Raw genomic sequence first — 108,581 nt, 5'->3', positions numbered from 1 at the left:
CCCTATGAATCAGCGATTGAACCTCTTGGGAATCCTGAATGTCGATCGGCCCTAGCGGCCGCCGCGCGAGACGCGCTCGATCTCGGCCTTGACGATGCGCTCGACGAGGCCAGGCAGGTTGTCGTCCAGCCAGGACTTCAGCATGGGACGCAGCATTTCCTTGACGAGATCCTCAAGGGTCCGCGCATTGTTGCTCAGGACCGTATTGGCCAGCGCATTGAATGCCGACTCCACGGACGACACGGTACTGTGCGACAATATCTGCTGCTGCGGCGCGACGGGCGGCGGATCATAGGATGGCGGGTCGAAGCGCGGCGCCGGCCGTTCGCTGCTGGCAGCGACGGCTTCGGCGAATTCGAGGTCGTCATCCGGCTCGACATGCTGGAAGGCTGGTTCCGGCTCGGGATCGGCGACCACCATCTCGTCGGTCAGTTCGAACACATCACCATCGGGCTGTGCCGGGCGCACCTCTTCCTCGGTGGTCGCGGCTTCCAGACTGGCCAACATCGCGTCGATGTCGTCCTGGCTGTTGGAGGCAGCAGGCTCCGGGGGCGGTGCGGGCTTCGGGGCTGGCGGCGGCGCCTTGGCGGCAGCGGCCTGCGCGGCAGGAATCGCCGACGGCGGAATGTCAGTCATCGCAGCAGGCCTGGGCGCAAGAGCCGGCTTGGGCGGCGGCGGTGCAACCTCGGCAACGGCCGGCTTCGCCTCGTCGTCGGCGATGATACGCCGGATCGACGCCAGAATCTCCTCCATCGAGGGCTCCTGGACCTTTGCAGGTTGCGTCATGTCCGACTCCGCATCATCAACGCTCTCGTCAATATTTTACACCAGACGAGGCTGAATTTGCCGGTTGTCGTTTTGACGACCGTTCGATTCAGCGTGCATGCCTGACTTGTCCCCAAGATCAAGCGAGGCCTGACCACCAACTGTCGCGCAGGACATGCCCAAGAAACTACTAAAGGCATTCCGAATCGCTAAGTCAGCAATACAAACGGTACGTCATCGGACAAATTGATTGCAAGCAAAGGGCCGCAGAAGCGGCCCTTTCGATACGATATCGGGTGATATCCGAGCACGTTAGCGCCCGTCGGGCGTACGCACGCCGACCCAGCTATCGCGCACCTGGTGATAGTGCACGCTGGGATCATACACATTGGTGTTCAGCTTCATCACCGTCGGTGACAGACGACCGACAGCGTTGAGCACCGCGTAGGATGCCACCACACGATCATGCTGCGCAGTGACGAGTGCGACGCGCGCATTCACCAGTGCCTGCTGAGCGTTCAACACGTCGAGTGTGGTGCGCTGGCCGGCCTTGGCTTCTTCACGAACGCCGTTCAGCGCGATTTCGGACGCCTGCACCTGGGCCTGTGCGGACGAGACCTGCGCCCTGCCCGCCAGCAACTGCCCCCAGGCCTGCACGACGCTTGCGCGAGTCTGGTCGCGCACCTGCTCGAGTGCGAGGCGCTGCTGGGCCAGCGTTTCCTTCGACTGACGGATCAGCGAATATTCCGCACCACCCTGGTAAACCGGGATCGACACCTGAGCGATGCCGGCTGCTGTCAGACCGCGCGGCTGCGAGATCGATTGTTCCCAACCCTGCTGGATGCTGGCCTGCAAGGTCACGCTCGGGAACAGTGCGCCTTCGTTGACCTTCACATTGAGGAAGCTGACATCGATGCCGAACATGGCGGCAGTGACATTCGGATTCTCGACGAGGCCGAGATCGACGGCACCGGATAACGTGTTCGGAAGGAAGCGATCGACGGGCGAACCCGCCTGCAGGTTGCTCGGCTCGTTGCCGATGATACGGCGGAAGTTCGAGCGGGTGGTGGTGAGATTCGACTCGGCGGTCAGCAACTGGGTGCGGCCGGCGGCGAGCTGGGCTTCGGACTGTGCCACGTCGGTACGGGTGACTTCGCCGACGTTGAAGCGATCACGCGTCTGCTTCAGCGTCTGCTCGAGCACGCGGACGTTGCTCTTCTGCACCTCGACGACAGCAGCGTCGCGCAGATAGTCCATGTAGATAGTAGCGGCCGAGAGTATCACTGACTGTTCGAGCACGCGCAGACCTTCGCGCGCCGCCGAAACCTGTCCCTCGGCGGCACGTGTGCGATTCGCCGTCTGGTTGCCGTTGTAGAGGCTCTGGGTGACGGTCGCGCCAACGGCGCGCGGCACCTGCACGCCATGGAGCGGGGTCACAACGCCACCGGAAGCGACCACAGCGTCCGTATATTGATAACCACCGCTTGCGGTGATCGCGACCCTCGGCCGATAACCGGACAAAGCCTGCGGCACGTTTTCGTCGGTGACACGTACCGATGCGCGCTGGGCGTTCAGCTGCGGATTGTTCTGGTAAGCGCGAACCAGGGCCGACTCAATCGTGTCGGCAAGAACCGGTGACGTTCCGGCAAATGCCAGCAAAAGGGCCGCAGCTGCAGCACCGGTGAGAGCTTTAACGCCACCCATTCTTGGTAATCCATTCATGCCGTTCACTGATCCGGACGCATGTTTAGAGCGGCGGAACAGATGATGTCCGTTAGCGAGTCTCCACTCACCATATTCCTCGCATTGGCGGGACGGAACCTCTCGTGGAATTCTGACGGTGGAAACTTGGCGAATGGGACATCCAAGCCACACTTGTAATTACCGCTGGCGATATTAGCGGTGCCCCGATGCCCCAAAAGTGTCCGGAGCGAGCCTAAAAGACGAATTCCGGGAGCTTTTCCAGGCCCGGCAGAACCGGCGCGGTGGCATCGAACAGGGGACGGGAGCCAAAATCGTCGTGAGAATGGGTCACGATCATGGCGCGGGCGGGCTTGGTCAGGGCAAACACGCCCACCAGTTGACCACCGGGGGCCAGTTGCTTGTAGAGCCCCGTCGGGAGGACTTCTGTTGCGCCGGCCAGAACGATCAGATCATAGGGGGCGTTGGCGGGATGGCCATCGGCCGGCATTCCGGCAGCTAGGGTGATGTTCGAATAGCCAAGCCGGGCCATGTCCTCTGAAGCCTTGGCCGCCAGAGCGGCGTCGCCCTCAGTGGCAGTCACCTTCCCGGCGAACTGGGCGATCACGGCGGCCGAGTAGCCCGTGGGGCAGCCAACCACCAGAACCTTGTCGGTCGCCTTCACGTCAGACGCCTGTAGCATCCGGGCCAGAACCACGGGTTTGATCAGGAAACGGTTCGGGGCGACTTCGAGGTCGAGGTCCAGATAGGCCATAGCGCGCTGGCTGGCCGGCACGAACTCCTCCCGCGGCACGGCGAGCATGGCATCGATGATGCGCAAATCGGTGACGTCGCTGGGACGCACCTGACCATCAACCATCTTCTGGCGTGCGGTCGAAAAGTCGGACATGAGCGATCCCTTGCAAACGGCTGGAAGTTCCTTTTGCAGGAATTACGGCAGCGCAAAGCGGGATGCAAGGTTCGTGAAAACACAGCAGCCAAGGCGTTATCGAGGTGATCCAAACGCGGTGTCTGACGCTATTCTTGCGGAAGGATGTTTGGTTCCCCGGGCAAGCTTCAAACCAGCGACCATTCGATGACAGAGAACTGGCATCGCGATTTAGTCGGTTGCATGACATCTCACGCCGACCACTAGCATCCTGATTCTATGGACTTTTCCGCGTTCATATCGACTTTCCTGGCGCAGGGGCCGCGAAAGGCAGGCAGCTCCGGCTGACGGGGCATCAGCCGGAGCTGCAAGGCGGCAGGCACACGCTGAAAACACCGTGCCTTCCGCAACCGGAGAACGGGACGGGTATCGAATGCTCGAACCATTCGACGATCCGCTCCATCGAAAACCCTACTCAGGCAGCCATGGGGCCGCTGCGTAACGTTCGTGGCGGCCAGCGAGCGCCACAGAGACAAAATCGGGCCTGCTACCTGCCCGATGGCGTGCGCAGGCCGTGCCATGCATCGCGCACCTGATGGTAATGCACGTCCGGCAGGTAATCGGGGGTGTTGAGAGCCAGTGTCCGGACATCCAGCCCGCCGACGGCACCCAGCAACGTGTAGGATGCGATCACACGGTCACGCAGCGCGCCGATCAGACGTGCCCTTGCCTGGATCAAGTCCTGCTGCGCGTTGAGGACATCGACGGTGGTTCGTTGGCCGCCCTGCGCTTCGCGCTGCACGCCCTGCAAGGCGACACCGGCAGCCTTCACTTCGGCTTCTGCTGCGGAGACCGCGACCTTACTGCCTTCATACGACACCCACGCTCCGACGGCGGCCGTACGCGCCTGATTGCGGATCTGCTCGAGCACCTGACGGCTCTGCGTCGCCAGTTCCTTGGCTTGCCGCGTCTGGGCGGCAGCCAGGCCGCCATCATAGAGCGGCACCGAGGCCTGGCCGACGATGGAAGCCTGGTCCGTCCCGTAGGTGCCGAGCGTCGAGTCGGATTGCATCGAACGGCTGACATTCGCCTGCACGGCGACGGTCGGATAGAGGCTGCTTTCCGCGACGCTGATGGTCGTCGTCGCGACATCAACATCGAACCGGGCAGCGAGAACGGCGGGGTTAGCCGAGGTCGCCTGAGCGATCGCGCCGTCACGGCTGGTCGGCAGCAACCGATCGATGGGTTCAGCGGGCGCCAGCCGTGCGGGCACGGCGCCAACGACCTGAAGATAGGTGGCCTGGTTGATGGCGAGGCCGACTTCTGCAGCGTTGAGATCGGCCTGCCCGCGCGCCAGCCGTGCTTCTGCCTGCGACGTATCGGTCGGCGTCACATCGCCCGAGGCGAGACGCTTGCGCGCGACTTCGAGCGTTTCGCGCAGCGCAGACACATTGGCGCGCTGCGCTTCCAAGAGCGACGTGCTCGCCAGCACATTCGTGTAAGCAGTCACCGCATCGAGCAACACACCTTGTCCGACATTGCGCAACGCCTCGCGGCCACTCTTGACCTGGAATTCAGCCACGCGGACGCTGTTGGCGGTCTTGAACCCGTTGAACAGCGTCTGCGTCACCGTCACGCCGATCGTCCACGGCTTGAGCGTTGCGCCCTGGATTGTGTTATCGGGCAAAAGATTACGGACGGCTTGCAGGCCGACGCCGAGCGTCGCAGCGACCTGCGGCCGGTATCCGGCCATCGCCTGCGGCACGTTCTCGTCCGCCGCGCGCTGCCGGGCGCGATCCGCATTGAGCTGCGGATTGGACTGATATGCCTTCACCAGCGCGTCGTTCAGGTTTTCCGCGCGAACGGCAATGACAGACATCGTCAAGGCCGCAGCGACGCCGATCACGTGACCGCTCGTCGACAAGCGTCGCCGATTTCTAATGCTGTTCTGCTTCGCCATCACGTGCCCCGCACTGCCACACTGATCATTCTGCGGGCACGGCATTCGGCGCAGCCTCGACGATGCTTTCGCGCCGCGAGAACAGGCCGATCAGCACGGGCAGGACAAGCAGAACCAGCACCGGCGCAAGCACAATGCCGCCGACCACGACCAATGCCAGTGGCCGCTGCACCTGCGACCCGATCTCGGTCGAGAACGCCGCCGGCAGGAGGCCGACGCAGGCCGCGATGCAGGTCATCATCACCGGGCGGAACCGCGCGTGACAGGCATCGGCGAGCGCGGTCATCCGCGCCATGCCGGCATCGATCAGCTCGTTGAAGTAGGACAGCAGGATGATGCCCTCCATCACCGAAATGCCGAATAGCGCGATGAAGCCGATGGCCGCCGATACACTGAACGGCGTACCGGTCACGGCGAGCGTGAAGATGCCGCCGATCATCGCCATCGGAATGACGCTCAAGGCGAGGCACATGTCGCGGAACGAGGAGAAGTGGAAATACAGAATGACACTGATCAGAAGAATCGTGATCGGCACGATCACTTTCAGCCGCGCGATCGCGTCCTGCAGATTGCCGAACTCACCAACCCATTCCAGACGGTAGCCCTGCGGCAGTGTCACTTCATCGGCGATCTTCTTCTGCGCCTCCAGAACCGTGCTGCCGAGATCGCGGCCGCGCACACTGAACTTGATCGGCAGATAGCGCTGCTGCTGCTCGCGATAGATGAAGGACGCCCCCGCCACCAGCTTGACGCTGGCGACTTCCTTCAGCGGAATCTGCACAACCGACGCGCCGCTGCTGACGCCGATCGTCAGACGCTCGATGGCACCCACACTCTTGCGATAGGGCGACGCCAGCCGAACCATGATCGGGAAGTGCCGGTCACTGCCGTCCTCATAGACCTCGCCGGCGGCCTGCCCGCCAATCGCAGTCTGCACCGCGGAATTGATGTCGCCCGGCGCGAGGCCGTAACGCCCGGCAGCATTGCGATCGACGTCGATGCGGATAGTCGGCTGCCCGACCGAGTTGAACACCGCAAGATCGGTGACGCCCGGCACCGACTGCATGACGGCCTTGATCTTCGCCGCCGTTGTCGTGAGCACATCGAGATCAGGCCCGAACAGCTTGATCGAGTTCTCTCCTTTCACACCGGACACGGATTCCTGGACATTATCCTGGATATATTGGGAGAAGTTGAATTCGATGCCCGGAAACTCGCTGCTCAAACGGTTTGAGAGCTCGCTGGTCAGCATCTCTTTGTCGACATCCTTGCGCCACTCGCTGCGCGGGCGCAGAGGCACGAAGAACTCTGCGTTGAAGAATCCGGTGGCGTCGGTGCCGTCGTCGGGCCGCCCCTGCTGCGATACCACCGTCTCGACTTCAGGATAATCCTTGATCAGTTTTCTGATCTGATTGACGTATTTGTTGCCTTCATCGAGGGAGATCGACGGCGGCATGGAGGCGCGCACCCACATATTGCCCTCCTCCAGACGGGGCAGGAATTCGAGGCCGAGCGAGCGCGCCATCAGCATCGATCCGAGCACTAGCAAACATGCGACAGCCAGCGTCACGCGCCGGCGGTCGAGCGCTAGCTTGAGCACGGGCTCATAGATCCGGCGCAGCCAGCGCACCACAACGGTCTCTGCCTCCTTGACGCGCTCCGGCAGCAGCACGGCGCTCAGGGCTGGCGACACCGTGAGTGTCGCGAGCAAGCCGCCGCTCAGCGCATAGGCGTAGGTCTTGGCCATCGGCCCGAATATATGGCCCTCAACGCCGCTCAGCGTGAACAGCGGCAGGAAGCCGACGATGATGATCAGCGCCGAGAAGAAGATCGCGCTATTCACCTGGGTTGCCGCGTCGAAGATCACCGCGAGCTTGCCCTTGAAGCCGCGGCGCAGTCCTGCGTGATCGGTCGCGCCCGCATGGCCGGCGAGATGCCTGAAGATATTTTCCACCATGATCACGGTGGCATCGACGATGAGGCCGAAATCGATCGCGCCGATCGACAGCAGGTTAGCTGACTCACCCCTGATGACGAGAATGCCGATGGCAAAGAACAGGGCAAACGGAATCGTTGCGGCGACGATCATGGCGCTGCGCAGGTCGCCAAGGAACATCCATTGCACGAAGAATACCAGCAGGATGCCGAAAGCAAGATTGTGCAGAACCGTATGCGTCGTCGCCTGGATCAGATCGCTGCGGTCATAGATGCGCTCGATCCGAACGCCGGGCGGCAAGATGCCGCTGGCGTTGATACTGGCGACCTCCGCCTCGACGCGCCGGATGGTCGGCAGGCTCTGCTGCCCGCGCCGCATCAGCACGATGCCCTGCACGATGTCGTCGTCGTTGTCCTTGCCGGCAATGCCGAGCCGGGGCTTGGCACCGACCGCGACCTCGGCGATGTCGCTGACGCGAATGGGATTGCCGTTCGACGAGGACAGCATGGTGTCGCGCACCTCGTCGATGGTGCGGATCAGGCCGACGCCGCGCACCACGGCGGATTGCGGACCGATATCGACGGTGTTGCCGCCCACGTTGATATTGCTGTTGTTGAGGACTGTGATGACCTGCGGCAGTGTGAGACCCGCGGCATTGAGCTTGTTCAGGTCGATATTGACGTCGAAAGTCTTGCTCTTTCCACCCCATCCGGTGACGTCGATGACACCGGGCACCGCGCGAAAGCGCCGTGCGATGGACCATTCCTGCAGAGTCTTCAGATCCATCACGCCGTAATTCGACGGACCGACGACACGGTACCGGAAGATCTCACCGATCGGGCTGGTCGGCGAGATCGTCGGCTGGGCACCATTCGGGAGTTGCGGCAGCTGGCTGAGGCGATTGAGCACCTTCTGCTCGGCTTCCTCGTAAGTGAGATCGTACGTGAATTGCAGCTTCACGTCCGAGAGGCCGAATAACGAAATCGTCCGCATGGTCTTGAGATTCGGGACTGACGAGACCGCCTGCTCGATCGGGATCGTGATGTATCGCTCGATTTCCTCAGCCGACTGCCCGGCGCTCTGGGTCACGATGTCGACCAGCGGCGGCACCGGATCGGGATAGGATTCGATGTTCAGGCGCAGGAATGCGACGACGCCCGCGCCGAGCGAGAGCACGAACAGAACGACGACAAGCACACGAAACTTGAGCGCGAATTCGACGATGGTGGTCACGGCGCTACCTCAACTCAATACGCATTCGCAGCGCGATCGATGAAGATGCTGCCCTTGACCACCACCCGCTCGCCGATCTTGAGTCCTTCGAGCACCTGCACCCTGTCGCCGTCGGTCAGTCCGAGGCGAATCTTGCGCATCTCCAAGGTGTGATCGTCGCGCGCAACCCATATCCGCGGCTCATCGCCCGTGTAGATGATGGCTCCTGACGGGATGGTCGGCGACAGCCGACGTTCGCCGCTGTCGAACAACGTCGCGCTGGCGAACATTTCCGGCCGCAGCACGCCGTCGGGGTTATCGATCGTGCCGCGCACGAGCAGCCGTCGCGTGACCGGATCGAAGGCCGATGCGACGTAGTCGATACGTGCGCGGAAGACCCTGTTGGGCGCGGCCAATACCTTGAAGGAGACATCCTGACCGAGTTGGACCTGCAGCGCATCGGTCTCGCGCACGAAGGCGACCAGCCAGACGGTCCTCAGATCGCCGATGACAAAGGCGGGATCGGACGCGCCGGTGGCGACATACTGACCCGGCCCCAGCTTGCGCTGAACCACGGTACCGGAGATCGGCGCAACGATGGTGGTGTCCGGATTGATCTGCCGCTTTTCGGCGAAGAGATTGATCGCCTGTTCGCTCAGGCCGAGAATGCGCAGTTTGTTGCGCGCGGCCTCGATCGCCGTTTCGCTGGATCGCTCATCGTTCTGGGCTGTGGCGAGGTCCGCTTGTGCCTGCTGCCAGTCCTTGAGCGGAACGGCCTTGCCGGCATAGAGATCGTTGGCCCGCTTTTCGATCGTTTCGGCCAACTTCAGCTTCGAGCGCGCGGTGTTAAACGCGCTGCTCGCCGCCACATAATCGTTCAGGCTTTGCACCGTGTCGGCCGCCTCCAACACGAAGAGCGGCTGTCCCTTTTCGATCATGTCGCCCGGCTTGGCGAAAATTTTGCTGGTCCGACCGGCAAAAGGCGAGAACACCGGCGTCGATGTCTCATCATTGACCGCGATCTTGCCTTCGGTCGTGAATTCGGAACGGAACGCGTAGCCTTCGGAAGCCGCGAGTTCTAACGCGCGCCACTGCGCCTCGGTTGGCCGATAAACATTGCCCGCGCCCGGATCGACGACGGCAGCGACTTTTCCATCGCCGACAGCCGCCTGCACATCGAAGAACTGCCGGCCGGCAAAAAGCGCAACCAGGCTGAGGCCGGCCAGGACTATGATAGCAACGAGAATTGGGAGACGTTTCATCACTTCCGACGACAGCGCTGTTGGGCGGTTACCGGGCCATCGCTCTGGGCGACCCTCGGGCGCGATGCCGATAATCCCCCAACCTTACAGCAGCCTTACAGGCCTCCAGGACTTGCAAAGCCCAAGGCTGCAGACCCAAGGCTGCAGACCCCTAAGGCTTGCCCCCGGAGGGGTAGATCAGCCAAGTTCCGCGCCGGAGATTCTCGATGCGACTACTTGTGATCGAAGACAATGACGAACTTGCAGGGCTTCTTGCTCAGGGCCTGCGAACGGCGGGGTACGAATCCGATCGGTTCTCCTCGGTCGAAGATGCCAGGATCGCTTTGTCGACCGTCTCCTATGCCGCCCTCATTCTCGACCTTGGCCTTCCGGACGGCGATGGACTCGACGTGCTCCGAGAGCTGCGGCGCCGGCATGACTCCATTCCCGTCATCCTGCTCACCGCCCGCGGTGGACTCGACGACCGGGTGTCGGGCCTGAAGCTCGGCGCCGACGACTATCTGGTGAAACCCTTCGCCCTCGAGGAACTGCTGGCGCGGATCGAGGCCCAGCTCCGACGGCCGGGTCAGTTGCTCGGCGCGCTGCTGAAGGTCGCCAATCTCAGCTTCGACACCCGCGAACGCCGGTGCATGATCGACGGGGCGCCCCAGCCGCTGTCGGTCCGCGAAACAACGGTGCTCGAACATCTGATGCGCAGCAAGGGACGCGTGGTCTCCAAACGGCAGCTTGAAGACAGCATTTTCGGAATATCGGAAGACGTCGGATCGAACGCTATCGAAGTCTACGTGCATCGGCTTCGCAAGCAACTCACCGAGAAGGGCTCGAAGGCGCAGATCCATACCATCCGCGGCGTCGGCTATCTCATTTCCGAGGACCAATAGATGCGTCCTCTCAACTCCATTCTCTCGCGTGTGGTCGCGCTGCATATCGTAGCCGTCGCGCTCACGTCACTGGCCATGTGCATGGCCCTGTCCTGGCTGCTCAATCGCGCGACTGACAACATCCACGACGAAGCGATGAGCAAGCAGGCGGCCGCGATTGCCTCCTATCTGCGCATGGGGCCGGACGGAAAGCCGGTCTTGCAACTGCCGCCCGACCTGCAGGGCATCTACTCGCAGCCCTATAACCGATATCTCTACGCCGTCGTCGACGAGAACGGCATCGCCCTGTTCTCGTCGCAAACCAACGGCGCGCCGGTCTTTTCAGACTGGGCAAGAACCGATCTCTCTCGTGACGAAACACGACACGGCGACGCGACGATTTCGGGCGTGAGTCTTCGCAAGACCCTCGATGGAAAAGACTTCTGGATCCAGACCGGCGAAAATCTGTCTAACCGCGACGCCTTGACGGATGACATCACCCGGGGATTTTTCCGCGAGGTCGGATGGATCACCGTTCCAATCTTGCTGATCCTGCTCGTGATCGATATCGCCATTTTCCGCAGAGCGCTGCGGCCGCTGAGACACGCGTCGCTGGTTGCTCAGGACATCGGGCCGACACGCACGGATGTCCGCCTTCCCGCCGACAATATGCCGCTGGAAATCAAGCCGTTGATGATGGCGGTCAATCGCGCCCTGGATCGGCTCGATGAAGGCTTTCGTGTGCAACGCGAGTTCGCGGCCGACGCGGCCCATGAACTGAGAACGCCGCTGACGGTGATCCGTACGCGATTGGATCTCGTCGATAATCAGGAGTTCGTTGCGAGCTTACGCAGGGATCTCGATGCCATCAGCCACCTGGTCAATCAGCTTCTCGAATTCGCCGAGGTCGAAACCGCCGAAATCTCTCCTGACGAGACCGCGGACCTGAGGGAGATCTGCGAAAATGTCGCCGCATTTGTCGCGCCTCTGGCCATATCCCAAAGAAAGACGGTTGCGGTCACAGGAAGCGAGGAGTCTGTGCTCGTCTATGGAAACCCGGAGATGATCCGGCGGGCTGTTCTCAATCTCGCAAATAATGCGGTGGAACACACCGCGGAAGGCACAACCGTCGAATTTCTGGTTCAGCAAGGCGGAACGCTAAGTATCAAGGACGCCGGCTCAGGGATCTCGCCGAACGAGCGGGAGCTTATATTTCAACGCTTTTGGCGCCGAGACAGGAATCGTTCCGGGAGTACCGGGCTGGGCCTGCCAATTGTCCGCCGGATAATAGACATCCACGACGCATCAATTCGCATTGAAGATAATCCAGGCGGTGGGACCACCTTTACTGTGGCGTTCAGGGCATATCCCCACCGAACGCCTCAGACCTGATATCAGGTTCTTGCGTCTCCCTCCGATGCAGGCCGCACTCTACGAAGATCTTTGAGGACGAAGATCCTTGAGGAGGTCGAGTTCCAGCCACTTGTCCTTTGAAAATTGGCTGACAACGACGTTCTTGAAGCTAACCAGCCTCAGGCTTGTCACAGCGATTCGCTCTCACGTGGTCCGGACACGAAAAAGGGCGCCATGCGAGCGCCCCAAAATCAGCTAAGCCATTGAATGTAAATGGCTCCCCGGGCTGGATTCGAACCAGCGACCATTCGATTAACAGTCGAATGCTCTACCGCTGAGCTACCAGGGAACGTGCGAAACTTGCTCGCAGGCCGCAGCGTATAACAAAGCGATCCGCGCTTGGAAAGCAGGAAATGCAGCGCGCTGCACAGCGACCGCCAACCGGGGAAAACTCAGAAAATGCCTGGTGTTACTGGACCTTTTTGATGTGCCGCCCGTTCCAGCCGGTGCCGTGCCGGGCGGGAGCAAAGAATTATCTTCGCGGAGCTGTCGCCATTTCGTCGTATTGCACCGCAAGAATGCCCGTCGTCACGTTGAACAAGCTCCGAATCGAACGAGGTGACCGATGCCAGCCACGCACACCGACCGCGCGCTTCCGACCGACATCAACTCCCTGCCCTATATCAGTGACGACGAATGCGTCACCCGGCTCGCCCAGGCCGTAGAGGCGCATGACAGCGACCATCTCGACGAGGTGGCGCTCCTGATCGGCCGCCTTGCGGTGCCAATCGAAATCTAGGGGATCAGGTTGCTCAGGGACCTCGTCCCCGGGAATCACATTCCGACGCCGAGGAAGTCCCGCATCAGGTCGGGGCTGGCGTTGAGATTGCCGAGCGTGCCTTTGAGCACCCATGATCGAGTGCGGCGTCGTGGTTCCGCCAGTGCCGTCTACGCCCGTATCCATTCGATGAGGTAAACGTCCCGGTAACCATGACGGGTCTCACATGTGGATCGGTACAATTTGAACGATCCATTCAACAGCCCAACAAAGGCTTTGCGTCAGGTTGCTCCCAAGACAGGGAGCTAAAAGATGAGCGAAGCCGAATTTGACTATCTGCTGGAGACGGTCCGGGCCGAAATCGAGGCGGATGTGCGGTACGATCTGCGCAGCCAGGAAATGTTCTTCGCCCCGATTCCCACGGCTGCGAACGACAATGACGGTCCGTGGCCGCTGATTCCGTTTCCGGATGGCTGGCAGGCCTCCTGCTGATCGCCTGTCGGTATGACGGACCCCATGAAAGATTTCAGCCGGGCATTGCCTAAATGGCTGATGGTCTGTAACTAACCCGCTATGGGGCCATGTGGCGGAATGGTTACGCGCCGGTCTGCAAAACCGTTTATTCGGGTTCGATTCCCGACGTGGCCTCCATCAATCCGATCAATATCTTGACCTGCCCGACCTGAATGATCGGCCGCGACCCGCGTGAGCGGTGCGCTGCAACAACTTCGCTTGGCAGGATTGGGGTATTGATCGTAGCATCTGGCCAACCCTAGGGGGCACGATGAACATCCGGGTCTTGATCGCCACGTTGCTGCTGACCTCGCCGAGCTGGGCCCAGACCAAACCGCCCATTCCCGTCCGCACCGATCCCTGCGCGCCGATCGGCCGGACCGCCGACGGCCAGTTGGTCTATTCCATGAAGTGCGAGAAGCTGCCGGTTACGGCGCTGCCGCCACCGGCCGCAGCCCCGGCACCGCCTCCCGCCCCCGTCGTGGAAGAAGCTCGCGGCGGACTGTTCCGCAATCCGTTTCCGTCGCTCGTAAGACCGTCGTCATCGAGTGACGAGCGTGAAGCCGGCGTCGGTCCGCCGCCCAGCAGCCGATAGGCCGGGATCGATCAAGACCGAACGCGATCAGGCGTGCTTCTTGCGCCGCCAGTCGCGCTTGGGTTTGGGCTTTGGCGCCAGTTCCGGCATGACGGTCTGGGCGTCGCGATATTTCGCCAGCATCCGCTCGAATGCCTCGTTCAGCGTGGTCTCGATCTCTGGCTTCCGTTCGAGGCTGGCGAGCAGCATCCCCGCGGCTTCGATGGTCGACAGGCCGTCCTTGCGCGGCTCGCGGCGCAATTTGCCGTAAAGCGACGGTTTGGCCGGTCCGAGGATCACGCGCTGGCATTTCAGCATCCAGGCATTGCGCCACCACAGCGCCTTGGCCTGGCTCCAGGTGCCATCGAGCAACACGATGCCCTGGATGTCCTTCAGCAACGCGCGCTGGTTTTCCTCGGCCTGACCCTTGCGGTCGATGGCCAGAATGTCGCGATCGGTCTCGAAGTCCGAGACCTTGGCCGAGCCGAGATACAGGATCGCCCAGCGGGCGGGATCGGCGACAGGCTTGCCCAGCGCCTTGGCGAGGCTCGGCCAGGACAACCCGATTTTGACGGTGGCCTTCCTGAAATGCAGCGCTGCGACGCGGGCAGTGCCCAGCGCCCTGTCCTGCTCCTGCGGATGCTGCAGGATCAGGAGTTCGATCTTGTTGTCGATGGGCGTGATGCTCTCGCAGATGCACAGCGGCATCGGCTTGTGGCAATGCGGACATTCCGGGATCGCCTCGACGACCCCGTCAGCGGCTTGCAGATCTGATTTCTTGGACATTGCCCGCTATACGCTGCGCGGCCAGAGGCTTCAACCGCCGTAACGCCCGGATCCGGCTATTCTGCCGGAACGGGCTGGGGTGCCGGCCGGAAACGGTTACGCAACCGGTCGATCAGGAGGTAGATCACCGGCGTGGTGTAGAGCGTCAGCACCTGCGAGACGAACAGCCCCCCAATGATCGTAATGCCCAAGGGGCGGCGCAGTTCAGTACCCGGCCCGGTGGCGATCACCAGCGGGATTGCCGCGAACACCGCGGCCAGCGAGGTCATCAGGATCGGTCGGAAACGCACGGTGCAGGCCTCGAAGATGGCCTCGGCTGGCGACAGGCCGCGATGCCGCTCCGCCTCGATGGCGAAGTCCACCATCATGATTCCGTTCTTCTTGACGATGCCGATGAGAAGAATGATGCCGACGAAGGCGATCACGGTCAGCGGCGTGTTGGTGATCTGCAGCGCCAGCAATGCGCCGAGTCCCGCCGAGGGCAGTGTCGAGATGATGGTCAGAGGGTGCATCAGGCTCTCATAGAGCACGCCCAGCACGATATACATTGCAACCAGCGCGCCGAGGATCAGCAGCGGTTGCCGCCCCGTCGTCTTGTTGAAGTCACCGGCATTCCCATCGAAGCTGCCGCGAATGCCTTCGGGCATATGCAGCTCGTCGACCGCGCGCTGGATCGCGCCGGTGACGGCATCGAGCTGCACGCCGGGCAGCGTATTGAACGACACCGTGGTCGATGGGAATCCCTGCGAATGGAACACCGCCAGCGGCGACAGCGTACGTGACATACGCACAACGGCCGACAGCGGCACCTGCGACCCATTCAGGCCCGCGACATAGATGCGATCGAGATCGGATGGATCGTTCTGGAATTTCGGATCGATTTCCAGCACGACCTTGTACTGGTTGCGCTGGGTGTAGATCGTAGAGATCTGCCGCTGCGAGAACGCATTGTTGAGTGCGTTGTCGATGTCCTGAACATCGACGCCGAGGCTCGCCGCCATCTTGCGGTCGATGTTCAGCGTGAGTTGCAATCCGCCGGGATCGCGATCGCTCGACACATCGGTGATACCCTCCACGCTCTCCAGCCGCTTGCCGACCAGCGGCGCCCATTTCTGCAGGAGATCGAGATTGGTCGAGGTCAGTGTATATTGATAGTTGGAGTCGCTCTGGCGCCCACCCGCGCGCAGATCCTGCGCGGCGAACATGAACAGGCGGATACCCGGGGTGGCACTGAGCTTTGGACGCAGCCGGTTGATGACGTCTTCGGTCGATGCGCCGTCACGCTCAGCCGGCGGCTTCAGTGCGATGAACATTGTGCCGCGGTTGGCGCCCCCGCCGCCCGGCCCACCAGTGCCGCCCAGCGACGAGCCGATACTGGCCACGCCCGGATCGGCGAGCACGATATCCGCCAGATGCTGCTGCAATCCAAGCATGGCCTGAAAAGAGACGTCGGCAGAAGCACGTGTCGCACCAATCACGAAGCCGCTGTCGTCGTTTGGAAAGAAGCCCTTTGGCGTCTTGATGTAGAGCGTGATCGTCAGAGTGATGGTCGCGAAGAACACCAGCAGTGTCAGGAACGGAAAGCCCAGCACCACATGCAATGTGCGCTCATAGAACGATACGATGCGTGATAGTGCGCCTTCGACAATACGGTCAAACCGGGTCTCGGTGCTCGATAGGCCACTCTTGATGTATTGCGCGCAGATCATCGGCGTCACCGTCAGCGACACCAGCGTCGACACCACAATCGAAAATGTCAGCGTCAACGAGAATTCACGCAGCAGCCGGCCGACCAGACCATCCATGAAGATGAGCGGGATGAAGGCGGCGATCAGCGACAGGCTGATCGACAATACCGTGAAGCCGATCTGCTTGGCGCCCGCGAGGGCCGCCTGCATCGGCGCCATCCCCTCTTCGAGATTGCGATACATATTCTCGATCATGACGATGGCGTCGTCGACCACAAAGCCGACGGAGATCGCCAACGCCATCAGCGACAGATTGTTGATCGAGAAGCCGGCAAGCCACATGCCCACGCAGGTGCCGGCCAGCGCCAATGGCACCGAGACGCCGGCCGCGATCGTCGGCGTGCCCCTGCGAAGGAAAATGAACACCACGGCCATCACCAGTACGGCAGTGGCGAACAGCGTCCATTCCATGTCCTCGACGGAGGCGCGGATGGTGCCCGTGCGGTCGGTCAGAACCGAAATCTCGATGCCGGCGGGGATCCACTGCTTCAGATCGGGGATTAGCGCTTTCACGCGATCCACGGTGTCGATGACGTTGGCATTGCCCTGCTTCGTAATCTGAATCAGCACCGCCGGTTGCTTGTTGAACCAGGCGACCGAGCGACTGTTGCGCGTGGCGTCCTGAACATCTGCGACATCGGACAGCCGGAGATAGTTGCCGTTCGAACTCTTGACGATGATCTCGCGAAACTCTTCCGCTGTCCGCATCTGCGGATTCATCGAGATCGTCTCGCTCTGCCGCGATCCCTGGAAGATACCAACCGGGCCGAGCGGATTCGCATTGACGATGGCGGTGCGCACATCGTCGGTTGCAATGCCGGCATTCGACAGCGCGACCGGATTGAGCTGGATGCGCACTGCAGGTTGGTCGGCGCCACTGGCCGTGACCTCGCCGACTCCCGGCACTTGAGACAGCCGCTGCACGATGACGGTGTCGGCGACGTCATAGATTGCGGATGCGGACATGGTCGGCGACGTCAAAGCCAGGATGAAGACAGGCGCGGCAGATGGGTTGGCCTTGCGGAACGTCGGCAGGGTCGGAAGATCGGTGGGCAGATCCGCCATGGACGCGTTGATCGCGGCTTGCACGTCGCGTGCGGCGCGATCGACGTCGCGGCCGATGGCGAATTGCAACTGGATGCTGGTCGAGCCGAGCGAACTCGTCGATGTGATCTGATCGAGGCCGGCGATGATACCCAGACGTCGTTCCAGTGGCGCTGCGACTGTCGCCGCCATGATCGACGGATCGGCGCCGGGCCGCGAGGCCTGCACGCGGATCATCGGGAAGTCGACATTGGGCGTCGCGGCGACCGGCAGGAAGTGATAGGCGACGACGCCGAGAAGAAACAGTCCGATCGCCAGCAGCGTGGTGCCGACCGGCCGCATGATGAATGGCGCTGAGATGGAGATAGAAGCCACTAGGGCGCTCCCTCTGCTCCCGCCGTTCCGGCAGCATCGGCCACCGGTGGCGCACGCTTCTCGAGCCGTCGGTTAATGCGATCCAGCGCCAGATAGATCACCGGCGTGGTGTAAAGCGTCAGAATCTGGCTGAGCAGCAGACCGCCGATGATCGACACACCGAGCGGGAAGCGCAGCTCTGCGCCGGTGCCGCTTTCGATCGCCAGCGGCAACGCACCAAACAATGCCGCCAGCGTGGTCATCATGATCGGCCGGAATCTCAACAGGCAGGCTTCGACGATGGCGGCTTCGGGCGCCATGCCGCGATTGCGTTCGGCATCCAGCGCGAAGTCGATCATCATGATCGCGTTCTTCTTGACGATACCCATCAAGAGGATGATGCCGATCAGGCCGATCACCGAGAGGTCCTGCCCGGTCAGCATCAGCGCGAGGATCGCACCGACGCCGGCCGATGGCAGCGTCGAGAGAATAGTGATCGGATGGATGTAGCTCTCATAGAGCACGCCGAGCACGATATAGATCGTCACCAGTGCCGCAAGGATCAGCCAGGGCTGACCGGACAGCGACTTGGAGAATTCCGCGGCGTCGCCGGCGAACATCCCGACAATGCTGGTCGGCATGCCAATCCGGGTCTCGATCTTCTTCACCTCCTCGACCGCATCACCGAGTGCCTCATTCGGCCCGAGGTTGAAGCTGAGCGAGATAGCGGGGAATTGCGCCTGATGCGAGATTGCCAGCGGCGCCGTGGTCCGCGTCAAGGTGGCCACCGCCGAGAGTGGAACCTGTGCTCCCGCGACACCGGGCAGATATAGCTTCGATAGCACATCCGGATCGCGCTGCTGCGACGGCAATGCTTCCAGCACAACGCGGTATTGATTGGCCTGTCCGTAGATGGTCGAGATCTGGCGCTGCGCAAAGGCATCATTCAGCGTGTCCGTGACACCCTGGAGATTGACGCCGAGCTGGCCGGCGCGCTGCCGGTTGATATCAAGTGAGGCACGCAGCCCGCCGGTCTGCGCCTCCGATGACACATCCCGGAACATCGGATCGCGGCGCAATTCGGCAACAAGCTTCTGCGACCACTCGGTCACCTGCGCCGCATCGGTCCCGGTCAGCGTATACTGATACTGCGAACGGCTGGCCTGCGTGCTGATCTGGATATCCTGCACGGGCTGGAAATACACGGTCATGCCGGGGATTGCTGCGACACGGTCCTTGAGCCGCGCAATCACGGCACTGATATCGTCCTTGCGGTCTCCACGTGCCTTTAGCGTCATGACCAGCCGACCGACATTGGTGGTCGGATTGACCGAACCGCCGCCGATCACCGAGACGATGCCAGTGACGTCGGGATCGGCCTGGATCGCTGCTGCCGCTGCGCCCTGCCGGCTCTGCATCTCCGCGAAGGATACATCGGCGCCGGCCTCGGTCACCGCTGTGATCGAGGCCGTGTCCTGCAGCGGCAGGAAGCCCTTCGGGGCGATGACATAGAGGCCCAGCGTTGCGATAATGGTCAGGAATGTGACCACGAGCGTGGCCGGTTGATGCTGCAGCACCCACAGCAGCGTCCGGTGATAAAACGCCACCATCCGGTCGATGCCGCGGCTGACGGCCCCGAGACCGGGCACCTGCCATTCATCCCTGGTGTGCTTCAAAAGTCGCGAGCACATCATCGGCGTCAGCGTCAGCGAGACCACGGCGGACATGACTACGGCGATGGTCAGCGTCATCGCGAATTCACGGAACATGCGGCCCACGAGACCGGACATGAACAGCAGCGGGATAAACACCGCGATGAGCGACACGGTCAGCGAGATCACCGTGAAGCCGATCTCGCTGGCGCCGGCCAAGGCCGCCTGCATCGGGCTTTCGCCCTCTTCCATATGACGGACGATGTTCTCGATCATGACGATGGCATCGTCGACGACGAAACCGGTGCCGATGGTCAATGCCATCAGACTGAGATTGTCGAGGCTGAAGCCGGCGAAATACATCACGCCGAATGACGTGATCAACGACAGCGGCAATGCCACGCCGGCAATCAGCGTTGCACGCAGCGAACGCAGGAACAGCAGCACCACCAAAGTCACGAGGATGACCGACAGCACCAGCGTGAACTGCACGTCATGGACCGAGGCACGGATGGTCACCGTCCGGTCGCTGACGATGGTGAGCTTGACGCCGGCCGGCATCGAACGCTGCACCTTCGGAATTTCCTCGCGGATCTGGCGAACGACCTCGATGACATTGGCGCCCGGCTGACGCTGGATCTCGATGATGACGGCAGGCGTGCCCTGGTACCAACCGCCGGTGCGATCGTTTTCCAGCCCATCCACGATCTGTGCGATGTCACCAATGGTGACAGGCGATCCGTTGCGATAGGCGATGATGATCGGCCGATACTGATCCGCCGCGGCAATCTGGTCGTTGGCGGCGATGGTGTAGGCTTGCTGTGCGCCGTCCAGCGAACCCTTGGGGCCCGACACATTGGCGCCGGCAATCGCCGTGCGCAGGTCCTCCATCGAAATGCCATAGGCAGCGAGCCGTGCCAGATCGGCCTGCACACGCACCGCCGGCTTCAAGCCGCCAAGTACGGCGACCTTGCCAACGCCCGTGATCTGGCTGAGGCGCTGCGCGAGCAACGTATCGGAGAGATCGCTCATGGATCGCAGAGAAATCGTGTCCGAAGTCAGCGCCAGCGTCATCACCGGCGCGTCGGCCGGATTGACCTTCGCGTAAACCGGCGGATACGGCAGGTTCTTCGGTAACACGCCGGCTGCGGCATTGATCGCAGCCTGAACATCCTGGGTCGCGCCGTCGATGTCGCGATTGAGATCGAATTGCAGCGAGATCTGGCTGACGCCGAAGGAGCTGGTCGATGTCATGGACGACAGTGACGGAATCTGCCCGAGCTGCCGCTCCAGCGGCGCTGTAATCAGGGACGCGGTCACCTCGGGGCTTGCCCCGGGCAATTGCGTCGAAACCTGCACAGTCGGGAAATCGACCTGTGGCAGAGCAGACACCGGCAGCGCGAAGTAGCCGAGCGCGCCGCCGATCAGCAACGCGACGCCAAGCAGCGACGTCGCGATGGGCCGGCGGATGAAGGGTTCCGAGACGCTCATGACTGTGCGCTCTTTGGTATCGAAATCATCAACTCAAGCGATCGATCGTGCGAATATCATGGCTACTTCGCTCCCGACGGCGGAGCGCTCGGACCCGCTGGGGGCGGCGTCTGGCCAATCGGCGCCTGCGGATTGCTCGCGCCACCCGCGCCACCCGAATTCTGGCCGCGCTTGCCACGACGCTCGCCAGCGTCGTTGCCCTTGCTGCCTCCCCGCTTGCGAGGCGCCAGATCGGCGGTCGGCTCCTGATCGTTGGTGCCGATTGATACCTTCGATCCCTCTGCGAGATTGGCAAAGCCCGTGGTGACAACGCGGTCGGTCGCCGAAAGGCCCTTGGCGATGACGGCCGTGGTCTCGTTCTGTTGCGTGACGGTGACCGGCACCGCCTTGACCACGTCGCCCTCGCCGATCACGTAGCTGAACGTGCCTGCGGGACCGCGCTGCACGGCCGAGGTCGGCACCACCATCGCATCCTTCAGCGTCTCGACTTTCAGCCGCACATTGACGAACTGGCCGGGCCAGAGCTGATAATTCGGGTTCGGGAATTCGGCCTTCAGCTTCACCGTGCCGGTGGTGATATCGACCTGATTGTCGATGCCGGTGAGCGTGCCGGTGTCGATGACGGTGACGCCGTCATTGCCGAACACATCGACCATCAGCGTGCCCTTGGCCGCAGCGGCATTGGCGCGGACGATCTGCTGCTGCGGCAGGCTGAACAGCACGGCGATGGGTTGCAACTGCGTGATCACGACGAGCCCTGTCGTGTCGGACGCGTGGATGATGTTGCCCTGATCGACCTGGCGCAGGCCGGCCCGGCCGGACAGCGGCGCGACGATCTTGGTGTAGCTCAGCGTCGCGGCGGCATTGTCGATGGCAGCCTGATCGGCATTCACCAGCGCCTCCTGCTGGGCGACGAGCGACTTCTGGGTATCGGCCTGCTGCTTGGAGCCGGCATTCGACGTTGCAAGCTGCTGGTAGCGGATCAGGTCGAGCCGCGCATTGGCCAGCGTCGCCTCGTCCTGCGCCTTCTTGGCAACAGCCTGATCGTACAGCGCCTTGTAGAGCACCGGGTCGATCTCGCCGAGCACATCGCCGGCCTTGACGTCCTGGCCTTCCTTGAAATTGACCTTGATCAGTTTGCCGTCGACCTGCGCGCGCACGGTGACGTTGTTCAGGGCCTTCACCGAGCCGACGCCATCGAGATAGACCGGCACGTCCTGGATCTTCGGCGTCGCCGCCAGCACCGGCACGGTCATCATATCCGGCCGGAAACCGCCGCGGTTGGCGGTCTGACGCTGCTGGAAGGCGTTCCAGCCGATATAGCCGAGCCCGCCGAGGATCAGCAGTGTCACGGCGATCGACACCGTGCGTCGGCGCGCCTTGCCGGCGACCTTGGCGACACCGTCGCCCGTCGCTTTCGCGGCCTCTTTCAAATCCGGCTTAAAGAGCATTGACCGGTCTTTCCATTTTCGGCTCCCAGCCGCCCCCCAGCGCCTGATAGAGACTGACGATGGCCTGCAGCCGCGCCAGTTGTGCCTGCGACAGGACGTCTTCCGCCTGGAACAGCGTCAGCTGGGTGTTTAGCACAGTTACGATGTCAGCGGTTCCCGCGCGCAATTGCTGCTCGGACAGCTCGAAGGCCCGCTTCGACGCCCGGACCACCTCGCGCTGCAGCCGCAGCCGCTCGGTGGTCTGGCGAATCGCGACCAGCGCGTTGTCCACGTCGGCGAAGGATTGCACGACCGTCTTGCGATAGGTCTGCAGCAATTCGTCCTGCCGCGCCTGGGTCAGCTCGAAATTGCCCTGGATGCGCCCGCCGTCGAAGATCGGCTGGGTCAGGCCGCCCACGAGGCTGAAAAAGGCGGCATTAGGTTGGAACAGCGAGGCCAGCGCCGCGCTCTGATAGCCGCCCGAGCCGGTGAGCTGGATCGAGGGAAAGAACTGCGCCCGGGCGCTGCCGACATTCGCCGTGGCCGAGGCCAATTGTGCCTCCTGCCGGCGGATATCCGGCCGCTGGGTCAACAGCTCCGACGGCAGGCCGGGCGTGACGCGCGGGGCTGCGATATTGTTCAGCGAACCGCCGGCCACGCGCACGCTTTCAGGGGGCCGGGACACCAGCGTCGCGAGCGCATTGACGTTCTGCGCCAGCGTGGTCCGCAACGGCGGCACAGCAGCGCGCTGATTGGCCAGCACGCTTTCCTGCTGCGCGACATCGAGATCACTACCGGTGCCAGCGCTGAAGCGCTGCTTGATCGCATCGAGGATGCGTTGCGCACTGGCAATATTACGCTCGGCGGTGCGAATGCGGTCCTGCGAGGTCAGTACCTGGAAATAGGCATTGGCGACAGCGGCCATGGTGGTGAGCGCCACTACGTCGCGATCGAACCGGTTGGCCGTGGAAGTCTCTTCCGCGGCCAGCGCCGCGTCGCGATTCTTGCCCCAGAAATCGATCTCGTAACTCGCCGACAGCGAGGCCGAGTAGGTCACCACCTCGCGACCGCCATTGGTCAAGCCGCTGGAACTCGAGCCGGACGTCCGCGAATACGTCTCCTGCCCGCCGCCGCTCAGGCTCGGCAGCAGCGCGGCGCCGGTGATTCGGGCCTGCGCATCGGCCTGAATGATTCGCGATGTTGCCGCAGCGATGTCGAGGTTGACCGTCTGGGCCTCCTCCATCAGCTGCGTCAATTCTTTCGAACGGAAACCGCGCCACCAGTCCAGCGTTGGCGTGGCGCCGTTGGGATTGGCCAGCCGTGCCGCCTTGTAGCCCTCCGGAATATCGAGGGCCGGATCGGGCAGATCCTTGGTCAGGATACAGCCGGCTGAGCTCGCGACAACCGCGAAAGCGAGGACCGAACGCCCAATCATTCTTGCAAACACGTGTCTCACCGCACGAACGCCCGGACAAGGCTCCGCCGCAGGCGCGTTGCGCCGAACTTTCGGGCGTTAGGGTATCCAGACTGAGGCACGTTCACCGGATGATTCTTGATCAATGAAACGAGCGGGTATTCTAGCCGACCGATCATGCTGCGGACAGTCTTCTTACGTGTCGGAACGTGCAAGTGGCATCAAAGTCAGATGCCCGCGAATGAGCCGATTTGCACAGATTCCCCCTATTTTATCGGGCTTTTGGGCCGCTGACGGAAGCGTCCGGCAGGTCGGGCTTACGAAGATTTCATGTGTTCGTTTATTGCTGACGCCAAGATCGCGTTCCCTTGCGCCATCGGTGCCATTTTGAAACCCGCGGGAGATGCCAACCGCGACCTTGCTGAACCGTCGCAAGACATTGCCGACGATGACGCCAGGGCGCTCGCGGCGCGAATGCGCTTCGACGAGATTCAGGGCGAGCACCACACCAAGTTCTACGACGCGTGGACCGGTTATTGGGTCATGGGCACACGCCTGGTGTCTCGTGAAGCAGGTCATGCGAGAAATACCGGCTTGGCGAGTAAACCAAGCCGCGCTTATACTCCTGTCAAATCGTTCGCGCGTTGATCGGATTTTGCAACGCACAAGGGCGGTCCTGTCCGACAGAAGAGCGGCCGCATCCATCCATGCGACTTGAATGCGAACACAGAACCACGAACTCCCTGGATCTGCGCATGTCTGACCTGATCGTTCTTACTCCGGAAAATGTCGACAAGGCGCTGCCGGATTTGCCGCGCATCGTCCGGCTCGCGCTTGGTTTTGGCTCACGCCTGCGGCGCGGCACTCTCGACGTGACACTCCCCGATGGCCGGCGTGTCCGGCTGGGCGGCATGGAACCCGGTCCCGCCGCAGAGATGACGATCAGCAGTTACGCATTCGCGGCGCGTCTTCTGAATGGCGGCGATATCGGCATCGCGGAAGCCTATCTACACCGCGAATGGGACACGCCGGATCTCACGCAATTCCTGTATCTGTTCTGCGTCAATCACGATCTCATTCAGGTGATGCTCGGCAACAATCCGCTGATGCGCTTCGTCCAGATCGTTCGCCACTGGTTCAACCGCAACACCAAGCGGCAAGCTCGCAAGAACATCTACGCGCATTACGACATCGGCAACGCGTTCTATTCCGCGTGGCTCGATCCAAGTATGACCTATTCGTCGGCAATTTTCGAAGACGGTGCGCAGGATCTCACCGCTGCGCAAACCAACAAGTATCGCCGGCTTGCAGAAGCAATCGATCTGAAGCCCGGCCAGAAGGTGCTTGAGATCGGCTGCGGTTGGGGCGGCTTTGCCGAATATGCCGCGAAGAACTACGGCGCTCATGTCACCGGTCTCACCATCTCGACCGAGCAGCGCGATTTCGCACGCAAGCGAATGCAGGACGCAGGCCTTGAAGACAAGGTCGAAATCAAATTCCAGGACTATCGCGACGAGCGCGGCCGGTATGACCGCATCGCCTCGATCGAGATGATCGAGGCAGTCGGCGAGCAGTTCTGGCCGCATTATTTCTCACAATTGCGCGACCGCCTGCTGCCTGGCGGGCTGGTGGGCATTCAGGCCATCACGATCCAGGACAGGTTCTTCCAGACCTATCGCCGTGAGGTCGACTTCATCCAGCGCTATGTCTTTCCCGGCGGCATGCTGCCGACACCCGAGATCCTGAAATCTCTCGGAGCCAAATACGGCGTTCCTGTCATCAAGGAGCGCATTTTCGGACTGGATTATGCCAAGACGCTGGCCACCTGGAGAGATAGTTTCCGCGCGGCCTGGCCAAGTCTGACGCCGCTCGGTTTCGACGACCGGTTCCGGCGGCTGTGGGAATACTACCTGGCCTATTGCGAGGCCGGTTTCCTGTCCGGGAATATCGACGTCCGTCAGGTCGTCTTCGCAAAAGCCCCATAGCCCGCGCCCTGGACTTTCCGCACTGCGGCAGATCTTGAGACGGGACCCTTCCCTTGTATGGCCCTGCGGCCTCTACTAGGGTCGCGACAAGATCGATAACCCGAGCGAAGAATTTCAGCACCATGACCTTCAACAAAGACGTCGTCGAGGCGATCGGCAACACGCCTCTGATCAAGCTGAAGCGCGCATCCGAACTGACCGGCTGCACCATTCTCGGCAAGGCCGAATTCATGAATCCCGGCCAGTCGGTGAAGGACCGCGCCGGCAAATGGATGATCCTCGAAGCCGAGAAGCGCGGCGATCTCAAGCCGGGCGGTCTCATTGTCGAGGCGACTGCGGGCAATACAGGTATCGGTCTCGCCGTCGTGGCGAGCGCGCGCGGCTATCGCACGCTGATCGTGATCCCGGAGACGCAGAGCCAGGAAAAGAAAGATATGCTGCGGCTCAACGGCGCCGAACTGGTCGAAGTGCCGGCGCTGCCGTTCGCCAATCCGAACAACTATCAGCATGTCGGACGACGGCTCGCAGATCAGCTGCGCAAGACCGAGCCGAACGGCGTTCTGTTTGCCGACCAGTGGAACAACCTCGACAACGCCAAGGCCCATTATGAATCGACCGGTCCCGAGATCTGGGAGCAGACGGGCGGCAAGGTCGACGGCTTCATCTCGGCAGTCGGCACCGGCGGCACGCTGGCGGGCACGACCCGTTACCTGAAGGAAAAGAACACCAACATCGTTACGGCCTGCGCCGATCCAAATGGCTTTGCGATGTATAACTGGTTCAAGCATGGCGAAGCCAAGTCCACGCCCGGCGATTCCATCACGGAAGGCATAGGGATCGGCCGCGTGACGCCGGTCATCGAAACCGCGAAGGTCGATACCGCCTTCCTGATCTCTGACGAGGAAGCCGTCGCCGTCATCTATGACCTGCTCCAGCACGAAGGCCTCTGCCTTGGCGGTTCGACCGGCATCAACATCGCAGGCGCTATCCAGCTCGCGAAGGAGTTGGGCCCCGGCAAGACCATTGTGACCATTCTCTGCGACTCCGGCGGCCGCTATCAGTCGAAGCTGTTCAATCCCGACTTCATGCGCAGCAAGAACCTGCCGGTCCCGGCATGGCTGGAGAAAAAGACCGATATCTCGGTGCCGTTCGAGAAAGTCTGAGGCGCCGAGCCTCAGCGGAGAATCTGGCTCAGGAACAGCTTCGTCCGGGCATGCTGCGGATTGGCGAAGAATTCGTCCGGCGTATTCGCCTCGATGATCTGTCCCGCATCCATGAACACCACCCGGCTGGCGACTTCCCTGGCAAAGCCCATCTCGTGGGTGACCACCAGCATGGTCATGCCCTCGCCTGCGAGATCGACCATGGTATCGAGGACTTCCTTGACCATTTCCGGGTCCAGCGCCGAGGTCGGCTCGTCGAACAACATCACTTTCGGACTCATCGTCAACGCACGCGCGATCGCCACGCGCTGCTGCTGGCCGCCAGAGAGCTGACCGGGATAGGCATTGGCCTTGTCCGGAATGCGTACCCGCTCGAGATATTTCATCGCCGCCGCATCAGCGTCCTTCTTCGGCATATGCCTTACCCAGATCGGCGCCAATGTGCAGTTCTCCAGCACCGTCAGATGCGGAAACAGGTTGAAGCTCTGGAACACCATGCCGACGTCGCGCCTGATATCATCGACACGACGCAGATTGGGGCCGAGTTCGATGCCATCGATGGTGATGCGGCCCTCCTGAAATTCCTCCAGCGCATTGATGCAGCGGATCAGCGTTGATTTGCCTGAACCCGACGGGCCGCAGATCACGATACGCTCGCCGTGGCCGACGGCGAGATCGATGTCGCGTAGCACATGGAAATCACCGAACCATTTGTTGAGACCGGCAATCGAGACGATGGGATTTACGGATACGGACATGTGACCTCAACTCCGCCGATGCGCATTGAGCCGGTGCTCGACGAACAGCGAATAGCGCGATATGCCGAAACACATCACGAAATACAGGATGCCGGTAAAGGCAAAGCCGGTGAACAAGGTCGTTGGCGTCGACCAGCTCGGATCTGCGAAGGCCGCGCGGAGCTGACCGAGCAGATCGAACAGCGCCACGATCGACACCAGCGACGTATCCTTCAGAAGCGCGATGAAGCTGTTGACGAGGCCAGGAATGACATGGCGCAGCGCCTGTGGCATCACCACCAGACGCGTCGTCTTCCACCACGAAAGCCCCAACGCACTCGCCGCCTCCGCCTGCCCGCGCGGGATCGCCTGCAATCCGCCGCGGATCACCTCGGCATTGTAGGCGCCTGCAAACAGCGCGATGCCGATCAGCGCGCGCACAAGGCCATCGACGGTGAAAGTGCCCGGCAGGAACAGCGGCAGCATGTAAGTGGCAAAGAACAGCACGGTGATCAGCGGCACGCCGCGCCAGAACTCGATGAAGGCAATCGAGAACAGCCGGATCAACGGAATGGTTGAGCGCCGCCCCAGCGCCAACGCGATACCGACAGGCATGGACGTGACGATGCCGGTGATTGACACCACCAGCGTCACCAGCAAACCACCCCATAGCCGCGTATCGACGATGGGCAATCCGCCGCGATCGAGCCGCAGCGAGGCAATGACGATGGCGACGCCAATAAAGATGGAGACACTATTGGCCAGCGCACGCCAGCCGCTCCGGACATGGCCGTTCAACAGGAAAATGAGCAGCGAGACCACGACGGCCGTTGCCGTCAGTTCGAACCAGACCGGCGAGCCGTTGTTAATGCCCTGGTTGCGCAGCCAGTCGAACGGCAGCGCGACGAGTTGCAGCCCGTCGCCGAATGCCACGATGCCATTGCCGATCAATGTAAGCGGATAACCGATGACAGCAACATCGGACAGAAGACCCAGGCCCCTGAGCCGGCGACCGATATCCATGACATGAAACGCGAAGGTCGACAGCAACTCCGCGGCCCAACTGATACCGAAGCCATTGATGCCGCCGCCATACAGCAGGAAGAACGCCACGAGGGGAAAGGCAAGGAAGAACAGTTCGGCATTTACACTCTTCGCGGGCAGACGCGGGATCAACAGCGGCAGAAGTAATAGTGCACCGAGCAAGAATGTCAGGTTGACGCGCCAGCGTTCCGGCTCGGGATAGAAGCCGTAGATGAACTGTGAGAATTTGGCCTGCACGAACGGCCAGCACGCGCCGACGGGGCGACCGACACTCTCCGGCAGACACGCGGTGCGGTCCTGCCCCTGCCAGACGGCGTCGATCAGCAGGAATTTGACTGTGGGGACAATCGTGAACCAAAGCAGCAACAGGCTCACAACAGTCAGCAGAATATTGGTCGGTGAATTCAGCAACCGCGCCTGCACAAAGCCTATGACGCCCGTGCTGCGCACCGGCGCGGCGCGCTCCGCGATCAGTTCTTTTGCAACGAAGCTGGCGTCGCTCATGCGCCCATGCTCCGCGAGATCCGCCAGCCATAGACGCTCATGAGGGCGCTGGTGACCAGCGAGATCACGAGATAGACCGCCATGGTGATGGCGATGATCTCGATGGCTTGCCCGGTCTGGCTCATTGTCGTGCCGGCGAACACCGACACCAGATCGGGATAGCCGATGGCGACGGCCAGCGACGAGTTCTTGGTGAGATTGAGATACTGGTTGGTCAGCGGCGGCAGGATCACGCGCATCGCCTGCGGCACCACGATCAGGCGCAGCGTCGCACCACGCGAGAGCCCGAGTGATGCCCCCGCCTCACTCTGTCCCTTATGCACCGACTGGACGCCGGCACGGACGATCTCGGCGATGAAGGCGGCGGTGTAGGTCGAGAGCGCCAGCGTCAGCGCGACGAATTCTGGTAGGACGCGCAGACCGCCTGAGAAATTGAAACCTCTCAATACGGGATACTCGAATGTCACGGGTTTTCCGAGCACGAGCGCCGTCAGAAGCGGCAAGCCAACCAGCAAGCCCAGGGTCGTCGGCCAGACGGCTATCACCCGCCCCCTGGCGAAGAGCTGCTGCCGCGCATAAACGCGCAACACCAGCGCGGCGATGATCGCAACGATCACTGCGACCAGGAACGGCGTGAAGGCCTCGGTCCCGATGGGCTTAGGTAAGCCAAAGCCGCGATTGCTGAGAAAGAAGCTGTCCAGTAGCGCGATGCTTTGGCGCGGTTGCGGCAGCGTCGCGAGCACGGCGAGATACCAAAACAGGATCTGGAACAGCAGCGGCAGGTTACGGATCAGTTCGACATAGCCGCCGGCAATGCGCGCCAGCAGCCAGTTCGGCGACATCCGGCCGAGGCCGACGATGAAGCCGATGATTGTCGCAAAGAAGATGCCTATCAGCGACACGGCCAGCGTGTTCACGAGGCCGACAAAGAACACCTGCAGATAGGTGTCCGACTCCGAATATGGGATCAGTGCCTGACTGACCGCGAAGCCCGCGGTATTCGACAGGAAGCCGAAGCCGGATGCGATTTTCTGCGCAGCCAGATTGCTGCGCGCATTCTCAACGATCTCATAGCCGATCCAGACCAGCGCCGCGACGAACAGGATCTGCAGGACAAACCCGCTCCAGCCGGCCTGCCCGCCCAATACCCGCCGCAATTTTGCAGCGAGTTGCAGCGGCGGCTTTCTGGCTTCGGTCGATATCGCCACGGGCGATGATGTGCTCAGCGGATCGGCGGCGCGTATTGAATGCCACCCTTGTTCCAGAGCTGGTTCAGACCGCGCGAGATGCCGAGTTTGGAGCCGGCGCCGACATTGCGATCGAACACCTCACCGTAATTGCCGGTCGCCCTGATGATGCGCGCAAACCAGTCCTTGGTCAGGCCCAACGTTTCGCCGAGATTGCCGTCAGTACCGAAGATACGCTTCAGCTCCGGCTTGTCGGATTTCGCCTGCTCGTCGACGTTTTTCTGCGTAATGCCCAGCTCCTCCGCATTGATCATCGCGAATAGCGTCCAGCGCACCACGTCCAGCCACTGATCGTCGCCATGGCGCACCAATGGGCCGAGCGGCTCCTTGGAGATCACCTCAGGCAACACCGCGTGGTCGGCAGGCACGGTGAGCTTCAGGCGCTCCGCATAGAGCTGCGAGATATCGGCGGTGAACACGTCGCAACGGCCGGACTCATAGGCCTTGATGGTCTCGTCGGCGGTCGAGAACGCGATCACTTCATACTTCATGTTGTTGCCCTTGAAATAATCGGCAACATTCTGCTCGTTGGTGGTCCCGGTTTGCAGACAGATCGAGGCGCTATTGAGCTCGAGGGCCGAATTCACCTTGAGCGACTTGCGGACCAGAAAGCCCTGGCCGTCATAGTAGTTGATGCCAGCGAAGTTCACGCCAAGTGACGCATCGCGCGACAGCGTCCAGGTCGTGTTGCGCGACAGCACATCGATCTCGCCGGACTGCAAGGCAGTGAAACGGTCCTTCGCCGAGAGCGGCACATATTTCACCTTGGTCGCATCGTTGAAGATCGCCGCCGCGATGCCGCGGCACAGGTCGACGTCGAAGCCGACCCAGTTGCCCTTGTCATCCGGCGCGGAGAAACCCGGCAAACCCTGGGTCACGCCACAGGACAGCATGCCGCGGTCCTTCACCGTCTTCAGTGTCTGCGCAGACGCGCCTTGCGCGGTCAGACCGGCCGCAAGAGCGAGAGAGAACATCAAGGTTGCGCGTTTCATGTAAGGCCTCTTTGAGAACGTCAGGACGCTCGGTCGATGCAAAGAATTGAATGACGAACCAACGGTTCCGTTCCTTAGCCGCGAATTGCCCGGCCGGAAAGGCGAACTACAGCAGAGACAATCTAAAAAGACCGGACGAATCAGCAGGAAATCGCAGATTTCGCGGCAGGCCCCCTCGACGTACCGCGCGGATCGACGAGGTCCGCAACAGAGAACGATCAGCCAGCCGGGTCAAGGGGTTGACGGCCATCCGCCGTGTCCTCTTAGTGACGGAACCAGCCATTCGGCAGCCGAGATTGCCAATGGCCTTGCAACACCTGCAGACCGGCGGCTCCATCATGACAGCTTCGAACGACAATCACGGCACCAATTCGCTCGACACGGACACCGTGATCGTCACCGCCGGCCGCGACACCAAATCGCAGCGGGGCTTTGTCAATCCGCCGGTCGTACGTGGCTCCACGGTGCTGTATCCGACCGCCGACGATCTCCATGCGCATCGCGGCGAGTTTCAGTATGGCCGCCACGGCACGCCGACCACCAAGGCGCTGCAGGACGCATTGATGGCGCTGGAAGGCCCCAAATGCGCCGGCGTCGGGTTGGTGCCATCGGGCCTCGCCGCGATCTCGACCGCCCTGCTCTCGGTGCTCAAGGCCGGCGATCATCTTCTCGTCAGCGACAGCGCCTATCGGCCAACGCGCAATTTCTGTAACGGCATGCTGGCGCGCTACGGCATCGAAACCACCTATTTCGACCCGCTGATCGGCGCCGGCATTGAAGCGTTGTTCAAGCCGACCACCCGGGCCGTCATGGTCGAAGCGCCGGGCTCGCAATCCTTCGAAATGCCGGATGTGCCCGTCATCGCCGGCATCGCCCATGCGCACGGCGCGCTGGTACTCGACGACAATACCTGGGCCACGCCGCTCTATCATCGCTCGCTCGAACAGGGCGTCGATATCAGTATCCAGGCGGCGACCAAATATATCGGCGGCCACTCCGACATCATGTTTGGCACCATCTCCGCCAATGACGCAGCGTGGCCGTTGATCAGCGAAGGCATCAGGTTGCTCGGGACATGCGCAGGCCCGGACGACGTCTTCCTTGCTCTCCGCGGGCTGCGTACGATGTCACTGCGTCTCGCGCATCATCAGCGCTCGGCGCTGGAGATGGCGCGGTGGCTGGAGACCCGCCCCGAAGTGCTGAAAGTGCTGCATCCCGCTTTGCCGAGCCACCCAGGCCACGCCATCTGGAAGCGCGATTTCACCGGCGCATCGGGCCTGTTCAGCATCATCCTGAAGCCATCGCCGCAAAAGGCCGTCGATGCCCTGCTCGACACCGTCAAGCTGTTCGGCATGGGCTACTCCTGGGGCGGATTCGAGAGCCTTGTCATTCCGTTCGACTGCTCGGACTATCGCAGCGCGACGACATGGGCGCCCGGCGGTCCGGCGCTCCGGTTTCATATCGGCCTGGAAAGCGTGGATGATCTGAAGGCTGATCTGGAGCGCGGCCTGGCGGCGTTCAACGCGGCCGCCGCGTAACAAGGGAAATGCAGCCCGGCCCCTCTATTTCGCTGCACGATGTTTTGACGAGCGCTGTGAAGGCGACGCGGAGCTGGCGTCCGCGCCGCCTGCCGTCACCAGTTGACGCGAGCGCCGCCTGACACCTGATGGCTGTCGGCATTGCTGCGGAATTCGCCGTTATAGGCGGCGAACAGCCGGAAGTTTTCGGTTCGCCAGCCTGAGATCTTGGCGCCGATCAGCCCGGCATCGCGGCCGGGTTGCGCGGCCGCGACGGTGAATGTCTCGTCGAGCAGTGCAGCCTGGCTGACCAGCGTGGTGTCGCGCAGGTCGTGGCCCCAGCCGAGTTTCAATTCCGGCATAATGGTGGTGCCGTCGAGGGTACGCAGCTGCGCGCTGAGCGCGACACCGGCGGTGGTGGTCAGCTTGTCATAGGTCTGCGCCGCATAGACCAGCCCGAAGGGCAACTGGCTTTCGCTGTAGCCGTCGCGTCGGAAGCCCTGCCAGCTGATGCCGGCAAACGGTTTCAGCATCACATTCGCCGCCAGCGGAAGCCGGTAGCCAGCTTCCAGCGAGGTGCCGACGCCAATGCCGTTGGTGTTACCTTGTAGCGCCGACGACGTCAGCAAGATCTGGCGAGTGGTCGAAATCTGGCTGGGCCCGGCCGCGACACGGAGGTCCACCACCGCAGCGCCCGGCGTCCAGCTGGCATAGAGCGCGCCGGCATAGGTGTCGGACGTACCGCGGATATCCGTGCTGGTCGCCGAAGTACGTGCAAAGCCGAACGCAGCACCGGCGGTCAGGTTTGCCGAGAACAACCGATCGGCACCCAGGGTGAAACCACCACTAACCGATTTGGAGCCGGCGAGATCACCGGAGTCCCCGACCCGGCTGCTGCGACCGAAACCCTGGCCCCAGACACTCCAGCCGTTCTGCACGCGCTGCACAGGGGCAAGACTGGCAAAGGCATTCGTTGCCGAGGTGGTTTCAGCGCTCATGACGTTACGGCCGGCATAAGACAAGGCGAAGGATTGAGCGGTGCCGTTCTGACCCTGCTCCGCGCCGAGCGCGAGCGTATCCTGACGATCACCGAGGGCGCCCAGGAATCCGGAGAACGCCTGCAGAGGGGCACTCGATATCGCTGGCTGACCAGGACCGCCGAGCTGCGACAGCGCCTTGTCGTATTGTGCCTCGGTATCGAGATTGTAGAGCGCATCGAACAGCGCCTTCTCGGCTGCGCTTGGCATCACGCCCGAGTCGGCGCGTTCCTTGTCGAGAATGCCGGCGACCGAGAGCTGGGTCGCGCCGAGTCGGCCGGCACCGGCGAGCTCGGTAAAGCTGACCGGCGTCACCGCCAGTGTGATCGCGGTGGTGCCGTAAATGAGGTCGAAGCGGCCATTGGCCGGCAGGCCCGAGGTCGGCTGTACCAGGCTCGAGAAGGTGCCCGTGGTGCGCGCGCCGTTCTGTGCTTGCACGAAAGCGAATTCGGTGCCGATAGCCGGCGTGTAGTTGCTGACGGTGCCGACACTTCCGCGCAACACTGGCGTCACCGTGCCGGCGGCCCAGAACACATTGCCGGCGCCAGTCACGTAGATCTTGTCATAGGTGCCGGGACCGCCCGGCACATTCGCCGTGCCGTCGATGTCGATCCGGGTATTGGCGGTCGAGGTCAGGGTGACGTTGCCGTTGAAGGTCAGCGAGCCCACCGAATTGCCAGATAGCACCGTACCCGGCGCAACCGCGCCGTTGGCGACGAGATCGCCGATATTCGCCATCTTCCCCGGCGACAGCGTGCCGGCGATGGTGGTGTTGCCGTTGATGGTGCCGAAACCGGCCAGCGTCGCCGGCTGCGCTACGCTGAGACTATTGCCGGACGACATGCTGAGCGTGCCGTCCACGGCGAGCGTGCCCGAAGCGGCGAAGACATTTCCGCCTGCATTGGTGCGGCCGGAGATCGACAGGATGCCTTCGCCCGACTTGGTGAAGTCACCTTGGGTGTTCAGCAACTGGCTCCAATAAGTGGTGTCGTTCGCCGCGACCGGAACATTGGTGTTGGCGGCCAGCGTGGTCGGGCCACCTGTGGCGCGGTCGAGCCGGATCAGACCATAACCGAACACCGCATCGACGCCGGGTGCGCCGAGATCCTCGGTGGTCGCAAATAGCAAATGCGACAGGTCTTGTGCGTTATAGGTCGGGTTGGCCTGGATCAGGACGGCGATGGCGCCGGACACTGTGGGCGCCGCCATCGAGGTCCCCTGCAGTGCTGCGTATGTGTTGTCAGGCACCGTCGAATAAACGCCGAGATTGTTTCTCTGATCGCCTCCGGGAGCGGCAACGCACCAACTCGCCGTGACGCCGCAGTAATTCGAGTAATAAGCCGCGGTCTTGTCGCTTCCGACGGACATCACGCCGATGATCAAGCCATTCTGGTTTTGAAAGCTCGAGAGATTGGCGCCGGTGCGCTCGTCGTCATAGACGCCGGTATTGGCATGGGCCGGTTGAATATAGGGATACAGCGCCATTCCACTCGGATTACGCCCTGCGACAGGGTTGTCTTCGCGGTCATTGCCGGTGGCGGCAACAATGATCTTGCCAGCTTTCAACACGTTCAGGATAGACTGGGCCTCGGCCTGAGTTGGCAGGGTATTCGCCCATACGGTCTGCGGTGGCGCGCCATCGGGCACGCTGGGACCGTAGCTCGCATTGTAGACCATGACTCCCTGCAACGACGCGAAATAGTCGAGCGGCGCGGCATTGCCGTCAATTCCCGGCGCATAGCCATAGGGAGCTTTGTTCGCGATGATCGTGCGGATCGGAATCACCGTGGCGTCATAAGCAACGCCGTGCGTATCCACGTTATCGAATTTTTGCGCAGCCACGATGCCTGCAACGTGGGAACCGTGGACGTCTTTTGCATTAGGATTTTGTGGATCGATGATCGTTTGCGGCGTGAGCTGCGCCGGATCGTAGGTCCCACCATTCTGGACCAGGAAGTTACGGCCGAGCGAAATATTGAGCTTATTGATAAGCGCGGCATTCGTCGTATCGAAGCCGCTATCGGCGACTGCAACCGTAACACCGCTGCCGGTAAAGCCTCGATTATAAGCCCCCTGCGCGCCGATCATGGTCAGATTCCAGGTCTGATCATTGGTGGAGGGCATCGGGACCGGCAAGTTCGGCGAGTTGTTCACCGCCTGCGTAACGTTCTGATAGGCCGATTGCCCGAGTCCAGAAGCACTTGCCGTGCGCGTCGCCATCACCTGCGCGGCGTTGGGCGCGAGCATCATCGGTTGCCCGGAGGTCAGTACGCCGAGTTCGGCCGCCGTGGCGAGATCGCGACGCAGCGCCGGCGCCAGACGCGACGCCTGATAAACGACAGCGTCGCGCAATTTTGGATCTTGATAGGTGGTCTCATAGACCCGTGCAATCAGACCCAGGTCGCCCTGTTGAAAGGCTGTAGAAAGCTCGCGTTGAATTTTCTCAACCGCTTGTATGGAATATGACGAGCTGAGCTTGGCGACCGCGTCCTTCCTGGCCGGCCGGTCAGCGGCGTGAGCCAGAGCTGGAACGCAAAGACTGCCCAGAAATGTCGAACAAAGAAACAATTTTGTTAAGTTAGACGATCCCCGAAAAATCCCCACAGCGCCCACAGAAGCCCGCTCCTCTAATTCCCAGATAGCTCTATGCCCAAACAACAGAGCTGATTCGTGCAACGCGACGTGCGATCAAGCCGGATGCCTCATCCCATGACCTGCGCGCCGCTAACGCTCTTTTAGATCAGCTCCGAAATGTTTGGACATCGATTTCCCGCGCAGCTACAGCCCGGCGAAGCGCTTTCCATTGATCCTGCGTCTCAAGCTGGCGTTGCACGTGATTGCTTCGGTGGCATCGCGGCACTGGCGGCAATTCGGCAAAGCCCCCGGGGTGATTTGCCAGACGTTGGGTGGGGAGAGCTTCGACTCGATATCCATCTCGGAATAAAAGCTTTATTTCAAACATCACGTCAGCAAGCCCCATGTCAGCGCTTTCTCGCCTCTATTACGTCACTACCGGACTGGACGAGCCCAATGCTTTCGCCACCTGGAGTGCGGTAATCGGACCGTTATTCGAGCCCCGCGCCTGCGGTCCCACCAGGAAGACACCGACCGGTTCGGCCTCAGGCGTCATCATTGGTGACATCATCATCGCCAAGGTCGCCTTCAACGTTCAGAACTTCGTCAGAGATGAGCAGCGCATCGCCGCGACGCCGGACCACTTGCTGTTACACCTCTATGTCAGCGGCGGCTTCAATGGCGTTGTGACGCGGCAGCAAACCACGATCGGCCCCGGAAAGGTCGCCTTGATCGATCTCGCTTACACGGTCGATACGCGCGCGTTCGCATCAAACACGGTATCGCTCATCGTTCCGCGCAAACTGCTCGCCGACGTGCCGCTTGAAACGCTGACACCGCGGCTCGATAAGTTCCGGAACAATCTACTTGCTGCGTATATGCTGTCGCTGCAGGAACGCTCCGCCCAGCTAACCGAAGCTGATGTCGAAAGCACCGTGGCCGGAACCGCCAGATTCCTGAAGCGGCTTCTCGCTCCGTCGCCGGACGATCCCCTCACGCAGCAGAAAGACGCGGACGAAAATATCCTGGCGCTTGCCGAAGCCGCAATCCGGGATAATCTTGGATTGCCAGAACTATCGCCCGACTGGCTGGCGCTGGAGCTCGATATTTCAAGGGCTTCGCTCTATCGCATCTTCGCGAGCCGTGGTGGCGTCATGCGCCATGTCCAGGAACGCCGCTTGCTCGCTGTTCAGGCTGCGCTCAGCGATCCCCTCGAAACCCGTCGGCTATCGCGCCTCGCGTCGGATCTGGGGTTCAGCAGCGAGGCTCATTTCAGCCGAAGCTTCCGCGCTCGATTCGGCATCACCGCAAGCGCCTATCGCAAGTTGCAGCTTGACGCGTCGGCGGCCATCCAGCTTACCAGCCCCGAAGTGGTCCAGCAGTGGTGGATGACGGTCGCCGGATAGCGGGGGGCGTTGCGGGCTCTCAGTTCGATAGCGTCTTTGATCCGCTGCCGCGGTTCTTGATAATCAGCATGATGTTGCGGACATAGATCACCGTGGCAAACGCCTGGCCGAGGATGATCACCGGCTCGCGCTTGGCGATGCCGTAGATCAGCGTCATCAACCCGCCGGCCATGGAGAAGAACCAGAACGCCATGGGCACGACGCTTTGCCCGGCGCGCTCGCTGGAAATCCACTGCACGAGGAAGCGCGCGGTGAACAGCAACTGTGCGATCAGGCCGAAGGCGAGCCAGAAATCGAACTTTGCGACGAATACGTCATAGAGATAGTCGCCAAGTGCCTGACCGTATTGAAGCAGCATTTATTTGAACTCGATTGCGACCGGCGTCGTACGCTTGCGGCGGATCAGCCACCAGACGCCAGCGAGGTCCATGATGCCGATCCAGAGCCGGTCAAAGAATCCGTAATTGGACACGCCGGAATGGCGCGGCCGATCGGTGACATCGACATAGGCGATATCAAAGCCCTCACGACGCACCAGCGCCGGAAGGAAGCGATGCAGACCGTCGAAATAAGGCATCGACAAGAACACATCGCGGCGGAACGCCTTCAGACCACATCCGGTATCCCGGGTACCGTCCTTGAGGATCGCATTGCGCACGGCATTGGCGATCTTGGACTGCGCCTTCTTGAAACCGGTATCCTTGCGACCGACCCGTTGCCCGGCAGCAAGGCCGACGCGGCCGCCACCGTCCTGGATCGCGGAAATCAGGTTGGGCAGGAACGCCGGATTGTTCTGACCATCGCCGTCCAGCGTCACCACGATCGCACCGCGCGCGTTGCGCACTCCGGTGCGTACGGCGGCCGACTGGCCCGCTGATGCAACGTGGTCGATGCGGCGCAGGTTACTACGCGTTTGCATCAATTCGGCGAGCCGTGCCGGCGTCGCGTCGGTCGAGCCGTCATTGACATAGATGATTTCGTAGGGCCAGCGGCCGTCGAGCGCAGCAGTGATCTCAGCGATCAACGGCGCGACATTGTCCTGCTCGTTGCGTACGGGCACCACAACGGAAACGTCGACGGAGGCAACTTCGGGAGCGGACAAATCGGAGCTCATGGTTGGGGGGGGGTCCTGCGGGAACTTGTCGCAGCCAGCCCAGCAAAGATCGCTTCTTATGGGGCCGCGGCCCCGCGGGCAACCCTTTTGAAATGGCTCGCGGACGGCCCGGGCAGCGGGGCGATGGTGCCGTCCTGGTGAATGGTGAAAGCCAGATGCCGGGCTGCGAACCAGTAACGCACCGTCATGGCGCCCATCCAGCCGACCAGCCCGCCGCCGACCACGTCACTGGCATGATGCGCCAGCAAGACGAGCCGGCTGGCGCAGATTGCGACGGCGAAGACGATCATCGCCGTGCGCAGCCGCGGCCATAGAGCAGCGACTGCGAAGGCCAGCGCGAAACTCGTGGTCGCATGGCCCGACGGGAAGCTGGCATAGGCGGGCGTCCAGGCAAAATGCGAGAAATTGAACGGATCAGCCGCGCCGCTGACAAAAGGTCTGCCGCGACCGAGCGCGCCCTTGACGATTTCAGTCACAAAGACGGACAGCGCAACCGACAGGAATATGTACTGGATCCGGGTCCCGAAGCTGACGAGCACTGCGCGCGACGTGCCATGGCGCAGCGGCGTCAGCAGCGCCAGCACGATCATGATCGCAAGCAACGCCAGCAGGACATATTCGTCCTTGCCGAAATCCGTGAAAATACGCAGTGGCCAGAGGCCAGCCGTGCCGCGCGCCGGCATCAGTCCGATCTCGGTGGCATCGACGACGAACATCAGCGCGATGATGATCACGGCGGTCACGGCGCCAAGCACCAGCGAGCGGCGCGCCCAGTAACGCGCAGCTACTGCGCGCCGCGAATGCGACGGCGCGCGGACAAGCTGTGCGAAGGACTGCCACACCAGCGCAACGAGTTGCGACAGATAGGACTGAGGCTCCGTTCTGTCCGGGGTGGACATTACTCGGTCCCTTCGGAGCGGTAGATGACCACCGAGATCGCTTTGCCCTGCGAGAAATTATAGCCATCGATGCGCGTGGCCATGTTGTAGCGCAGGCCGATGGCCTCGGCGCGCATCGCGAACTGGCGCTCCGACCGCAGTTCGACAAGTGCGAAGCGGCAGCTGCCCTGCCCAAGGAAATCCGCCGCGCCCGCGCCATCGGTGAGCTGTGTGGATGTGCCGGTCATGAACACCAGGCTTGGCTCATGATATCCCGCCGCAGCAGCCTTGGGAGCGACACAAACCACGTTACGCAGCGCGCGTGCGATCTGCACACTTGGAAACAAGGGCCGAAGCGATGGCAGCAACACGCCATAAAAAGCGGCGCTCATGAACAGCGAGGCCACGACCGCATTCAGCAATGAGCGTTCCGCGCGGGCGTCTTCATACAACCACCAGGCAAACAGGCCAAAGACCAGCGCCGCGGCGGCGAAAGGCCACGCCAGAAACACCGGATGGCGCACGATCGCCACGGCGCCGATCTCCGCGACCACAGCGGTCAGCACCGGAATCGCGAACCACCACGCCGCGCCACGCGCCAGCCAGTTGCGTGCCAGCACCCGGCGCTCAAGCGCGCCGATGATGAGAATGGCGATCGCCGGATAGAGCGGCAGCACGTAATGCGGCAGCTTGGTCATCACCACTTCGAACACGATCCAGGACGGGATCAGCCAGGCCAACAGATATTGCGCCCCGGGCTCGCGCCGCGCGCGCCAGATCGCCGGCGTGGCCATACCGGCCAGCGGTGCCCCGGGCCAGAAGGTGATCCAGAACAGCAGGAAATATGTTCCGGGAGGCGCGCCGTGGGACTCCTGCGCGGCCAGCTTGCTCAGCATGTCGCCGCCCAGCGAATTGGAGAAAAACGCCTGGCCGGATTTGAGGAAGATCGCAACGAACCAGGGCAGCACCAGCAGCAGCATCCAGACCACGCCGACCAGCGGCCGCAACCGCCACAGCCACGCGACAGAGCGATCCATGATCGCCAGCGCGACAACAGTTAGCCCGACGAACATCAGGATCAGCGGTCCCTTGACGAGAATGCTGATCGCCATCGCCGTCCAGAACACCGCCGGCTCCTGCCAGCGCGACTTGTCAGCTTCCTCGCGGCGCTGCCACGCCAGGTAAATTCGCGCCATCGCGCCCATGACTGCAACAACCGTCAGCAGCAACATGGCATCGGTCTTGGCGAGGCGCGCCTCGACATTGAGCAGCACCGAACTGCACATGATCAGGCCGGCCAGCACCGCACCGCGCCGCGTCACGAAGGCCAGCGCGGTCCAGTAGGTCAGCAGCACTGCACCAATGGCGCCGACCAGCGACGGCACCCGATAGAGCCAGATGCGCACTTCCGCATTCTGCAGCCCGAGCGCCTCGGCGGTCTCGACCACGGCCGCCTGCATCCAGTAGATGCCGACCGGCTTCTTGTAGCGGACCTCGTCCTGGAACCGGATGTCGACGAAATCGCCGGTCTCGACCATCTGCTTGGTCGCCTGTGCGAAGCGGGCTTCGTCGCGGTCGATCGGCGGGATGGTGAAGAAGCCCGGCAGGAAGAACAGGAACCCGACAATGGCCAGGAACGCGACCGCGCGAGCGTGACTTAAGCCCACAAAGTCCAGCACGCGCACCAGCTTGCCGCCCGGATCAACACGGGTTTTCGGCCCGCGCGGGGCGCCAAATCGGGGTCTTGGATAGGTCTCGGCCATGCCTGTCGCATACGCTGAAACCACCGACCGGACAACCAGTTAGCCGGAGCTTATTGAATTCTGACCACAACTGTGTCCGCCACGCCCATGGCGTCCATGACCGTCAGCCTGACGAAGCCCCGACCGGGCGGGTCGATCAGCCGCTGGCGCCGGCTGTCGAGCTCACCGACCGCCACGCCGTTGACGAGCATGGTCATGGGCGCGACCCCGCCGGCCACCTTGACCGGCACGGCGGACAGTGCATTTTCGCCGGCGCTGGCGTCGATCCGGGAACCGTTCAGCGGGAACTGGATATGAAGGGCCTGATCGCTGCCGGTCCGGATCAACTCGCCGGCCGGCCGGAACCGACGCAGCGGCAGCGGTAACTTAGCGTTGCTGGCCATTAGCGCGCCCTTGGGGGCTTTGGGCAGCGGTGCCGGCAGCTTGCCGGTCCGGGCAAAGGCATCGAACAGAATCGGAGCTGCGGCCGTGCGGCCAACCAGTCCCGGCACCGGCGCGCCATCCGGACGGCCGACCCAGACACCGATCGTCATGCGGCCATCGAAACCGACCGACCAGGCATCGCGATAGCCGTAGCTGGTGCCGGTCTTGAAGGCGATCCGGTTATGCGCCGCATTCTCGGGCGGCGGCGTCCCAATCAGGACATTGCCGACCTGCCAGGCCGCGACCGAATCCATCAACCGCAAAGGCTCGCGATCATCGCCGCCATTGGCCTGCATGATCTCGCGCAACGGTTTGGCGTTCCCGAGCCGCGCCACACCCGTATAAAGCTGGACGAGGTCCTGCAGCGTAATGCCGACGCCGCCGAGCCCCATGGCCAGTCCGGGCGCCTCGCCCGGCGGCAGCACCAGATTGCCACCGGCCTGTTTCAGCCGCGACGACAAACGCGATGCGCCGACGCGATCGAGCAGCGCAATCGCCGGCACATTCAGCGATAACTGCAGCGCTTTCCGAACCGACACGGTACCCTGAAAACTCATATCGAAATTCTCCGGCGCATAAGTGCCGAAGCGAACCGGCCGATCCTCGATCAAGCTTTCCGGATGCACGAAGCCATCCTCAAAGGCGAGGCCGTAGATGAACGGCTTCAGCGTCGAGCCCGGCGAACGCACCGCGCGGGTCATGTCGACCTGCCCTGCCCGGCGATCATCGAAATAATCGGGCGAGCCGACATGAGCGAGCACGTCGCCGCTCTCGTTGTCGACCGCGATCAGACCGATGGAGATGTTGTTGCCCAGCGCCGCTGCGCGGTCGCGGGCGAGGCCTTCCAGTGCGCGCTGGATGCCAGCATCCAGTGCCAGCCTGATGATGGGACGACCCCTGTGCAGCAACGTCGCCTGATCCGCCGAATGCGGCGCCAGGATCGGCATCGGCTTGCGCAGCTTGGGCACGCTAATGGCCCTGGCCTGCATGGCGTCGGAGGCGGAGACCCTGCGCTCACTCACCATGCGTTCCAGCACGCGGTCGCGCGCCACGCGAGCATTTCCGGGATGGCGATCGAGCCGGCGATGCTCAGGCGACTGCGGTAGCGCGACCAGCAGCGCGCTCTCCGCCAGCGACAGGCGCTTCGGCTCCTTGCCGAAATAGGCGATGGATGCCGCGCGAATGCCTTCGAGATTGCCGCCGAACGGCGCCAGTGCCAGATAGAGATTGAGGATCTCGTCCTTGCTCATCTGCCGTTCGATCTGCAGGGCGCGTACGGCCTGACGTATCTTTGCCGATATCGAGCGCTGCTGGCGCGGCTCGATCAGCCGCGCCAATTGCATCGTGATAGTGGAGCCACCCGACACGATCTCGCCGCGGGTAACGAGTTGAAGCGCGGCGCGGCCGAGCGCCAGCGGATCAACTCCGTGATGGCTATAGAAGCGCTTGTCTTCGTAGCCGAGCAGCAGGTTGAGATAGCCGGGATCGACGGAGGTCTTTGCGTCGACCGGAAGCCGCCAGCGTCCATCGGCCATGGCATAGGCGCGCAGCAGTTTGCCGTTGCGGTCGATGACGGTGGTGGAGATCTTCCGCGCCTGTTCGAGTGGGAGCGGGCCAAGCGAGACCACCCATGCAGCGAAGATGGCGCCACTCAGGACCAGAGAAGCGGCCACAGTGACGAATGCTCGCCTGACCGATCGCCGTTGGATGAAATGCCAGCCCCTTCCCACGTCATGACCGGGCTCGCCCCGGCCATCCATCTTGTCGCAGTCACCGGTCGGCAAAGTGGATCCCCGGGTCAAGTCCGGGGATGACGCCGCATGTGACGTTGGTCCCTGTGACGTGGACGCGCCCTCGCTCATTTCGCCTTTGCAACCTCGACACGACCTGTCCCGGTCCGTCCGTAGCGCGACGGATTATACATGTCTTCCACATAGGCCTGCGGCAGCACGTATTTGCCGGGCGACACCGCGCGAACGATATAGGCGACCGAGAACACCGCCTTGTCGTCGCTCTTCCGGTCGATCGCCGCCGTGAAGCGATCATCGCGGAACTCGGTATTCTCCGGCTCCTCGCCGTCTTCGATCCAGTCCAGCGTGCCGCTGTCCCCCGACGACACCAGATGCGGATTGTCGATCTCGAAACCGGCCGGGAGATAATCGGCCACCATAATGTGCCCGTATTCCGGCTTGGCCTCGGTGATCTTCAGCACCACGGCGAAGCGATCATTCTGCTTGGCCTTGGTGACATCGGCAGGCTTGCCGTCGAGCGTGAAGTAATTGCGCTCGATCTTGAAGCCGTTCGATGCGGCCGGTTCCGGTGTGATCGGCGAACCGGAGACCGAGACAACGGCCTGCACAGGTGTATCGCCAGTGTTGGTGATCTTGATCGGCTGCCCGGCCATCTCCGCGCCCTTGTAGCTGCGATAGAGCGCGGTCTTCACCGGCGAACCGTTGACGTCGAGCGCCAGCGTATTGGCTTCCTTGGCCAGTGCACGCGACGCCAGTACCAGCCACGCATTCTCCTGCGTCGAGGTGAACGGCGTCAGGCCGCGCGCCGCTTCGACGCGCTGGACGGCCTGCGTCAGCGTGGCACGCGGAGCATTGCCCTCGCTCGCCAACGAGACCAGTGCTGCGGCATCGCGCAGCGCCGAGCCGTAATCGACGCGGCCGAACTCGATGATCGGCTTCGGCGCGAGGCTCTCAACTGCTGCCGCATAGACACGCTCGGCGCGGGCACGGTCACCGACCAGCGCCAGTGCCGCCGCAAGCTGCGACTTGGCGATCGGCGTCGCCAGGTTGTTCAGCTTGGTATCGGCGAGATAGCGCAGGTCGCCGATCGGCGCGGTGCCGTTCTTGGCCAGCACATAGAGGCCGTAAGCGAGATCGCGGCCGCCGTCCTTCTCCGGCTCGTCAGCATTGACCACCGAATTGCGGACGCGGTCGAGTGCAGCACGGAACAGCACGTCCGGCACCACAAAGCCCTTTTCACGGGCGCGGGTCAGGAAATCCGTGACGTAAGCGTCAAGCCAGGCGTCATCGCCGCCTGCCGACCACAGGCCAAACGAGCCATTCGAGCCCTGGCGCGCCAGCAGTCTGTCTATCGAGTCCTTGATGCGCTGATCGACCCCGGTGTCCATCGCCAGATGCGCGCCGGCCGCGAGATCATTGACATACAATAGCGGCATCGCGCGGCTGGTGATCTGCTCGGAACAGCCATAGGGATAGCGATCGAGCGCCTTGAGGATAGTCGCAGCATCCAGCGCGGTCGACAGGCTGACCGACAGCGAGACGCCGCCGGTGCCCGTCACCAGATCGGAGAACATGTCCGATGTCAGCGTCAGGCTCTCGCCCTTTGCCAGCGTACGGATCGACCGCCGCGCCAGCACCTGCGTGGCCGCTTTGACGTCCAGAACGTAATGCCGCGCCAGTGTCAGGCCATTCGGTCCCTTGATATCGACGTCGAACTGCGCCGTGCCCGCACCCGATGCATCGATGGCCAGCGCCATGGAACTGCGCTGCTTGGCAGCCAATTTCACAGTCGTCGCCGGATTGCCGGTGAGTTTCACGGGACCCGAAGTCTTCACAGCGATGGTGTAGTCACCGGCCGCGCCTTCGACATTGTCGAGGTCGAAGCTCATGGTGCCCGTGTCGCCGGACAATAGGAACCGCGGCAGCGTCGCCGTCAGCACCACCGGATCGCGCACCGTGACATCCACAGTCGCACGGCCGAGCTTGGTCGCGGTCCATGCCACGGCCATCACGCGCGCGCTGCCGGCGAATTCCGGGATCTCGAAATCGATCTGCGCGGTGCCATCTGCAGCCACAGTGACGATGCCGGAATACAGCGCCATCGGCTTCTGCGTTGGCGGCGAGCCCTCGATCTGCGCGCCGGCACTATCGCCACCGGTGCGTAGCTGACCGCGAGTGCCCTGCATGCCATCGATCAGCTGCCCGTAGATGTCGCGAATTTCCGACGTCATGCGGCGCTGGCCGAGATAATAGTCATCCGGCGCTGGCGGCTTGTAGTTGGTCAGATTGAGAATACCGACATCGACTGCGGCAACGACGATCTTGGCGTCCTCACCGGGATTGAGGCCGCCGAGTTTCACCGGCAGCTTCAGTGTGGTGCTCGGGCGGATCAGTGCCGGCGGCGACAAAGCTACATCCAGCGTTCGCGCCTTCTTGTCGATACCGAACCACTTCAGCCCGATGGCGCGGCCCGGCATCCGCTTGGCGGCCGCGTCGAGCGGCCGGCGCAGCGTCGCCACTACATAGGCACCCGTGCCCCAGTCCCTGCCGACCGGGATCTTGATCTGCGACTGCCCTTCCTTGACCGCGACGTTCTGGGTGGTCAGCAGGCGGTCGCCGAGCACGTTGATTGTCAGAAGGCCGGCCGCGCGGGCATTAACGGAAACGGTCATGGTGTCGCCCGACAGATATTCAGGCTTGTCGATAGAGGTCTCCAGCAGGTCCGGCGTGTCGGCGCTGCCGTCGGAATACCAGCCGACATCGAATTGCACCGAGGTGATCGGGCCGTCGGCTTCATTGGATTTCACGTCGAGACGATAGCGGCCGGGCTGCGGCTGCAGCGAGATACGGGCCGGCGCATTGGCGGCAATGGTGAGGTCGCCATCGGCCACGCGCTTGGTCGATTTGACGGGCTCGTAATCCCAGGATGAATTCTGCCGGTACCACTGGTACCGGGATTCCATTTTGAGCAATTCGTAACGCAGGCCGCTGCGCGCCAGCGAGGTTCCCTCCGGCGACACCACCACGACGTCGAACGCGGCATTATCCCCCTCGGCGACGTTCTTGTCCTTGAACAGCGGCTTGACGCCGATCATCGGCGCGTTGGGCGCGACGGGCAGCACGAATTTACGCTCGACAGCGCGGCCACCCGCTTCAGTCATGCGAATGAATACCTGTGCTTCCTGCGGCCGCGTCGAGGACGGCGGCTTGGCGAGGCTGACCGGGAACGTGGCGACGCCATTCGCATCGGCCGCAGGCAGATTCTCGATCGGCGTGCGTTCGTTGCTGGCGCTTTCCTCGTCGGCCACGCCGAACTGGTAGCCGGTGAATCCCGGGCGGTTAGCGGCAGGGCTGACAAGCAGATCGCCTTCGAGCTGCAGGCCCGACGCGGGCGCGCCATAGAGGAAACGACCATCCACCTTAAGTTCTACAGGAGCATCAGCTTTGATCAATTTGTCTTTGGAAGATATCTCGAATTCGATCCGATCCGGGACGTAATCCTCGACCATGAAGGTGGTCTCGCCGACTGATGGCGCCTTCGGATCGGTGAAGGCACGAACACGCCAGGTGCCGGTCGGAACTGCAGAATTCAGCGGCAATGTCAGGCTGCGGCCACCAGCGCCCTGATCCTGCAGGACGGCACGGCGGAACTCGACACCATCCGGCCGTTCAACCACGAGGGTCGTCGGACCGGAAGTCACGGCATTGCCCTGTCCGTCGCGCAATAGCGCGGTGAGGTAAACTGTCTCACCGGAGCGATAGACGCCGCGCTCGGCATAGACAAAGGCATCGGCACCGGCGGGAACCGCACGGCCCGAGACGCCACGATCGCTAAGGTCGAAGGCGTTCGATTTGAGACTCAGGAACGCATAGTCGTTCTTGTCCGATGTCACCGTCAGCAACGCCGGCGACAAACCGCCCTCGCCTTTGGCCAGCCCTGCCTCGAACAGCACATGGCCGGAGTCATCGGTCTTCTTTGTGGCGAGTACCTCGTTGTTGCGCGCGACCAGCCGGACGTCCGCCTTGGCCATCGGATCGGTGGACGCCAGCGAATTGACGAAGACGTGGATGCCGTCATTGCCGGAGAACGCCGTGAGGCCTAAATCCGAGACGATAAACCACTGGGTCGCCCGTGAGCCGTCGTCGTCACCGCTGCCGGAGCCCGGCCCCTTCGCCGCGGCGGTCATGACATAGACGCCGGGCTGCAATTCGCCGATGGCCTGATCGACTGGAAATGCCGTGGTGACGTCGGCGTTGAGCGTGGAGCCTGTGGCCAGTTCGCCGGTCCAGACCTTCACGCCGCGCTCGTCGCCGAGGCTCTCGAGCTGGTACTTGCTCAGTGCCGTTTGGAAGTCGCTGCCGATGACAGTGTTGATCAGATTGCGATCGCCGATCCGGAACACATTGACAGTGACTGCCTGGGTGTTGACCGAGACCACGGGGATGCCCTGCTGGCCTGTGCGCGGCAGCACATAGGCGCGGCCGGTGAAACGCACGAACGGCTTGCGGTCGCGCACATAGATGTTGAACTCGGCCGATTTCGGCAGACTCTCCTTCACCGTGGACGGCAGGCCGGCGCGCAGGTTGATATTGTAGCGCTCACCATGCTTGAGGCCTTCGACGCAGAGCTGCTTGTCCTCGGAGGTCAGTGCCGGCTTGTCACTGCCGGCGAGCGCCAGGAACGGTGCGAAATCGACCCGCTTGGCGAGCTCCTCGGAGAACTGGAAACAGGCCCGCGGCGACGCGGAATCCGAGTCCACAGTGTAATCGAGCAAACGGAAGCCGTGATCGTCGCGCAGCTTCTCGTATTGGCCGCGGACGTCGGCGACTTCGCGCATCTCGAGCGACAGGCGCAGCGCATCCAGCGCCGGGCGCCACAGCTTGCGTTCTTCCATGGCACGGCCGAGCACGGCCAGCGCCTCGGCCTCCTCGCCGGCATTGCCGGCGCGCTGATAGGCGATATAGGCCGCCGTCGCCGCGCGCTCGCGCAGGAACGTCGTTTCCGAGGAGGTCGTCGGGCGGATCTGGAAGATGGTCTTGGCAAGCCGCAGCCAGTTGGCGCTGTCATCGGGCGCAATCGCCACGATCTGGCCCAGCGTCTGCAGACCGGCGCGGAAATCGGAGCGTTTGAAGGCCGCGTCCGCGTCGGTGCGCAGCGTGGCTGCGCTCTTGGCGACCGGTCCGGCCTCCTTCTTGATCTGGGCCTCGAGCTTGATCGCGGAATCCGCCAGCTCATCCCGCCGGAAAGCCTTGTCCGCCGCGTGAGCCGAGGCGAGGCCGAACGCCAGCGCGGCGCAGACAGTGACGGCGCGAACCAGACCAATCATGGACAACTCCCCTGCACGGACGAATGCCGCCTGGATTCAAATCTGCGTAAAAACGGTGACGGACTCATGGCCAGCTTGTTCGCGAGTCTCTCCACCGGCGCAACGCGAGACACGGCGATCGCCGGCAACATCATGTGACGAACCTGAGTAACTCAAATAGCAGCTCTACGCGCAAGCCGCGGCGCATCATGGCGGCGGGCCTTGCCGGAAGCAAAACCACGTCACCGCCGATTGGTCGCCCCTGTGCGGGAAACGGTTCGAGCGCATGCCGACGATTTTGGTGACAGTTTTGCAACGCGTCCTACGCGCATGACCGGCCGGGCCGCCCCGTCATCGCCCCGCGTGTTTTAATCAAACGCGACACGTTAAGACTAAAAGCAGCCTGCTGGGGACGACCGGAGATCCCGGGTACCCAAGTCTTCCAGCTGCGGTCAGATGGGTGCGCCTTGCGGCCGGATGATCATGGCGATCGCCCGCCCGCTCGGTCCTTCTGGGCGCATCGCATCATGATCGAACTTCTTTTGGCGACAAGTTCACTGGCGGGCCTCGCCGTCGGACTCGTCGGCCCCGTATGGGTCATTGTCGTGACGACCGTGCTGGTCGCCGTGATGTCCGCTGTCGCGACATGGAGCCAGGGTTTCCCGGCCCTGGGCGGTGTGGCGGTCACGACGGGATGTCTGATTGCGTGCCAGATCTCCTATATGGCCGGCCGTTTCGTGACCAGGCAATACGGCTTCCCGGAGCGGCTATTTGAGGACGAGGTCGACGGCGAGCCAGGCGATCCCCGCCAGCACGGCATCTCCAACGACAATGGCAAGGATGGCATGCCACCATCGCGGCCCCCGCCGCCGAAGCCTTAGGGGCCGCCGGTCCGCTGACCTCGACGCCGCCAAGCGATCCCCAAACGGGACAGGAATTGCGGCAGCGTTAAAGGCAAAGGCGGACGTTCGGTTTTGGGACGAAAAGCGGATCAAGTCGGCACACTTTCTGGCTGAAATCGCGGGTTCACCGCTCAATCAGCAAGAGAAAGGCCAGGCCAGAGCCGGCACGCAGCAGCACGGACAGCCGATCAGACCTGACGCGGACGCCGATCAGGGCCTTGAAAGCACCACGCGAATCCCGCCATTTCGCCCGGTCTGTCCAAGCCAAACCGACGATGATATGACGACGCATCGGTCCCATAGCTCAACTGGATAGAGTAACGGATTTCTACTCCGTGGGTTGCAGGTTCGAATCCTGCTGGGATCGCCAGTCCCGCGTGCCAAAAAGATCAATGATTTAAGGGCTTAGCCCACCGGCGAGAATTCTAGACGACGCCCAAGCGGCAGAACAATCGGGGACCAAAAGGGCTATTCGGGACTGATCGGGGACAGAGAGTCCCGAAGAAAGTCCCGAAGTTGTTCTCTTTGTGTTCACTGTCTATCATGGCCGGCATGTCACCCCGCACGATCCAATGGCAGCTGAGTCCGGCCGCCCGAGACGCCCCCGCGGCCGCCGGTCGAATTGGCGGGATGCCAGAGTTCGTACTCCGCAAAAACTCTGTCGTGCCGGCCTACCCAATTCCTTCAGCGTGATCCTGATCATGGATGACGGCTATGAACTGGTGGTCGGCAACATCTCCGAGGGATAAAGCGGCCCGCGGGCTCATTTTCCCGCGCAGGCGCACTTTGCTATGACGCGTCGCTATGACGCGTCATAATCGCCTCGCCCAGGAGCAGCCTGCCGATTCGCGTTCAACTGCTCTCGCCGCCAAAGACACGCGGCCATCCACACGCAGCCGACTGCGACCAGTAGTCCATGCGCAATGCGGAGGGGCTGCGCGCCGAAGAATTGCGGAATGTACAAAGACATCCCGACGGCGAAGGGAACGCCGCTTGCCTTCGGATAGCAACCGGAGCACCAAAGCGCCGTTGCGGTCGCAATTGCGGAGGCGGCAATGAGCAGCAGGCCGGCAAGGAACATGACGAGGCCGGGGCCGGAGCGGATGACGTCGACCAGGCCGAGCGGAGAGTCGGAGTGCTGCCGCAGCGCTTCCTGCCCCAGCGCGTGAAGGCCATAGGCTTCGCCGCCGTAGAACGGCAGCGTAAAGCCTGTGCCAATCATGCTCAGGACGACGGCAACAAAGAGCGGGCGCTCGGCCCGCGTCCCGAGTAGAGAGCCTTGCAACCCGAGCAGCCCCGGCGACAGCAAGGTAAACGCCACAATGGCAAGCATGTGCGATGCCAGCCATGCCCCCGACCCGAAGGCCGCGGCGCCCTCCAGCGACCTCTCGTCGGAGAACGGGCGAAGTGCCGGGTAGATCACGAACAGAATCCCGGAGATCAAAAGGGCGCCAGTGCCGAAACAGATACGGTTCGCAAACATCGGTTCCTCTAAGGCCATGACATGACCCAGCAGGCATACGCCTCAGACGAAGCGTTTCCGAAAAGGCCCGGCGAAGTCGGGATGGCTTTTCGCAAATTCGGATCGTTTGTCATAGCGCCACGGCGAAACAATAGTGCCTATCCTCATCGGCCGCATCGTAATGGCACGCGTTGCGGGCATCTCGCTCAGTGACTCACTGACATCAAAGGTTGTCGATGAAGCGGCTGGTGTGCGCGAGATGGTGCGATTGCAGATGAAATTCATAGGCATGGTGTCGCTGCACCCGGTTCTCTGAAGAGTCGGATGGCGGCATCCAACAGGTCATGCGGACGACTTAGGCGCGCTGGCCGGCCGCCTCCTGCTTTGGCGCAGTTTTCCCTTGGTTCGGTATCGCCAAGGTTGCCGCACCTGCCGCGACCATTGCAGGCTTCACAAAGCTCGGCCTCCCCCTTCCGGAATTTGCGTATGGACTGACCGTTCTCATCGAACTCGGTATCGCGCTGCCCTTCGTTATCGGATGTTATACAAAGCCATCGGCGTGTATTCTCGCCTTCTGGTGCATAGCGAAAACTGTTGCCGGTCACACTGATTTTGGTGACCGCAACATGCTGACGCACTTCTTGAAGAACGTCTCGATGTGCAGCGGTTTCATTTATGCAGCACTTGCCGGTCCGAGCGCGTACAGCCTCGACTCCCTCCGACTGCGCCGATCGTCTCCAACGATCTACTCGCCGCCCTCATAGAAAAGCTCCAGCGGTAGGCCGACGAGCGATTTACCGATCCAGTCACGCGCAATGACATTGGAAGGGCCCATCGCGATTGCCGCGCGCGCGTCGCGATAAGATCGCTCGATCGGTCCGCGACGATAGCCGTAGCCGCCCGTGACCGTAAGCGCTGCGGCCGCAACCTTGTTGGCGACCTCTGCCGCATGAACCTTGAACTCCGTGAGCGGAATCAGAATCTCGCTTTGCGGTTTACCGGCGCGCCACAGATCGTCCAGCCTGGCGGCCAGTTCGTTACGCCATGGCCGCAGCGTCTCCACCAGCACCTTCGCCGCGCCAAGCTCCTGCCGAATGGCCTGATAATCCGAAAGGCTTTTGTTCTTGTCCTTGTGGACGAAGCCCGTGGCATGCGCGACAGCCGCGTTCAACGCCCCGCGCGCGACGCCTTCCCACACGGCACCGAGCCCGATCAAATAAACCGGAGAGACGCCGTCATAGATGATCTCCTTGCCCTGCCCTTCAACGCCGAGCCGATCCCGCTTCGGCACCCTCACGCCCTTGTAGCGGATTGCGCCGGAATGGTTGGCGCGAACGCCAAGCGCATCCCAGGGACCGGATTCGATACCCTCCGCCTTGCCATCGACGATGAAGAAGATGATGTCGGTCTGGTCTTTCGCGTCAGGTGTGCGGGTCTGTACGACGTAGAAGTCGGCTTTACCGGAGCTCGTGGTAAACGACTTCTCGGCTTCCAGGATGTAGTCATCGCCATCACGTCCAGCTTCGGAAAAATTGTACCACCAGTGGCCGCCGGACGCGCGCTCGCTGGTGGAATAGGTGCCGAGCAATCCGCCGTTCTTCGCTTTGAGCCATCGCTCCTTCTGGTCGTCATTGCCGAACAGATTGATCGTCTGGGCAGCACCTACATGCATGACATAGATCAGCCCGGTCGAGGCATCCGCCTGACCGATCCGATAGGCCGCTTCGGCGAAGTCGACGTTTGAGAGTCCGAGCCCACCGAAGCGCGGTTCGTTGAGCACGCCGGTCCAGCCGGCGCCTGCGAGCGCATCAAGGTTGTCTTTCGGGAAACGGCCTTCCAGATCGTTGCGATCGGCATTCGCCTTCACCGTGCTTTCGATGACGGCATCCAGCCTGGAATAATGATCGTCGGTCACAATACGCGCGAGATTGTTGTTGGTCATTGCAGCTCTCCGTTCTGTTGATCTGGAAATCAGGCAACCGCCTTGCTGGAGGATGATGAAAGACGCGCAGCGCTCTCGCTGGGGCTGCCGAGATAGAGCGCCTTGATGTCGGCGCGCTGGCGAAGCTCCAGCGCCGGGCCGTCGAGAACCGTCCGACCGTTTTCAAGGACGGCTGCCCGATCGGCAAAGCGCAGTGCGACCGTCGAATTCTGTTCCGCGACAAGGATCGACAACCCCTCGTCAACGTTAAGCCGCTTCAGCGTTCGAAATATATTCTCAACCACCAGCGGAGCGAGCCCCATCGATGGCTCGTCAAGCACCAGCAACCGGGGACGCGACATCAACGCGCGCCCGATGGCCGTCATCTGCTGCTCGCCGCCCGAGGTGAAGCCGGACAACGACAATCGCCGCTTCTTCAAAGGCGGGAACAGTGCATAGACGCGATCGAGATCGGCGCGAACCTCGCTGCGACGCGCGTCCCGTCCGATGGCGCCTGTAATCAAATTCTCTTCGACAGTCAGCGAGCGGAAACAGTGCCGCCCCTCGAGCACCGGCACCAATCCGCGACGCACAAGATCCGCAGACGAAACGGACGCGACGGCGGCACCGTCGAAGTGGATGCTTCCCTCGGTAATCTGACCGCGCTCGGCATGCAGCAGGTTGGAGACCGCTTTCAATGTGGTCGATTTGCCCGCCCCGTTTGCACCGAGCAGCGCCACGATCTCGCCGTGCCGCACAGTGAACGAAACGCCCGACAGCGCGCGGATGGCATGATTGTAAGTCGCTGACAGCGCGTCAACCGAGAGAAGGATATCGTTCATCTGGATGCCCTTGGGGTTTGGCATGAACGGAGGAGCCGCATGCCTGCCTCCTCCGCTGTTGCGCTGTGGCTGCTACTGGCCGACCGGAGCGTCGTCGGATGTCCGGATCTTGATGTTGTGCTCCGCCGCATAGGCTGTGGACGACTTCTCGATGATCGGACGCAGGAACGCCCAATCCGGCGCGATCCAGTCGGAGACGACCTTCCACTTTGCGCCGTCCCACTGCTGAAACGTGACGCGGCCATCGCCTTCGTGATTGTCCCAGGTGACGTTGATCGAGTGGAACAGCCCCTTTGCACCCAGCGCTTCAACCCGTGCGGGATCAAGCTGCAAATGCTCGAACCCCCAACGCACCTCGTCACCCGTCAACGTACGTTTGCCGAATTTCGCCTGGGCGATCCGGATGGCTTCCACATTCAGGATGCCGTTCACGATTCCGAGGTTGTGGTAGACGCCACCGATCCGCTTCTTGTCGTCGAGGTTGCCCTTGCCGGCGCCATAGACGGTCTTGATGACCTCCTGCACCACGGGGTACTGGGCACCCGACGCCTGCGTCGTGATCGCGACATAACCCTTGGCCGCGTCGCCGGCCGGAATGACGTCTTCTTCAGAGTTGGACCAGACATTGCCGACGATGCGATCGGCGGGGAAGCCGACCTTCTGCGCTGTTTTCAGCGCCACCGGATTCATCACGCCCCAGCCGCGCAGCACCACATAGTCGGCCTTCGCCCGGCGGATCGACAGCCATTGCGACTGTTGTTCGTTGCCGGGATGCGGCACCTCGATCTGCTCGAGCTCGAAGCCATATTTGTCAGCGAGCAGCTTGTAGATCGGGATGGTTTCCTTGCCGTAGGGCGAGCCATGGTAGAGCACCACGATCTTCTTGCCCTTGAGCTTGTCGGCACCGCCCTCGCGCGACGCGATATAGTTCACGATGCCGGACGTCTCGCTATAGGGATTGAGCAGCAACGGGAAGACGTAAGGGAATACGCGCCCGTCGGTGGAGTCCGTTCTGCCATGATTGATGGTGATGAGCGGCACTTTGTCCTTGGTGATGCGATCAATCATCGCATAGGCAATGCCGACCGACAGCGGATTCCACGCCGCCACACCGGAGCGGCTCTTGAGGCGCTCATAAACTTCCACGCCACGCTCGACCTCGTATTGGGTCTCGCCCTCGGCCCAGGTGAGCTTCACCCCATTGACGCCGCCATCGCGGATATTGATGAGATTGAGATAGTCGATGAAGCCACCGAAGAATCCGGTACCGCCGGCCGCATAGGGACCGACGCGATAGCTTTGCAGCGGAAAGAACTGCTCGTCCGCCTTCGCGGGAAGCATGGCGCCAACAGCAATGGCCGTGGCCAGCGCCGCCAATCTGAACGGTTTGAATACATTCATGAGATGACCCCTGTTGTTAACGATGGTTCTGCAGTTGGCTTGCCGCCTGCTCCGGACGCTTCGGCTTTGGAATAGTCCGTGCCGAAATGCGATCCAGCAGGGCGATCAGTCCGCGTGGCTCCGCGATCAGAAGTCCGATAATCAGGCTGCCGATGACGATGCGCTGGCTCATCTCCAGCACCCCGGAATCGAATACGTCCCCGAGAAGTGCTGCGCCGACCCGCGACAGCAGCAGCGGAAACACGACGATGAAGGCTGCGCCCAGGAACGATCCCCGGATCGAGGCCAGGCCGCCGATGATGATCATAAAGAGGATCTGGAACGAGCGATCCAGATTGAAGCCGGCCGGCTCCACGGTGCGCAGATAGGCGAACGCCCACAGCACGCCCGCAATGCCGATCAGGAAGGACGAGACGCCGAAGGCCAGCAGCTTGGTCCGCAACAAGGGAACGCCGATGACCTTCGCGGCGATCTCGTGATCGCGTACCGCGATGAAGTTTCGTCCGGACTGCGCCGCCAGCAACCGCACCGTCAGAAACGTCGCGATCAGGACGGTCGTCAGCGAGAAGACGTAGCGCCGTGCCGCGCCCGAGACCGCAAAGCCGCCGATGGTCAGCGTCGGTGCATCGATGACGCCTGACGGGTTGTCGTTCGAGAACCAGCCGAACTTCGTCAGGGCCCATTGCACGAAGAACTGGGCGGCAAGCGTCGACACGGCGAGATAGAAGCCGTGCAGGCGCAAGCTCGGCAGGCCGAAGATCAGCCCCACAGCCGCCGCGACGAGACCCGCCAGCAGCAGGCTGACCAGGAACGGCAGCTCCGGAATGCGTAGATTGAGGTTATAGGCCGCATAGGCGCCGACCGCGAGAAAGGCGGCTGACCCGAGTGACACCTGCCCGGCATAGCCCGTCAGGACGTTCAGCCCGACCGCCGCCAGCGCGAGCGCAAGGAACGGCGTGAGGATTGCATCCAGCAGATAGTCCGAACCGGTCAACGGGATGACCCCATAGGCAACGACAAGCAGAACCACCACGCCGATATGGCCCGGCGTCACAGCGTTCCCCTTGATGGCTAGAGCTGGTGCGGACATCGCTACACCCGCTCCACAAGCTTCTGGCCGAACAGCCCCGATGGCCGCACCAGCAGAAAACCAAGGGCAACGACATATGCAGCCCACGCCTCGATGCCGCCGCCGAAGAAAGGCCCGACATAGACTTCAGCAAGTTTTTCGATCGCACCGATCAGGAGGCCGCCCACGATGGCACCGGCGATCGAGTCGAACCCGCCGAGCACCAGCACGGGCAGCGCCTTGAGGACAACCAGCGAGAGCGAAAACTGCACGCCCAGTCGCGCGCCCCACAGCAAGCCGCCGACGACAGCGACAAGTCCGGCTGCCGTCCATACCGCCGCCCAGACACGCGGCAGACGCAAGCCCACCGCAAGCGCGGCAAATTGATCGTCGGCGACGGCCTGAAACGCCAGGCCCGTGCGCGTGTATCGGAAGAACAGCGCAAACAGAGTCACCATCGCGCCGGCGACCGCAGCAGCGAACAGATCGAACTGGCTGATCAATACGCCGGCGACCTCGAACGGCTTGTCGTCGATCCCGAGATCGAGACCGTGCACCTGCGTGCCCCACAACAGTTGCGCCGCGCCCTCGATGACATAGGACAATCCCAGCGTCGCCATGAACAGCGTGATCGGCGGCTGGTTGACCAGCGGACGCAATATGACGCGCTCAACCGCGATCCCGAGCATGACCATGATCGCGAGCGTCGCCAGCAACGCTAGCGGAAACGAGACGCCGCGCTCGACCAAGCTGACGAAGGTGAGCGCTGCGAACAACAGCATCGCACCTTGCGCGAAATTCAGAACACCGGATGTCTTGTAGATGAGCACGAAGCCGATCGCGACCAGCGAATACATCACGCCGGACAACAGGCCGCCGGCCAGAACCTCGATGAAGAACTGATAATCAAACATCACTGCGCCAGCTCCGTGTCATCGTCATGCGCGACCCCGAGATAGGCATTGATGACGGCCTGGTTGGCGCGCACCTGATCCGGCGTTCCGTCGGCGATCTTGGATCCGTGATCGAGCACCGCGATGCGGTCGGACAGATCCATCACCACGCCGATGTCGTGCTCGATCAGGACGATCGTGGTGCCGTAGCTGTCGCGGGCATTGCGGATGTAGCGCGAGAGTTCCTGTTTTTCAGTCAGCGTCATGCCGGCCAGCGGTTCGTCCAGCAGCAAGAGCTTCGGACGTGCGGCGAGCGCGCGGGCCAGTTCGACCCGCTTCTGCAATCCATAAGGCAGTCCGCCGGCGATCCGCTCCCTCGCCTCGGTGAGCTGCAGAAAATCGATGATCTCTTCCGCCCCGGCGCGATTGGCGGCTTCCTCGCGCCGCGCCCAGGGCGTGCCGATGATCTGTTGCAGGAAGCCGGCACGCCGGCGATGCGCTAAGCCCATCACCACATTGTCGAGCACCGACAGACCATTGAACAATGCGAGATTCTGAAAGGTTCGCGCCACGCCATAACCGGCGAGACGTGACGTCGGCACATGTGCGAAGCGTCTGTCGCCAAGTTGCACCAGGCCTTGGTCCGGTCGGTACAATCCACTCACCACGTTCAGGAGCGAACTCTTGCCTGCCCCGTTCGGGCCGATGATCGCGCGGATCTCGCCTTCCGCCACATGCAGGTCGATATCCTGCAATGCCACCACCCCCCCGAACGCAACCGAAATGCCTTCGAGCGCCAGCACCGGAACAGCCGCAGGTGCCGCTGTATGCGCCAGTGTTTGCTCGGCTTCCGCCGGAACACCCCGGCTATGTCTCTCGGTCTCGCCTGCGCGATCGCGGGCAAAAGCCGGGAGCAAATCTTCGGTGTCAGCCGCTGCGACCGAACTCATCGGAATTGACCCGTCACCCGTCTACTCGGCCGCCTCGACCCGCGGCACGACCTTCTCTTCGAGTGCGCGAACCAGCGGAATGACGTTCTTTCCGAAATACTCGACCTCTTCCTGGAAATGCAGAAAGCCCAGAAGAACGAGATCGACGCCGACATCCTTGAGCGCGACGATGCGTTCGGCAATCTGCTCCGGCGTGCCGATCAGGTTGGTCTTGAAGCCGTCGTTATATTGAACGAGGTCCTCGAAACTCGATTTTGCCCAGTTACCCTGCCCCTCCGGTGAAGCCTTGCCAGCGTTCTTCACCTCGTGAGCGAACGCGCCAACAGCGTCTGGATCGGCCTTCTCGATAATCTCGTTGAGAACGGTGCGCGCTTCGGCCTCGGTGCTGCGTGCAATGGCAAACGCATTGACGCCGATCTTGACGGAATGGCCGTTGGCCTCCGCCTTGGCGCGGATGTCGTCGACCTGTTTCTTGATCTCTTCAGGCGAATTTCCGTTGGTGAAGTACCAGTCAGACACGCGCGAAGCCATATCCCGCGCCGCGCGCGAACTTCCTCCCTGAAAAATTTCAGGCTGCGGGTCGATCGGCTTCGGCTTCAGGGTGTAATCGTTGAAGCGATAGAAATCGCCGCGGAACGTGAAATTGTCCTGATTCCAGATTCCACGCAGCGCACGAATGAACTCCTCGGAGCGACGATAGCGCTCATCGTGATCGAGCCAGGGCTCTCCGATCGACGTGAACTCTCCGCGAAACCATCCGCTAACGATATTGACGGCCACGCGACCTTCGGACAGGTGGTTGATCGTTGCGATCTGCTTGGCTGCAAGCGCAGGATTCCATGGTCCGGGAAGCAGCGCAGCGATAACTTTCAGCTTCGTCGTCGCCGCAAGCAACGCGTGACTGAAGGCGACCGACTCGTGCTGGAACTCTGCGCCGTAACCCGCGGTGAAACGAATCTGGCTCAAGGCGTAGTCAAAGCCGTTGGCTTCGGCGATCTGCGCCAGACGCCGGTTGTAGTTGATGTCCCATCCGGTTCGTTGCTCAATCTTGCTGATGACGAGCCCGCCGGACACATTCGGAACCCAGTATGCAAACTTGATCGGATCACGCAGGACGGTCATGTGAATTCACCTTGATGTTACAGAGGAAGAAAGACAGAGCGTTCGGAACATCCATCGAACTGCAGGTCACAGGCCATCGTTTGCGCTCTCGCATGTGAAGCGCAGCGAAGACCAATTCGTTGATTGACTTGAGCTATCCTTGATCAGAGATCAGTGAAGCGATCGGATAGTGCCTATCAGATCGATAAGCTCAGGAGGTTCGACAGCGCCACGCCTTCATCGCCATGGGTGCATCCACGAAATCTGATGTCGCGCGTGCGGTAGCGGCAAATCCATATCCAGGCAGGCCATCATGTTTCATCGGAACCTCGCGAGAAGCGGCATCTGCAATCGGTGAGTAAGCTTCGCAGAACCAGAAAAATGAGCGAGTCCGATATCAACTGTATTTTACGACGACAGAAGAATGAGATTTTCTATTTTTATGATCGACGTTCTGCTTATTTTTATCGGACCGTGAGGTCGTTCTCTGATGAGGCCCGCGGCACTACGCGCTGACATATCAGGAAAGCGAACTCATTAAACTGCAGCATCTGGATCGGAGCGCAACGATGCAGTCGCACGCTGGTCCAAAATATCCGTCAGGTCAGACATGCATCACCGTAAGCGGTGTCCAGCTCACGCGTTGACCTAAGCTGTGGTCGGGCCACGGTTAGCGGTCATCGCCGATGCGATGATGCGCCAGGAGCAGTCGTCCTATCGAGAAGTCCCGGACGCCTTATGTTTGGCGTCTTTTGCTATCTGCGCGAGTGTGGTGGCAGCGTACTTCGCAATGAGCTGGGTCTCTGCAGCAGCATGCGCCTTTTCCAGCACAGAATTGGACGCACGCTCGACTGGGCAAGTCGGGTGATCTCGCGAGATGGGAGCAGCGAGGATAGGTCCTTCGGTTAGAGCGCGCTGGACGTCGAGCACCGTGACCTGGTCGAGCGACCGGGTCAGTTTCCAACCGCCTCCTCGGCCGCCTTCGGATTCAACGATCCCATGTTCACGCAGTGCCCCGAGCGTGCGGCGCACAACAACGGGATTTGTGTTGAGCATCTGCGCAATTCGTTCTGACGTTTCCCTGCCGCCGAGTAGTCCCATGTGAACCAACACATGCAGCATTCTGGCAAGCCGCCCATCGGTCTTCATCGCGCCCCTTCCGTAACAATATCGGTTACGATATCTTGACACCCAACCTATAACGTAACATATGTTGTTACGCTATAGAAGGAGCGCACATGCGACGCCTCCAGTTTTTGAGTTTTCGCCGCTCGTGATCGCCTTTCCATCAATTGCGCTGCCAACCAATCAAGAGGCGTCCATGAAAGAGACAATTATTCAGACCCGAACGCTCAACATGAGCGTCCTCGACGCTGGTCAAGGCCCGTTAGTTCTGTTTTGCCACGGTTTCCCTGAGACCAAATACGCATGGCGACACCAGATCAATGCACTTGCACAGGCTGGTTACCGCGCCGTTGCGCCGGATATGAGAGGTTATGGCAATACCGACGCGCCAGAGCACCTGGATCAATACACGGTCTTTCACGCCGTTGGCGACTTGGTGGCGCTCCTCGATGCGCTTGGTGAGCAACAGGCTGTCGTCGTCGGCCACGATTGGGGTGCGACAATTGCATGGCAAGCCGCGCTGCTGCGCCCCGATCGATTCCGTGCTGTCGTCGCACTCAGCGTGCCGATGATGGGACAGCCGCCCGTGCCACCATCGAAGATTTTCCCGCAGACCGAAGAAGCACTTTTCTATACGCTGTATTTTCAAGAACCGAAGCTCGCCGAGGAGGAGTTTAGCCGCGACGTGAGCTTGACTCTTCGCAAGCTCATTTTCGCAGCAAGTGGGGAAGCGGGTCGTCGTAAGCCGGGCGATGGCACACCCAATCCATTCGGAATGGTCGTGAGGAGCACCGGATTGCTGGCAAACCTCCCGACACCGGCCCGACTACCGGCATGGCTACCCAGCCGGGAATTCGACCAACTGGTCAGAGCCTTCGAGTTGTCAGGCTTCACCGGAGGATTGAACTACTATCGCAATCTTGATCGCAATTGGGAACTGCTGCAAGGCTGCGTCGGCCAACTGGTCAGGGTGCCCGCACTTTTCATGATCGGCGAGCGCGATACTGGCTTCAGCATACCCGGTATGGATCAGATCATCGCAGCAATGCCGAACTTGGTTTCCGACCTGCGCGGCTCCTACGTTCTTCAAGACGCGGGCCATTGGCTTCAGCAAGAGCGACCGACCGAAGTATCAGAGTTGACGATCAAGTTTTTGAGGGAGCTTTAGACGTCTCGGTTTGCATCTCTTCTGGCCGAAGCCGGGCGAACCGACCGGTTGACTACGGCAGTGAGCGCGGTGGTCAGCCAAGTCTGCGGATCGACGGAGTTGAGCTTGCAGGTTTCGATCAGCGAGGCGATGGTCGCCTAGTTAAACTGCTTTGACAGTCGGCGGCTCCGGCGCGGGTGTCTCTAAAACCATGACCGCGAATTCGATTGCGCCCTCCGACTCAGGCAAAACCAGCTTGCCGTGCCGTTTGGTTTTCAAAGTCATGAGCCGCGGCGAATCCTGCTGGAATCGCCATCATGTCCAATGAAATGGCGTCGTCGCATCAGCCTGGACAGGCCGCGCCGGTCTTTGCCCACGCTTCCACGAGGGCGCCCGCCTCAGCCTGTGTGCCGGGCGCAGGCGCGCGCCCGTAGCCTGGCGCCCAGGCCCAGCCGACCAGCGTATCCTTGCCGATGTGGTCGATGAGATCCTCGACCTTGCGGCCGCCATTGCGTGCGGGGTCTTTGATCTGCGCGCAGATCTCGGCAACGGTTTTGCCTTCCCATGCCATCTCGCGCGGCGCGAGGTGCCATTCGTGATGGCCGGGGATGCGGCCCGGTTCGAAATTGGCGTCCTTGTGACAGGAGTTGCAGCGCATCGCTGCAGTGCCGTGGCCATCGGACCCACGCGTCACCGGCGGCTGATGCAATCGCCGCGCATCGCCCTGCCGTGGCACGTCGCCGGCGGGATGGCAGTTCACGCAGCGCGGATGGGTCAGCACCTTGCCGAGTTCGGTGAAGATCGCCGCCGAGCGCGTATTGGTATCGGCGATGCCATTGAAACTCTCCGGGCTCGCCAGCCCTTTCGATGCGCCCTGCCCGGCGGCATAGGCCGTGAGCATGCTCATCCCAAGCGTCGCGACGACAACCAGCGTTTTGACGCGTGTTTCGGCTCTCATCCGCGCGGCTCCTGAATGAGATAGCGCTTCGCGTCGCTGAGGATCACGTCGAGCACAGCCTCATGATATTTGACGTAGCCGGTGCACCGACACAAATGACCGTCGAGCGCCTCGGCGATCCGTTCTTCGAGGCCGGCGCGCGGCACCGGCGTCCTGGCCAGTTGCTCGAGCAGCACCTGCCCTTCATTGAGGAAGCCGGCGGTACAGTAGCCGCACTGGAACGCGAAATGCCTGATGAAGGCCTTCTGCAACGGCGACAGTTCGCCGTTCTTCGCATGGCCCTCGACCGTGCGAATGGATTTTCCGTGGAAGCTCGCCGCGGACACAACGCAAGTCGGGCTGGTATGACTGGTGCCGTCAGGCTCATCGACAATCACGGCACAGCTCAGACACTGCGCGGCACCGCAGCCGAACTTGGTGCCGGTCATGCCCAGATATTCGCGCAGGAAGTCGTTCATGGAGAGATCGTCGCGCACTTCGGTGGGCGCATGGACCTGTCCGTTGATGGTGATGCCCAGTGTCGTCACGCGAGCGCTCCCTTGAGCATGGCCTGTGTCACCGGCAACGCTGCGAAGCGATGGCCGGTGGCGTCATGGATGGCGTTGAGCAATGCCGGCACAATGGGGATCATCACCACCTCGGCCATGCCCTTCGGCAATTCGTCCGGCGTCAGCGGCGGCATCAGCTCGATCTCGACGTCGCGCAGTGACAGGTCGGATCCTCGCGCCACCAGATACTGGCCGAGATTCCATTGCCCGTTGCCCGGCCCGCCCTCGAACGGCGGCAACGTCTCCAGCAGCGCATAGCCGACGCCCATGGCGAAGCCACCTTGCGCCTGCCCGAGCACGACCTCCGGCACCAGCGCCTGTCCGCATTCGAACACGGTATAGGCTTTGGCGATGCGCAGCGCGCCGGTCGCCTTCTCGATCTCGACCCGCACGGTCGCGCCGCATGCCGATGTATAGGCCGTGCCCATCCGGTTGTTGTCGGTCGGCGGGAACAGCACGCTGGTGCGATTGATGCGCGTGAACTCGCCGGCGCCGCGCCGCACAGCGAGTCCGTCGATCTCGGCGCGATACTGCTCGCCATTAATGGGGAAACGTGCGCGTGCCCACGCCCAGCGCGAGAACCCGTGCGCCACGGCGCCGGTGACGAGATTGCGCGCATGGGCAGTCGCGGCGAGTTTCGCCAGCGGCAGCGACGGCAGGCCCACCATTGTGAGCTGCCCGTCCTTCCACAGCGCCTTCGCAAAATCCTTCGCACGCGGATCGCGCGGTCCGATGTTCCAGAGCGACAGCGCGGCTGGCCACAGACCGAAGCGGAAGATCACCCGCGCGGCTTCCGCCGCCGCATGGGTTCCGACATGGGCGCCGATCGAGGCCGAGGTGGCCGAACTGATCGCCGGCACCCAGCGCGGATCCTTCTCGGCCTTGTCCTGGGTCTTCTGATCCATGGTGTAGCAGTCGCCGGAGGTCACCAGTTCCATCGCGTCGAACACACCGACCTGCGACACTGCCACCTCATCGGCGATGCCGCCGAGATGCAATGCGACGCGATTGGCGAGCGCCGTACCGATGCCGTTGCCCATCTCCACATGGTCGCAGAAGATCGTGATCCTGCCGTCGGAACCGAGTTCGACGCGGCCGTTCGAGCAGTCGCCCCCAGTGCCATAATCCTTGGTCACGCAGGCTACGCCCGTGCCGACCAGCACGCCGCTCGCGGCACGCGCCTTCTCCGCCACACGCCCTTGCCAGACCGGATGCTGTTCGAGCTTGTTCAGAACCTCCGCGGTGCGCACCGAGACGATGTAGGGATTGCCGGTCATGGTGCGGCCATCCTGCTTCAGGGCATTGCGCCGCCGGAAGTCGATGGGATCGAGTTTCAGCGCAAGCGCCGCCTCGTCGATCAGAACTTCCAGCGCAGTCATGGTCTGCAGCGAGCCGTAGCCGCGCATCGAGCCCGCGGTCACGCCGCGGGTATGCTGCGCCACTGTCGTGACATCGACCTTGGGCACGTCATAGATGCCGATCGCAGCCGTTGCAGCACAGGTCGCGACATTGGCCGAGAAATTGGCGAGGCCGCCGCCATCGAGCACGTGATCGGCGGCAAAGGCCGTGATCTTGCCGGAGGCGCGATCGACGGACATGCGCGAGCGCATCTTGATGGCGTGGCGCTTGATGCCGCCCTGGAACTGCTGATAGCGATCATGGGCGAGCCGCACCGGACGGTCCGGGAAGAACATCGCTGCCAGCGTCACATACAGAATGAATGGCGTGTGGTCGCGGCCGCCGAAGCCGCCGCCCACATAAGCGAACTGCGCGTTGATCGCGGTCGGCTTGAACGGCGCTTTCGCCTCGGCGAGCAAGAAGGCGACGGTTTCCGCAGCCTCATAGGGCGACTGCACACCGAGTACCAGTTCAAGCGCCTTGGTCTTCCCGCTATACCAGCCGAGCCCGCATTCCGGCTCCAGGAACATCGGATCGACGGACTGCGTATCGAAGGTGCGATCCAGCACCAGGGCCGAAGACTCGCTGGCGGCGATCTCGGCACGGATCTGGTCGCCATAGACCGCAGCCTTCTCGTAACCGGCCTCGTTCTTGTGCGCAGTCGAGGACCACACCGGTAGCGCCGATGCCTGGGTACGGCCGGGCGTCACCCAGCCGGCAAGGACCGGCGAATAGACATCGGGCGCATCGGGCGTGGCGCCGGCGACACGGGTGAAGCGATACGCCGCATAATTTGGCATCTCGATCGGGCCGGTTTCCTCGCCGAACTGCACGAAAGTGCCGTCGCGCAAGGCGATCCGCGCGCGATCATAGGCGTCGAATGTCTCGAAAATCAGAAGAGCAACGGGCTGTCCCATATAGAGCGGCGTTTTGCCGACGGGACAGAACAGATCACCCTCATAATAGGCTGGCACGCGGGCGTTGATCCTGGCGAGATCCGCTGCGGTGACGATCACTGTAGGTTTCAGTGCGCCGCTCAGCCGCGCGAGATCCATGCCGAGATAGACATGCGTCGCATCCGGCGCCCGCACCAGAATGGCGTGCGAGGTTTTCTCGGGCCAGCCCGGCAGGTCATTCGCCCGGAAATCCGATGCATAGAGTTTCGAACCGGTGACCTTGGCGACGCCATCAACGCGACCCGCGCCCCCGACAGCGGGATTCAACTTGCCCCGTCCCGGCAATGTCTCGCGTAGCGGAAACGCCACCTGCTCGGCCCCAGCAAGGCGCGACAGGCTGAGCGTGATACCGCCCGCCGACACCCACTTCATGAACTCGCGCCGCGAGATTCCCATGCCCTCACCCATGATCGACAGTTGCTTGCGGTGCGGCGAAGCCTATTTGAGATCGGCGATGGTCGCCGGCCCCGGTCCAGTCGTAATCAGTGTCGGCCACTGGTTGGAGCCGAACGGCACCACGGGCGGCAGGAACGGCGTCATGCCGCGCTTGGCGCTCTCGGCGATGATGGCAGCGCGCGCGTCGCCCCCCATCAATTCGTAGTCCATCAGGTGATAGTTGCCGAAGAACAGCGATCCCACCGAGCGATCCGCGATGATGCGCGTCAGCGACTCCAGCATGTCGGCCTGCGTGGTGGTGAATGACACGGTCTCGATCAGCAGCAGGCGATCGTTGATGGCCTCCGGCGGGAAGAACTGCGCCAGTACGCTGAACAGCACGTTGTTCTGCCGTGCCACATAGATCGTGTTGCTGGCGGCATAGGCCTTGTCCCAATCGGGACCCAGCATCTTCTTCCAGTCGCCCAGCACCGTCATCCAGTGATTGACCTGGGTCTGCGCGGCCCAGGCGACGTTCTTGGCCAGATAGGGTGCCTGCTTCTTGCCGAATGTCTCCAGCGTATCGAAGGGAATGACGCCCTTGGCAATGCACTCGTCCATGAAAGCCAGGTTGTTCTGCAAAATGATGCGATTGTTGTCGCGCCAGTCGGCCTGCATTGGCGTGAGGTCGAGACCATCCAGCGCCGACTGCATCCGGCTGCGATAGGCCTTCATCGAACCGAGCCAGGACTTGTTGTCAGTATTGTTCACATAGGGGCCGACCACTTCGGCCAGCGCCATGGTGCTATGCCCGACCGACTTGAGCAGCTGATAGACCATTGGCACCGAGGGCGCATCGAGCGGCGGTTTGCCCGGCTGATACAGCGTGAACTTGCCGCCTGCGCCCGAAAACAGGCCGAGGATCACGGGATGCTTGGCGAGGATGTTGGTGCGGAACACCTTCCCTGCCTCGCCATAGAGCTCGAACATGCCGGTATTGAGCGCGAGCATGTCCCTGGTGGCTGTTTCGGCCGGTGGCGTGGTGGTCAGTCCAGAGATGGGCGCCATGTAGGATGGCAGGCTCTGGGCCTGAACGGCGCCGATGCCCCCCAACAGGGCAGCTGCAACAGCGACGGCGTGGCGATACGTCATATCCGGACTCCTCCGAGTCATCTGGCGATTGCTCCTGTCACGACTAACGCGGCACTTCTTAAAAATCTGCTTTTGCCATGCAGCAGAATGGTCGCGACATAGTTGATGAAAACAAACACGCCGTGACGGGCGGAATGCTCTCGAATGCAACTGATCTGGATAAGAAAAACGCTACGAATCACGCAATGCGCTGATGGTTCGAGGCTACACGCAATTTCGTGACACAGGAATTGGTTCGCGATCCGGAATACGCAGCGCCTAGCCATTTTTCGCTCACCTGTAGTGGATGGCTGGACGCTCCAAACGGGCGGGTCTATTTTTATGACACGTAGGTAAGCACCACCAACACGACTGCGTGGCGCCAGACGTCGGAGAGGGAGCGCATGGCAAAAAAGACGTCCATTACGTCGAACAAGATCGACGAGGCAGGCTCCCCCTCTCGGCTTATCGACTCGAAGATCAAGGAGCTGGATGACTGGCGCGGCGAGATGCTCGCTCGCGTCCGAAAGATCATCAGGCAGGCTGTCCCGGACGTGGTCGAAGAATGGAAATGGCGCGGCGTTCCGGTCTGGGAACATGCGGGCATCATCTGCACCGGCGAGACCTACAAGGCGGTCGTGAAGATGACCTTTGCGAAGGGCGCGTCGCTCGATGACCCGTCAGGCCTGTTCAACTCCAGCCTCGACGGCAACACCCGGCGGGCCATCGATATTCACGAAGGCGACAACCTGGATGAAAGGGCGCTGAAGGCGCTCATCCGCGCTGCGGTGGCGCTGAACGCCTCGACAAAAAAGAAGCCAAAGAAAGCGTGAGCGTCGTTATTTAGCGACCGGCCACGTCAGGTCGTAAGACATCACGTAGATGACGATTGCCGCCAGACACAGAACCACGCCGATCCAGAATGGTGGCGAATGATGGACGGGGCGGCGGCGCTCGGCGTCGTCTCTCTGTTCGTGCTTCATTCCGTCCCCCCGTTTCCAGCGCAAGTTCCCTGACTGCCCGAATTGTCGTGCGACGTTCTGACACACAGATCGCGCACTCCGAAACACGCATTGTCGCACCATTCGCGGGAAAGGTACGCATGCGCGAGGGCACGATTCGAAACAATGATGATGGTCTGTCCGCGCTGCTCCAGCCCGCGCGGCTGACCGACGTCGTCGATATCGGCGCCAACCCCATCGATGGCGATCCGCCCTACAAGCCGATGCTGCAACGCGGGCTCTGCCGCGTCACCGGCTTCGATCCGCATCCTCAGGCACTGGCGGAGTTGCAGCAACGCAAGAGCGCGCTGGAAACCTACCTGCCCTATGCCGTCGGCGATGGCGGCAGCCATACGCTGAATATCTGCCGCGGCATCGGCTTTGCCAGCCTGCTGCAGCCTGAGCCGAAAACACTCATGCACTTTCCGAACTTCACAGAGCTCGGACGCGTCGTCGACAGGCTCCCGATCGATACACGACGGCTCGACGATATCGCCGAGATCGAGCGCATCGATCTCTTGAAAATAGACATCCAGGGCGGCGAACTGTCGGTGTTCAGGAACGGTCGCACCAAACTGGCAAAGGCTGTCGCCATTCAGACCGAAGTCTCCTTCGTGCCGCTCTATGAGAAACAGCCGGTGTTCGGCGACATCGACCTCGAGCTCCGGAGCCTCGGCTTCATTCCGCACATGTTCGCGGCCATCAACAAGAAGATGATCGCGCCCATGGTGGGGCCAAATCCTGCTGCCGCCATCAATCAACTCGTCGAGGCTGACGTCGTCTATATCAGGGATTTCATCCAGGCCGAGGCGATGGACAGCGAGCAGCTCAAGCACCTCGCGCTGATCGCACATCATTGCTACGGTTCGTTCGATCTGGCGCTGAACTGCGTGCATCATCTCGCCAGCCGCGGCGCGGTCCCGCCGGATGCCAAAAACCGCTACGTCGCCCTGCTCCAAACAGTCGCCCCGAAGTAGCCGGCGCCAGACTTTAAACTTCAGGGGTTACGACGTAACATGATCTCCGGGGCGCGGGACTGCGCCGTACCGGCACACGCTTTCCGGCCAGAACCACAGGCTATCCAATGCTGTCACGGCGCCGCCTTTTGCTGACCGCGGGACTGGCAATCGCCTGCCCTGCAGTGCTGCGTGCCGAGCCGCTGAAGATGCGCCTCGCCCATAGTCTTCCGACCAGCCATCCTGTTCACCCCGCCATGCAGTATTTTGCCGATGCGGCACGCGAGCGTTCGCAGGGCGAAATCGACATCGCGCTATTTGCAGACGGGCAGCTTGGTCAGGAGGTCGACCTGCTGTCGCAGGTGCAGGCCGGCAAGCTGGATTTCCTCAAGGTCAGCGCCAGCGTGCTCGAACGTCTCCATCCTGCTTACAAGGTTCTCAACCTGCCCTTCACGTTCCGCGATCGCGCGCATTGGCTGAAGGTGACGAGCAACGAGATCGGCAGCGACGTTCTGGGCTCGACCACATCGAAGGGCCTCACCGGCCTGACCTTCTACGATGCCGGCGCGCGCAGCTTCTACGGCCGCAAGCCGATCCTCCATCCCGATGATCTGAAGGGCTTGAAAATCCGCATCCAGCCATCGGAGACGATGGCCAAGCTCATGCAGCTGTTCGGCGCCGAGGGCGTCGAACTCTCATGGAGCAATGTCTATGTCGCACTGAAGTCGGGACTGGTCGATGGTGCGGAGAACAGCGTGGCAGCGCTTATCGTCGGCAAGCACGCCGAAGTCGCGACGCATTATTCGTTCGACGAACACACCATGATCCCGGACGTGCTGCTGGTGGGCACCGGCCGGCTCAACAGCATGACGCCGAAGCAGCGGGAGATTATCCGCGAAGCCGCGGCGCTCTCCTATCATCACATGAACGAGCTGTGGACGGCGTTCGAGGCGCAAACGCGCCTGCAGGTCGAAGCGATGGGCGTGACATTTGTCAAGCCGGACAAGGCCCCCTTCATCGCGAAGGCAGCGCCCCTCGCCGACATCTATGCCGGCGAGGAAGCGTCACGGACGTTGCTGCGCAGGATCGCGCAGGCATAGGTTCACTTGATGGGGCTTATTTGACGCCGAGCAATTCGACGTCGAAGACCAACGTCGCGTTCGGCGGGATCACGCCGCCGGCACCACGCGCACCATAGCCGAGATCCGGCGGAATGATCAGCGTGCGCTTGCCCCCGACCTTCATGGTGGCGACGCCTTCGTCCCAGCCCTTGATGACACGCGACATGCCGATCGGGAATTCGAACGGCTCGTTGCGATCGACCGACGAGTCGAATTTCTTGCCCTTGACACCGTTCTCATAGAGCCAGCCGGTGTAATGCATTACGCAGGTCTGTCCCTTGGCCGGCGTTGCGCCGGTGCCAACGATGGTGTCTTCGATCTTGAGGCCTGAAGCTGTGGTCATGGTTTTTCCTGCGGCTGGCGCCATGTTCTGCGGCGCTTGTTTTTGAGGCGCTTGCGCCATGGCGGAAGAAAGGGAGACGTCGGACACGGCCACAATCATGGCCGCACTGAGCGCGACGGCCGTGGCTCTGACGGCACGCTGGGATATTCGCATCATGTCTCCTGGATGGTTGGGTCTGCGAGCGGCGCAGTCATGCCCCGTCATCGCACCGCAACGCAAGTCCCGGAAATGCCGAGTCCCGGAGCCGTTTCGATCAAAGGAAAGCGGTTGGGAGAATCGCTGATCCGGTCTTAGCCGGCCTTCGGGCTGCGCCGGGCCAGTTGACCCTTGTAATTCTCAAGCAATCGGGTCGCGAACTCGGTCGCCTCATCGCTCCCCTGGATCGACGGACTGTCGGACATCGGCTCTTCGAGGGAGACCGGATTCCTGAAGGTAAATGAGCGGATGACGCGATCAATGGCTGCTTGCATGGATAACTCCCGATGGCGACAGGAACTCCGCATTTTACGGAAAGTTCCTGATCAGTCAGTCGGAGGGCACCGCAGGTTCAAGGCCGCAGCACGGCCGCTGCAAAGCCACAACAAGGCCTTTTGGTTACAAATGTTGCTAACCGCTTGCTTCTGCAGCGAATTGTAGCCCCTTGAAAGTCAGCCGCCCGGGTCCCGCCCGCTCGCCAGATACGGCCAGCGAATGAAGTGGTCGCCATGTCGCGCCTGCAGTCGGCCAGGACGACCACGGCATGGACGGCTGTCTTCCGGGCATCCATGTCCGCCTCGCGCAGGCTTCATTGTCCGCAAATCATGCGGAAGATTGCCGTTAATCGCAGATAGTTGATGCGTTGCTGCGCTGTCGGCTGTAAACCGCAGCAGAGTTTCGGCCGATGCCAGAATATTTGCCCGGCGGCCGCCCCCGACAATGACCCACCCCAAACGAAAGAAAGCGACAAGGCCTCGTTCATGAGCGGATTCAAGGAACCCAGCTTCGCAGATCGTCAGAAGGCTGCGATCGAAGCCAGGAAGAATATTCTGAACAAATTCAAGGCAGCACCGGGCCCCGATGATCCTGCCGTGAAGGCCCGCGCCGCCGAGCGCGAAGCCGCTGCCGTCGCACGCGCGGAAGCCAAGGCCATCCGCGACGCCGAGAAGGCCCTCCAGAAGGCCCGCGAAGCCGAGGAAGCCGCCGCTGCTCTAGCCCAGGCTGCGCGCGAGAAGGAAGAGGCAGCGCTTGCCCAGGCTGCGCTGGAAGCCCAGCAGAAGGCTGCCCGCGACGCCCGCTACGCCGCCCGCAAGAAGCGTAAATAAGCACGAGATCAGCGTGCCATCATCCGATGGCACGCGTCTGAATTGATCGTCCGAGGTCAGTTCGTTTTGCCGAATTGCGGGTCGTCGGGTTTGACGAAATTGTTGCCGCTCGGGCCATAGCCGGTGATCTGGATCACCGCTCCCTCTTCCCGCGTCCCGTCCCAATGCACCGCACCGGCGGGATGCACCATGTAGCCACCGGTCTTCATCGGGATCGACTTTTCGGGCACGAAAGCCTCGCCCGTGCCGGTGTACCAGGTGCCCGACAGCACCACGACGTGGCGATCTTCCGGATGCTTGTGAGGCTTGCTCATGATGCCCGGCGGCCATTTGATCCGCAGCACGTAGATGCCCTGCTTTGAGGGATCGCCATAGAGTGTCGCGACTTCGACGCCGACACCGAACGGGTTCTTCCAGACTTCCTCGCCCTGATTGATGCGCACGAAGCCCATCTCATCGGTGGCACTCCATGTCGTTACGCTTGGAAACAGCGTTGCCGCAAGCAGACAAGCCGCCGCAACGACAATGCGTCGTTCTTTCTTCATCATGGCCTCCCCGGCATTTTCTTATGTGCCGAGGCTATGCCGAGTTGTCAGGTCCGGCAACGAGCAATGCAACATGACGAGCCCGCCGCGATGACAGGCCCGTCACTGCTATGACGATGACGTTACTTCTTCATCATTCCGTCTTCCTTCTTCATCATGCCGTCTTTCTTCATGCCATCGTCCTTCTTCATGGCGTCGTGAGACATGGCATCTTTCTTCATACCGTCACCCTTCGACATGGTGTCCTTCTTCATGCCGTCATCCTTGCTCATCTTGTCCTGAGCGAAAGCGGCGGGTGCCAGCGCGAGGCCGAGCGAGACGACAGCGGCGGACACGCCGAGCGCAAACCTGGTGGAGATGGTCATGATGTTCTTCCTCTGATCCATTTCTGAAGCGCGACGTCTGTCGCTATGAACCAGACGCAGGGAGATCGTGGTTTGTTACGTCGCGTCGAAAAAAGTCTTGATGATGCATTCGATAGCCGTTTCATGCGACGCAACATCACTTGCCCGCCGATTCGGAATGTATAAACGAAGGGGCGCGGTGACGGAGCAACAGGACGCGGGCGCATTATGTCCCGCCCGGCACCAGACGAAGATTTTCAGGAGTTACGCATGTTGACTCGCCGCCACATTCTTGGCTCGGCCCTCGCTGCACCCGCGATCCTCCGTTGTGGTATCGGCACGGCGCAGGCGGCGACCACGCTGAAGATCTCGCATCAGTTTCCGGCGGGCACCGTCGACAGGGGCGACTTCCGCGACCGTCTGGTCCGCACCTTCGCAACCGCCATTGCCAAGCAGAGCGGCGGCGACCTCGTTGCCGAGATCTATCCGAATTCGTCGCTGATCAAGGCGGATGCGCAATTTTCGGCCATGCGCAGAGGGACTCTCGATCTGAGCCTGTATCCGTTGCCCTATGCCGGTACAGAATTGCCGGAAGCGAATATCGGCCTGATGCCCGGTCTGGTCTCGACCTACGATCAGGGCTTGCGCTGGAAGGGCCTGCCGATCGGTAAGGCGCTCAGCGACATTCTCGCCGACAAGGGGATCGTATTGCTCACCTGGGTCTGGCAGGCCGGTGGTGTAGCCAGTCGCGCGCGCCCGCTGGTGGCCCCGGAGGACGCCAAGGGTCTCACGGTACGCGGAGGTTCGCGCGAGATGAACATGATGCTGCAGACCGCGGGCGCAAATGTTCTGTCAATGCCCTCCAACGAAATTTACGCGGCGATGAAGAGCGGTGCCTGCGACGCCGGCATCACCTCGTCGACCAGCCTGATCTCATTCAAGCTGAGCGAAGTCGCCAGGAACCTCACCTCCGGCGCGGGCGCGTCCTACTGGTTCATGCTGGAGCCGCTGATGATGTCCAAGGCGGTGTTCGACAAGTTGCCGAAAGCGCACCAGGATATTCTGGTGTCGGTGGGCGCCGAGATGGAAGCCTTCGGCAAGGCCGGCGCACAGCAGGACGATCTCGAAGTGTCCAGGGTTTATGAGAAGGCTGGTGCCAGGGTCAGCGCGCTCGATGCTGCGACCGTCGGCAAGTGGCGCGATATCGCGCGCGATACGGCGTGGAAGGACTACGTCGCCAAGACGCCGCTCACCGCGAACCTCCTCAAGCTCGCGATAGACGTCCCGGCATGACGTATCCTGTCGTCCGCTAGGTGGCGCTCAGCGCGTCTTCGCGTTGAGAGCCGAAGCGACACGGCTGACCGGCGGGCGGCCGATCAGAGCGCTGATAGTGTTGGTCGCAGCCAGCAGCTTGTTCATGTCCACGCCCGTTGCAATCCCCATGCCTTCCAGCATGTAGACCACATCTTCAGTGCCGACATTGCCGGTCGCACCAGGCGCATAGGGACAGCCGCCAAGCCCGCCGGCGGCCGTATCGATGACGTTGCAGCCCTCTTCCATCCCGGCATAGAGATTGGCCAGCGCCTGCCCGTAAGTGTCATGGAAGTGCATTGCGAGCTTCGGCATGGGAACCGAGCCTGCAACGGCGCGCAGCATCTGCCGCGCCTTCAACGGCGTCCCGACACCGATCGTGTCGCCGAGCGAGACTTCATAGCAGCCGAGATCAAACAGCGTCTTCGAGACGTCGACGACCGCCTTTGGCGCGACTTCGCCGTCATAGGGACAGCCGAGCACGCAGGACACGTAACCGCGCACGCGAATGCCGTCGGCCCTGGCGCGTTCGATCACCGGCTTGAACCGCTCGATGGATTCCGCGACCGAGCAATTGATATTGGCACGTGAAAATCCCTCGGAGGCCGAGGCGAACACGGCGATGACTTTCGCCCCGACGGCCTTCGCGCCCTCATAGCCTTTTTCGTTGGGCACCAGCACATGGAATTCGCCCGGCAAATCGCGCACGCCGAGAAAGACCTGATCCGAGCCCACCATCTTCGGGATTGCCTTGGGCGACACGAACGAGCCGACCTCGACCGTATGCAAACCGGCCCCAACCAGCGCCTTCACAAAGGCGATGCGGTCCTCGACCGACACCGGCGTCTTTTCATTCTGAAGGCCGTCGCGCGGCCCGACTTCGACGATACGAACCTGATCACTCATGGTCATTTCAATCTCACGCGGCTCTCTGTGCAATCAAGCCGAGGGCTCGACTTCAGCGAGTTCGACGCCTTCTCCAACGATGTCGCCGACCTTGCACTTGATGCGCTTGAGCACGCCGGCGAACGGCGCACGCAATGTCTGCTCCATCTTCATGACTTCCAAGGTCAGAATGGCTGCACCCTTCTCAAGGATTGCGCCCTCCTCGGCCAGCAGCGCCACCACGGTGCCCGGCAGCGGCGCGACGATCTTGTCCTCGCCGACCTGCTCTTCATCGTCGCCACCGAACGGATCGACCCAATGGATATCGAAACGGCCATTGCGCGTGCGCAGATAGAGTTCGTGGCCCTCGATCACCGAGACGATGCGTGAGCGCGCCCCATCCAGTGTCAAATCGAAATATCCGTCATCAGCCACGGACGCTTCAAAACCCAACTCGCGATCGCCGATCGAAATCGTTGCCGGTCCGCCGCCATAGTTCAACGTTACACGCTGCTCGTCCGAACCATGCTTGAACTTGAACACGCGCTGGCGACGCCCGACCGGCATCCAGCCGGCTGTCTGCCAGGGCGACGTCTCGGCAGCCTGGGTGGCCTGCTTCTCGCTCGCCACAATGGCAGCCACGGCCGCGCAAAGTTCGAGCTGGCCCGGCGTCGCCGAGTCTGGCGTCAACACCTTCAATTCACGCTCGATAAAGCCGGTGTCGATGGTGTTGGCACGCACATCCGGATGCGTCACAAGCGCAGACAGGAACGGCGTGTTGGTGACGATGCCGCGAATGTCGGTTTCTTCCAGCCCCCGATTGAGCCGGTTGATCGCCGCATCGCGCGTCGGCGCCCAGGCAATCACTTTTGCGAGCATGGCGTCGTAATTCGGCGAGACCGCATCGCCCTCGCGATAGCCGGCATCGATGCGCAGCCCGTTTGTCTCTGCCGGCGTGCGCCATGTCCTGATCTTGCCAACCGATGGCATGAAGTTCTTGTGCGGGTTTTCCGCATAGACACGCGCTTCGATAGCGTGGCCGTTTAGCTTGATCTCGCTTTGCGTCAGCGGCAACTTCTCGCCGAATGCCACACGCAACTGCCATTCGACGAGATCGACACCCGTGATCAGTTCGGTGACGGGATGCTCGACCTGCAGGCGCGTGTTCATTTCGATAAAGAACACGTCCTTGCCATCGGAGACGAATTCGATGGTGCCGGCGCCCACATAGTTCACCGCACCAGCCGCCTTGCGGGCAGCAGCACAGACGGCGTCGCGCTGTGCGTCGTTCAGCGTCGGCGACGGCGCCTCTTCGATCACCTTCTGATGCCGGCGCTGCAGCGTGCATTCGCGCTCAAACAGCGAGACCAGGTTACCGTGGCTGTCGCCGACGATCTGCACTTCGATGTGGCGGGGATTGTCGACATACTTTTCGATCAGCATGCGGTCGTCGCCGAATGCTGCTTTGGCTTCGCGCTTGGCGCTCACGATGGCCGGAGCCAGTTCAGCCGCCGAACGAACCACGCGCATGCCGCGACCGCCGCCGCCAGCAGAGGCTTTCACGAGCACCGGAAAACCGATCTTGTCGGCCGCTTTGGCCAGCGTCGCGTCATCCTGCGCTTCGCCGTGGAAGCCAGGCACCAGCGGCACGCCGGCCTTTTCCATCAGCGCCTTGGAGCCGGACTTCGAGCCCATGGCGGTGATCATGTCCGCAGTGGGGCCGACGAAAATCAGGCCGGCATCAGCGCAGGCCTGCGCAAATTCCGCGCTCTCGGAGAGGAAGCCATACCCGGGATGGATCGCCTCGGCGCCGGTCTTTCTGGCCGCCTCCAGGATGCGCGCGATATTGAGATAGCTGTCACGCGCGCGTGCCGGGCCGATCAGCAACGCCTCGTCGGCTTCAGCCACATGCAGTGCACTGGCATCTGCCTCGGAATAAACCGCGACGGTGCGCAGACCCATGGCGCGCGCAGTGCGGATAACGCGGCAAGCGATCTCGCCGCGATTGGCGATCAGGAGCGTACGGAAGCGGCGATACAGGACTTTTGAAATCTCGGCGTTTGCCATCATCACATCCTGAACAGGCCGAAGCGCGTCGGCTCGATCGGCGCATTGGCCGAGGCAGACAATCCAAGTCCGAGTACAAGGCGCGTATCTGCGGGATCGATCACGCCATCATCCCAGAGACGCGCCGTGGCGTAATACGGGCTGCCCTGGGTCTCGAACTGCTGACGGGTCGGCGCGCGAAACGCCTCTTCTTCTTCCGTCGACCAGGTGCCGCCCTTGGCTTCGATATTGTCGCGGCGTAGCTGGCTCAGCACCATCGCCGCCTGCTCGCCGCCCATCACCGAGATGCGGGCATTGGGCCACATCCACAGGAAGCGCGGGCTGTAAGCCCGGCCGCACATGCCGTAATTGCCGGCGCCATAGGAGCCACCGACCACCACGGTGAATTTCGGCACGTTGGCCGTGGCGACCGCCGTCACCAGCTTGGCGCCATCGCGCGCAATGCCGCCGGCTTCGTATTTCTTGCCAACCATGAAGCCGGTGATGTTCTGCAGAAACACCAGCGGGATGTTGCGCTGGCAGCAGAGCTCGATGAAATGCGCGCCCTTCAACGAGCTCTCGCTGAACAGGATGCCGTTATTGGCGATGATGCCAACGGGAAAGCCCCAGATATGCGCGAAGCCACAAATCAACGTGGTGCCGTAGAGCTTCTTGAACTCGTCGAATTCCGAACCGTCGACAATGCGCGTGATGACGTCGTGCATGTCGAACGGCTTGCGCGCATCTGCGGGAATGATGCCGTACAGCTCTTCAGCCGCGTATAAGGGATCGCGGGGCGGCTGCATGTTCAGCGCGGCCCGCTGTGGTGGCTTCAGCGTCGCGACAATCTTTCGCGCTATGCCGATCGCGTGCGCGTCGTTCTGCGCATAGTGATCGGTGACGCCTGACTGGCGCGAATGGACGTCGGCACCGCCGAGCTCTTCCGCGGTGACCACCTCGCCTGTTGCTGCTTTCACCAACGGCGGACCGCCGAGGAAGATCGTGCCCTGATTGCGCACGATGATGCTCTCGTCCGACATCGCCGGCATATAGGCGCCGCCGGCGGTGCAGGAGCCCATCACCACGGCGATCTGCGGAATGCCCTGCGCCGACATCTGCGCCTGGTTGTAGAAGATGCGGCCAAAGTGGCGCTCATCCGGAAAGATGTCGTCCTGCTGCGGCAGGAAGGCGCCGCCGGAATCCACCATGTAGATGCAGGGCAGATTGTTCTGCCGCGCAATATCCTGCGCGCGCAGATGCTTTTTCACCGTCATCGGATAATAGGTGCCGCCCTTGATGGTCGCATCATTGGCGACAATCATGCACTCCCTGCCCGACACCCGGCCAACGCCGGTGACGACGCTCGCGGAATGGACATCGCCGCCATAGAGGCCGTTGGCGGCCAGCGGCGAGAGTTCGAGGAAGGCCGTACCGGGATCGATCAGGAGATCGACGCGCTCGCGGGCCAGCATCTTGCCGCGCGCGGTGTGCTTGGCACGGGACGCTTCTCCACCGCCGCCAGCCACGGCGCCGAGCTTGTCCTTGAGCTCGGCGACCTGCGCCTTCATCACATCGACATTGCGCTTGAACTCGGCCGAGGTTGGATCGATCGTTGAGCGAAGCGACATCGGCTTCCGTTTCCTGCAGGGCTGTTTCTTGTTTGCACGGCGGCCCGACAAGAGGCCCGCCATGATGGTGTCATCCTGTCGTGGCGGGGCGCAACCCTAACTTTCGATGCTGTCAGGACGAGAACTGGAGAATTGCAGAGCAAATTTGCCTGCAAACCGGTCGTCAGCGCGACCGGGTCTTGGTCAGGTCAATTAGTGTGACCAAGGCTCCGAGCGGCGGAACGCGAAATTGTCGGCATAGGCAATGGTCCGGGGCGCGCGCACCTTGGGCTCGATCACCTGATAGGCAATGCCTTCGCGCTCGCAATAGGCCACAGCCTCTTCCTTGCTGTCGAAATGGATGGACAGCTGCTGCTTCATGTCGCCCGACGACGTCCAGCCCATCAGGGGCTCGATCACCCGCGCCTGCTCCGGCTCGTAATCGAGCTGCCAGTCCTTGGTCTTGGCGAGACCCGCCTGCATGGCGTTCTTGGGGGCTTTGAAGATACGTGCGGTCATGGAATGCGATAGCCTTTTAGAGATGGGCCTTCGTCTAGAGATCGGCCTTGGTCAGCTGCGACACTGCGACAAATTGGTGAAAACGGCGGGGTTGGTATATCCAATTGCCACGAATTTGATCCGTGATTCCGTCGTTTGGCGGCTTCGTTATTGTGTATATTCGTTCCACGGCGTCGTGACAATCGGGGCACGAAGCGGTCTATCTGATCTCGCAATTCGGCATCACGAAGGGCTCCTGAAGCGGCACCCATGGACATTCACGCCATCCTTCCCCCCAAAGGCCGAGACCTTCGGCTGGATCTGTTCCGCGGTATCGCCAACTGGGCGATCTACCTCGATCACATCCCCGACAATGTGGTGAACTGGGTCACGACCCGGAACTATGGCTTCTCCGACGCGGCCGACCTGTTCGTCTTCATCTCCGGCTACACGGCGTCCTTTGTTTACGCCAAAATGATGCTTGAGCGCGGCTTCATCGTCGGCGCCACCCGCCTCACCAAGCGGGTCTGGCAGCTCTATGTCGCCCACGTCATCCTGTTCGTGATCTATATCGCCGCCATCGGCTATGTGGCACAGCGCTACAACGACCCTGACATCATCAACGAGTTCAACGTTGCCGGACTCGTCGACAATCCGATCCAGACCCTGACGCAAGGTCTGCTGCTCAAGTTCAAGCCGCTCAATCTCGACGTGCTGCCGCTTTATATCGTGCTGATGGGCCTGTTCCCGCCGGTGCTGTGGATGATGCTGCGCAAGCCGGATCTCACAATGCTGGCGTCGCTGGCGCTGTATTTTGCCGCCCGCCAGTTCGGCTGGAACCTGCCCGCTTATCCCTATGGGGTCTGGTACTTCAACCCGTTCACGTGGCAGTTGCTATTCGTGTTCGGTGCCTGGTTCGCGCTCGGCGGCGCGCTGGAATCGCGCTCGGTCATCCGGTCGAAAGTGCTGCTATATTTCGGCATCGTCTATCTCTTGTTCTCGCTCGTCATGACCATGGCCGGTCGTTTCCCCGATACCGGCCACATGATCGTGCCGGACTGGCTGTTTGAGGCGTTCAATCCGAACGACAAGACCAACCTCGCGCCCTATCGCGTGCTCCACTTCGTGATCATCGCCTTCTTCGTCACCCGCTTCGTGCCGAAGGAATGGAAAGGCCTGGAGTGGCCGGTGTTCCAGCCGCTCATCAAATGCGGCCAGCAGTCGCTCGCCGTGTTCTGCGTCGGCGTGTTCCTGTCCTTCGTCGGCCACTTCCAGCTGATGATGTCGTCGGGTTCGCTGCTGGCGCAGATCTTCGTCAGCGCCGCCGGCATCGGCATCATGACCTGCGTGGCCTATTACATCTCGTGGTCGAAGAAGCAGGACAAGCCGTTGCCGAAGCCTGCTGCTCCCGCAACGTCAGAACGGCAGGCATCACCGTCGAAAGCCGCAGAATAGACCCGTTGTCGAACATCGTGCGGGACAAGCGAGAAATCGCCGTCAGGTGCCTTGCTGCCCCCCGCCTAAGCGTGTATCGACACCGCATCGTCGGGGTATAGCGCAGCCTGGTAGCGCGGCGGTTTTGGGTACCGCAGGTCCTAGGTTCGAATCCTAGTGCCCCGACCATCCCCCATTATATTCAATGACTTACCGCTTCTTGAACAGCGGATGGACCACCTGGTCCCCGGGCGCAATTCCGTATTTTTGGGCGGTGCCTGCGACCACTTCGAGAACCGCCCGTGCCGGACCACCCGAGGAAATGATCTTGAGGGATTGCGGCTCAGTATTCTCCGCGATCCGGAGCACCCGGCCATCACCGGCGATGAAGACCATGTCGAGTGAAACGAAGGTGTTCTTCATCCACATGGAGACCTGCTGCTCTGGCGTGAAGTCGAACAGCATGCCGCGACCGTCTGCGAGCTCCTTGCGATACATCAGGCCGGTCGCTCGCTCTTCGTCGGTCTTGGCGATCTCGACGGAGAACATCCGCACGCCGGACCTGGTGACGATTTCGAGCGGCTGGAATTCGGCGGCCAGGGCTGGCTTGTGAGGGCCGACAAGGGCCAGAACGGCGATCACCGCCAGCATCGAGAGGCGGCAGCGGGCGGCGAAGCTAAACAGACTCATGAAGGGCAATCCACGCAAGAGCCCGGTCGGGACGCCGGGCGGCGCGACCCTAGCCTGACGATGTATGCCCGCGCCAGACGGTCGCGATGCACAGCCGCGTGATGCACCTATGGCAAGGCCGGCAGGGAACCTGCAAGAACCCCGAAAACCGCGAATGGCTTAGTGCGACGAGAGGCCGGGCGCACCGCCCTCGGGCTGGATCTCCGCCGCCATCATGCCCTTGGAGCCGGGCCCGAAGCGCACCAGTACATACTGGCCGGGACGCAACTCGGTCATGCCGAAACGGCGCAGGGTTTCCATGTGGACGAAGATGTCCGGCGTGCCTTCGCCGCAGCTCAGGAAGCCGAAGCCACGCAGCCGGTTGAACCACTTCACCTGCGCCCGCTCGAGGCCACTGGTGGGCGTCACGCTGACATGGGTGCGCGGTGGCAGCATCTGCGCTGGATGGATGGCGGTCGACTCGTCCATCGAGACGACGCGGAAAGCCTGATAGCCCTTGGACCGCTGGGTACATTCCACGACCACACGGGCACCTTCATAGGCAGTCTGGTAGCCGTCGCGGCGCAGCACGGTCACATGCAGGAGCACATCGGCAGCGCCGTTATCGGGAATGATGAAGCCATACCCCTTGGAAGCATCGAACCACTTGATAACACCGCTGATCTCGACGAGATCGACTGCGTTGCCTTCGCCGATACCCGCGAACGGGTCGAGTGCATCGCGGCTCGCGTTGCCTGAGTGCTCATTCCCTGGTCGCGGACCTGCCGCTCCGGGAATCAATCCCCCCACACGCTTGGACTCAAATGCATCCGACCCCATGGCCCCGGATCCTACTATCATTTGCGCTGTCAGCCCTGTCAGCGCCATCTCGCATGCCCCATCGATGCTAATTCATGATGGTACGGTGCGAATCTCTCGATTCGAAGATAACACTGTCGCCTGATCAGCAAAGACAAAAAACGAACACAGTGACAGCTATGAACAGCTTGCACTCCAACGAATCGATCGCGCATCAATTTCCGACGAAAGGTCCGAGCGTTTCACCGATATCGTGGCGAATGACAAGGTCGGCATGATCGTCCTGCTCTGTCGGCTCGTTGTTGATGATCACGAGTCGTGCACCGGCATGTTTCGCCATCATCGGGAATCCCGCTGCGGGCCACACGACGAGCGACGATCCAATCGCAATGAACAGATCGCAACGCTGCGACAGCTCGGTTGCGCGACGCATCTCATGTTCAGGCATCGCCTGACCGAATGAGATCGTCGCAGTCTTCACGGGTTCGCCGCATACCGTGCAGTCTGGCGCCCGTCTTTCAGAATCGAATCTGCTCTTCACCCAATCGAGCTCATAGCGCCTCGCGCATCCAATGCAGCGCGCATAGGTCGTATTGCCGTGCAGTTCGATCACGGCGTCAGCCTTGAAGCCGGACGCCTGATGCAGGTTGTCGATGTTCTGGGTGATCACGGCGGGAATCTTGCCGGCCTTGTAGAGCGCGGCGAGCGCGCGATGCCCGCGCCCGGGCGTGGCCGCAGCGAATGTCTCTTCCATCGCAAAGCGCCGCCGCCAGGCTTCATCGCGCGCTTCCTGGCTGGCGACGAACTCGTCGAACGGAATCGGCTGGTTACGGGTCCACAAGCCACCAGGCGAACGAAAGTCGGGAATGCCCGTTTCGGTCGAGATCCCCGCGCCGGTGAACGGCACAATGGTTCTGGCCTCGGCGATCAGCTCGCCAAGACGATCCACGCCGGTGCGAAGGTCGGTTGCAATCATTGGAAGGTCCGAGAAGAAGTGATCCGACGACAATGCCGCAGACCAGAATCCGGTGCCATCACGCCGGGATCAACGGATGTTTTGCTTCGTCACCGCGTTTCCCCCGATCTATTTCGCTTTGGCGCGTCCGTTCCTGGCGGGCCTGTCGATATCCTCCCGCAATGCAAGATGCTCGGGAACCGAGAGAGATTTGATATCAAGGGTCGGCACAAATACGGTCCGACAAAATATGTCCGCACTCTTTCCCAAGAGTGCGCAAAATGCGCGCCAGCGTGCGTCAATCAAATAAAATATGGACGGTGTCAAAACACCGCATCAAGATCAAAGATCAGGACGGGGCTGAAATGCGCTCCGCCCTCAAGCAGTTAAATACCGATCTGAACAATCTTTATGCGGCCCGCGAAACGTCGGCCGAGAGCTCACTCTTCGACAGATCGTCCTTCTTCGGCTTTGCCACCGGCGCCGTCTGGGACTTCTTCGTGGACTTGCCATACTGCGCGAGCTTATCGAGCTCAGCTTCGATCTCAGCCTGCCGCGCAGCTACTTTTTCCGCCAGCTTGTCGGATGCATGATCGCGCAATGCCGCAAGTTCCTCGATGCTCAGTGAGTCCAGATCGATCTTGGCCATGGAAATCTCCCGTTTGTTCCGAACTAGCGGTAACACCCATGCGCCGCAAGCATGGCAGCGCGATCATCCACCGAAGACGTCGCGATGGATGCAATTCAATTGACGTCGAGCTCGCGTTTCGCAGACAATGTATGTGGGATTGAGGAAACGCGTCATGGCATCTTGGAAAGAAGAGCGTGACCGATTGGTCGCGCAGACGCTCGCATTCGTGCAGGAGGTCGCAGCGGCGCATCCGGTCGCGGCCCAGCGACTGAACATCTGGCAGCCGCCGAACCACGCGCCGTCGCAAGCGTCCGGTTCAACGGAAGCCGCCACCTCGCCCGCCATCACGGACGCCGATCATACGACGGCCCCTGCTTTGATTGTACATGCGGGGGACGCGGCAATTGCCTCCCCGGAGCGCAGTTCGCAGGACATTCCCGGTGCAACTCCAACCAACGCGCCATCTCCGGCCCGGAAAGATCCGCTCTATTCCGGCCCATCTGAACGGGCCGAGATCCTCAAGCGCGTTGCTTCGTTCAAGGCTCGCCAGGCCCAGATGATCCACGAGCGCGACGTTTTCTACGAAGCCATGCAGACGCGTATCCGAACAACGCTGCGGAACGATTCCGGACGCGACCGTATATAAAGCCGAGGCAGCCTCCCCGATGCTCTATTTTCAGAACGCCCCGCCCTTCCCCGGCGGGGCTTTCTCCTTACGGGCTTCCACATCGGGAGAGGTCTGTTGGTCCGAGCGATTTGCCGAGGTGTCGCCGCACGGCGGCAACCGAAGAGCCGACCTTTTCGATCGCAGCGTTTAATTCGGTCGGCGAGACGTTGAACCGGTAAGCCCAATAGTCGCGCTGGGAGGCGTCACTGGAATCGATCGCCGGCGGCGGCCGGACGCCGCGCTCGGACGCCAGGACGGCGGCGACTGGAACGAGACTGATCATGCCGGCAGGGTAACACGTCGCCCGTACAGCCCAAGCGGATGCTTACTCCAGCGTTAACCGGCAATTGACGCGAACTCGGAAAGCCGGCCGGCCAAAGCAAGCCTTGCCGCGAGCGGCTACTGAACCACCGAGCCCAGCGAGGCCTGGACCTCGTTCAGCGGAATGCACAGCTTCTTGCGGCGCAGGCCACGAATGGCGCCGGTCACCTTCAAGATCTTGCCCGCCGCACATGACCCGTCCTGAACCAGCGCACTTTCGTAAGGCGCCAGGATGAGCGGTTCTGCTGTCCGAATGGACTGAGCGGCGGACGGTGTGGCCAACGCCACCAGAGATATTCCGAAAGTCCCCAAAACCCAAAAACGCATGGTCTTCCCCAACACAGCAAATACGCACCGGTCCAAGGGTAACAATTTCACGCCCTGAATTTTTTGCAGCCGGCTCTAACCGAGCCGTTGCCGCAACTATTGCCCCGGACCACCGCGAAACACAAAGCAATTTTCGCGCCGATGTCCGGCTTCAGCATAGGGTCAGAGCGTGACTTGCTCGTGACCGCATTCCTTGCAGGTGAAGGACACCCGCGCAACGCCCTTCGGCGCCGAGACCTTGTTCGACGCGCCGCACTTGCCACAGGTCGTCATGATCCGTGTGTCGCCCTGCTTCACCACCAGCGCCTTGCGCTCCATGGTCTCGCGGATCAGACGCTCGGCCTCTTCGCGCATTGCCTGCTTGCTCATGCAGTCCTCCAAAACAGACGCCGAAGCAAAAGGCCCCGATCGAGCGGCCTTATAGCCGATGACAATGACACTCTCCATCGCGGATCAAAATCAGGAGCCTGGGATCACACCAGTCCCCTGCAGAATTTCCGTGCATTTCAATCTGCCGCGGCAAGATCGCGGTGGACAGAACGGCGGAGCCAAACTAGAACATAACAAGAACATTCTTCGCCGGTTTTTTATCGGGACGTCACAGGAATCGCCGGGTTGGCGGGGCATATGCGACTGGGAAACAGGGAGGCTGACATGGATTTGCAGGCACGTGTCGAGCTTTGGAAGAGCATCGATCCGGATCCGGAATTCTGCCGCAAGGCAGAACGGGAAATGCTGTTGTTGAGTTGTCAGGACGAAGACTGGGTCGATGCGCGGATGCGGGATTTCGAACGGGCCCTCGCTCTGGAGACTGCTGAATAGCGGAACCTTGTCGCGTCGTCGGCGTCGAAACATCCAACCTCGCTTCAGGGCCGTGAAGCGAGGTTTTGTTTTACCGGTGATTCGGTGCGGGAGATCTCAGCTGGTGTGAGCGTTGCGTGCTGCGACTTATCCACCGGTCGCCTTGCAAAGATCAGATTGATGCCGCATTCGACATCGATGCTCTCCCTTGGAGAGCGAAACAAAGAGAAGAGAATGAACGAAGAAAGAATTTCAGCGGCACGCGCCGACATGGAACGCCGGGTGGCAGAATTTCGCGAGAAGCAGGCAAAGTTTCAGCGCGAGCGTGAAGACTATTACGAGACAACCATCGAAAAGGTACGTGCCACCGACTGGAACGAGTTCGTGACACCACGTCAGGAACGTCGCGCGCGGCACTAGCTGCAACCTGCTCGCGCAGCAGAATTCAATAAAAAGCCCGCCATGATCATGGCGGGCTTTTTATTGAATGCGAGTCACTGCACGTTCAACGCAAAAGGCCCGAAGCCATGCTCCGGGCCTTGATATTGTTCGGCGCCTACCAATAGCCGTAGCTGCGATAGTAGCGCGGGCCATAATAGGCATAGGGGCCGGGACCATAGTAACCGCCATAGTAGGCCGGCCGATAATAGCGCGGTCGGTAATAGCCGTAGCCGGGACCGTAGCCATAATAACGCGGTCCATATCCGTATCCGTAAGGTCCATACGCGCCAAGCGCCCCCGCTGCCAGCGCACCTGCGGCAATGCCGAAACCGATTGCGGGACCCGGTCCCCAACCTCGACCCCATCCCCGTGCTTCAGCCGGCGCCGTCACGGCAGTGGTGCCGATGGCTGCGACAGTGGTCAGGATCAATGCTGCCTTTTTCATGTGAAATCCTCTCTGTTCACCACTGGCCAAATAACGCCAAGCTTTTTTGTTGGTTTCACGGCCTGTAACATTTCACTGCTCAGGTTCCAGACCGGGAGTGCGTCATGACGCCCATCCGCTATCGCCGCGCGCAGCTTGCCCGTCAGCTTCAGGCCTTTCACGCGGCGCACCCCGAATTCATCAGAGAGCGGCTGCGCCTCTTCGATGAACACAACGGACACGACAAGATGATTCCCGTGACGCATCGCAAACTGAAACCGTCACCCTATACGCATCGTTGCGCTGCACTCCCCCGCGATAAGGCACCGATCATCTCGGGGTGAGGCCTTAACTTACCCCGCACCGTCTTCACGCTTCATTCACCATGAAGGGCCGGTTATCGGAACGGCTCGTAAAGCCGACGCTTTCCTCTTCATGAATGTACGCGGTGTCGCACAGACGCGCGTACGAGCAGTGGAGTGATGGCGATGATCGAACAGATCGCAAAGATCGACAAAGCGCTCGACGAATTGCTCGTCGGCCTCGGCCAGATGGTGCTGCGCCTGTCGAGTCCGCATGTCACACGTACGCGCGAAGAACGCGAAGCGCTTGCCCGTTCCGTCAATCAGTTCTCCACATGCGCGGCCCGCTCCAGCGATCCGCGGGTCCTCAAGCTTGCCGAAGACCTGCAGGAGACGCTCAAGCCGCGCCTGCGCCTGGTCGCCAGCCGCTGACGGAACTACGTCTCCAAAACGTCCGCGCAGCAACGACGCAGGAACGTTTCTCCCTTTCACCGGTTTGCCAGACACAACCCAAAGGGAGGCTGTACATGCCCATCGAAGCAAGTGAACAAGGTAACCTGATTGGCAGCGACAAGGTCGAAGGCACCGCAGTGTTCGGCGCCGATGACCAGAAGATCGGCTCGATCGAGCGCGTGATGATCGACAAGAAGAGTGGCAGGGTGTCTTACGCTGTGCTCAGCTTCGGCGGCTTTCTCGGCATTGGCGACGAACATTATCCCCTGCCCTGGCAGTCGTTGAAATACGACGCGGAGCTTGGCGGCTATCGCATTGGCGTCACGCAGAAGCAGCTCGAAAATGCGCCGAAATACGGTAACGACAATAGCTGGAACTGGGCTGATACATCGCGGGCCCGCGCGGTGAACGACTATTACGGCGTTCCCATGGGCATCTGACTCCGGTATGTCACCTATGTCATCCAGCAAAACGGCACCCGATCGGGTGCCGTTTGGTTTGCCTGCCTTGACAGATGCATCGCTTCTAACGGGCCAGTTCCTTGCGCACGGCCGCAGCAGCATTGCCGACTTTCTCCACCGCCGCCTGCAGCTCCTCGCGGGAAACGCCGAGCTGATGGGTCCAGTATTTCACTTCATGCGCCTCGTGCATGTTGATCTTGCTGCGGTCCGGCTGCCCCTTGTTCTTCAGGTCGTCCATCGTTGTTGGCCTCTTCAATCAACTGGTTGATGTAAGTGGCGAGCTGCTCGCCGGTGTCACTGAATTCTTCGTCCATTCAACGAGTTCCGTATGTCGTCTGGTGAGTGCAGAACACGCATTATTGTGACTTGTTCCTGGCGCCGCTCGAGCGATCGTTCAAATGCCGCAGATCTCGCCAACCCGTCTTTAACTGCACTTCCAGAACTCGGAGAACCCAATCGCGCCCCCGGTATTGTCGGGAGATGACGTCCAGAGCCCTTATCGTTCAACCCGTCGAACTGAGGCCGAATCCGCCGCCTTACGGCCGGCTGTCATTGCGTACGGGGGCATGGGACCAGTTGCAGGCGAAGCGGGCCTATGACGACCATCGCGAGCCGCCGGAGGAGCCGAGTGAGCTCGACAAGAAGGTCTGAGGTAGCCACCACCTGTCCCGGCAGCGATCCGTGCCTTAGTGCGAAACGCCGCCAGCGACGCCGAGGCTCCCACCGATCCTGATGCAGGTCGACGTCCCCTCCACCTGCACGAAGCCGGCGCCGTATTCCGCACAGGGATTCGGTTTCCGCGGCGCAGGCTTCATCGCCTGCTTGGTCGCGACCGGCTTCCTGGGAGTCTCCGCAAAGGCCTGCAGCGGCATGACAGCGATCAGCAGTCCGACACCGACAATTCTCATGACCTTCCTCCCGCAGCCGCTCGTATACGGTCACATAGCCCATCGGAACGAACGCCGCAGTGCGGTGTTTCCATGGCATGGGACCGAGAGAAGAAGATAATGGCCTATTCCTGCTCAGCGCGGTCGCGCTTGTCTGTGGAATGATCGCCGTTGTACCGTGGCTACTTGAGCCGACATCCGCTGTTGCCAGCAAGGGCGCCCAGCGCGTCGCCTATGAGCGACCAGCGCCGCAAGAGCCGGTACGCGTGATCGTGCCCTTCACCCCCAACACCATGCCGAGCCAGCGCTAAAGCTGGCGGGGCCTAGTTGGCCGCTACCGGCTGGCCCGCGGTGCGCACAAGCTTGTCCGCCTTGAGCAGGACGTGATCCGACGCTGGCTGTGGCCGAGCAAGGAAGCTCACGGCGACAAAGGCTGCGCAGAACAGAAATCCTACGAGCATTACCCGTCGATGGGTCGGCTTGTCGGCATTGTGAAACGAAGCGGACATGGGTCACTCCCTCGATGGGAAATGAATAGCTCAGCCGTATTTCCGCGCAATCATACTCTGGTTTTAACCTAACCAATGAAGGTTAGCAGTCAGAACGGATTTTAATGAAGCCGTTTGGGACTGTTAATTTTAGCCGTTTCCGCGATCGAACCAAACTACAGATTCCGCATCGGGAGGCGACCCTGCCCGATCCGTTAGTTTCCTGCTGTGCTACTTCGTGTCGATATTGTCCTGCGAGATCGGCGGAGCGCAGGTCTCCTTCGCATATTTCTCGGCGAGCTCGAATATTTCGCGACGGCGCTCCGGCTCGTTAATGGTGAGGTAGGTCACAACCATTTTTAAGGCCTCCTCATCCGACGCTCTTCCAAACCGCCACACGAATAACACTCCCAAGTTGTACAGAAAGGTTTCGGAACCTTTTCCCTGTACGTTGAATTGAATGCCTATCAATATACGTAATACTACGACCGATAGGCCAACAAGTTCCGGAGCCCCAGATGATTGCGAGCGCTGCATGATCGCCGGTCGACCCATCTCGGAGATCTGCAGGGAGCTCGCCGTTTCGGCGGAGATCAGCCATCAATCCATTCTGGCGCAACTCCTGCGCATGGCGTCGCTCGAAGCGGCCCGGACCGGCACGCGCCATCAGGACGACGCCAGCATTCGCGATCGTCTGGTCGGCACCTGGGATTGGGATATCGCCAACGACCGGGTCTATGCCGACAGCAAATTCGCCCGCCTGTTCGGCGTCAATGCGGACCTGGCCTCGCAAGGCACGCCGTTGCAAGACTGGCTGGATGCCATTCATCCGGATGACATCGATGATGTCGCCGCCGATATCAGTCGCTCGCTGACGACAGGTCAGGTTTTCTCGCGTGAATATCGTGTCGTCTCTCACGGCGACATTCATTGGGTCTATGCGCGCGGTAAATGCACACTCGATTCGTCGGGCAAGGCGGTTCGGTTTCCCGGCGCCATCGTCGACATCACGCGGGAAAAGATCGAGGACTATAACCTCAGCATCGCCCCGACCTAGCCCTGCCCTTTGGGGCTGCCCGCACGACAAAGTCGCCGGTAAAACAACAAGCGAGCCGACCAGACGGATCATCCGCGGGAACGTAGTCTTGCGTCGGCGGTTATGCCCGCATGGCAAAGAAGTTTTTTAGCGTCGTCGTCGTTCGCTCCGTCGAGGAATCCGTGGAGATCGTTGTCGAGGCGAAGAGTGCCGACGACGCGCATGTTGCGGCTCTTCAACACTTGCATGCCAGCGGCGATGAATATGCGTGGGAAAAGCCGCGCAAGGATCTGACCGTCTGGCACAAGCGCGAGATCGATACGCCTGCCATTGTGGATGTCAGCGCCTGAGGGCAGAGCTCTTCACAATTCAGATGGAGCGCCCTCTTTCTCGAAGCGACATCTGCCATTTGTCTCGTTTAGCTGCTATGGCAGGCGCCGCTGCCCTCGTGGTTGCTCGCTTGTGTCGATCCCATGGAGACAATTCCAATGCGCTACCTTCACACCATGCTGCGCGTCCGCAATCTGGATGCGGCCCTGAAATTCTATGCCGATGCGCTGGGCCTCAAGGAAGTTCGCCGGGTCGACAACGACAAGGCGAAATTCACTCTGGTGTTCTTGTGCGCCGCCGAAGACGAGGTGCTCCTGGCCAAGACCAAGGGGCGCGGCGCGCCGCTGATCGAGCTCACCTACAACTGGGATGAAGAGACATACGGTGAGGATCGCTATTTCGGCCATCTCGCTTACGAGGTCGACGATATCTATGCGACCTGCGATCGGCTGATGAAGCTCGGCATCACCATCAATCGTCCGCCGCGCGACGGCCAGATGGCCTTCGTGCGTTCGCCCGATCTGCATTCGATCGAACTCCTGCAAAAGGGCGACGCGCTGCCGCCGCAGGAGCCGTGGTCGTCCATGCCCAACACCGGACATTGGTAACTCACAAAATGCATCGCTGGATTCGCAGCGGTGGAACGTCATGAGCAGTGCTGCGTTGATGATGCGATACTGATTTCATGGAGGCTGCGACGATGGGACGTGGAATTTTGCTCTGGCTGCTGGGTGTACCGATTCCGGTGATCATTCTGCTGTGGCTCTTCTTCGGTCGCTGACGCTTCCCAGGCTGAACCGATGAACAGGCCTCGCTCACGCGGGGCCTGTTTCGTTTGCGGGCCAGCTCCATTGTGAGCGATTGACGCGAGACCGGCCTTGCGATGGCGGCGCGTTGCTGGCTAAACCTGCGGCGACTAGCCGCCAGCGAGGTTCATCGTGCCACAGACTCCCTTTCCGCCCCTGCAGATCTGGGGCCGCGCCAATTCGGTCAATGTGCAAAAGGTTCTTTGGTGCTGCCAGGAGCTCGATGTCGTCTATGACCGCATCGATGCCGGCATGCAGTTCGGCCGCAACGACGAGGCCGACTATCTGGCGATGAATCCCAACGGCCGCGTGCCGACGCTGGTGCAAGGCGATTTCGTGCTGTGGGAATCCAATTCCATCATGCGCTATATCGCGCTGGCCTATGGTGGCACGTCGCCCCTCTATCCCTCCGCCCCAAAGGCGCGCGCCGGGATGGAACGCTGGCTCGACTGGACATTGACGACATTGCAGCCGGCCGAGCGCCCGTTGTTCTGGGGACTGGTGCGCACACCCAAGGCTGAACGGGATATGGCGGCGCTGCAGAAGGTCGCCGACGCCAATGCGCTGCTGTGGGAAATTATCGACCGGCAGCTCTCCCGGAGCGCCTGGATGGAAGGCTATGATTTCGGCCTGGCTGATCTGGCCATCGGCTGCTACGCGCGGCGCTGGTTCGGCGTCGAGGGCGTCACCCGCCCGGCACTTCCGCACCTGCAGCGCTGGTACCAGGCGATCTCGGCAAGGCCGGGCTTCCGGACCTATGTTGCGCCGCAGCTTTCCTGAACGCTGACGCGCTCTTGCGCGCAGGCGCTCTCTTGAGCGCTATTACAACGAACGTTCGATCAGCAGGATGCCAACAATCACCACCAGCGTGATCGCGGCGACGGCAAGGCGTGTGGGCCAACTCATGCCGCGGCTGATCCACCAGAGCAGTGCGCAGCCCATCAATACCGGGATGACGATATCGGGTCGCAAGTCGATCCCGTCCTAGATAATGAAGCGAACGCCAAGCGTCTTGCCGCGGCGCCAGACCACTTCACAAGTACGCCCGGTGCGCGCATCGCGCGAGAAAGCCAGCTTCATCCTGTTGGGGACCGAGGTGGGATCGTCGACGACGACTTTTGCGCCAGAGGCCGAGAGATCCAGCACGTTGCATTGCCGGGCCGCGAAGCCACCGTCCAGCGTAATCCATCCGGCCTGGTGCACGGACCGGCGTGTATCGCGTTTTTTTGTCAGTGCCATCGCATCGCTCCACGCCCCCAAAGGAGAGCCTTAGGCCCGCATGCTTTAAGAACCGTTGAAAGGTGCGGAAAAGTTCGAAATGTCCTGTGCACACGGTTGGCGCGCCCCATGGGGATCATTTACCTGATCACTCACCGACCACTTGCCGACCCGAACAAACGTCACTATACGTTCGGCCGCTGGCACCAAACTGATTTGCTTTCGGTCGGTGCCGCCCGCGATAGATTAGCCCTAAAGCTTTGATGTTGCGGCGATTTTAGAAATAACCGTGCAGAACCGCGGTATCCTTGGCCTGATTTCGGGCCGCTGGATCGGCCGGGGTTTTTTGCTCCCTTCGTCTATCGGTTAGGACGCCACCCTTTCACGGTGGAGAGAGCGGTTCGATTCCGCTAGGGAGCGCCATTTGCCACCACTCCGAACAGATCCGCGAATCCACAACGGCACGGATGCCGTCAATTTAGTGGGTTTCCGCCATGGCGAAGGCATCAACTTAAGTGCCGCGCCAACTGACCGTGCCTGGTCACCAGGCTGGAGCTGCCGGCACCGACAGGCGTGAGGCTTGGATGGTATCGTTGCGGTGAATGGCGTAGGTTTCAGTACGCGGGAAATTCGGCTGCTCGCCCCCGCCTAATTCGCCTTGATGCAGGGTCGCAGCAGTCGCGACCGCGGGCAGTCCGCCGGTGAAGGAGGAGCGCATGTACGCCGCCATTCGACAAGGCAAAGCAAAGACTGGCATGGCCGAAGAGCTGGCACGCAGGATCAAGGAGGGTGCCATTCCGATCATCAGTGATGTCGAAGGTTTCATGGCCTATTATGTGGTCTATGCGCCGGACGACACGGTGATGGCGATCAGCATCTTCAACAACCATGCGGGAGCGGAGGAGTCGAACAGACGCGGGCTCGCATGGATCGAACAGAACCTCGCGCCCCTGCTCATCGGGCCGGCCACGGCAGTCGCCGGGCCGGTAATCGTGCATACGTTGGCATAAAATACCCGATAGCATAGCGTTCGTGCGCATGTACCATTCGTTAGCGTCACGAGGGGACGAGCCATGCTCTTGCCCGATTGCGTGATCTATGCCGATCAGGCTGACTTGGCGAGGAAGCTATCGGCTGATCCGGCCCTGACAAAATCCGAAACAGGCTTCTGCGATCCCGACGACGGAACTTCAAGCCACCGCGCGCCGCCCTTCGCCTGCAGTTCCGTCCAAGAATCAATCGGCAGGCGTTCCTTATTTCCGCTATCATCAACCCATGACGATCGGGATCACCGGACCCGGACGGAAGGCACCAAGGCAAAACGCCGTGGTCAGGTTGACCATTGCGGCTCTCTTCGTAGGAATTTGCCTGATCCTCCTCGCCCTCGCGAGCGACTTTCTGGTCGATTGGTTGTGGTTTTCCTCGATCGGCTATCTGCAGGTTTTTTTAACGGCGATCAGCGCCAAAGCCGTCGTCTTTCTTGCCGTCTGGACGCCGACCACCGCCGTCCTTTGGTTGAACGGATGGCTGGCGCGGCGTTTTGCCGGGCGGCCGGCGATACAGGCTGCCGCCTCCGCGTGGAACCCGGCTGGCAATGCGCCGCCGCCCGATCCGTTCGCCATTATGATGCGCGATCGACTGACTTGGCCCCGGTTTATCGCGCTCGGTGCAGGTTTGCTCGCTCTGTTGGTCGCCGCTGCAGAGGCCGGCGATTGGGGCATCTTCCTGCAATTTCTCTATCAGGTGCCTTTTGGCGCAGAGGATCCCCTCTACAACAAGGACATCGGCTTCTATCTCTTCTCGCTGCCCGCCTATATCGCGGTCAAGAACTGGATGCTGTTCACCCTCGTTCTAAGTGCACTTTTCGCCGGAGCGATCTACTGGGTGCGCGGCGACATTGAATACAGCGTTCACCGCCGATCAATCTCGCCGACAGTGATTGCTCACGGCTCGGCGCTGGTCGGCCTTCTCTTCGGCGTGAAGGCTTGGTCCTACGGACTCGACCGCTATCTGCTGCTGTACGGCGACAATAGCGTAGTCGTTGGCGCAAGCTTCACCGATATCCACGTGGGACTACCGGGCCTGTGGCTCATGGTCGGGCTTGCGATCATCGCGGCGTTTACCGCCTGGGTAAACGTGCAGGTGCGCACCTACCGATTGCTTGCCGTCGCGTTCGTCCTCGTCGGCGTCGGCTCTGTCGTGCTGTCCGGCCTCGCCCCTTCCCTGTTCCGGCACTTCTTCGTCAGGCCGACCGAGTTGCAGCTTGAGAAGCCCTATATCGAACGCAGCATCGCACTCACGAGGCAGGCCTACAATCTCGAACAGATCGCAGCCAAGCCGTTTGGTGCCGAACATAATCTTACGTTCAAAACGCTGGAGGCCAACAAGGCGACAATCGAAAATATCAGGCTGTGGGACTGGCTGCCGTTGTCGGATACCTACGCGCAACTGCAGGAGATCCGCACCTACTACAAATTCCTCAATCTCGAGGTCGATCGCTATTGGCTCGACGGTTCCTACCAAAGCGTGATGCTCTCGGCTCGCGAACTGCGACCCTCCTTGTTGCCGCCGAACGCCCAGACATGGGTCAACCGCCACGTGCTGTTCACTCACGGTAATGGCGCAGTGATGAGCCCGGTCACCCGCAAGACCACTGAAGGACTTCCGCTGTTCTATTTGCGGGATATTCCGCCAGTCGCGGACGGAGGCCCCAAGATCGACGAACCTCGCATCTACTACGGTGAAGAGAGCAGCGACTACGTCATCGTCAAGGGGAGCACGCCGGAGTTCGATTATCCGAAAGGGAAAGACAACGTCTATGCCGCCTATGACGGCGCTGGAGGCGTTCCGATCGGAGCGATGGTGTGGAGAACGCTGTTCGCCTACTATTTCAACGACCCGAACCTGCTTCTCTCAAGCTACATCACGAGCGACAGCCGGATCATGATCCGACGCAACATCCAGGAACGGGTGAGTACGATCGCTCCATTCCTCAGGCTTGATCATGATCCCTATCTGGTTATCAGCAATGGGCGAATGTTCTGGATGCAGGACGCCTACACGACGAGTTCCTATTTTCCCTCTGCGCAGCCTGCGCAAGATCTCGACCTCAATTACATTCGAAATTCCGTGAAGGTTACTGTCGACGCCTATAACGGGACCGTCGACTTCTATCTGATCGACCCCGGCGACCCGATTGCGGCGACCTATCAGCGTATCTTTCCGACCTTGTTCAAGCCGTTCACGGCTATGCCTCCGGACTTGCGGAAGCACATTCGCTATCCAAAGGATCTGTTCCGGATTCAGGCGCGGCTGTATCAAACCTATCACATGGAGGCAGCCGACGTTTTCTACAACCGCGAGGATCTCTGGCAATTCCCACGTCAGCCGGACGGCGAAGGCGTCTCATCGATGCCCCCCTATTATATTATCATGCGGCTGCCCGGCGAGCCGCAGGCCGAATTCTTCCTCATGGTTCCCATGGTGCCGAGCCGCCGCGATAACATGATTGCGTGGCTCGCCGCGCGTTGCGACGCACCCGACTATGGAAAGTTGATTGTCTACGAGTTTCCCAAGGACAAGCTCGTGTACGGCCCGTTCCAGATCGAGGCGCGGATCAATCAGAATACGGAGATCTCGCAACAACTCACGCTGTGGAATCAAATGGGCTCGCGGGTCATTCGCGGGAATCTGCTTGTGATCCCGATCGAGAACTCGCTTCTTTACGTGTCGCCACTCTATTTGCGAGCGCAGCAGGGGCACCTGCCGGAGCTGAAACGGGTGATCGCAGCCTACGGTGAACATGTCGTAATGAAGGAGACGCTCGACGAGGCCTTGGCGGCGCTGTTCGTAGAGCCCGGCGCAAAGTCGTCAGTCTCAAGCACAACAGAGGAGACGCCCCTTGCAAGCCCGGCGACAAGTCACGCACGGGAGGCGCTTGATCGCTACAATCAAGCGGTGGAGCGATTGAAGTCCGGAGATTGGAAGGGCTTCGGCACGCAGTTCGATGCAATGCGCGAACTCTTGGAGGAAATGAACCGGCGTTCCAGTGACCACTGAGAATGCCGCGAATCTGCGGCCTTGCGTTGCTTCCGACCCGGAGAAGTGTAATTACGAACGCGAATGCAACGCCCGATTGGGCTTTGCTAAAGTCACATCGCGATTTCAATAGTATGAGAGTTCGCAGTTTTATTCCGAATGGCTCACCATTTGCGTACAAAACTGTACCCGGACGCGATCAAGGGCGCCCTGCGCGCTTCCGGTCGAGCTTAAGACTCTCAAGGCGATCGCGAAGGATGTCATCAACCTCGGCTACGCCATCCTCAACCAGCGGGAACTCCCGTGTTGACCACAGCTCTATCCGACGAAGGTGCCGATGACCTTGCAGAACTTTCGCAAGAGGTTCGGCTCTCGCATTGATAACCAGTGACTACACTGCCTGCCCCGACGAAGGAAAATACAAATTCGCTGGCAGTTGGGTCAAACGTCGTGCGCACGCCTGATATTCTCGATGAACTGGTGCGTGCTTTCCCTCCACGTAAACTTTGAAGCATAGGCGCGGCATCTTTCACGAGAGATGTCTAATGCGCCCAGTGCCGCGCGCTGCAGATTTGTGTCGAGACGACCGCACTCCGATTGTCCGATCACATCGAGCGGCCCCATAACTGGAAATGCCGCAACCGGCAGGCCGCATGCCAAGGCCTCAAGGATTACGATTCCAAAAGTGTCGGTGAGGCTCGGAAAGATGAAGACGTCCGCGGATGCATAAACTTCTGCAAGCGCCTCTCCGGTACGAGTACCGAGAAAATGTACGTTCGGAAACTTGGTTTCCAATCTCGTGCGCAAAGGCCCATCGCCGACAACGACCATCGAGCCGGGAAGATCCAGCGTCAGAAAGGCCGTGATATTCTTTTCAATGGAAAGCCGGCCGACAAACAGAAAGACCGGCTTAGGGAATGCGAGCGGACGCCCGATGCGCGGGCGGAAAACGCGAGCGTCGACGCCCCGCGACCAAAGCATGAGATTTCCGAATCCTCGAGCTTCCAACTCTTCCCTGAGTGTCGGTGAGCCCACCATGATGCCCGCTCCGCTGTTGTGAAAGCGTCGCAGTGCTGAGTAACTCCACGCCAGCGGCACTGGCAGCCGAGCTGCAAGATATTCTGGAAAGCGGGTGTGATAACTCGTCGTGAAGGGATATCCTTCCTTCTGGCAAACGTGTCGCGTAACCCAGCCTATGGGACCCTCAGTTGCGATGTGTACGAAATCGGGTCGCGCCAAGGCGATGGCACGTTTGACCGCGCCGGGCGACGCCAAAGCAAGCCGTATTTCGCTATAACCAAGCAGCGGTACCGTCCGAAAATCATGGGGAGTCAGAAAGCTGATGTGAGCGTCGAAGAAAGGCGCCTCACTCGCCAGATTTTCCAGGGAGCGAACCACGCCGTTCACTTGCGGCCGCCAGGCATCGGTCGCAACCAACACCCGCATTACGCAACGACCCCCGCCAGCGGAACGATCGTCGTTTCAATCGTCAAAGGAGGTGACGGCGACCCCACCCATCGCAGTATCTCAAAATTTCCATCGTAGTGCTCGACCACGGCCGAGCAGGATTCCACCCAGTCTCCCGTGTTGATATAGCGCACACCGAAGTCGTCGTGCATGACAGCATGGTGAATATGGCCGCAAATCACGCCCTTCACCTTGTGTCGTTGCGCTTCGGCGGATAACACTTCCTCGAAACGACCTATGTAATTGACTGCGTTTTTGACGTTCAATTTCGCCCAGGCAGAGAATGACCAATAAGTAAGACCAAGCCGTCGACGAACGAAGTTGAGCTTTGCATTGCAAGTCAGTGCGAATCGATAGGCCCAATCGCCGAGAAGGGCAAGCCAGCGGGCATGGCTGACGACAAGATCAAACTGATCACCATGGGTGACCAAGTAGTCCCTGCCATCCGCACCGCTATGAATCGCATGATTGACAACATCAATGCTTCCGAAGGTCGAGCCGATATGATCACGCACGAATTCGTCGTGGTTGCCGGGAATGTAGACAAGGCGCGTTCCCTCACATGCCATGCACAGCAGTTTTCGCACGACGCTGTTGTGCGCATGTGGCCAATACCAATTTGATTTCAGGCGCCACCCGTCGATGATGTCACCCACGAGAAATACGGTGTCGGCATTGTAGCTGTTAAGAAATCTGATCAGCTGGTCGGCCTGACATCCGCTGGTGCCGAGGTGTATGTCGGAAATAAAGAGCGTCCTAACTCTAGTAACAGTTTCGTGCTGGGTTGATGCTGCCGTCGACGAGAGAGGCTCGCCGGGATCGAACGGGATGTTCTTGTTCGCAGAATCATTGCAGTCGAGGTGTCCGTCACCGGCCTTGTCATGTCGGACCACCATCGCGGCTAGTTCTGCGAAACTGATGATGGCCTTCGTCGCGCTGCGGATGGCTCGCCTGTTGAGGGCCGAGCGTAGCCAGTAAACACTTGCCATCAAGAGGACGAACGCGAAACCAGCCCCGCGGCGTTGGTCGTCAGCGAGTAAGGGAGCGAGCTTGTAGCTCGAGAACAGGATCATCCCCACGGCGGCTGCTTGTTCAAGAACGCCGGTGCTGGGTTTGAAGCGGGACAGGGAAGCTCTCATACATTCTCCTCGGCAGAATTGGGAATCGCGTGATCGAACATCCCATTGCTGCCTGACGGTGTGACTCTTGCTCAAAACCCGGGCGGCAATTTCGGGTCCAGCAAACTTCAGAAGCGGGCGTGTCAGACGCCGCCATTGTGTTCGTCTGCAGTGATGCTGGAAGGACGCGGCACAGACCGGTTGAAGAAACGAAGCCCCAGGAGGATTGCGAATTCTGCTGCAATGAGGGCAATGGCGACCCAAAAACCGATGCTGACCGGATCGCGATCACTGCCTCGCAAGGCATATCCCAAGCTCAGAAATGGCATATTCCAGATCAAGGTGCCGAGCGATGTCGCTGCGAGAAACGCTCTGGGCTCAAGCCGCAGCACTCCGGCTGGTAGAGCCAGATAGATTCGTACAGTCGGAAGGGTCTGACCAACGAGCGTTACCCAAAAATGGTTACTGCGGTAAGCGCCCGTCAATCGTCCATAGAGCGATGGCCGGAGAAGCACGAACTTCCCGTAGCGAGCAACCAGGCTCTCGATTCTCTCAGATCCTAGAGCCCAGCCAAGTCCGTACCAGCCGACGGCTCCGATGACTGATCCGACGGTGGTTACCAAAATCGTCATGGCGAGAGTGGCGCTATCGGAGACGGTCATTCCGAGAAACATCAGCAGGACGTAAGACGGAAAAAGGGGGACAAACTTCTCGACGACAGCCAGGCAGCCAATTCCCACAAGGCCGAAGCTCAGCAGTGTTACGATCGTGCTCGACGTTTCCATTATGCCTCAGTTGGTTGTGGGTTTGCGCCGGGTGATGCGATACACCGAAGCCGGAGGCAGGTTGCGAAGCGTATGGCCAATGCAGGTTGCCTGGAGGCTAAGGCTATCAAGAACGGTGTCCGTGATGGGACAGCTCGGGCCATAGGTGATCTGATAGAAAGCACCGTCCCGGCGCAGGTAGCCGAACGCCCCGCTGAGAATGGCAGTGACTTTGTGCGGTGACATCGTGAGAAGCCCCAGTCCGCTGATGACAGCGCCGACCGGTGCACCTTCGAATAGTTTGTATTTGTCGAGCCAAGCCGCATCCATCCAGAACACGCGGGCGTGCGGAAAGCGTGCCTGCAACAAACGAATGAAATCGGAGCCATATTCAACCAGCGTCAAATCGTGCTCCCGCACGCCACGGCCCAAAAGCGCATATGTGAACGGACCTGTCCCCGGGCCGAGTTCGATGACAGGGCCAGTCTCAGCGGTGATTTCTTGAGTCATTAACGCTGCGACGGCCGGGCCTGATGGTGCCACCGCAGCGACACGCAATGGATTACGTATCCAGGAGAGAAAAAACGAAAGGATGTCAGCAGCCGGCATCCCGGCTGTCCGCACTCGTGGGCGCGCGAGGCCGGATTCAGGGTGATCATTCGATCTCAAGACCATTGCATTTCCTTCGAGTGGCGCATTTGTATTTGCTGCATGAGGCATACAATCGAGCGGGTGGGGCGACATCGGTCAGCGGCGGGGCGGACTCGCAATGCCTCGCCGATGGGCCTCCTATGTCTCACCCGTAGATTGCAAGAACCTGTCGGAAGTGAACCTTGCAGAAAATAACTCAGGGGCTCCGTGGGAATCCCATGCAAGGTTGCTGCAATGAAGAGTCGCTAGAGTGGATGGGATGGATATGCCAACGGGATGGGAAGACTAGTTGATGCGAGTCCTGTTAGTAGAAGACCAGCTGGAAATGGTCGCAGCACTGCGTGCAGCCCTCACGCGCCACGACATAATAGTCGATCACGCATCCAACCTGTCGGAGGCAGAAGCCATCGTCGCAGAGGGGACCTACGATGCAGTGGTGCTTGATCGTCAGTTGCCGGACGGCGATGGGCTATCCCTTATTCCGAAGTTGCGCGCTAGCGGAAACATCGTCCCGGTGCTCGTGCTCACCGCGCGCGGTGATCTTGCAGACCGGGTTGAGGGTCTCGATAAAGGTGCGGACGATTATCTCGCCAAACCGTTTGCCTTCGAGGAACTGCTGGCACGGTTGCGTGCTCTTTTGCGTCGACCGGCCAACGTACAGTCCGATATCGTGCGCGTCGGGCGCATCTCGTTTGATTTTGCCCATCGCGAGGCAAGTATCGAGGGAAGACACCTGGAAATGCCGCGCCGCGAATTACTCGTATTGGAAGCGTTGTTGCGCCGTATGGGACGCATGGTGCAACGATCATCCCTTATGGAGGCAGTCTTCGGCCTTGACGACGAAGTTCAGCCCAATGCGTTGGATACCCATATCTCCCGTTTACGTCGCAAACTCGGAGATGCGAACGCCGGTGTGACGATCAACGGCATTCGCGGGGTTGGCTATCTTCTGCGAGAAACGCCGTGACTGTACTGCGACCACGCTCTCTCAAGTGGCGCCTCGTCGGTCGCCTGGTGCTATTGCAAGCAACCATGTTGACGTTGCTCGTTCTGCTCATTTTGCTGGTCGCGGCGGCATTGTGGCGTAGCGGTGTTCTAGGTGATGACTATGAAGGCAGCACCCTTGATGTTCTCAAAGCCGCGGTAGAACGGGACGCTGGAGGCGGATTGATCCTGCGCCAGACACCGGAACTAGCAAATCTGCGATCAGAAATCTCTGATCTCTGGTTCATCGTCCGGGACAAGGAAGGGCACCGTTTGTCGGAGGGCACGGTGCCGCCGGACTTTATGCTGATCGCTGACGCGCTTGACCACATCAGCGACGCGCGGCTCGGACGGACGGTAGGAGAAGCGTCACCGCCAGCGGGGCTCGTCAAATGGGTCGATACGCCTGCCGGAAAGGTACAGATACTGACGGGAACAGAGGGCAGCATCTCGGTGAACAGGGTCATCGCCGCTGCGCCACCTCTGTTCTTGAACATTATCCTGCCCATTATCGGTCTGATGGCGCTTGCGACCTTCTTCGCGACGCCATTCGTGGTTCGCCGAGCCATGGCAGGATTGGGACAAGCCGCAGCGCAAGCCGAACGGATCGACATCGACCGGCGCGGTGTACAATTGTCGGTGGATGAGGTTCCGATGGAGGTCATTCCGTTGGTCAAGGCGGTTAACGACGCCCTGGGTCGTCTCGACAAAGGTTACGAGCGTCACAAGCGCTTCCTCGCCGATGCAGCCCATGAGCTTCGAACCCCGATCGCGATCCTGACAACGCGGGTCTCGTCGCTTCCAACTGGACCGGAAAAAACACGTTTGCTCGAAGACGCCACCCGTCTGACGGTGCTGACCGGCCAACTTCTTGATCTCCAACGCCTCGATCAGCAACTCAATCAATTTGGTCCTGTTGATCTCGTCGGCATCGCTCGGCGTGTAGTCCTTGACTTGGCGCCGCTGGCTTTCGCCGCCGGCTACGAAATGTCCTTTGAACCGGAAGATGAGGATATCACTGTGAAAGGAGACCAAACCTCTCTTGAACGCGCATTGACCAACCTCGTGCAGAACGCCATCGATCACGGCGGGCGTCGTGGCACGATCCTGATCCGCGTCGCGCGTGCCGGCTGGATTGATGTTTGCGACGAAGGGGGCGGTATCCCGACCGAAGAGCGTGAACAGGTATTTGAACCGTTCTATCGCCTTCAGCAGGGTGGACGGGGAGCGGGCCTAGGTCTCGATCTCGTGCAGAAAATTATGCGTCTGCATGGTGGTCACGCAGAGGCAGTTGATGGGCCGTCCGGAGGGGCTTGCCTGAGAATGATGTTCCCAGATGTCAGCGGGGTCCCATCCCCGGGCATGCGTTGAAATCCGCGCGGGGTTAGCTAGATGCTGGACACCCCCGCGTCGATGCCGCCACTCCGAGACGGCAAACTGGACAGATGACGACCTATTCGCGGCGTGCGGGCTACAGCCCAGTCACCCCTCGACCGCCAGCTAGAATTATACCGTAATATCAATAGCATAGACGTTCGAAATTTTACTCTGAACGGGCACCATTCGCGCACGGATCCGGGCCAGACGGCCCCATAAACCCTGCGAGCCTTATTTTGGTTGAACTTGGCCACGAACCTGCTCGAATCCACACGCTTTGGACGGTTTTCCGCGGATTGGAACGATCACACGCCGTAGGACTTTGAGTTTCATGGTCGAAATCACGCCAAGCGCTTCCCGGCACAGTTACGCATCCGAACACAGTCATATGTGGGGGATCGGCCCGCAGCCGATCATGGTTGCCGCCGCAGCCCTGTTTCTGGTCGTTATCGGCATCGGCGGCATCTTCGCCTGGCGCAGCTATAGCGGAGCAACGCCGGAGCCGGAGCGCCTCACCGCATCGCGCCTGCAACAGGCCCGTGTTGCACAAGCATCCGAACAGTTGATCGAAAAAACGAAGGGCATCGAGGCTACGCAGCAGCAATCGATCGACCAGCTCCAGGTGGTGCAGGATCAGCTGCAAACCATGCAGCGCCTGATGACAGCGCAGCAGGCCGAGGCCCGCAAGCTCAACGAACAGGTCGGCGCCCTCACCTCCACCCTCGACAATCTCCGCCAGTCCTTTGCCAGCACCTCGGCGACTGACGACAAGCCCGCCGCGCGGGAGCAGCCGCGTCGCTCGCGATCCCGCGCTGCCGCCAGCAAGGGCCGTACGAAGTTGAAGGTCGTTGTGCAGCGCAAGCGCCCGGGCGCGCGCGGCTAAGCCATCCCGGCTGATTGCGGCCGGGCACACGTGAACTGCTTGTACTCTCCACAACACCGCGCCTAGTCTGTTCAGCCGAACGCAATCTGCACTACTCAAGGTGCGAGGTCATGCGATCCCGGCAGGGAGCGAGACATGAAGCACGACGGTGGCGATTACCTCCACGCGCATGACAGCGCGATAGCCGAGAAATACGGCAGCACTACCCTGGCAACACTCCGCAAGATCTACGGCAAGTTCTTCGCGGCCGGGCATCCCGACACACTCACGCTCAGCGAAGTGCTGCCGAAGCTGAATGACACCTCGCTCAGCCAGCTCCGCCGCGATCACGACACCGGACATCTCAAGAAGAAGATTTCGAAGGCGGCGTGACAACGAGCGCCAGCGCTGTTCTCAAAACACCTTGCGCAGCAACATGACCGTCAGCACGATCACGACGACCGGCGCTCCAAATGTCACCGGGAGCAGCCATGGGCTGCCCGCGTCGATGAACGTGCCGGGAATGGCGCCGATCAAGGCGTGATCGACGATCCAGACCGCCGCCGACAGGATGCTGGCCGTTTCGAACTTCAGGCGGGGCATTCCGGCGATACCCGCAACGCTGGTGACCAGCGCACGCGCCGGCCCGATATGATAGCCGACCATGATAGCGGCGAGGCCATAGCGGTCGAATAGTCCGCGCACCCGCGCAACCAGTTGCTGGCGCGATTGAAGCATCGGCATGTCCAGCAGCCGCGGTCCATATCGTTTGCCCAGCTCGTAGGACACGCTCATACCGAGCGCCGCGCCGCAGATCGTCCAGAGGATGAAAGTCCATGACACGACGCCGGCACCGATCAGCACGCCCGTCGCGGTCACGATGGCGGCGACCGGCACAACGAAACTGGAGCCGGCCAGACACCCGAAGAAGGCGATGACGAAACCCAGCGGCCCGGCCCAATCGGCCTGCGCCGCGATCAGCGCCGAGATCTTCTGAATGATATCCATCAGGGAGGGGATTCCGACCGGCACGCTGTGTTTCAAACAAGCAATGAAACAAAACGGTCTCCGACGGAACCGTTTCCTTTGTTCTTGCATTCGGCGTGCTGACCGGCGGCGGCCACGCTTACAGCGCCGAGCAGGAGCAGCTTTGCACCGGCGACGCGATGCGGCTTTGCACTTCGGAGATCCCGGATGTCGATCGCGTCACGGCCTGCAGCGAGGGGGGCAAGCTGGTGTCTCCACTCTCTTCGGCCTGTCAGCCGGCATCGCTGGGGACCATGAAGCAGATTCGGTGCCGGCCAGGATTCGCTGACGTCTAGCGTCGGCGCGCCACGGCGACGCCGAGCAGAAAAGCAACCAGCAGCGAGCCCAGCGGCGCTTCGCGCGCGATATTGGCCAGGATGCTTAAGGGCATTCCTGGCTTTTTGCCGGACTCGATGGCCCCACCGATGCGGTGCACGGTGTCGGTCACCGCCTCCTTCACATCAGTGATAGTCTCTGTGATTGTCGCCCTGCCCTCAGGCGCGGGCTCGATCCCTTCGTAGATGTAGGGCGGTGTCGTTGGGTCGTCGGCCATGGTCATTTTCCGTGCGGCATGAGCTGTCTCAGCCCAATCGACCGAGCGCTGATTGGTTCCAGCCTTGGCCAGGCCACGCCAGCTTCTCTTTTGCCGCAGGCGGCTCCCCCAAGAGTCGCTCTTTCCGGTCCGCTCGCCCGTCTATAATTAAATTCCATGCATCTGCTCGAATCGCTTCCCACTGTGATCGGTATCGCCGCCGTGGCGCCAGCTCTGCTGGTGCTGTGGCTAGTGATTGCTGCCGATGAACGGCCGGGACCACCCGGACTGGTCTGGGCGTCGTTCCTGCTGGGGGCCGCCAGCATCTCCCTGCTCGGCTACGCCCGCGCGCTGTTCGCGGCAATTCCGGGCCTCACGGACAACCCGACCCTGGCCATGGTGCTGCACGCGGTGTTCGGCATCGCCGCCCCCGAAGAGATCGTGAAGATCTTCGTCATCATCGCGGTCTCCACCCAGCGCGCCCGCACCGCCGATCCGATGGACACGGTCGTCTACGGCGCCGCCGCCGGCCTCGGCTTCGCGGCCTACGAGAATCTCGTCTATCTCCTGCAATATCCCGACATGTGGCGAACGCTCGCGGTACTGCGCAGCGTGCTGACCGTGCCGTTTCACGGCGCGCTGGGCGTCATTGCCGGCGCTTACATCGCCATCGCCCGCTCCGGCCGTGCGCTCGGCGCCCATCGCCGCGACGGCTGGGCCTTCATTCGCACGCCCATGCTCATCGTCCTGGCGCCGGTGACGCTACATGCCTGTTTCGACCTTCCTCTCCTGACGCTGCAGCGACATCCGGAGATCGTCGGTATACTGCGTCGCGTGCTGGAGGCCGCCGGCGTGGTGATCGGCTTCGGCACCATTGCTCTCGCTGCACGACTGGTCCGGCGGATCGGCGCGCATCATGCGCCGCATACCGAGGTGTCACGCGAGCGGCTCAACCAGTTGCGCGGGATGTGGGCGCTGCTGGTGGCCGGCGGCGGTGCAGGGTTTGCCGGCACAGCATTCCTGGTGACGTCGATCCATCATTGGTACATTAACCCGGCACGCAACGTCACCATGGTGCTGATCCCGCTCGGTCTGGCATCGATCGCCATCGGGGCTGTGCTGCTGGTGCTGACGACGGCGGCCTATATCCTCGGCCGCAACCGCATGCGCACGGCCGCACCGGCACAGTCATAACGTTCAAGACCCCGGCACGACATTCGAGCTATTCCCGATCAACAAACTTGCACGCTTCCGCATGTGAGCGGATAAATGCGAGCCACGGTCGGCATGCTGCCGGCCAGATCAGGATATCGCCGCCATGACCATGCCGCCCAACCTCGCCGAGCTGCAATCGAAGATGAGCGACGCCGTGCGCGCGCATTGGAAGGCATTTCTGATCGAGGGCATCATCCTGGTGATCCTCGGTTTCGCCGCGATGATCGTACCGCAGGTGGCCAGCATCGCCATCACCGTCATGCTGGGCTGGATGTTCTTCATCTCAGGCGTAGCAGCCCTGCTGATGACCTTCTGGGCGCGCCAGACGCCGGGCTTCATCTGGTCGCTGATTTCAGCAATCCTTGGCATCGGCGCCGGCATCATTCTGCTTACGCGCCCGGCCGAGAGTACGCTGACGCTGACATTCGTGGTGGGCGTCTATTTTCTCGCCGAAGGCGTCGCGACCATCATGTATGCGCTCCAGCATCGCAAGGAGCTGTCCGAGCGCTGGAGCTGGATGGCCTTCTCCGGCCTGATGGATATCTTGATCGCCTTTATCATCATCTCGGGCCCGCCCGGCACCGCAGCATGGGCCATCGGCCTGATGGTCGGCATCAATCTCGTGATCGGTGGCGCGTCACTGATCGGCCTGGCGATGGCTGCGCGCAACAAGGCCTGACCCGGCCGGTGGTCTGCAGGGGCTCAGCAGCCCTTGCAGATATTCTTGATCATCCGATCGAGTTCGCGATCCTGCGCGTCGATGCGGGACGGATCGTTCTTGCCGGTCTCCGGCGGTAGATCGCCCGGGCGCGGCTGGCGATGACCGACGGGAGCCTCTGGCAGAGCGCCGCCGCTATTGCTCTGCGTGGTGGGCTGCGAGCGCAGCGTCCTGGGCGGCAGGTTACGGGATGAGTCCTGCGCCAGAGCCAGCGAATGTCCCAGTACGAACAGGCCCGCCGTGATCACAAATAATGTTTTCATTTTCTGTCTCCAACACCAGGTGGCGCGTGTAAGCCGAATGTTACGGCTTCGGTGGATAGATATGAACGTCGCCGCAGTAGTCCACCACACGATAGCCCGATTCCGCAGAAGCTCCACCGTCAGCGGTGCGGTTGATTGAAGAATTCCCGGACAAATACTGGGGGCCGATCGGCGCCTTGCCGTAACCACCGGGAATATCGAGCACATAGTCCGGCTGGCACAATCCGGAAACATTGCCTCGAATGGCGCGCATCAGTGCCTGCCCCTCGGCGATGGTCGTGCGCAAATGCGCGGTGCCGGGCGCAAGGTCACCGTGATGCAGATAATACGGCTTGATACGGCACTCGACGAAGCCACGCATCAGCGCCGTCAGGGTCGCGGCATCGTCATTGACGCCGCGCAGCAACACGGACTGGCTGACCATGGGAATGCCGGCATCCACGATCAGCGCGCACGACGCACGTGCAGCATCCGTCAGCTCGCGCGGATGATTGGCATGCAGAGCCACCCATGTGCTCGCACCCGTGACTTTCAATGCCTCCACCATCTCCGCGCTGACGCGGCCGGGATCAGCCACGGGGACCCGCGTGTGCAATCGAACGATCTTCACATGCGGTATGGCCGCGAGATCCGCCATGATCTCGCTCAACCGCCGCGGCGACAGCATCAGGGGATCGCCGCCGGTGAGGATCACTTCCCAAATCTCGTGATGGGTCCGGATGTAATCCAGCGCAGCTGCATAGGCCTCGCGCGATAGCGCGGTCTCCTTGCCGGGGCCCACCATCTCGCGGCGGAAGCAGAACCGGCAATACACCGC

At 61.3% G+C, this 108,581-nt stretch carries 106 protein-coding genes, 5 tRNA genes and 2 pseudogenes; 44 read left to right on the top strand and 69 right to left on the bottom strand.

All coding sequences use genetic code 11. The features are described 5' to 3' along the window. Positions 1-51: 51 nt before the first annotated feature. From ACEK02_RS09485 to ACEK02_RS09460, 6 genes are all read right to left on the bottom strand, one after another. Entirely contained in the window at positions 52-786 is a 735-nt protein-coding gene (locus ACEK02_RS09485) for a PopZ family protein (protein ID WP_371421456.1), read from the bottom strand. Between the two features lie 291 nt (positions 787-1,077). Beyond that, positions 1,078-2,469 (bottom strand): TolC family outer membrane protein, encoded by a 1,392-nt coding sequence (locus tag ACEK02_RS09480; RefSeq protein ID WP_371421455.1) that lies wholly within the window; start codon positions 2,467-2,469, stop codon positions 1,078-1,080. A 232-nt stretch (positions 2,470-2,701) separates the two neighbouring features. Continuing rightward, complete coding sequence (locus tag ACEK02_RS09475; RefSeq protein ID WP_371421454.1) at positions 2,702-3,355, bottom strand: protein-L-isoaspartate O-methyltransferase; 654 nt, start codon at positions 3,353-3,355, stop codon at positions 2,702-2,704. Between the two features lie 526 nt (positions 3,356-3,881). After that, the gene (locus ACEK02_RS09470; protein ID WP_371421466.1) at positions 3,882-5,213 is read right to left on the bottom strand and encodes a TolC family outer membrane protein; all 1,332 of its coding nucleotides are present in this window, start codon (positions 5,211-5,213) and stop codon (positions 3,882-3,884) included. A 106-nt stretch (positions 5,214-5,319) separates the two neighbouring features. Next, a complete protein-coding gene (locus tag ACEK02_RS09465; RefSeq protein ID WP_371421453.1) occupies positions 5,320-8,463 on the bottom strand; it encodes an efflux RND transporter permease subunit in 3,144 nt (1,047 codons plus the stop codon). A 14-nt stretch (positions 8,464-8,477) separates the two neighbouring features. Continuing rightward, positions 8,478-9,704, bottom strand: a complete 1,227-nt coding sequence (locus ACEK02_RS09460) for an efflux RND transporter periplasmic adaptor subunit (RefSeq protein ID WP_371421452.1) — start codon at positions 9,702-9,704, stop codon at positions 8,478-8,480. A 206-nt stretch (positions 9,705-9,910) separates the two neighbouring features. Here ACEK02_RS09460 and ACEK02_RS09455 point away from each other — a divergent pair, with 206 nt between their 5' ends. Further along, positions 9,911-10,585: a response regulator transcription factor gene (locus ACEK02_RS09455; protein WP_371421451.1), complete on the top strand. Its 675-nt coding sequence runs from the start codon at positions 9,911-9,913 to the stop codon at positions 10,583-10,585. Then, the gene (locus tag ACEK02_RS09450; RefSeq protein WP_371421450.1) at positions 10,586-11,956 is read left to right on the top strand and encodes a sensor histidine kinase; all 1,371 of its coding nucleotides are present in this window, start codon (positions 10,586-10,588) and stop codon (positions 11,954-11,956) included. A 235-nt stretch (positions 11,957-12,191) separates the two neighbouring features. On the opposite strand, the gene ACEK02_RS09445 is transcribed toward ACEK02_RS09450, so the two are convergent. Then, positions 12,192-12,266 (bottom strand) — tRNA-Asn (locus ACEK02_RS09445). 276 nt (positions 12,267-12,542) lie between these two features. Between ACEK02_RS09445 and ACEK02_RS09440 the strand changes: the two genes are divergently transcribed. The 4 genes from ACEK02_RS09440 (at position 12,543) to ACEK02_RS09425 (ending at position 13,803) form a co-directional block, all read left to right on the top strand. Beyond that, a complete protein-coding gene (locus ACEK02_RS09440; RefSeq protein ID WP_199712065.1) occupies positions 12,543-12,716 on the top strand; it encodes a hypothetical protein in 174 nt (57 codons plus the stop codon). Positions 12,717-13,007: 291 nt separating this feature from the next. Then, positions 13,008-13,187 carry a hypothetical protein gene (locus ACEK02_RS09435; RefSeq protein ID WP_371421449.1) on the top strand — a complete coding sequence of 60 codons (180 nt, stop codon included), beginning with the start codon at positions 13,008-13,010 and terminating at the stop codon, positions 13,185-13,187. 85 nt (positions 13,188-13,272) lie between these two features. Beyond that, positions 13,273-13,346, top strand: a tRNA-Cys gene (locus ACEK02_RS09430). A gap of 133 nt (positions 13,347-13,479) precedes the next feature. Further along, on the top strand, positions 13,480-13,803 hold the full coding sequence (locus ACEK02_RS09425) for a hypothetical protein (RefSeq protein WP_371421448.1): 324 nt from the start codon (positions 13,480-13,482) through the stop codon (positions 13,801-13,803). Positions 13,804-13,830: 27 nt separating this feature from the next. Here ACEK02_RS09425 and ACEK02_RS09420 read toward each other — a convergent pair whose 3' ends face one another. The 5 genes from ACEK02_RS09420 to ACEK02_RS09400 form a co-directional block, all read right to left on the bottom strand. Beyond that, positions 13,831-14,568, bottom strand: a complete 738-nt coding sequence (locus ACEK02_RS09420) for a tRNA-uridine aminocarboxypropyltransferase (protein ID WP_371421447.1) — start codon at positions 14,566-14,568, stop codon at positions 13,831-13,833. Positions 14,569-14,624: 56 nt separating this feature from the next. Then, positions 14,625-17,702 (bottom strand): efflux RND transporter permease subunit, encoded by a 3,078-nt coding sequence (locus ACEK02_RS09415; RefSeq protein WP_371421465.1) that lies wholly within the window; start codon positions 17,700-17,702, stop codon positions 14,625-14,627. 32 nt (positions 17,703-17,734) lie between these two features. Beyond that, positions 17,735-20,857 (bottom strand): efflux RND transporter permease subunit, encoded by a 3,123-nt coding sequence (locus ACEK02_RS09410; RefSeq protein ID WP_371421446.1) that lies wholly within the window; start codon positions 20,855-20,857, stop codon positions 17,735-17,737. A 62-nt stretch (positions 20,858-20,919) separates the two neighbouring features. Beyond that, a complete protein-coding gene (locus ACEK02_RS09405) occupies positions 20,920-22,308 on the bottom strand; it encodes an efflux RND transporter periplasmic adaptor subunit (RefSeq protein ID WP_371421445.1) in 1,389 nt (462 codons plus the stop codon). After that, positions 22,298-23,722, bottom strand: a complete 1,425-nt coding sequence (locus tag ACEK02_RS09400) for an efflux transporter outer membrane subunit (protein ID WP_371421464.1) — start codon at positions 23,720-23,722, stop codon at positions 22,298-22,300. Before ACEK02_RS09400 ends, ACEK02_RS09405 begins: the two co-directional genes overlap by 11 nt. A 309-nt stretch (positions 23,723-24,031) precedes the next feature. Between ACEK02_RS09400 and ACEK02_RS09395 the strand changes: the two genes are divergently transcribed. The 3 genes from ACEK02_RS09395 to ACEK02_RS09385 all read left to right on the top strand — a co-directional run bounded on the left by ACEK02_RS09395 (position 24,032) and on the right by ACEK02_RS09385 (position 26,849). After that, positions 24,032-24,349: a hypothetical protein gene (locus ACEK02_RS09395; RefSeq protein WP_371421444.1), complete on the top strand. Its 318-nt coding sequence runs from the start codon at positions 24,032-24,034 to the stop codon at positions 24,347-24,349. Positions 24,350-24,456: 107 nt separating this feature from the next. Continuing rightward, positions 24,457-25,686: a class I SAM-dependent methyltransferase gene (locus ACEK02_RS09390; RefSeq protein WP_371421443.1), complete on the top strand. Its 1,230-nt coding sequence runs from the start codon at positions 24,457-24,459 to the stop codon at positions 25,684-25,686. A 122-nt stretch (positions 25,687-25,808) separates the two neighbouring features. Further along, the gene (locus ACEK02_RS09385) at positions 25,809-26,849 is read left to right on the top strand and encodes a cysteine synthase A (RefSeq protein ID WP_371421442.1); all 1,041 of its coding nucleotides are present in this window, start codon (positions 25,809-25,811) and stop codon (positions 26,847-26,849) included. 11 nt (positions 26,850-26,860) lie between these two features. Here the strand turns inward: ACEK02_RS09385 and ACEK02_RS09380 are convergent, their stop codons facing one another. The 4 genes from ACEK02_RS09380 to ACEK02_RS09365 are packed head-to-tail and all read right to left on the bottom strand — an operon-like array spanning position 26,861 to position 31,373. Beyond that, positions 26,861-27,607 (bottom strand): amino acid ABC transporter ATP-binding protein, encoded by a 747-nt coding sequence (locus tag ACEK02_RS09380; RefSeq protein WP_371421441.1) that lies wholly within the window; start codon positions 27,605-27,607, stop codon positions 26,861-26,863. A 6-nt stretch (positions 27,608-27,613) separates the two neighbouring features. Beyond that, positions 27,614-29,134, bottom strand: a complete 1,521-nt coding sequence (locus tag ACEK02_RS09375; protein ID WP_371421440.1) for an amino acid ABC transporter permease — start codon at positions 29,132-29,134, stop codon at positions 27,614-27,616. Further along, on the bottom strand, positions 29,131-30,336 hold the full coding sequence (locus ACEK02_RS09370; protein ID WP_371421463.1) for an amino acid ABC transporter permease: 1,206 nt from the start codon (positions 30,334-30,336) through the stop codon (positions 29,131-29,133). The genes ACEK02_RS09375 and ACEK02_RS09370 overlap by 4 nt, the downstream gene beginning before the upstream one ends. A 20-nt stretch (positions 30,337-30,356) precedes the next feature. Further along, positions 30,357-31,373: an amino acid ABC transporter substrate-binding protein gene (locus ACEK02_RS09365; protein ID WP_371421439.1), complete on the bottom strand. Its 1,017-nt coding sequence runs from the start codon at positions 31,371-31,373 to the stop codon at positions 30,357-30,359. 338 nt (positions 31,374-31,711) lie between these two features. Between ACEK02_RS09365 and metC the strand changes: the two genes are divergently transcribed. Then, on the top strand, positions 31,712-32,911 hold the full coding sequence (gene metC / locus ACEK02_RS09360) for a cystathionine beta-lyase (protein ID WP_371421462.1): 1,200 nt from the start codon (positions 31,712-31,714) through the stop codon (positions 32,909-32,911). Between the two features lie 95 nt (positions 32,912-33,006). Here metC and ACEK02_RS09355 read toward each other — a convergent pair whose 3' ends face one another. Next, positions 33,007-36,279 (bottom strand): autotransporter domain-containing protein, encoded by a 3,273-nt coding sequence (locus ACEK02_RS09355; RefSeq protein WP_371421438.1) that lies wholly within the window; start codon positions 36,277-36,279, stop codon positions 33,007-33,009. 403 nt (positions 36,280-36,682) lie between these two features. On the opposite strand from ACEK02_RS09355, the gene ACEK02_RS09350 reads away from it, so the two are divergent. Next, positions 36,683-36,871 carry a hypothetical protein gene (locus ACEK02_RS09350; protein ID WP_371421437.1) on the top strand — a complete coding sequence of 63 codons (189 nt, stop codon included), beginning with the start codon at positions 36,683-36,685 and terminating at the stop codon, positions 36,869-36,871. 34 nt (positions 36,872-36,905) lie between these two features. Then, the gene (locus ACEK02_RS09345; RefSeq protein WP_371421436.1) at positions 36,906-37,907 is read left to right on the top strand and encodes a helix-turn-helix domain-containing protein; all 1,002 of its coding nucleotides are present in this window, start codon (positions 36,906-36,908) and stop codon (positions 37,905-37,907) included. Positions 37,908-37,926: 19 nt separating this feature from the next. Here the strand turns inward: ACEK02_RS09345 and ACEK02_RS09340 are convergent, their stop codons facing one another. The 6 genes from ACEK02_RS09340 to ACEK02_RS09315 all read right to left on the bottom strand — a co-directional run bounded on the left by ACEK02_RS09340 (position 37,927) and on the right by ACEK02_RS09315 (position 49,163). Continuing rightward, positions 37,927-38,265 carry a lipid-A-disaccharide synthase N-terminal domain-containing protein gene (locus ACEK02_RS09340; RefSeq protein WP_371421435.1) on the bottom strand — a complete coding sequence of 113 codons (339 nt, stop codon included), beginning with the start codon at positions 38,263-38,265 and terminating at the stop codon, positions 37,927-37,929. Beyond that, positions 38,266-39,021 carry a glycosyltransferase family 2 protein gene (locus tag ACEK02_RS09335; protein ID WP_371421434.1) on the bottom strand — a complete coding sequence of 252 codons (756 nt, stop codon included), beginning with the start codon at positions 39,019-39,021 and terminating at the stop codon, positions 38,266-38,268. It abuts the gene before it with no gap. A 56-nt stretch (positions 39,022-39,077) separates the two neighbouring features. Then, on the bottom strand, positions 39,078-39,920 hold the full coding sequence (locus tag ACEK02_RS09330) for a phosphatase PAP2 family protein (RefSeq protein ID WP_371421433.1): 843 nt from the start codon (positions 39,918-39,920) through the stop codon (positions 39,078-39,080). Next, the gene (locus ACEK02_RS09325) at positions 39,920-41,662 is read right to left on the bottom strand and encodes an ArnT family glycosyltransferase (RefSeq protein WP_371421432.1); all 1,743 of its coding nucleotides are present in this window, start codon (positions 41,660-41,662) and stop codon (positions 39,920-39,922) included. Before ACEK02_RS09325 ends, ACEK02_RS09330 begins: the two co-directional genes overlap by 1 nt. Positions 41,663-41,712: 50 nt before the next feature. Continuing rightward, the gene (gene pbpC, locus ACEK02_RS09320; protein WP_371421461.1) at positions 41,713-43,845 is read right to left on the bottom strand and encodes a penicillin-binding protein 1C; all 2,133 of its coding nucleotides are present in this window, start codon (positions 43,843-43,845) and stop codon (positions 41,713-41,715) included. Between the two features lie 98 nt (positions 43,846-43,943). Further along, entirely contained in the window at positions 43,944-49,163 is a 5,220-nt protein-coding gene (locus tag ACEK02_RS09315; protein ID WP_371421431.1) for an alpha-2-macroglobulin, read from the bottom strand. 506 nt (positions 49,164-49,669) lie between these two features. Between ACEK02_RS09315 and ACEK02_RS09310 the strand changes: the two genes are divergently transcribed. Both ACEK02_RS09310 and ACEK02_RS09305 read left to right on the top strand, forming a co-directional pair. Then, positions 49,670-50,023, top strand: coding sequence for a hypothetical protein (locus tag ACEK02_RS09310; protein WP_371421430.1), 354 nt, complete (start codon positions 49,670-49,672; stop codon positions 50,021-50,023). A gap of 314 nt (positions 50,024-50,337) precedes the next feature. After that, a tRNA-Arg gene (locus tag ACEK02_RS09305) sits at positions 50,338-50,414 on the top strand. A 432-nt stretch (positions 50,415-50,846) separates the two neighbouring features. Here the strand turns inward: ACEK02_RS09305 and ACEK02_RS09300 are convergent. After that, complete coding sequence (locus ACEK02_RS09300) at positions 50,847-51,377, bottom strand: hypothetical protein (protein ID WP_371421429.1); 531 nt, start codon at positions 51,375-51,377, stop codon at positions 50,847-50,849. A gap of 283 nt (positions 51,378-51,660) precedes the next feature. Between ACEK02_RS09300 and ACEK02_RS09295 the strand changes: the two genes are divergently transcribed. Together ACEK02_RS09295 and ACEK02_RS09290 are read left to right on the top strand one after the other, a co-directional pair. Beyond that, the gene (locus ACEK02_RS09295; RefSeq protein WP_371421428.1) at positions 51,661-51,822 is read left to right on the top strand and encodes a hypothetical protein; all 162 of its coding nucleotides are present in this window, start codon (positions 51,661-51,663) and stop codon (positions 51,820-51,822) included. 76 nt (positions 51,823-51,898) lie between these two features. Next, positions 51,899-52,270: pseudogene (locus ACEK02_RS09290) on the top strand (DoxX family protein); the annotation flags it as partial. On the opposite strand, the gene ACEK02_RS09285 reads toward ACEK02_RS09290, so the two are convergent. The 8 genes from ACEK02_RS09285 to ACEK02_RS09250 form a co-directional block, all read right to left on the bottom strand. Continuing rightward, positions 52,252-53,448, bottom strand: a complete 1,197-nt coding sequence (locus ACEK02_RS09285) for an acyl-CoA dehydrogenase family protein (protein ID WP_371421427.1) — start codon at positions 53,446-53,448, stop codon at positions 52,252-52,254. The pseudogene ACEK02_RS09290 and the gene ACEK02_RS09285 sit on opposite strands and share 19 nt — an antisense overlap. A gap of 29 nt (positions 53,449-53,477) precedes the next feature. Further along, the gene (locus ACEK02_RS09280; RefSeq protein ID WP_371421426.1) at positions 53,478-54,269 is read right to left on the bottom strand and encodes an ABC transporter ATP-binding protein; all 792 of its coding nucleotides are present in this window, start codon (positions 54,267-54,269) and stop codon (positions 53,478-53,480) included. A gap of 72 nt (positions 54,270-54,341) precedes the next feature. After that, positions 54,342-55,670, bottom strand: coding sequence for an ABC transporter substrate-binding protein (locus tag ACEK02_RS09275; RefSeq protein WP_371421425.1), 1,329 nt, complete (start codon positions 55,668-55,670; stop codon positions 54,342-54,344). A 16-nt stretch (positions 55,671-55,686) separates the two neighbouring features. Beyond that, positions 55,687-56,760 carry a branched-chain amino acid ABC transporter permease gene (locus ACEK02_RS09270; RefSeq protein ID WP_371421424.1) on the bottom strand — a complete coding sequence of 358 codons (1,074 nt, stop codon included), beginning with the start codon at positions 56,758-56,760 and terminating at the stop codon, positions 55,687-55,689. 2 nt (positions 56,761-56,762) lie between these two features. Continuing rightward, positions 56,763-57,653, bottom strand: a complete 891-nt coding sequence (locus tag ACEK02_RS09265) for a branched-chain amino acid ABC transporter permease (RefSeq protein WP_371421460.1) — start codon at positions 57,651-57,653, stop codon at positions 56,763-56,765. Further along, complete coding sequence (locus ACEK02_RS09260) at positions 57,653-58,582, bottom strand: ABC transporter ATP-binding protein (RefSeq protein ID WP_371421423.1); 930 nt, start codon at positions 58,580-58,582, stop codon at positions 57,653-57,655. Before ACEK02_RS09260 ends, ACEK02_RS09265 begins: the two co-directional genes overlap by 1 nt. Positions 58,583-58,603: 21 nt before the next feature. Then, the gene (gene sfnG / locus ACEK02_RS09255; protein WP_371421422.1) at positions 58,604-59,704 is read right to left on the bottom strand and encodes a dimethylsulfone monooxygenase SfnG; all 1,101 of its coding nucleotides are present in this window, start codon (positions 59,702-59,704) and stop codon (positions 58,604-58,606) included. Positions 59,705-60,397: 693 nt separating this feature from the next. Continuing rightward, positions 60,398-60,832: an Rrf2 family transcriptional regulator gene (locus tag ACEK02_RS09250; protein ID WP_371421421.1), complete on the bottom strand. Its 435-nt coding sequence runs from the start codon at positions 60,830-60,832 to the stop codon at positions 60,398-60,400. A 172-nt stretch (positions 60,833-61,004) separates the two neighbouring features. On the opposite strand from ACEK02_RS09250, the gene ACEK02_RS09245 reads away from it, so the two are divergent. Beyond that, positions 61,005-61,976: an alpha/beta fold hydrolase gene (locus tag ACEK02_RS09245; RefSeq protein WP_371421420.1), complete on the top strand. Its 972-nt coding sequence runs from the start codon at positions 61,005-61,007 to the stop codon at positions 61,974-61,976. Here the strand turns inward: ACEK02_RS09245 and ACEK02_RS09240 are convergent. The 5 genes and pseudogenes from ACEK02_RS09240 to ACEK02_RS09220 all read right to left on the bottom strand — a co-directional run. Next, a pseudogene (locus ACEK02_RS09240) lies at positions 61,973-62,113 on the bottom strand (transposase domain-containing protein); the annotation flags it as partial. The gene ACEK02_RS09245 and the pseudogene ACEK02_RS09240 overlap by 4 nt on opposite strands. A gap of 185 nt (positions 62,114-62,298) precedes the next feature. Next, the gene (locus ACEK02_RS09235) at positions 62,299-62,862 is read right to left on the bottom strand and encodes an Isoquinoline 1-oxidoreductase subunit (RefSeq protein ID WP_371421459.1); all 564 of its coding nucleotides are present in this window, start codon (positions 62,860-62,862) and stop codon (positions 62,299-62,301) included. 47 nt (positions 62,863-62,909) lie between these two features. Then, positions 62,910-63,440 (bottom strand): (2Fe-2S)-binding protein, encoded by a 531-nt coding sequence (locus ACEK02_RS09230; RefSeq protein WP_371421419.1) that lies wholly within the window; start codon positions 63,438-63,440, stop codon positions 62,910-62,912. Continuing rightward, a complete protein-coding gene (locus ACEK02_RS09225; RefSeq protein ID WP_371421458.1) occupies positions 63,437-66,211 on the bottom strand; it encodes a xanthine dehydrogenase family protein molybdopterin-binding subunit in 2,775 nt (924 codons plus the stop codon). The genes ACEK02_RS09230 and ACEK02_RS09225 overlap by 4 nt, the downstream gene beginning before the upstream one ends. 42 nt (positions 66,212-66,253) lie before the next feature. Further along, a complete protein-coding gene (locus ACEK02_RS09220; RefSeq protein WP_371421418.1) occupies positions 66,254-67,342 on the bottom strand; it encodes a hypothetical protein in 1,089 nt (362 codons plus the stop codon). 383 nt (positions 67,343-67,725) lie between these two features. Between ACEK02_RS09220 and ACEK02_RS09215 the strand changes: the two genes are divergently transcribed. Next, on the top strand, positions 67,726-68,154 hold the full coding sequence (locus ACEK02_RS09215; protein ID WP_371421417.1) for a DUF1801 domain-containing protein: 429 nt from the start codon (positions 67,726-67,728) through the stop codon (positions 68,152-68,154). Between the two features lie 6 nt (positions 68,155-68,160). On the opposite strand, the gene ACEK02_RS09210 is transcribed toward ACEK02_RS09215, so the two are convergent. Continuing rightward, complete coding sequence (locus ACEK02_RS09210) at positions 68,161-68,304, bottom strand: hypothetical protein (protein ID WP_371421416.1); 144 nt, start codon at positions 68,302-68,304, stop codon at positions 68,161-68,163. Between the two features lie 119 nt (positions 68,305-68,423). Here ACEK02_RS09210 and ACEK02_RS09205 point away from each other — a divergent pair, with 119 nt between their 5' ends. After that, positions 68,424-69,299 carry an FkbM family methyltransferase gene (locus ACEK02_RS09205; RefSeq protein ID WP_371421415.1) on the top strand — a complete coding sequence of 292 codons (876 nt, stop codon included), beginning with the start codon at positions 68,424-68,426 and terminating at the stop codon, positions 69,297-69,299. Between the two features lie 107 nt (positions 69,300-69,406). Further along, entirely contained in the window at positions 69,407-70,378 is a 972-nt protein-coding gene (locus tag ACEK02_RS09200) for a TRAP transporter substrate-binding protein (RefSeq protein ID WP_371421414.1), read from the top strand. Between the two features lie 16 nt (positions 70,379-70,394). Here the strand turns inward: ACEK02_RS09200 and ACEK02_RS09195 are convergent, their stop codons facing one another. Both ACEK02_RS09195 and ACEK02_RS09190 read right to left on the bottom strand, forming a co-directional pair. After that, entirely contained in the window at positions 70,395-70,895 is a 501-nt protein-coding gene (locus ACEK02_RS09195; RefSeq protein WP_371421413.1) for an FKBP-type peptidyl-prolyl cis-trans isomerase, read from the bottom strand. Positions 70,896-71,032: 137 nt separating this feature from the next. Continuing rightward, positions 71,033-71,212, bottom strand: coding sequence for a hypothetical protein (locus ACEK02_RS09190; protein ID WP_371421412.1), 180 nt, complete (start codon positions 71,210-71,212; stop codon positions 71,033-71,035). Between the two features lie 486 nt (positions 71,213-71,698). On the opposite strand from ACEK02_RS09190, the gene ACEK02_RS09185 reads away from it, so the two are divergent. Then, complete coding sequence (locus ACEK02_RS09185) at positions 71,699-72,043, top strand: DUF6481 family protein (protein ID WP_371421411.1); 345 nt, start codon at positions 71,699-71,701, stop codon at positions 72,041-72,043. A 56-nt stretch (positions 72,044-72,099) separates the two neighbouring features. On the opposite strand, the gene ACEK02_RS09180 is transcribed toward ACEK02_RS09185, so the two are convergent. Both ACEK02_RS09180 and ACEK02_RS09175 read right to left on the bottom strand, forming a co-directional pair. Beyond that, the gene (locus tag ACEK02_RS09180) at positions 72,100-72,588 is read right to left on the bottom strand and encodes a cupin domain-containing protein (RefSeq protein ID WP_371421410.1); all 489 of its coding nucleotides are present in this window, start codon (positions 72,586-72,588) and stop codon (positions 72,100-72,102) included. A gap of 122 nt (positions 72,589-72,710) precedes the next feature. Beyond that, on the bottom strand, positions 72,711-72,953 hold the full coding sequence (locus ACEK02_RS09175) for a pentapeptide MXKDX repeat protein (protein ID WP_371421409.1): 243 nt from the start codon (positions 72,951-72,953) through the stop codon (positions 72,711-72,713). Between the two features lie 249 nt (positions 72,954-73,202). Between ACEK02_RS09175 and dctP the strand changes: the two genes are divergently transcribed. Further along, entirely contained in the window at positions 73,203-74,225 is a 1,023-nt protein-coding gene (gene dctP, locus ACEK02_RS09170) for a TRAP transporter substrate-binding protein DctP (RefSeq protein WP_371421408.1), read from the top strand. 27 nt (positions 74,226-74,252) lie between these two features. Here the strand turns inward: dctP and ACEK02_RS09165 are convergent, their stop codons facing one another. The 4 genes from ACEK02_RS09165 to ACEK02_RS09150 all read right to left on the bottom strand — a co-directional run bounded on the left by ACEK02_RS09165 (position 74,253) and on the right by ACEK02_RS09150 (position 79,300). Continuing rightward, on the bottom strand, positions 74,253-75,149 hold the full coding sequence (locus ACEK02_RS09165) for a hydroxymethylglutaryl-CoA lyase (RefSeq protein WP_371421407.1): 897 nt from the start codon (positions 75,147-75,149) through the stop codon (positions 74,253-74,255). A 33-nt stretch (positions 75,150-75,182) separates the two neighbouring features. Beyond that, the gene (locus ACEK02_RS09160) at positions 75,183-77,195 is read right to left on the bottom strand and encodes an acetyl-CoA carboxylase biotin carboxylase subunit (RefSeq protein WP_371421406.1); all 2,013 of its coding nucleotides are present in this window, start codon (positions 77,193-77,195) and stop codon (positions 75,183-75,185) included. Positions 77,196-77,197: 2 nt separating this feature from the next. Continuing rightward, on the bottom strand, positions 77,198-78,802 hold the full coding sequence (locus ACEK02_RS09155; protein WP_371421405.1) for a carboxyl transferase domain-containing protein: 1,605 nt from the start codon (positions 78,800-78,802) through the stop codon (positions 77,198-77,200). A gap of 192 nt (positions 78,803-78,994) precedes the next feature. After that, entirely contained in the window at positions 78,995-79,300 is a 306-nt protein-coding gene (locus tag ACEK02_RS09150) for an ETC complex I subunit (RefSeq protein WP_089264254.1), read from the bottom strand. Between the two features lie 249 nt (positions 79,301-79,549). On the opposite strand from ACEK02_RS09150, the gene ACEK02_RS09145 reads away from it, so the two are divergent. Together ACEK02_RS09145 and ACEK02_RS09140 are read left to right on the top strand one after the other, a co-directional pair. Continuing rightward, positions 79,550-80,734, top strand: a complete 1,185-nt coding sequence (locus tag ACEK02_RS09145; RefSeq protein WP_371421404.1) for an OpgC domain-containing protein — start codon at positions 79,550-79,552, stop codon at positions 80,732-80,734. Positions 80,735-80,825: 91 nt separating this feature from the next. After that, a tRNA-Pro gene (locus tag ACEK02_RS09140) sits at positions 80,826-80,902 on the top strand. 21 nt (positions 80,903-80,923) lie between these two features. Here the strand turns inward: ACEK02_RS09140 and ACEK02_RS09135 are convergent. From ACEK02_RS09135 to ACEK02_RS09120, 4 genes are all read right to left on the bottom strand, one after another. Further along, entirely contained in the window at positions 80,924-81,364 is a 441-nt protein-coding gene (locus ACEK02_RS09135; protein WP_371421457.1) for a DUF192 domain-containing protein, read from the bottom strand. A 198-nt stretch (positions 81,365-81,562) separates the two neighbouring features. Beyond that, complete coding sequence (locus tag ACEK02_RS09130; RefSeq protein ID WP_371421403.1) at positions 81,563-82,222, bottom strand: cold-shock protein; 660 nt, start codon at positions 82,220-82,222, stop codon at positions 81,563-81,565. 193 nt (positions 82,223-82,415) lie between these two features. Next, the gene (locus ACEK02_RS09125; protein WP_371421402.1) at positions 82,416-83,177 is read right to left on the bottom strand and encodes an NAD-dependent deacetylase; all 762 of its coding nucleotides are present in this window, start codon (positions 83,175-83,177) and stop codon (positions 82,416-82,418) included. 388 nt (positions 83,178-83,565) lie between these two features. After that, positions 83,566-83,805, bottom strand: a complete 240-nt coding sequence (locus ACEK02_RS09120) for a hypothetical protein (RefSeq protein ID WP_371421401.1) — start codon at positions 83,803-83,805, stop codon at positions 83,566-83,568. 184 nt (positions 83,806-83,989) lie between these two features. Here ACEK02_RS09120 and ACEK02_RS09115 point away from each other — a divergent pair, with 184 nt between their 5' ends. Then, complete coding sequence (locus ACEK02_RS09115; RefSeq protein WP_371421400.1) at positions 83,990-84,433, top strand: hypothetical protein; 444 nt, start codon at positions 83,990-83,992, stop codon at positions 84,431-84,433. Positions 84,434-84,500: 67 nt separating this feature from the next. On the opposite strand, the gene ACEK02_RS09110 is transcribed toward ACEK02_RS09115, so the two are convergent. The 3 genes from ACEK02_RS09110 to ACEK02_RS09100 all read right to left on the bottom strand — a co-directional run bounded on the left by ACEK02_RS09110 (position 84,501) and on the right by ACEK02_RS09100 (position 85,471). Then, positions 84,501-84,737, bottom strand: coding sequence for a DUF3606 domain-containing protein (locus ACEK02_RS09110; protein WP_371421399.1), 237 nt, complete (start codon positions 84,735-84,737; stop codon positions 84,501-84,503). 116 nt (positions 84,738-84,853) lie between these two features. Beyond that, positions 84,854-85,063 (bottom strand): hypothetical protein, encoded by a 210-nt coding sequence (locus tag ACEK02_RS09105; RefSeq protein ID WP_371421398.1) that lies wholly within the window; start codon positions 85,061-85,063, stop codon positions 84,854-84,856. A 201-nt stretch (positions 85,064-85,264) separates the two neighbouring features. Continuing rightward, positions 85,265-85,471: a hypothetical protein gene (locus ACEK02_RS09100; protein ID WP_371421397.1), complete on the bottom strand. Its 207-nt coding sequence runs from the start codon at positions 85,469-85,471 to the stop codon at positions 85,265-85,267. 285 nt (positions 85,472-85,756) lie between these two features. Here ACEK02_RS09100 and ACEK02_RS09095 point away from each other — a divergent pair, with 285 nt between their 5' ends. Together ACEK02_RS09095 and ACEK02_RS09090 are read left to right on the top strand one after the other, a co-directional pair. Beyond that, positions 85,757-85,924 (top strand): hypothetical protein, encoded by a 168-nt coding sequence (locus ACEK02_RS09095; RefSeq protein WP_371421396.1) that lies wholly within the window; start codon positions 85,757-85,759, stop codon positions 85,922-85,924. Positions 85,925-86,137: 213 nt separating this feature from the next. Then, positions 86,138-86,323: a hypothetical protein gene (locus ACEK02_RS09090; protein WP_371421395.1), complete on the top strand. Its 186-nt coding sequence runs from the start codon at positions 86,138-86,140 to the stop codon at positions 86,321-86,323. Between the two features lie 136 nt (positions 86,324-86,459). Here ACEK02_RS09090 and ACEK02_RS09085 read toward each other — a convergent pair whose 3' ends face one another. Together ACEK02_RS09085 and ACEK02_RS09080 are read right to left on the bottom strand one after the other, a co-directional pair. Beyond that, positions 86,460-86,789, bottom strand: coding sequence for a hypothetical protein (locus tag ACEK02_RS09085; RefSeq protein WP_371421394.1), 330 nt, complete (start codon positions 86,787-86,789; stop codon positions 86,460-86,462). Then, a complete protein-coding gene (locus ACEK02_RS09080; RefSeq protein ID WP_371421393.1) occupies positions 86,786-87,010 on the bottom strand; it encodes a hypothetical protein in 225 nt (74 codons plus the stop codon). Before ACEK02_RS09080 ends, ACEK02_RS09085 begins: the two co-directional genes overlap by 4 nt. A gap of 240 nt (positions 87,011-87,250) precedes the next feature. Between ACEK02_RS09080 and ACEK02_RS09075 the strand changes: the two genes are divergently transcribed. Next, on the top strand, positions 87,251-87,502 hold the full coding sequence (locus ACEK02_RS09075; RefSeq protein ID WP_371421392.1) for a hypothetical protein: 252 nt from the start codon (positions 87,251-87,253) through the stop codon (positions 87,500-87,502). 95 nt (positions 87,503-87,597) lie between these two features. Next, the gene (locus tag ACEK02_RS09070; RefSeq protein WP_371421391.1) at positions 87,598-87,963 is read left to right on the top strand and encodes a PRC-barrel domain-containing protein; all 366 of its coding nucleotides are present in this window, start codon (positions 87,598-87,600) and stop codon (positions 87,961-87,963) included. Between the two features lie 85 nt (positions 87,964-88,048). Here ACEK02_RS09070 and ACEK02_RS09065 read toward each other — a convergent pair whose 3' ends face one another. Continuing rightward, complete coding sequence (locus ACEK02_RS09065; protein WP_371421390.1) at positions 88,049-88,222, bottom strand: DUF3606 domain-containing protein; 174 nt, start codon at positions 88,220-88,222, stop codon at positions 88,049-88,051. Positions 88,223-88,464: 242 nt separating this feature from the next. Here ACEK02_RS09065 and ACEK02_RS09060 point away from each other — a divergent pair, with 242 nt between their 5' ends. Next, a complete protein-coding gene (locus ACEK02_RS09060; RefSeq protein ID WP_371421389.1) occupies positions 88,465-88,635 on the top strand; it encodes a hypothetical protein in 171 nt (56 codons plus the stop codon). A gap of 35 nt (positions 88,636-88,670) precedes the next feature. Here ACEK02_RS09060 and ACEK02_RS09055 read toward each other — a convergent pair whose 3' ends face one another. Next, positions 88,671-88,892 (bottom strand): hypothetical protein, encoded by a 222-nt coding sequence (locus ACEK02_RS09055; RefSeq protein ID WP_371421388.1) that lies wholly within the window; start codon positions 88,890-88,892, stop codon positions 88,671-88,673. Between the two features lie 77 nt (positions 88,893-88,969). On the opposite strand from ACEK02_RS09055, the gene ACEK02_RS09050 reads away from it, so the two are divergent. Further along, positions 88,970-89,182: a hypothetical protein gene (locus tag ACEK02_RS09050; protein ID WP_371421387.1), complete on the top strand. Its 213-nt coding sequence runs from the start codon at positions 88,970-88,972 to the stop codon at positions 89,180-89,182. Positions 89,183-89,194: 12 nt separating this feature from the next. On the opposite strand, the gene ACEK02_RS09045 is transcribed toward ACEK02_RS09050, so the two are convergent. Together ACEK02_RS09045 and ACEK02_RS09040 are read right to left on the bottom strand one after the other, a co-directional pair. Continuing rightward, a complete protein-coding gene (locus tag ACEK02_RS09045; protein ID WP_371421386.1) occupies positions 89,195-89,380 on the bottom strand; it encodes a hypothetical protein in 186 nt (61 codons plus the stop codon). A 210-nt stretch (positions 89,381-89,590) separates the two neighbouring features. Further along, the gene (locus ACEK02_RS09040; protein WP_371421385.1) at positions 89,591-89,716 is read right to left on the bottom strand and encodes a hypothetical protein; all 126 of its coding nucleotides are present in this window, start codon (positions 89,714-89,716) and stop codon (positions 89,591-89,593) included. A gap of 178 nt (positions 89,717-89,894) precedes the next feature. On the opposite strand from ACEK02_RS09040, the gene ACEK02_RS09035 reads away from it, so the two are divergent. The 4 genes from ACEK02_RS09035 (at position 89,895) to ACEK02_RS09020 (ending at position 92,311) form a co-directional block, all read left to right on the top strand. Continuing rightward, complete coding sequence (locus tag ACEK02_RS09035; protein WP_371421384.1) at positions 89,895-90,416, top strand: PAS domain-containing protein; 522 nt, start codon at positions 89,895-89,897, stop codon at positions 90,414-90,416. A gap of 110 nt (positions 90,417-90,526) precedes the next feature. Continuing rightward, a complete protein-coding gene (locus ACEK02_RS09030) occupies positions 90,527-90,745 on the top strand; it encodes a hypothetical protein (protein WP_371421383.1) in 219 nt (72 codons plus the stop codon). 138 nt (positions 90,746-90,883) lie between these two features. Further along, positions 90,884-91,333 carry a VOC family protein gene (locus tag ACEK02_RS09025; RefSeq protein ID WP_371421382.1) on the top strand — a complete coding sequence of 150 codons (450 nt, stop codon included), beginning with the start codon at positions 90,884-90,886 and terminating at the stop codon, positions 91,331-91,333. 330 nt (positions 91,334-91,663) lie between these two features. Continuing rightward, positions 91,664-92,311: a glutathione S-transferase family protein gene (locus ACEK02_RS09020; protein WP_371421381.1), complete on the top strand. Its 648-nt coding sequence runs from the start codon at positions 91,664-91,666 to the stop codon at positions 92,309-92,311. 42 nt (positions 92,312-92,353) lie between these two features. Here ACEK02_RS09020 and ACEK02_RS09015 read toward each other — a convergent pair whose 3' ends face one another. Both ACEK02_RS09015 and ACEK02_RS09010 read right to left on the bottom strand, forming a co-directional pair. Further along, the gene (locus ACEK02_RS09015; RefSeq protein WP_371421467.1) at positions 92,354-92,503 is read right to left on the bottom strand and encodes a hypothetical protein; all 150 of its coding nucleotides are present in this window, start codon (positions 92,501-92,503) and stop codon (positions 92,354-92,356) included. A 12-nt stretch (positions 92,504-92,515) separates the two neighbouring features. After that, positions 92,516-92,770, bottom strand: coding sequence for a PilZ domain-containing protein (locus ACEK02_RS09010; protein WP_371421380.1), 255 nt, complete (start codon positions 92,768-92,770; stop codon positions 92,516-92,518). 327 nt (positions 92,771-93,097) lie between these two features. On the opposite strand from ACEK02_RS09010, the gene ACEK02_RS09005 reads away from it, so the two are divergent. The 3 genes from ACEK02_RS09005 (at position 93,098) to ACEK02_RS08995 (ending at position 96,808) form a co-directional block, all read left to right on the top strand. Continuing rightward, positions 93,098-93,172: transfer RNA gene (locus tag ACEK02_RS09005), tRNA-Glu, on the top strand. A gap of 293 nt (positions 93,173-93,465) precedes the next feature. Beyond that, complete coding sequence (locus tag ACEK02_RS09000) at positions 93,466-93,759, top strand: antibiotic biosynthesis monooxygenase (RefSeq protein WP_371421379.1); 294 nt, start codon at positions 93,466-93,468, stop codon at positions 93,757-93,759. A gap of 265 nt (positions 93,760-94,024) precedes the next feature. Then, the gene (locus tag ACEK02_RS08995) at positions 94,025-96,808 is read left to right on the top strand and encodes a UPF0182 family protein (RefSeq protein ID WP_371421378.1); all 2,784 of its coding nucleotides are present in this window, start codon (positions 94,025-94,027) and stop codon (positions 96,806-96,808) included. Between the two features lie 420 nt (positions 96,809-97,228). Here ACEK02_RS08995 and ACEK02_RS08990 read toward each other — a convergent pair whose 3' ends face one another. From ACEK02_RS08990 to ACEK02_RS08975, 4 genes are all read right to left on the bottom strand, one after another. After that, positions 97,229-98,233: a glycosyltransferase family 4 protein gene (locus ACEK02_RS08990; protein WP_371421377.1), complete on the bottom strand. Its 1,005-nt coding sequence runs from the start codon at positions 98,231-98,233 to the stop codon at positions 97,229-97,231. After that, a complete protein-coding gene (locus tag ACEK02_RS08985; RefSeq protein ID WP_371421376.1) occupies positions 98,233-99,393 on the bottom strand; it encodes a UDP-2,3-diacylglucosamine diphosphatase in 1,161 nt (386 codons plus the stop codon). Before ACEK02_RS08985 ends, ACEK02_RS08990 begins: the two co-directional genes overlap by 1 nt. Positions 99,394-99,515: 122 nt before the next feature. Continuing rightward, entirely contained in the window at positions 99,516-100,157 is a 642-nt protein-coding gene (locus tag ACEK02_RS08980; RefSeq protein ID WP_371421375.1) for a DedA family protein, read from the bottom strand. 6 nt (positions 100,158-100,163) lie between these two features. After that, positions 100,164-100,745, bottom strand: coding sequence for a class I SAM-dependent methyltransferase (locus ACEK02_RS08975; RefSeq protein WP_371421374.1), 582 nt, complete (start codon positions 100,743-100,745; stop codon positions 100,164-100,166). 334 nt (positions 100,746-101,079) lie between these two features. Here ACEK02_RS08975 and ACEK02_RS08970 point away from each other — a divergent pair, with 334 nt between their 5' ends. From ACEK02_RS08970 to ACEK02_RS08955, 4 genes are all read left to right on the top strand, one after another. Further along, positions 101,080-101,754 carry a response regulator transcription factor gene (locus tag ACEK02_RS08970; protein WP_371421373.1) on the top strand — a complete coding sequence of 225 codons (675 nt, stop codon included), beginning with the start codon at positions 101,080-101,082 and terminating at the stop codon, positions 101,752-101,754. A 65-nt stretch (positions 101,755-101,819) separates the two neighbouring features. Further along, positions 101,820-103,142 carry a sensor histidine kinase gene (locus ACEK02_RS08965; RefSeq protein ID WP_371421372.1) on the top strand — a complete coding sequence of 441 codons (1,323 nt, stop codon included), beginning with the start codon at positions 101,820-101,822 and terminating at the stop codon, positions 103,140-103,142. Positions 103,143-103,479: 337 nt separating this feature from the next. Further along, positions 103,480-104,031, top strand: coding sequence for a hypothetical protein (locus ACEK02_RS08960; protein WP_371421371.1), 552 nt, complete (start codon positions 103,480-103,482; stop codon positions 104,029-104,031). 135 nt (positions 104,032-104,166) lie between these two features. Further along, the gene (locus tag ACEK02_RS08955) at positions 104,167-104,403 is read left to right on the top strand and encodes a hypothetical protein (protein WP_371421370.1); all 237 of its coding nucleotides are present in this window, start codon (positions 104,167-104,169) and stop codon (positions 104,401-104,403) included. Between the two features lie 21 nt (positions 104,404-104,424). Here the strand turns inward: ACEK02_RS08955 and ACEK02_RS08950 are convergent, their stop codons facing one another. Both ACEK02_RS08950 and ACEK02_RS08945 read right to left on the bottom strand, forming a co-directional pair. Then, complete coding sequence (locus ACEK02_RS08950; protein ID WP_371421369.1) at positions 104,425-105,018, bottom strand: DedA family protein; 594 nt, start codon at positions 105,016-105,018, stop codon at positions 104,425-104,427. Positions 105,019-105,328: 310 nt separating this feature from the next. After that, positions 105,329-105,589 (bottom strand): hypothetical protein, encoded by a 261-nt coding sequence (locus ACEK02_RS08945; RefSeq protein ID WP_371421368.1) that lies wholly within the window; start codon positions 105,587-105,589, stop codon positions 105,329-105,331. Positions 105,590-105,745: 156 nt separating this feature from the next. Here ACEK02_RS08945 and ACEK02_RS08940 point away from each other — a divergent pair, with 156 nt between their 5' ends. Next, positions 105,746-106,762 carry a PrsW family glutamic-type intramembrane protease gene (locus tag ACEK02_RS08940; protein ID WP_371421367.1) on the top strand — a complete coding sequence of 339 codons (1,017 nt, stop codon included), beginning with the start codon at positions 105,746-105,748 and terminating at the stop codon, positions 106,760-106,762. A gap of 124 nt (positions 106,763-106,886) precedes the next feature. Next, positions 106,887-107,462 (top strand): HdeD family acid-resistance protein, encoded by a 576-nt coding sequence (locus ACEK02_RS08935; protein ID WP_371421366.1) that lies wholly within the window; start codon positions 106,887-106,889, stop codon positions 107,460-107,462. Positions 107,463-107,485: 23 nt separating this feature from the next. Here the strand turns inward: ACEK02_RS08935 and ACEK02_RS08930 are convergent, their stop codons facing one another. Together ACEK02_RS08930 and ACEK02_RS08925 are read right to left on the bottom strand one after the other, a co-directional pair. After that, a complete protein-coding gene (locus ACEK02_RS08930; protein WP_371421365.1) occupies positions 107,486-107,764 on the bottom strand; it encodes a hypothetical protein in 279 nt (92 codons plus the stop codon). A gap of 40 nt (positions 107,765-107,804) precedes the next feature. Beyond that, positions 107,805-108,581 (bottom strand): radical SAM protein (locus ACEK02_RS08925; protein WP_371421364.1); only part of this gene is annotated, 777 nt, incomplete at its 5' end.

The sequence above is a fragment of the Tardiphaga sp. genome, assembly GCF_041424195.1.
GTDB lineage: Bacteria > Pseudomonadota > Alphaproteobacteria > Rhizobiales > Xanthobacteraceae > Tardiphaga.
The sequence above is the reverse complement of the archived record's forward strand: the minus strand, read 5'-3'. Positions and strand labels throughout refer to the sequence as shown.

Coding starts and splice junctions, on each gene's coding strand:
- ACEK02_RS09330 (WP_371421433.1), bottom strand. CDS start 39,920: ATGTCCACCCCGGACAGAACGGAGCCTCAGTCCTATCTGTCGCAACTC.
- ACEK02_RS09400 (WP_371421464.1), bottom strand. CDS start 23,722: ATGATTGGGCGTTCGGTCCTCGCTTTCGCGGTTGTCGCGAGCTCAGCC.
- ACEK02_RS09365 (WP_371421439.1), bottom strand. CDS start 31,373: ATGAAACGCGCAACCTTGATGTTCTCTCTCGCTCTTGCGGCCGGTCTG.
- ACEK02_RS09220 (WP_371421418.1), bottom strand. CDS start 67,342: ATGACGTATCGCCACGCCGTCGCTGTTGCAGCTGCCCTGTTGGGGGGC.
- ACEK02_RS09260 (WP_371421423.1), bottom strand. CDS start 58,582: ATGAGTTCGGTCGCAGCGGCTGACACCGAAGATTTGCTCCCGGCTTTT.
- ACEK02_RS09345 (WP_371421436.1), top strand. CDS start 36,906: ATGTCAGCGCTTTCTCGCCTCTATTACGTCACTACCGGACTGGACGAG.
- ACEK02_RS09250 (WP_371421421.1), bottom strand. CDS start 60,832: ATGAAGACCGATGGGCGGCTTGCCAGAATGCTGCATGTGTTGGTTCAC.
- ACEK02_RS09270 (WP_371421424.1), bottom strand. CDS start 56,760: ATGTCCGCACCAGCTCTAGCCATCAAGGGGAACGCTGTGACGCCGGGC.
- ACEK02_RS09420 (WP_371421447.1), bottom strand. CDS start 14,568: ATGTCCAAGAAATCAGATCTGCAAGCCGCTGACGGGGTCGTCGAGGCG.
- ACEK02_RS09110 (WP_371421399.1), bottom strand. CDS start 84,737: ATGATCAGTCTCGTTCCAGTCGCCGCCGTCCTGGCGTCCGAGCGCGGC.
- ACEK02_RS09485 (WP_371421456.1), bottom strand. CDS start 786: ATGACGCAACCTGCAAAGGTCCAGGAGCCCTCGATGGAGGAGATTCTG.
- ACEK02_RS09235 (WP_371421459.1), bottom strand. CDS start 62,862: ATGAGCATGCTCACGGCCTATGCCGCCGGGCAGGGCGCATCGAAAGGG.
- ACEK02_RS09070 (WP_371421391.1), top strand. CDS start 87,598: ATGCCCATCGAAGCAAGTGAACAAGGTAACCTGATTGGCAGCGACAAG.
- ACEK02_RS09455 (WP_371421451.1), top strand. CDS start 9,911: ATGCGACTACTTGTGATCGAAGACAATGACGAACTTGCAGGGCTTCTT.
- ACEK02_RS08935 (WP_371421366.1), top strand. CDS start 106,887: ATGACCATGCCGCCCAACCTCGCCGAGCTGCAATCGAAGATGAGCGAC.
- ACEK02_RS09010 (WP_371421380.1), bottom strand. CDS start 92,770: ATGGCACTGACAAAAAAACGCGATACACGCCGGTCCGTGCACCAGGCC.
- ACEK02_RS09415 (WP_371421465.1), bottom strand. CDS start 17,702: ATGCGGCCGGTCGGCACCACGCTGCTGGCGATCGGACTGTTTCTTCTC.
- ACEK02_RS09075 (WP_371421392.1), top strand. CDS start 87,251: ATGGCGATGATCGAACAGATCGCAAAGATCGACAAAGCGCTCGACGAA.
- ACEK02_RS09150 (WP_089264254.1), bottom strand. CDS start 79,300: ATGACCGCACGTATCTTCAAAGCCCCCAAGAACGCCATGCAGGCGGGT.
- ACEK02_RS09245 (WP_371421420.1), top strand. CDS start 61,005: ATGAAAGAGACAATTATTCAGACCCGAACGCTCAACATGAGCGTCCTC.
- ACEK02_RS09130 (WP_371421403.1), bottom strand. CDS start 82,222: ATGGGGTCGGATGCATTTGAGTCCAAGCGTGTGGGGGGATTGATTCCC.
- ACEK02_RS08970 (WP_371421373.1), top strand. CDS start 101,080: ATGCGAGTCCTGTTAGTAGAAGACCAGCTGGAAATGGTCGCAGCACTG.
- ACEK02_RS09180 (WP_371421410.1), bottom strand. CDS start 72,588: ATGAAGAAAGAACGACGCATTGTCGTTGCGGCGGCTTGTCTGCTTGCG.
- ACEK02_RS09040 (WP_371421385.1), bottom strand. CDS start 89,716: ATGGTTGTGACCTACCTCACCATTAACGAGCCGGAGCGCCGTCGCGAA.
- ACEK02_RS09280 (WP_371421426.1), bottom strand. CDS start 54,269: ATGAACGATATCCTTCTCTCGGTTGACGCGCTGTCAGCGACTTACAAT.
- ACEK02_RS09410 (WP_371421446.1), bottom strand. CDS start 20,857: ATGAGCGTCTCGGAACCCTTCATCCGCCGGCCCATCGCGACGTCGCTG.
- ACEK02_RS09100 (WP_371421397.1), bottom strand. CDS start 85,471: ATGAGCAAGCAGGCAATGCGCGAAGAGGCCGAGCGTCTGATCCGCGAG.
- metC (WP_371421462.1), top strand. CDS start 31,712: ATGACAGCTTCGAACGACAATCACGGCACCAATTCGCTCGACACGGAC.
- ACEK02_RS09265 (WP_371421460.1), bottom strand. CDS start 57,653: ATGTTTGATTATCAGTTCTTCATCGAGGTTCTGGCCGGCGGCCTGTTG.
- ACEK02_RS09215 (WP_371421417.1), top strand. CDS start 67,726: ATGGCAAAAAAGACGTCCATTACGTCGAACAAGATCGACGAGGCAGGC.
- ACEK02_RS08990 (WP_371421377.1), bottom strand. CDS start 98,233: ATGCGGGTGTTGGTTGCGACCGATGCCTGGCGGCCGCAAGTGAACGGC.
- ACEK02_RS08955 (WP_371421370.1), top strand. CDS start 104,167: ATGAAGCACGACGGTGGCGATTACCTCCACGCGCATGACAGCGCGATA.
- ACEK02_RS09090 (WP_371421395.1), top strand. CDS start 86,138: ATGAACGAAGAAAGAATTTCAGCGGCACGCGCCGACATGGAACGCCGG.
- ACEK02_RS09340 (WP_371421435.1), bottom strand. CDS start 38,265: ATGCTGCTTCAATACGGTCAGGCACTTGGCGACTATCTCTATGACGTA.
- ACEK02_RS09145 (WP_371421404.1), top strand. CDS start 79,550: ATGGACATTCACGCCATCCTTCCCCCCAAAGGCCGAGACCTTCGGCTG.
- ACEK02_RS09460 (WP_371421452.1), bottom strand. CDS start 9,704: ATGAAACGTCTCCCAATTCTCGTTGCTATCATAGTCCTGGCCGGCCTC.
- ACEK02_RS09175 (WP_371421409.1), bottom strand. CDS start 72,953: ATGACCATCTCCACCAGGTTTGCGCTCGGCGTGTCCGCCGCTGTCGTC.
- ACEK02_RS09085 (WP_371421394.1), bottom strand. CDS start 86,789: ATGAAAAAGGCAGCATTGATCCTGACCACTGTCGCAGCCATCGGCACC.
- ACEK02_RS09155 (WP_371421405.1), bottom strand. CDS start 78,802: ATGTCGCTTCGCTCAACGATCGATCCAACCTCGGCCGAGTTCAAGCGC.
- ACEK02_RS09450 (WP_371421450.1), top strand. CDS start 10,586: ATGCGTCCTCTCAACTCCATTCTCTCGCGTGTGGTCGCGCTGCATATC.
- ACEK02_RS09390 (WP_371421443.1), top strand. CDS start 24,457: ATGTCTGACCTGATCGTTCTTACTCCGGAAAATGTCGACAAGGCGCTG.
- ACEK02_RS09120 (WP_371421401.1), bottom strand. CDS start 83,805: ATGGCCAAGATCGATCTGGACTCACTGAGCATCGAGGAACTTGCGGCA.
- ACEK02_RS09200 (WP_371421414.1), top strand. CDS start 69,407: ATGCTGTCACGGCGCCGCCTTTTGCTGACCGCGGGACTGGCAATCGCC.
- ACEK02_RS09205 (WP_371421415.1), top strand. CDS start 68,424: ATGCGCGAGGGCACGATTCGAAACAATGATGATGGTCTGTCCGCGCTG.
- ACEK02_RS09335 (WP_371421434.1), bottom strand. CDS start 39,021: ATGAGCTCCGATTTGTCCGCTCCCGAAGTTGCCTCCGTCGACGTTTCC.
- ACEK02_RS08985 (WP_371421376.1), bottom strand. CDS start 99,393: ATGAGAGCTTCCCTGTCCCGCTTCAAACCCAGCACCGGCGTTCTTGAA.
- ACEK02_RS09195 (WP_371421413.1), bottom strand. CDS start 70,895: ATGCGAATATCCCAGCGTGCCGTCAGAGCCACGGCCGTCGCGCTCAGT.
- sfnG (WP_371421422.1), bottom strand. CDS start 59,704: ATGACCGTCCTGCGTGATCCGATCAAGTTTGCATACTGGGTTCCGAAT.
- ACEK02_RS09475 (WP_371421454.1), bottom strand. CDS start 3,355: ATGTCCGACTTTTCGACCGCACGCCAGAAGATGGTTGATGGTCAGGTG.
- ACEK02_RS08945 (WP_371421368.1), bottom strand. CDS start 105,589: ATGGCCGACGACCCAACGACACCGCCCTACATCTACGAAGGGATCGAG.
- ACEK02_RS09165 (WP_371421407.1), bottom strand. CDS start 75,149: ATGAGTGATCAGGTTCGTATCGTCGAAGTCGGGCCGCGCGACGGCCTT.
- ACEK02_RS09385 (WP_371421442.1), top strand. CDS start 25,809: ATGACCTTCAACAAAGACGTCGTCGAGGCGATCGGCAACACGCCTCTG.
- ACEK02_RS09325 (WP_371421432.1), bottom strand. CDS start 41,662: ATGGCCGAGACCTATCCAAGACCCCGATTTGGCGCCCCGCGCGGGCCG.
- ACEK02_RS09405 (WP_371421445.1), bottom strand. CDS start 22,308: ATGCTCTTTAAGCCGGATTTGAAAGAGGCCGCGAAAGCGACGGGCGAC.
- ACEK02_RS09395 (WP_371421444.1), top strand. CDS start 24,032: ATGTGTTCGTTTATTGCTGACGCCAAGATCGCGTTCCCTTGCGCCATC.
- ACEK02_RS09380 (WP_371421441.1), bottom strand. CDS start 27,607: ATGTCCGTATCCGTAAATCCCATCGTCTCGATTGCCGGTCTCAACAAA.
- ACEK02_RS09480 (WP_371421455.1), bottom strand. CDS start 2,469: ATGGGTGGCGTTAAAGCTCTCACCGGTGCTGCAGCTGCGGCCCTTTTG.
- ACEK02_RS09035 (WP_371421384.1), top strand. CDS start 89,895: ATGATCGCCGGTCGACCCATCTCGGAGATCTGCAGGGAGCTCGCCGTT.
- ACEK02_RS08980 (WP_371421375.1), bottom strand. CDS start 100,157: ATGGAAACGTCGAGCACGATCGTAACACTGCTGAGCTTCGGCCTTGTG.
- ACEK02_RS09185 (WP_371421411.1), top strand. CDS start 71,699: ATGAGCGGATTCAAGGAACCCAGCTTCGCAGATCGTCAGAAGGCTGCG.
- pbpC (WP_371421461.1), bottom strand. CDS start 43,845: ATGGATGGCCGGGGCGAGCCCGGTCATGACGTGGGAAGGGGCTGGCAT.
- ACEK02_RS08995 (WP_371421378.1), top strand. CDS start 94,025: ATGACGATCGGGATCACCGGACCCGGACGGAAGGCACCAAGGCAAAAC.
- ACEK02_RS09285 (WP_371421427.1), bottom strand. CDS start 53,448: ATGACCAACAACAATCTCGCGCGTATTGTGACCGACGATCATTATTCC.
- ACEK02_RS08965 (WP_371421372.1), top strand. CDS start 101,820: ATGTTGACGTTGCTCGTTCTGCTCATTTTGCTGGTCGCGGCGGCATTG.
- ACEK02_RS09000 (WP_371421379.1), top strand. CDS start 93,466: ATGTACGCCGCCATTCGACAAGGCAAAGCAAAGACTGGCATGGCCGAA.
- ACEK02_RS09030 (WP_371421383.1), top strand. CDS start 90,527: ATGGCAAAGAAGTTTTTTAGCGTCGTCGTCGTTCGCTCCGTCGAGGAA.
- ACEK02_RS09060 (WP_371421389.1), top strand. CDS start 88,465: ATGACGTCCAGAGCCCTTATCGTTCAACCCGTCGAACTGAGGCCGAAT.
- ACEK02_RS09125 (WP_371421402.1), bottom strand. CDS start 83,177: ATGATTGCAACCGACCTTCGCACCGGCGTGGATCGTCTTGGCGAGCTG.
- ACEK02_RS09135 (WP_371421457.1), bottom strand. CDS start 81,364: ATGCTGGCGGTGATCGCCGTTCTGGCCCTTGTCGGCCCTCACAAGCCA.
- ACEK02_RS09055 (WP_371421388.1), bottom strand. CDS start 88,892: ATGAGAATTGTCGGTGTCGGACTGCTGATCGCTGTCATGCCGCTGCAG.
- ACEK02_RS09375 (WP_371421440.1), bottom strand. CDS start 29,134: ATGAGCGACGCCAGCTTCGTTGCAAAAGAACTGATCGCGGAGCGCGCC.
- ACEK02_RS09050 (WP_371421387.1), top strand. CDS start 88,970: ATGGGACCGAGAGAAGAAGATAATGGCCTATTCCTGCTCAGCGCGGTC.
- ACEK02_RS09095 (WP_371421396.1), top strand. CDS start 85,757: ATGGATTTGCAGGCACGTGTCGAGCTTTGGAAGAGCATCGATCCGGAT.
- ACEK02_RS09190 (WP_371421412.1), bottom strand. CDS start 71,212: ATGCAAGCAGCCATTGATCGCGTCATCCGCTCATTTACCTTCAGGAAT.
- ACEK02_RS09225 (WP_371421458.1), bottom strand. CDS start 66,211: ATGGGAATCTCGCGGCGCGAGTTCATGAAGTGGGTGTCGGCGGGCGGT.
- dctP (WP_371421408.1), top strand. CDS start 73,203: ATGTTGACTCGCCGCCACATTCTTGGCTCGGCCCTCGCTGCACCCGCG.
- ACEK02_RS09160 (WP_371421406.1), bottom strand. CDS start 77,195: ATGGCAAACGCCGAGATTTCAAAAGTCCTGTATCGCCGCTTCCGTACG.
- ACEK02_RS08975 (WP_371421374.1), bottom strand. CDS start 100,745: ATGCCGGCTGCTGACATCCTTTCGTTTTTTCTCTCCTGGATACGTAAT.
- ACEK02_RS09440 (WP_199712065.1), top strand. CDS start 12,543: ATGCCAGCCACGCACACCGACCGCGCGCTTCCGACCGACATCAACTCC.
- ACEK02_RS09065 (WP_371421390.1), bottom strand. CDS start 88,222: ATGGACGACCTGAAGAACAAGGGGCAGCCGGACCGCAGCAAGATCAAC.
- ACEK02_RS09310 (WP_371421430.1), top strand. CDS start 49,670: ATGATCGAACTTCTTTTGGCGACAAGTTCACTGGCGGGCCTCGCCGTC.
- ACEK02_RS09275 (WP_371421425.1), bottom strand. CDS start 55,670: ATGAATGTATTCAAACCGTTCAGATTGGCGGCGCTGGCCACGGCCATT.
- ACEK02_RS09300 (WP_371421429.1), bottom strand. CDS start 51,377: ATGCTTGCCATTGTGGCGTTTACCTTGCTGTCGCCGGGGCTGCTCGGG.
- ACEK02_RS08960 (WP_371421371.1), top strand. CDS start 103,480: ATGGTCGAAATCACGCCAAGCGCTTCCCGGCACAGTTACGCATCCGAA.
- ACEK02_RS09315 (WP_371421431.1), bottom strand. CDS start 49,163: ATGATTGGTCTGGTTCGCGCCGTCACTGTCTGCGCCGCGCTGGCGTTC.
- ACEK02_RS08930 (WP_371421365.1), bottom strand. CDS start 107,764: ATGAAAACATTATTTGTGATCACGGCGGGCCTGTTCGTACTGGGACAT.
- ACEK02_RS09025 (WP_371421382.1), top strand. CDS start 90,884: ATGCGCTACCTTCACACCATGCTGCGCGTCCGCAATCTGGATGCGGCC.
- ACEK02_RS09210 (WP_371421416.1), bottom strand. CDS start 68,304: ATGAAGCACGAACAGAGAGACGACGCCGAGCGCCGCCGCCCCGTCCAT.
- ACEK02_RS09045 (WP_371421386.1), bottom strand. CDS start 89,380: ATGTCCGCTTCGTTTCACAATGCCGACAAGCCGACCCATCGACGGGTA.
- ACEK02_RS09425 (WP_371421448.1), top strand. CDS start 13,480: ATGAACATCCGGGTCTTGATCGCCACGTTGCTGCTGACCTCGCCGAGC.
- ACEK02_RS09470 (WP_371421466.1), bottom strand. CDS start 5,213: ATGTCTGTCATTGCCGTTCGCGCGGAAAACCTGAACGACGCGCTGGTG.
- ACEK02_RS08940 (WP_371421367.1), top strand. CDS start 105,746: ATGCATCTGCTCGAATCGCTTCCCACTGTGATCGGTATCGCCGCCGTG.
- ACEK02_RS09435 (WP_371421449.1), top strand. CDS start 13,008: ATGAGCGAAGCCGAATTTGACTATCTGCTGGAGACGGTCCGGGCCGAA.
- ACEK02_RS08950 (WP_371421369.1), bottom strand. CDS start 105,018: ATGGATATCATTCAGAAGATCTCGGCGCTGATCGCGGCGCAGGCCGAT.